The organism is Tessaracoccus sp. MC1627, from assembly GCF_014164725.1.
In the GTDB taxonomy this organism is placed as follows: domain Bacteria; phylum Actinomycetota; class Actinomycetes; order Propionibacteriales; family Propionibacteriaceae; genus Arachnia.
Map to the genome: position 1 here is coordinate 627,260 of NZ_JACJGA010000001.1, position 114,286 is coordinate 741,545.

General features: G+C 69.9%; 100 protein-coding genes, 4 tRNA genes, 4 pseudogenes and 1 riboswitch (2 of these 109 cut by a window edge). Of the genes and pseudogenes, 61 read left to right on the forward strand and 47 right to left on the reverse strand.

What is annotated here, in order from left to right:
* The 3 genes in view from H5399_RS02740 to H5399_RS02750 are tightly spaced (at most 33 nt apart) and all read right to left on the reverse strand, a layout consistent with a single transcriptional unit that may run on beyond the window.
* Positions 1–228: the start of an NAD(P)H-quinone oxidoreductase gene (locus tag H5399_RS02740; RefSeq protein ID WP_182781481.1), read on the reverse strand. The gene continues 738 nt to the left of window position 1, outside the view; 228 of the gene's 966 nt are visible here — the first part of the coding sequence; its start codon is at positions 226–228; the stop codon falls past the left edge of the window.
* A gap of 20 nt (positions 229–248) precedes the next feature.
* Positions 249–908, reverse strand: a complete 660-nt coding sequence (locus tag H5399_RS02745) for a VOC family protein (RefSeq protein WP_182781482.1) — start codon at positions 906–908, stop codon at positions 249–251.
* Between the two features lie 33 nt (positions 909–941).
* Positions 942–1,760, reverse strand: a complete 819-nt coding sequence (locus H5399_RS02750) for a pseudouridine synthase (protein ID WP_220490827.1) — start codon at positions 1,758–1,760, stop codon at positions 942–944.
* Positions 1,761–1,928: 168 nt separating this feature from the next.
* Between H5399_RS02750 and H5399_RS02755 the strand changes: the two genes are divergently transcribed.
* From H5399_RS02755 to H5399_RS02770, 4 genes are all read left to right on the forward strand, one after another.
* Positions 1,929–2,013, forward strand: a tRNA-Ser gene (locus tag H5399_RS02755).
* A 40-nt stretch (positions 2,014–2,053) separates the two neighbouring features.
* Complete coding sequence (locus H5399_RS02760; RefSeq protein WP_182781484.1) at positions 2,054–2,491, forward strand: hypothetical protein; 438 nt, start codon at positions 2,054–2,056, stop codon at positions 2,489–2,491.
* Positions 2,492–2,811: 320 nt separating this feature from the next.
* Entirely contained in the window at positions 2,812–3,030 is a 219-nt protein-coding gene (locus H5399_RS02765) for a hypothetical protein (RefSeq protein ID WP_182781485.1), read from the forward strand.
* Positions 3,030–3,710, forward strand: coding sequence for a nucleotidyl transferase AbiEii/AbiGii toxin family protein (locus H5399_RS02770; RefSeq protein WP_182781486.1), 681 nt, complete (start codon positions 3,030–3,032; stop codon positions 3,708–3,710). The genes H5399_RS02765 and H5399_RS02770 overlap by 1 nt, the downstream gene beginning before the upstream one ends.
* A 143-nt stretch (positions 3,711–3,853) precedes the next feature.
* On the opposite strand, the gene H5399_RS02775 is transcribed toward H5399_RS02770, so the two are convergent.
* Complete coding sequence (locus H5399_RS02775) at positions 3,854–5,539, reverse strand: LCP family protein (protein WP_182781487.1); 1,686 nt, start codon at positions 5,537–5,539, stop codon at positions 3,854–3,856.
* A gap of 107 nt (positions 5,540–5,646) precedes the next feature.
* On the opposite strand from H5399_RS02775, the gene H5399_RS02780 reads away from it, so the two are divergent.
* Positions 5,647–5,740: transfer RNA gene (locus tag H5399_RS02780), tRNA-Ser, on the forward strand.
* A 66-nt stretch (positions 5,741–5,806) separates the two neighbouring features.
* On the opposite strand, the gene H5399_RS02785 is transcribed toward H5399_RS02780, so the two are convergent.
* Together H5399_RS02785 and rfbB are read right to left on the reverse strand one after the other, a co-directional pair.
* Positions 5,807–6,289: a methylated-DNA--[protein]-cysteine S-methyltransferase gene (locus H5399_RS02785; RefSeq protein WP_182781488.1), complete on the reverse strand. Its 483-nt coding sequence runs from the start codon at positions 6,287–6,289 to the stop codon at positions 5,807–5,809.
* A gap of 65 nt (positions 6,290–6,354) precedes the next feature.
* Entirely contained in the window at positions 6,355–7,353 is a 999-nt protein-coding gene (gene rfbB, locus H5399_RS02790) for a dTDP-glucose 4,6-dehydratase (protein WP_182781489.1), read from the reverse strand.
* A 97-nt stretch (positions 7,354–7,450) separates the two neighbouring features.
* Here rfbB and rfbA point away from each other — a divergent pair, with 97 nt between their 5' ends.
* The 4 genes from rfbA (at position 7,451) to H5399_RS02810 (ending at position 10,266) form a co-directional block, all read left to right on the forward strand.
* Complete coding sequence (gene rfbA, locus H5399_RS02795; RefSeq protein WP_182781490.1) at positions 7,451–8,317, forward strand: glucose-1-phosphate thymidylyltransferase RfbA; 867 nt, start codon at positions 7,451–7,453, stop codon at positions 8,315–8,317.
* 85 nt (positions 8,318–8,402) lie between these two features.
* Positions 8,403–8,475 (forward strand) — tRNA-Arg (locus tag H5399_RS02800).
* Between the two features lie 105 nt (positions 8,476–8,580).
* Positions 8,581–9,315, forward strand: a complete 735-nt coding sequence (locus tag H5399_RS02805) for a glycerophosphodiester phosphodiesterase (protein ID WP_182781491.1) — start codon at positions 8,581–8,583, stop codon at positions 9,313–9,315.
* A gap of 45 nt (positions 9,316–9,360) precedes the next feature.
* Complete coding sequence (locus H5399_RS02810) at positions 9,361–10,266, forward strand: 1,4-dihydroxy-2-naphthoyl-CoA synthase (RefSeq protein WP_182781492.1); 906 nt, start codon at positions 9,361–9,363, stop codon at positions 10,264–10,266.
* Positions 10,267–10,421: 155 nt separating this feature from the next.
* Here H5399_RS02810 and H5399_RS02815 read toward each other — a convergent pair whose 3' ends face one another.
* Positions 10,422–11,183, reverse strand: coding sequence for a YwiC-like family protein (locus H5399_RS02815; RefSeq protein ID WP_182781493.1), 762 nt, complete (start codon positions 11,181–11,183; stop codon positions 10,422–10,424).
* Between the two features lie 123 nt (positions 11,184–11,306).
* Positions 11,307–11,948, reverse strand: a complete 642-nt coding sequence (gene upp, locus H5399_RS02820) for a uracil phosphoribosyltransferase (protein WP_370585671.1) — start codon at positions 11,946–11,948, stop codon at positions 11,307–11,309.
* Positions 11,949–12,060: 112 nt separating this feature from the next.
* Here upp and H5399_RS02825 point away from each other — a divergent pair, with 112 nt between their 5' ends.
* Positions 12,061–12,648: a tRNA adenosine deaminase-associated protein gene (locus tag H5399_RS02825; protein ID WP_182781495.1), complete on the forward strand. Its 588-nt coding sequence runs from the start codon at positions 12,061–12,063 to the stop codon at positions 12,646–12,648.
* A gap of 38 nt (positions 12,649–12,686) precedes the next feature.
* Complete coding sequence (gene tadA, locus H5399_RS02830; RefSeq protein WP_182781914.1) at positions 12,687–13,118, forward strand: tRNA adenosine(34) deaminase TadA; 432 nt, start codon at positions 12,687–12,689, stop codon at positions 13,116–13,118.
* A 13-nt stretch (positions 13,119–13,131) separates the two neighbouring features.
* Here the strand turns inward: tadA and H5399_RS02835 are convergent, their stop codons facing one another.
* Entirely contained in the window at positions 13,132–14,307 is a 1,176-nt protein-coding gene (locus tag H5399_RS02835) for an MFS transporter (RefSeq protein WP_182781496.1), read from the reverse strand.
* Positions 14,308–14,422: 115 nt separating this feature from the next.
* On the opposite strand from H5399_RS02835, the gene H5399_RS02840 reads away from it, so the two are divergent.
* Positions 14,423–14,507, forward strand: a tRNA-Ser gene (locus H5399_RS02840).
* 125 nt (positions 14,508–14,632) lie between these two features.
* Here the strand turns inward: H5399_RS02840 and H5399_RS02845 are convergent.
* Positions 14,633–15,184, reverse strand: coding sequence for a LytR C-terminal domain-containing protein (locus H5399_RS02845; protein ID WP_182781497.1), 552 nt, complete (start codon positions 15,182–15,184; stop codon positions 14,633–14,635).
* Positions 15,185–15,218: 34 nt separating this feature from the next.
* Positions 15,219–15,512, reverse strand: coding sequence for a type II toxin-antitoxin system VapB family antitoxin (locus H5399_RS02850; RefSeq protein ID WP_182781498.1), 294 nt, complete (start codon positions 15,510–15,512; stop codon positions 15,219–15,221).
* 121 nt (positions 15,513–15,633) lie between these two features.
* Between H5399_RS02850 and H5399_RS02855 the strand changes: the two genes are divergently transcribed.
* The gene (locus tag H5399_RS02855; protein ID WP_182781499.1) at positions 15,634–17,280 is read left to right on the forward strand and encodes a helicase HerA-like domain-containing protein; all 1,647 of its coding nucleotides are present in this window, start codon (positions 15,634–15,636) and stop codon (positions 17,278–17,280) included.
* A 12-nt stretch (positions 17,281–17,292) separates the two neighbouring features.
* On the opposite strand, the gene ngcE is transcribed toward H5399_RS02855, so the two are convergent.
* Both ngcE and H5399_RS02865 read right to left on the reverse strand, forming a co-directional pair.
* Positions 17,293–18,684 (reverse strand): N-acetylglucosamine/diacetylchitobiose ABC transporter substrate-binding protein, encoded by a 1,392-nt coding sequence (ngcE, locus tag H5399_RS02860; RefSeq protein WP_182781500.1) that lies wholly within the window; start codon positions 18,682–18,684, stop codon positions 17,293–17,295.
* A gap of 81 nt (positions 18,685–18,765) precedes the next feature.
* Positions 18,766–20,040: an aspartate kinase gene (locus H5399_RS02865; RefSeq protein WP_182781501.1), complete on the reverse strand. Its 1,275-nt coding sequence runs from the start codon at positions 20,038–20,040 to the stop codon at positions 18,766–18,768.
* Positions 20,041–20,121: 81 nt separating this feature from the next.
* Here H5399_RS02865 and H5399_RS02870 point away from each other — a divergent pair, with 81 nt between their 5' ends.
* Complete coding sequence (locus H5399_RS02870) at positions 20,122–21,294, forward strand: DUF480 domain-containing protein (protein WP_182781502.1); 1,173 nt, start codon at positions 20,122–20,124, stop codon at positions 21,292–21,294.
* A 70-nt stretch (positions 21,295–21,364) separates the two neighbouring features.
* A complete protein-coding gene (locus tag H5399_RS02875; RefSeq protein ID WP_182781503.1) occupies positions 21,365–22,360 on the forward strand; it encodes a Gfo/Idh/MocA family protein in 996 nt (331 codons plus the stop codon).
* Positions 22,361–22,481: 121 nt separating this feature from the next.
* On the opposite strand, the gene ileS is transcribed toward H5399_RS02875, so the two are convergent.
* Positions 22,482–25,631 carry an isoleucine--tRNA ligase gene (ileS, locus tag H5399_RS02880; RefSeq protein ID WP_220490735.1) on the reverse strand — a complete coding sequence of 1,050 codons (3,150 nt, stop codon included), beginning with the start codon at positions 25,629–25,631 and terminating at the stop codon, positions 22,482–22,484.
* A gap of 218 nt (positions 25,632–25,849) precedes the next feature.
* Here ileS and H5399_RS02885 point away from each other — a divergent pair, with 218 nt between their 5' ends.
* Positions 25,850–27,601, forward strand: a complete 1,752-nt coding sequence (locus H5399_RS02885; protein ID WP_182781504.1) for an aminotransferase class I/II-fold pyridoxal phosphate-dependent enzyme — start codon at positions 25,850–25,852, stop codon at positions 27,599–27,601.
* A gap of 703 nt (positions 27,602–28,304) precedes the next feature.
* On the opposite strand, the gene dcd is transcribed toward H5399_RS02885, so the two are convergent.
* Positions 28,305–28,880: a dCTP deaminase gene (gene dcd, locus H5399_RS02890; protein WP_182781505.1), complete on the reverse strand. Its 576-nt coding sequence runs from the start codon at positions 28,878–28,880 to the stop codon at positions 28,305–28,307.
* Positions 28,881–29,003: 123 nt separating this feature from the next.
* Between dcd and H5399_RS02895 the strand changes: the two genes are divergently transcribed.
* Positions 29,004–30,881 carry an ABC transporter ATP-binding protein gene (locus tag H5399_RS02895; RefSeq protein WP_182781506.1) on the forward strand — a complete coding sequence of 626 codons (1,878 nt, stop codon included), beginning with the start codon at positions 29,004–29,006 and terminating at the stop codon, positions 30,879–30,881.
* Between the two features lie 661 nt (positions 30,882–31,542).
* Here the strand turns inward: H5399_RS02895 and deoC are convergent.
* The 5 genes from deoC to H5399_RS02920 form a co-directional block, all read right to left on the reverse strand.
* Positions 31,543–32,238 carry a deoxyribose-phosphate aldolase gene (gene deoC, locus H5399_RS02900; protein ID WP_182781507.1) on the reverse strand — a complete coding sequence of 232 codons (696 nt, stop codon included), beginning with the start codon at positions 32,236–32,238 and terminating at the stop codon, positions 31,543–31,545.
* A 201-nt stretch (positions 32,239–32,439) separates the two neighbouring features.
* Positions 32,440–33,924, reverse strand: coding sequence for an ATP-binding protein (locus tag H5399_RS02905; RefSeq protein WP_182781508.1), 1,485 nt, complete (start codon positions 33,922–33,924; stop codon positions 32,440–32,442).
* Positions 33,921–34,646, reverse strand: coding sequence for a response regulator transcription factor (locus H5399_RS02910; protein WP_182781509.1), 726 nt, complete (start codon positions 34,644–34,646; stop codon positions 33,921–33,923). The genes H5399_RS02905 and H5399_RS02910 overlap by 4 nt, the downstream gene beginning before the upstream one ends.
* Before the next feature lie 40 nt (positions 34,647–34,686).
* Positions 34,687–35,157 carry a DoxX family protein gene (locus H5399_RS02915; protein ID WP_182781510.1) on the reverse strand — a complete coding sequence of 157 codons (471 nt, stop codon included), beginning with the start codon at positions 35,155–35,157 and terminating at the stop codon, positions 34,687–34,689.
* Positions 35,158–35,159: 2 nt separating this feature from the next.
* Complete coding sequence (locus tag H5399_RS02920) at positions 35,160–36,518, reverse strand: NAD(P)/FAD-dependent oxidoreductase (protein WP_182781511.1); 1,359 nt, start codon at positions 36,516–36,518, stop codon at positions 35,160–35,162.
* A gap of 145 nt (positions 36,519–36,663) precedes the next feature.
* On the opposite strand from H5399_RS02920, the gene mptB reads away from it, so the two are divergent.
* From mptB to H5399_RS02970, 12 genes and pseudogenes are all read left to right on the forward strand, one after another.
* Positions 36,664–38,127, forward strand: a complete 1,464-nt coding sequence (mptB, locus tag H5399_RS02925) for a polyprenol phosphomannose-dependent alpha 1,6 mannosyltransferase MptB (protein WP_182781512.1) — start codon at positions 36,664–36,666, stop codon at positions 38,125–38,127.
* A 59-nt stretch (positions 38,128–38,186) separates the two neighbouring features.
* Positions 38,187–39,161, forward strand: coding sequence for an ABC transporter ATP-binding protein (locus H5399_RS02930; RefSeq protein ID WP_182781513.1), 975 nt, complete (start codon positions 38,187–38,189; stop codon positions 39,159–39,161).
* Positions 39,158–40,033 carry an ABC transporter permease subunit gene (locus H5399_RS02935; RefSeq protein WP_182781514.1) on the forward strand — a complete coding sequence of 292 codons (876 nt, stop codon included), beginning with the start codon at positions 39,158–39,160 and terminating at the stop codon, positions 40,031–40,033. The genes H5399_RS02930 and H5399_RS02935 overlap by 4 nt, the downstream gene beginning before the upstream one ends.
* A gap of 31 nt (positions 40,034–40,064) precedes the next feature.
* Positions 40,065–41,492 (forward strand): threonine synthase, encoded by a 1,428-nt coding sequence (thrC, locus tag H5399_RS02940; protein ID WP_182781515.1) that lies wholly within the window; start codon positions 40,065–40,067, stop codon positions 41,490–41,492.
* 38 nt (positions 41,493–41,530) lie between these two features.
* A pseudogene (locus H5399_RS17810) lies at positions 41,531–41,950 on the forward strand (N-formylglutamate amidohydrolase); the annotation flags it as partial.
* Positions 41,951–42,008: 58 nt separating this feature from the next.
* A pseudogene (locus H5399_RS18420) lies at positions 42,009–42,113 on the forward strand (catalase); the annotation flags it as partial.
* 3 nt (positions 42,114–42,116) lie between these two features.
* A pseudogene (locus tag H5399_RS17815) lies at positions 42,117–42,386 on the forward strand (alcohol dehydrogenase catalytic domain-containing protein); the annotation flags it as partial.
* A gap of 256 nt (positions 42,387–42,642) precedes the next feature.
* Positions 42,643–43,032, forward strand: coding sequence for a hypothetical protein (locus H5399_RS17820; protein ID WP_255422072.1), 390 nt, complete (start codon positions 42,643–42,645; stop codon positions 43,030–43,032).
* Entirely contained in the window at positions 43,029–43,634 is a 606-nt protein-coding gene (locus tag H5399_RS02955; protein ID WP_182781516.1) for a hypothetical protein, read from the forward strand. Before H5399_RS17820 ends, H5399_RS02955 begins: the two co-directional genes overlap by 4 nt.
* A 546-nt stretch (positions 43,635–44,180) precedes the next feature.
* Positions 44,181–44,945: an N-formylglutamate amidohydrolase gene (locus H5399_RS02960; protein WP_182781517.1), complete on the forward strand. Its 765-nt coding sequence runs from the start codon at positions 44,181–44,183 to the stop codon at positions 44,943–44,945.
* A complete protein-coding gene (locus H5399_RS02965; protein WP_182781518.1) occupies positions 44,938–46,110 on the forward strand; it encodes a flavohemoglobin expression-modulating QEGLA motif protein in 1,173 nt (390 codons plus the stop codon). The genes H5399_RS02960 and H5399_RS02965 overlap by 8 nt, the downstream gene beginning before the upstream one ends.
* Entirely contained in the window at positions 46,107–47,147 is a 1,041-nt protein-coding gene (locus H5399_RS02970; protein WP_182781519.1) for a glutathione synthetase, read from the forward strand. The genes H5399_RS02965 and H5399_RS02970 overlap by 4 nt, the downstream gene beginning before the upstream one ends.
* Positions 47,148–47,201: 54 nt before the next feature.
* Here H5399_RS02970 and H5399_RS02975 read toward each other — a convergent pair whose 3' ends face one another.
* The gene (locus tag H5399_RS02975) at positions 47,202–48,227 is read right to left on the reverse strand and encodes a beta-propeller fold lactonase family protein (protein WP_182781520.1); all 1,026 of its coding nucleotides are present in this window, start codon (positions 48,225–48,227) and stop codon (positions 47,202–47,204) included.
* Between the two features lie 197 nt (positions 48,228–48,424).
* Here H5399_RS02975 and H5399_RS02980 point away from each other — a divergent pair, with 197 nt between their 5' ends.
* Positions 48,425–48,733, forward strand: coding sequence for a hypothetical protein (locus tag H5399_RS02980; RefSeq protein WP_182781521.1), 309 nt, complete (start codon positions 48,425–48,427; stop codon positions 48,731–48,733).
* Between the two features lie 232 nt (positions 48,734–48,965).
* On the forward strand, positions 48,966–55,088 hold the full coding sequence (gene pulA, locus H5399_RS02985; protein ID WP_220490737.1) for a pullulanase-type alpha-1,6-glucosidase: 6,123 nt from the start codon (positions 48,966–48,968) through the stop codon (positions 55,086–55,088).
* A gap of 652 nt (positions 55,089–55,740) precedes the next feature.
* Here the strand turns inward: pulA and H5399_RS03000 are convergent.
* Entirely contained in the window at positions 55,741–56,094 is a 354-nt protein-coding gene (locus H5399_RS03000) for an iron chaperone (protein WP_182781522.1), read from the reverse strand.
* Positions 56,095–56,301: 207 nt separating this feature from the next.
* Between H5399_RS03000 and H5399_RS18425 the strand changes: the two are divergent.
* Positions 56,302–56,451, forward strand: a pseudogene (locus H5399_RS18425) (photosystem reaction center subunit H); the annotation flags it as partial.
* Between the two features lie 469 nt (positions 56,452–56,920).
* Here the strand turns inward: H5399_RS18425 and H5399_RS18430 are convergent.
* Positions 56,921–58,075 (reverse strand): sucrase ferredoxin, encoded by a 1,155-nt coding sequence (locus H5399_RS18430; RefSeq protein WP_182781523.1) that lies wholly within the window; start codon positions 58,073–58,075, stop codon positions 56,921–56,923.
* Positions 58,072–58,848 (reverse strand): JmjC domain-containing protein, encoded by a 777-nt coding sequence (locus H5399_RS03015; RefSeq protein WP_182781916.1) that lies wholly within the window; start codon positions 58,846–58,848, stop codon positions 58,072–58,074. The genes H5399_RS18430 and H5399_RS03015 overlap by 4 nt, the downstream gene beginning before the upstream one ends.
* 194 nt (positions 58,849–59,042) lie before the next feature.
* Here H5399_RS03015 and dnaK point away from each other — a divergent pair, with 194 nt between their 5' ends.
* From dnaK to H5399_RS03070, 11 genes are all read left to right on the forward strand, one after another.
* Complete coding sequence (dnaK, locus tag H5399_RS03020; protein ID WP_182781524.1) at positions 59,043–60,893, forward strand: molecular chaperone DnaK; 1,851 nt, start codon at positions 59,043–59,045, stop codon at positions 60,891–60,893.
* A complete protein-coding gene (locus tag H5399_RS03025; protein ID WP_182781525.1) occupies positions 60,890–61,435 on the forward strand; it encodes a nucleotide exchange factor GrpE in 546 nt (181 codons plus the stop codon). Before dnaK ends, H5399_RS03025 begins: the two co-directional genes overlap by 4 nt.
* Positions 61,436–61,468: 33 nt before the next feature.
* On the forward strand, positions 61,469–62,623 hold the full coding sequence (gene dnaJ / locus H5399_RS03030) for a molecular chaperone DnaJ (RefSeq protein ID WP_182781526.1): 1,155 nt from the start codon (positions 61,469–61,471) through the stop codon (positions 62,621–62,623).
* 5 nt (positions 62,624–62,628) lie between these two features.
* Positions 62,629–63,054 (forward strand): heat shock protein transcriptional repressor HspR, encoded by a 426-nt coding sequence (locus H5399_RS03035; protein ID WP_182781527.1) that lies wholly within the window; start codon positions 62,629–62,631, stop codon positions 63,052–63,054.
* Between the two features lie 126 nt (positions 63,055–63,180).
* On the forward strand, positions 63,181–63,633 hold the full coding sequence (locus H5399_RS03040) for a hypothetical protein (RefSeq protein WP_182781528.1): 453 nt from the start codon (positions 63,181–63,183) through the stop codon (positions 63,631–63,633).
* Positions 63,634–63,642: 9 nt separating this feature from the next.
* Entirely contained in the window at positions 63,643–64,242 is a 600-nt protein-coding gene (locus tag H5399_RS03045) for a DUF1707 domain-containing protein (protein WP_182781529.1), read from the forward strand.
* A gap of 685 nt (positions 64,243–64,927) precedes the next feature.
* On the forward strand, positions 64,928–65,770 hold the full coding sequence (locus H5399_RS03050) for a siderophore-interacting protein (RefSeq protein WP_182781530.1): 843 nt from the start codon (positions 64,928–64,930) through the stop codon (positions 65,768–65,770).
* 27 nt (positions 65,771–65,797) lie between these two features.
* Positions 65,798–66,847: an iron-siderophore ABC transporter substrate-binding protein gene (locus H5399_RS03055; protein ID WP_182781531.1), complete on the forward strand. Its 1,050-nt coding sequence runs from the start codon at positions 65,798–65,800 to the stop codon at positions 66,845–66,847.
* Positions 66,844–67,818, forward strand: coding sequence for an iron ABC transporter permease (locus H5399_RS03060; protein WP_220490740.1), 975 nt, complete (start codon positions 66,844–66,846; stop codon positions 67,816–67,818). The genes H5399_RS03055 and H5399_RS03060 overlap by 4 nt, the downstream gene beginning before the upstream one ends.
* Positions 67,815–68,834: an iron chelate uptake ABC transporter family permease subunit gene (locus H5399_RS03065; RefSeq protein ID WP_182781532.1), complete on the forward strand. Its 1,020-nt coding sequence runs from the start codon at positions 67,815–67,817 to the stop codon at positions 68,832–68,834. The genes H5399_RS03060 and H5399_RS03065 overlap by 4 nt, the downstream gene beginning before the upstream one ends.
* Positions 68,827–69,633, forward strand: coding sequence for an ABC transporter ATP-binding protein (locus H5399_RS03070; RefSeq protein WP_182781533.1), 807 nt, complete (start codon positions 68,827–68,829; stop codon positions 69,631–69,633). The genes H5399_RS03065 and H5399_RS03070 overlap by 8 nt, the downstream gene beginning before the upstream one ends.
* 278 nt (positions 69,634–69,911) lie before the next feature.
* On the opposite strand, the gene H5399_RS03075 is transcribed toward H5399_RS03070, so the two are convergent.
* A complete protein-coding gene (locus H5399_RS03075) occupies positions 69,912–72,470 on the reverse strand; it encodes a glycogen/starch/alpha-glucan phosphorylase (protein WP_182781534.1) in 2,559 nt (852 codons plus the stop codon).
* 171 nt (positions 72,471–72,641) lie between these two features.
* On the opposite strand from H5399_RS03075, the gene H5399_RS03080 reads away from it, so the two are divergent.
* Positions 72,642–74,126 carry a hypothetical protein gene (locus H5399_RS03080; RefSeq protein WP_182781535.1) on the forward strand — a complete coding sequence of 495 codons (1,485 nt, stop codon included), beginning with the start codon at positions 72,642–72,644 and terminating at the stop codon, positions 74,124–74,126.
* Between the two features lie 3 nt (positions 74,127–74,129).
* Here the strand turns inward: H5399_RS03080 and H5399_RS03085 are convergent, their stop codons facing one another.
* From H5399_RS03085 to tdh, 6 genes are all read right to left on the reverse strand, one after another.
* On the reverse strand, positions 74,130–74,816 hold the full coding sequence (locus H5399_RS03085) for a TenA family protein (RefSeq protein WP_182781536.1): 687 nt from the start codon (positions 74,814–74,816) through the stop codon (positions 74,130–74,132).
* Positions 74,813–75,673 (reverse strand): bifunctional hydroxymethylpyrimidine kinase/phosphomethylpyrimidine kinase, encoded by an 861-nt coding sequence (gene thiD, locus H5399_RS03090; RefSeq protein WP_182781537.1) that lies wholly within the window; start codon positions 75,671–75,673, stop codon positions 74,813–74,815. The genes H5399_RS03085 and thiD overlap by 4 nt, the downstream gene beginning before the upstream one ends.
* Positions 75,670–76,350, reverse strand: coding sequence for a thiamine phosphate synthase (locus tag H5399_RS03095; RefSeq protein ID WP_182781538.1), 681 nt, complete (start codon positions 76,348–76,350; stop codon positions 75,670–75,672). Before H5399_RS03095 ends, thiD begins: the two co-directional genes overlap by 4 nt.
* Entirely contained in the window at positions 76,347–77,219 is an 873-nt protein-coding gene (gene thiM / locus H5399_RS03100; RefSeq protein ID WP_182781539.1) for a hydroxyethylthiazole kinase, read from the reverse strand. The genes H5399_RS03095 and thiM overlap by 4 nt, the downstream gene beginning before the upstream one ends.
* Positions 77,213–77,308: riboswitch (TPP riboswitch) on the reverse strand. (Overlaps the previous gene by 7 nt.)
* A gap of 111 nt (positions 77,309–77,419) precedes the next feature.
* The gene (locus H5399_RS03105; RefSeq protein ID WP_255422030.1) at positions 77,420–78,619 is read right to left on the reverse strand and encodes a glycine C-acetyltransferase; all 1,200 of its coding nucleotides are present in this window, start codon (positions 78,617–78,619) and stop codon (positions 77,420–77,422) included.
* Between the two features lie 17 nt (positions 78,620–78,636).
* The gene (gene tdh / locus H5399_RS03110) at positions 78,637–79,665 is read right to left on the reverse strand and encodes an L-threonine 3-dehydrogenase (protein ID WP_182781541.1); all 1,029 of its coding nucleotides are present in this window, start codon (positions 79,663–79,665) and stop codon (positions 78,637–78,639) included.
* A 67-nt stretch (positions 79,666–79,732) separates the two neighbouring features.
* Between tdh and H5399_RS03115 the strand changes: the two genes are divergently transcribed.
* Both H5399_RS03115 and H5399_RS03120 read left to right on the forward strand, forming a co-directional pair.
* The gene (locus H5399_RS03115; RefSeq protein ID WP_182781542.1) at positions 79,733–80,014 is read left to right on the forward strand and encodes a DUF2277 domain-containing protein; all 282 of its coding nucleotides are present in this window, start codon (positions 79,733–79,735) and stop codon (positions 80,012–80,014) included.
* On the forward strand, positions 80,011–80,580 hold the full coding sequence (locus H5399_RS03120) for a 1,4-alpha-glucan branching protein (RefSeq protein WP_182781543.1): 570 nt from the start codon (positions 80,011–80,013) through the stop codon (positions 80,578–80,580). Before H5399_RS03115 ends, H5399_RS03120 begins: the two co-directional genes overlap by 4 nt.
* A 52-nt stretch (positions 80,581–80,632) precedes the next feature.
* Here H5399_RS03120 and H5399_RS03125 read toward each other — a convergent pair whose 3' ends face one another.
* The 4 genes from H5399_RS03125 to treS all read right to left on the reverse strand — a co-directional run bounded on the left by H5399_RS03125 (position 80,633) and on the right by treS (position 84,987).
* Positions 80,633–81,592 carry an L-lactate dehydrogenase gene (locus H5399_RS03125; RefSeq protein ID WP_182781544.1) on the reverse strand — a complete coding sequence of 320 codons (960 nt, stop codon included), beginning with the start codon at positions 81,590–81,592 and terminating at the stop codon, positions 80,633–80,635.
* A gap of 104 nt (positions 81,593–81,696) precedes the next feature.
* The gene (locus H5399_RS03130; protein ID WP_182781545.1) at positions 81,697–82,194 is read right to left on the reverse strand and encodes a carbonic anhydrase; all 498 of its coding nucleotides are present in this window, start codon (positions 82,192–82,194) and stop codon (positions 81,697–81,699) included.
* Between the two features lie 73 nt (positions 82,195–82,267).
* A complete protein-coding gene (locus tag H5399_RS03135; protein ID WP_182781546.1) occupies positions 82,268–82,633 on the reverse strand; it encodes a winged helix-turn-helix domain-containing protein in 366 nt (121 codons plus the stop codon).
* A 113-nt stretch (positions 82,634–82,746) separates the two neighbouring features.
* The gene (gene treS / locus H5399_RS03140) at positions 82,747–84,987 is read right to left on the reverse strand and encodes a maltose alpha-D-glucosyltransferase (RefSeq protein ID WP_370585672.1); all 2,241 of its coding nucleotides are present in this window, start codon (positions 84,985–84,987) and stop codon (positions 82,747–82,749) included.
* A 261-nt stretch (positions 84,988–85,248) separates the two neighbouring features.
* Here treS and clpB point away from each other — a divergent pair, with 261 nt between their 5' ends.
* Positions 85,249–87,816, forward strand: a complete 2,568-nt coding sequence (clpB, locus tag H5399_RS03145) for an ATP-dependent chaperone ClpB (RefSeq protein WP_182781547.1) — start codon at positions 85,249–85,251, stop codon at positions 87,814–87,816.
* Between the two features lie 21 nt (positions 87,817–87,837).
* Here clpB and H5399_RS03150 read toward each other — a convergent pair whose 3' ends face one another.
* Together H5399_RS03150 and H5399_RS03155 are read right to left on the reverse strand one after the other, a co-directional pair.
* The gene (locus H5399_RS03150; protein ID WP_182781548.1) at positions 87,838–88,473 is read right to left on the reverse strand and encodes a DUF1707 domain-containing protein; all 636 of its coding nucleotides are present in this window, start codon (positions 88,471–88,473) and stop codon (positions 87,838–87,840) included.
* A gap of 236 nt (positions 88,474–88,709) precedes the next feature.
* Positions 88,710–89,084, reverse strand: coding sequence for a hypothetical protein (locus H5399_RS03155; protein ID WP_182781549.1), 375 nt, complete (start codon positions 89,082–89,084; stop codon positions 88,710–88,712).
* Between the two features lie 157 nt (positions 89,085–89,241).
* Between H5399_RS03155 and pdxH the strand changes: the two genes are divergently transcribed.
* Positions 89,242–89,886 (forward strand): pyridoxamine 5'-phosphate oxidase, encoded by a 645-nt coding sequence (gene pdxH / locus H5399_RS03160; protein WP_182781550.1) that lies wholly within the window; start codon positions 89,242–89,244, stop codon positions 89,884–89,886.
* 103 nt (positions 89,887–89,989) lie between these two features.
* Here the strand turns inward: pdxH and H5399_RS03165 are convergent, their stop codons facing one another.
* Both H5399_RS03165 and H5399_RS03170 read right to left on the reverse strand, forming a co-directional pair.
* Positions 89,990–91,177, reverse strand: a complete 1,188-nt coding sequence (locus H5399_RS03165) for a PQQ-dependent sugar dehydrogenase (protein ID WP_182781551.1) — start codon at positions 91,175–91,177, stop codon at positions 89,990–89,992.
* A 253-nt stretch (positions 91,178–91,430) separates the two neighbouring features.
* Complete coding sequence (locus tag H5399_RS03170; RefSeq protein ID WP_182781552.1) at positions 91,431–92,465, reverse strand: zinc-dependent alcohol dehydrogenase family protein; 1,035 nt, start codon at positions 92,463–92,465, stop codon at positions 91,431–91,433.
* A gap of 151 nt (positions 92,466–92,616) precedes the next feature.
* Here H5399_RS03170 and H5399_RS03175 point away from each other — a divergent pair, with 151 nt between their 5' ends.
* Entirely contained in the window at positions 92,617–93,492 is an 876-nt protein-coding gene (locus H5399_RS03175; RefSeq protein WP_182781553.1) for a helix-turn-helix domain-containing protein, read from the forward strand.
* Between the two features lie 6 nt (positions 93,493–93,498).
* On the opposite strand, the gene H5399_RS03180 is transcribed toward H5399_RS03175, so the two are convergent.
* Positions 93,499–94,806 carry an MATE family efflux transporter gene (locus H5399_RS03180; RefSeq protein ID WP_182781554.1) on the reverse strand — a complete coding sequence of 436 codons (1,308 nt, stop codon included), beginning with the start codon at positions 94,804–94,806 and terminating at the stop codon, positions 93,499–93,501.
* Between the two features lie 35 nt (positions 94,807–94,841).
* Here H5399_RS03180 and H5399_RS03185 point away from each other — a divergent pair, with 35 nt between their 5' ends.
* Together H5399_RS03185 and H5399_RS03190 are read left to right on the forward strand one after the other, a co-directional pair.
* The gene (locus H5399_RS03185; RefSeq protein ID WP_182781555.1) at positions 94,842–95,645 is read left to right on the forward strand and encodes a fused MFS/spermidine synthase; all 804 of its coding nucleotides are present in this window, start codon (positions 94,842–94,844) and stop codon (positions 95,643–95,645) included.
* Positions 95,646–95,652: 7 nt separating this feature from the next.
* Positions 95,653–96,198, forward strand: coding sequence for a histidine phosphatase family protein (locus H5399_RS03190; RefSeq protein WP_182781556.1), 546 nt, complete (start codon positions 95,653–95,655; stop codon positions 96,196–96,198).
* A 9-nt stretch (positions 96,199–96,207) separates the two neighbouring features.
* Here the strand turns inward: H5399_RS03190 and H5399_RS03195 are convergent, their stop codons facing one another.
* Positions 96,208–97,806 (reverse strand): NAD(P)/FAD-dependent oxidoreductase, encoded by a 1,599-nt coding sequence (locus tag H5399_RS03195; RefSeq protein ID WP_182781557.1) that lies wholly within the window; start codon positions 97,804–97,806, stop codon positions 96,208–96,210.
* A 79-nt stretch (positions 97,807–97,885) separates the two neighbouring features.
* Between H5399_RS03195 and H5399_RS03200 the strand changes: the two genes are divergently transcribed.
* The 9 genes from H5399_RS03200 to zupT all read left to right on the forward strand — a co-directional run bounded on the left by H5399_RS03200 (position 97,886) and on the right by zupT (position 106,168).
* Positions 97,886–98,707, forward strand: coding sequence for a mechanosensitive ion channel domain-containing protein (locus tag H5399_RS03200; RefSeq protein ID WP_220490742.1), 822 nt, complete (start codon positions 97,886–97,888; stop codon positions 98,705–98,707).
* Between the two features lie 124 nt (positions 98,708–98,831).
* Positions 98,832–99,560, forward strand: coding sequence for a DUF4129 domain-containing protein (locus H5399_RS03205; RefSeq protein ID WP_182781559.1), 729 nt, complete (start codon positions 98,832–98,834; stop codon positions 99,558–99,560).
* Positions 99,557–100,072 (forward strand): hypothetical protein, encoded by a 516-nt coding sequence (locus H5399_RS03210; RefSeq protein WP_182781560.1) that lies wholly within the window; start codon positions 99,557–99,559, stop codon positions 100,070–100,072. Before H5399_RS03205 ends, H5399_RS03210 begins: the two co-directional genes overlap by 4 nt.
* Complete coding sequence (locus H5399_RS03215; RefSeq protein WP_182781561.1) at positions 100,069–101,043, forward strand: MoxR family ATPase; 975 nt, start codon at positions 100,069–100,071, stop codon at positions 101,041–101,043. Before H5399_RS03210 ends, H5399_RS03215 begins: the two co-directional genes overlap by 4 nt.
* Positions 101,043–102,326 carry a DUF58 domain-containing protein gene (locus H5399_RS03220; protein ID WP_182781562.1) on the forward strand — a complete coding sequence of 428 codons (1,284 nt, stop codon included), beginning with the start codon at positions 101,043–101,045 and terminating at the stop codon, positions 102,324–102,326. The genes H5399_RS03215 and H5399_RS03220 overlap by 1 nt, the downstream gene beginning before the upstream one ends.
* A complete protein-coding gene (locus tag H5399_RS03225) occupies positions 102,323–102,880 on the forward strand; it encodes a hypothetical protein (RefSeq protein ID WP_182781563.1) in 558 nt (185 codons plus the stop codon). The genes H5399_RS03220 and H5399_RS03225 overlap by 4 nt, the downstream gene beginning before the upstream one ends.
* Before the next feature lie 54 nt (positions 102,881–102,934).
* Complete coding sequence (locus H5399_RS03230) at positions 102,935–104,053, forward strand: ferredoxin reductase (RefSeq protein WP_182781564.1); 1,119 nt, start codon at positions 102,935–102,937, stop codon at positions 104,051–104,053.
* Positions 104,054–104,063: 10 nt separating this feature from the next.
* Positions 104,064–105,329, forward strand: a complete 1,266-nt coding sequence (locus tag H5399_RS03235) for an acyl-CoA desaturase (protein WP_182781565.1) — start codon at positions 104,064–104,066, stop codon at positions 105,327–105,329.
* 32 nt (positions 105,330–105,361) lie between these two features.
* Positions 105,362–106,168 (forward strand): zinc transporter ZupT, encoded by an 807-nt coding sequence (gene zupT, locus H5399_RS03240; protein WP_182781566.1) that lies wholly within the window; start codon positions 105,362–105,364, stop codon positions 106,166–106,168.
* A 241-nt stretch (positions 106,169–106,409) separates the two neighbouring features.
* Here zupT and H5399_RS03245 read toward each other — a convergent pair whose 3' ends face one another.
* The 6 genes from H5399_RS03245 to H5399_RS03270 all read right to left on the reverse strand — a co-directional run bounded on the left by H5399_RS03245 (position 106,410) and on the right by H5399_RS03270 (position 114,092).
* A complete protein-coding gene (locus H5399_RS03245) occupies positions 106,410–108,587 on the reverse strand; it encodes a copper-translocating P-type ATPase (RefSeq protein ID WP_182781567.1) in 2,178 nt (725 codons plus the stop codon).
* A 91-nt stretch (positions 108,588–108,678) separates the two neighbouring features.
* A complete protein-coding gene (locus tag H5399_RS03250) occupies positions 108,679–109,989 on the reverse strand; it encodes an ABC transporter permease (RefSeq protein ID WP_182781568.1) in 1,311 nt (436 codons plus the stop codon).
* Positions 109,986–110,738, reverse strand: coding sequence for an ABC transporter ATP-binding protein (locus tag H5399_RS03255; RefSeq protein ID WP_182781569.1), 753 nt, complete (start codon positions 110,736–110,738; stop codon positions 109,986–109,988). Before H5399_RS03255 ends, H5399_RS03250 begins: the two co-directional genes overlap by 4 nt.
* 97 nt (positions 110,739–110,835) lie before the next feature.
* Positions 110,836–112,164, reverse strand: coding sequence for a ferric reductase-like transmembrane domain-containing protein (locus H5399_RS03260; RefSeq protein WP_182781570.1), 1,329 nt, complete (start codon positions 112,162–112,164; stop codon positions 110,836–110,838).
* A 78-nt stretch (positions 112,165–112,242) separates the two neighbouring features.
* Complete coding sequence (locus H5399_RS03265) at positions 112,243–112,926, reverse strand: response regulator transcription factor (protein ID WP_182781571.1); 684 nt, start codon at positions 112,924–112,926, stop codon at positions 112,243–112,245.
* Positions 112,923–114,092 carry a sensor histidine kinase gene (locus H5399_RS03270; RefSeq protein WP_182781572.1) on the reverse strand — a complete coding sequence of 390 codons (1,170 nt, stop codon included), beginning with the start codon at positions 114,090–114,092 and terminating at the stop codon, positions 112,923–112,925. Before H5399_RS03270 ends, H5399_RS03265 begins: the two co-directional genes overlap by 4 nt.
* Before the next feature lie 104 nt (positions 114,093–114,196).
* Here H5399_RS03270 and H5399_RS03275 point away from each other — a divergent pair, with 104 nt between their 5' ends.
* Positions 114,197–114,286 carry the beginning of a metalloregulator ArsR/SmtB family transcription factor gene (locus tag H5399_RS03275; protein ID WP_182781573.1) on the forward strand. 330 nt of this gene lie beyond the right edge of the window, so the window shows 90 of its 420 coding nt (coding positions 1–90); it begins with the start codon at positions 114,197–114,199; the stop codon falls past the right edge of the window.

The window sequence follows — 114,286 nt, forward strand, 5'->3', positions numbered from 1 at the left end:
GACACCCTCGCCGACCTCTTCGACGATGCCCGAGGCCTCCAGCCCGATGATGTCGCTCTCGCCAGGCGGCGGCGGGTAGTGCCCCTGGCGTTGCAGCACGTCGGCCCGGTTGACCCCCGAGGCGACGGTGCGCACCAGTACTTCCCCTGGACCGGGGGCGGGTGTGGGGACCTCGCCGAGGGTGAGGGCGTCGACGTCTCCGGGGGTCTCCACGATCACTGCGCGCATGCCCCCACCCTGCCATAGGCTCACGCGTCGAGAGCATCCCACTCGTCGCGGCCCTGCCAGGTGCAGAGGCACACCTCGTTGCCCTCGGGATCGGACAGCACCCAGAAGCTGGGGGCCGCTGCGTCGCTGAGCAGTGTCCCGCCCGCGTCAAGCGCACGGTCCAAGCGGGTGCGGACCTCGTCATGCGGCAGCGTGAGGTCGATGTGGACGCGGTTGCGCTGCGGGCGCGGCTCGTCCATCTGCTGGAACCAGATCGGCGGTCCGATGAGCAGCGGGTCGGCCAGCGCCTCTGGGCCGTCGTCGGCGTAGCCCGTGACCGCTCGCCAGAACGGCAGGACGGCCGGGATGTCGAGCGCATCGATGGCGATCTCGATCTCGGCCAGGTCCGACGTCACCGCCTCGAGACCTCGAGCGGTCACCAGGTCCGCGACCGCCGAGCCGAAGGCGACGTCTCGTTCCGTGATGCCGCCGGCGTCGTGGCTGGCCACCGCGAGGTGGACCCGGGAGTAGCGAAGGTCGATCTCCGGGTGGTGGTTGTGCTCCTCCGCGATCCGGGCGACGTCGTTGACGAAGGCGAGCGCGGACGGGAAGGAGCCGGCGTCGACGGTGAGGTGCATCCGGCCGAGGAGGTAGCGCCAGACGGGGAGAGCCGCGGAGGCTTGTTTGCGGGAGAGTGCCATGTTTCACACTAACCGCAGACGCGCGGAGTCGGGTCAGCCGGGCCAGACGAGCCCCCGGCGGCTCACGAAGCTGCGCGGGGCGCCGTCGACCGGGTCGGGGAACTCCAGGCGGTGGGCGAGCAGCCGCAGCGGGGTGGAGAAGTCGTCGATCTCCGTGGGCAGCACAACCGGGTACAGGGGGTCACCGAGCAGCGGAATGCCCAACTGGTGGAAGTGTGCGCGGATCTGGTGGGTCCGGCCGGTGAGGGGGCGCACCTCATAGAGCGCATGGGCCCCCCGCACCTCAAGGACGTCGATGTCGGTGACTGCGTTCGGCGGGAGGTCGAGAGTCTCGGCCTGCAGGGTGCCCACCCGCTTGACCAGGTGTGATTCGACGCGCCTCGGGAACGCGAGGGCCGGGTCGAAAGGGGCGATGGCGTGGTAGACCTTTGTGGCGAGGCGTTCGGCGAAGACGCCCTGGTACGGGCCCCTCCATCGCTTCGCCGTCGTCATGAGCAGGACCCCGGCAGTGCCTCGGTCCAGCCGGTGGGCGGCCGACAGCTCAGGCAGATCCAGCGCCGCCCGGGCCTTGACGACGGCCGACTCCAGGACGTGCCGTCCCCGCGGGATGGTGGAGAGGAAGTGCGGCTTGTCGAACACCGCGACCCGATCGTCGAGGTGGAGGAGCGTCAGCTCTCCCGGCACCGGCGCCTCGGCGCGCAATTCCCGATGGAACCACACGAAGGTGTGGGGGCTGTAGTCCTCGAGTCCGGTCCACGGGCGGCCCCGGTCGTCGACGAAGACGCCACGCGCCAGCATCTCGTCCACGTCCTCCGGCGAGGGCGCCAGCTTGTGCACCAGCCAGTCACGCATCGTCGGCCAGGGCAGCGGATCGGAGGGGTCTCGGTCCGGGGTGCGCACCCAGGCGGCCTGCAATCCGTGGCGGGGCGGCAGTGGTGACTTCGGCGGCATCCCACTCCTCTCCAGCTCGGATACCGCACCCTACCCGCCGGCGTCGAGGCGCTAACATGGTCGGGCACTGGCGAGGTCGCATAGTGGACTAGTGCAGCCGCCTTGAAAGCGGCCGAGGGGTAACTCTCCGTGGGTTCGAATCCCACCCTCGCCGCTTCCCGGGGCCCGGAGCCCACTCTGAGTAGTCTGGGTCCATGCCCGAGAGCACCCACGTCATCAAGCCGCAGCCACCCGTGCGCGCCTTCGTCACCGCCGCGGTGGCGGACCTTGCCGGCGCCCTCCTGCTGGTGGCGGCGCTGAGCCAGGGGTGGCATGTGGCGTTTGTGGTGGTGGCGGCACTCCTGCTTGTCGCCGGAACCGCCCTGATGATCGGGGCGTTCGTGTCGCTCAACAGGCTGGCTGTCCGGTTCACCTTGACCGACGAGGGCTACCGGCTCCTCGGCCCAGGCGTCGATCACGCGGGACAGTGGGCAGACGTGAGCAAGGTGACGCAGTCACAGGAGGGCTCGCACGTGACGATCTACCACGGCGCCGTCCGCCGCACCCACCTGCTATTCCCGGGAGGGGATCGCGCCCAGATCGACGAAGTGCTGGCCGAGGTCCGCGCCCGCCTCAAGGCCGCGAAGGGCTAGACCGGGCTAGACCTAGCCCGACCTAGACCTAGCCCCCACCTCTAGATGCGCCTGGATGGCCTTTAGCGCCTAACGAGTGATCCGCGCCGCTCACGGCCACCGGTCACCAGGATGACGGTGGCCGGGATGAGTCGGGTGAAGGAGGCCTCTGGGCAGTGTCGGTGTCGCCCGCTACGCTGAATGGGACTAGACCCGAACGGGAAGGAGTTGCAGCCATGGAAGCGCGCGTGCTCTACCAGGACCTCTTTCCTTTCGAGACTCCGCGATCGCTGGATGCCTTGCGAGGCCCCGCCACTGGGGTGCTTATCTTGCCTCGTACGGTGCACTGGGGCCCTGATTCGACTGCCGACCTGGACACGCGAAGCGGCCTCCACAAGGCGTACCGCAACCTGGTGCGGGAAGGAACCACTGACCTTCAGGAGGCCATGCTCAACGCAGCCCGGCTGGTCGAGGTGTGGCCTGACCTCGCGCTGCCTCCTCGATGCCTTGCCCTGTGGGAGTCCCGGTTCCCCGAGTTGCGTCGGGCGGCGTCGACCTGATGCCGACCGGTGAAGAGCACCAGCGGCAAGCCGCTCGCATCATTCTGGCTGCGATCGGTCCGGCAGGATTCGCTCTCGCAGGCTCGGGTGCTATCCGCGAGCACGGGCTGATCGATCGGCCGACCAACGATATCGACCTGTTCGCGCCGGCCCGGGCAGCGGCTGGGTTCAGCGATGCCATCGACACGGCGATAGCGACGCTGACAGCCCACCGCTACACCTGCGAAGTGGGCCGGCTGAGCAGCCATTTCGCTCGCTTGCTGCTCACCACACGTGAGGGTTACGTCTTCGAGGTGGATCTGGGGCTTGACTGGCGTGCCCACGACCCGATCCGGCTGGAAGTTGGACCGGTCTTGGCGATCGAGGACGCAGTCGCGAACAAGGTGGGCGCGCTGTACAGCCGAGGCGAGCCACGCGACTACCTCGATGTCGATGCGATCCGAGAATCCGGCCGCTTCGCCGAGGATCATCTCCTGTCTCTAGCCGCCCAGCATGACCCGGGATTCGACGTGACCCTGTTCGCCACGCGACTCCGCGCTGTCGAATCGCTGGTTCCCGACGACATCGCGGAGTACGGCATCAGCTCCACAGACCTGGACGCGATCAAGCGTCGCCTCCTGGCTTGGGGGCAGGGCCTCACGGGACACAGTCCCGAACCGACCGTCAGCCCAGACGCGTAGGAACGTGTCGAACCAGTCGCCAAGAACCCTCGGAGGCGACCATCAACGGCCCTCCGTCAGCCGTACCGAGGACCCTCGACCCCTGCACTGCATCAAACGCACTAAGCACAGTAGGCCAGGATTAAGCCTGGGCTAAGCCGGACCTAGCCCTCCTCATCCTCCCCGCCGTGCCATGCGCACGCGTCCGTGACGTTCTGCGCGCCGTCGGTCAGGTCGCCGGTGGGGGTGGGTGAAGCGGAGCTGGCCGACGGTGACGCCGAAGCGGCGGCGGAACCGGTGGGCGATGCGACGGCGGTAACCGACGGAACGGCGGTGGGGCTGGGGGACGCGACGGTGGAGGCGATGGCCTCCTCAGCGGCGGCGCGCATCGCCTCGAAGTCCGGGTACTCGTAGGAGTACCCGTTCTTGCCGGGCGAGTACACGAGGCGCGTCACCGGAGCATCCTTGACCCGCAGCGCGAGCTCGACGATTGCCGGCAGGTCCCGCTGCGGAATGTCGGTGACGATCATCTGCGACGATGCCGCGGCGATCGCCTCGTAGCGCGTCAGCATCGTGGCCGGGTTGGCCTGCCGGATAATCGCGCTGACCAGGCAGGATTGGCGCGCCATCCTGTCGTAGTCGGAGTAGTCCAGGCGGCTGCGGGCGTACCACATGGCGTTGTAGCCGGTCAGATGCTGGTCCGGGCCTGGCTCGAGGTAGCCGGAGGGCCGCTTCCCCTCGCTGTTGCCGCCGATGGCCAGGCGCTGGTTGATGTTGACCGTCACCCCGCCCATCGCGTCGATGAGCTGCTGCACCCCATCGATGTTGAGCATCGCGAAGTAGTCCACCTTGAGACCGGTGATCCCCTCCACCCCCTGCTTGAGGGCCTCCGCGCCGCGGTAGGTGGAGCCGGCGAACAGGTCCGGGAAGCCGAGCTCTGTGTGCGCCCAGATGCTGTTGATGTACCAGTCCCCGGCGGGCTCCCCGCGGAACCCGTTCGGGAACGCCTCGTCCATCTCGCTGCCCTCGGGGAAGGGCGTGAACTGCAGGTTACGCGGGATCTGAATGATGGTCGTCGCGCCGGACTCGGTGTCGATCGAGGCCAGCATGATGGTGTCGGTGCGGACGCTGAACTCCTCCACCTGATCAGCGCGGGAATCGCTGCCGTCCGCGCCGAGCAGAAGGATGTTGATGCGAGGGATGTCGGCCCACGGGTCCTCGTGCGCCTCCGCGGTGAGCGTGGGTCGCGAGGAGGACGTCACCTCGTCCTCGCCAGTGGTGAACACGTTGTCCAGAAGCAGGGCCTGGTCGCGCGCGTAGCGGGCGCCGATGGCGCTGGGTGCGGTGACGCCGAAGGCCAGCACGGTCACGAGGATCGCCCCGATGGCGCGCTTGCCGCTGCCCAGCCGGCGGGGGCGGGTGGAGAGTTGCGTGACGGTGATGAGAGTGACCCAGACGAGCCCGAGGGCGATCAGAGCCACGCTCGCGATGGCGAGGAACTGAGTGCTCACCGCCAGCATGGCCAGCCGGGTGGTGTTCGTCGCGGCGTAGTAGGCCAGGGAGACCACGCCGACGATCGCGGCCAGCCCGGTCAGGAGGCCCAGTGCGCGCAGGGCCGGCCGTGTGGCGCCAAGAAGGCCGAGGCCTGGGACGAGGGCCGAGATGACCGTGAGCCCTAGCGACTTCCTCAGGGACTGCTTGGTGCCCCCATCGGTGGCCATCCGTCGCCGGACGTTGGCTGGGAAGGGGAGTTCGTCGCCGTATCGGCGCGACGGCGTGGCGCCCGATGACGGGAGGGCGGCACCGTCATCGTCTGGCGCGGCGCGTCGCGCCGGGCGGTCTTCGCTCATCAGGCTCCTCCTGCGGCAAGTCTAACCCCGGGCCGGTCAGGGCTCTGCGGCGGTGCGGGTGGGTGTTTGCCGCTGCGCCGAGCGCTCGGCTAGGCTGTGACGGCACTGGAGGTGTCGCCTAGTCCGGTCTATGGCGCCCGCCTGCTAAGCGGGTTTGGGGCTTCAACCCCATCGCGGGTTCAAATCCCGCCGCCTCCGCCAGTTGTGATCAGGCCCCTGGGAGTCATACTCCTGGGGGCTTCGTCGTTGCCGCAGGTAACCGCGCTGCTACGAGGCGGGGTGGCTGCGTTCCAGATCGAGGAGGAACTGCTTGCGTTCCGGGCCACCGGAGTAGCCGGTGAGCTTGCCGTCGGACCCCACCACGCGGTGGCAGGGCACCACGATGCTGATCGGGTTGCGTCCGTTCGCCAACCCCACGGCCCGTGAGGCGCCGGGGCGGCCGACGGCGACGGCCAGCTGTCCGTAGCTGCGCGTCTGTCCGTAGGGGATCGCGGCGAGCGCCGCCCACACCTTTTTCTGGAAGTCGGTGCCCGACGGGGCCAGGGGAAGATCGAACGAGGTGCGTTCCCCGGCGAAGTACTCAGTGAGTTGGCGGGTGGCGTCCGGGAGCGCGTCGTCGACGCGGTCGCCCCACGCGGACTCGGGCACCGGAGGGCTCTTGTGTCCGTCCATCAGAACTGCCACGAGGGCTCCGTCGCTGACGACGAGGGTCAGGGGGCCGATGGGGGAGTCCATCACGCTGTGGGTCATGTCGCGCACACCTTCCGCTGTGGTGCCAGGATACGACCGCCGAGGCGTTCGACGGGCCCCGAGGATCACTGGCCCTTGGCGGCGTACCTGGCCTCGGTGGCGGCCTTGAGGGGGCGCCACCAGTCCTCGTTGGTGCGGTACCAGTCGATGGTGGCCTGCAGGCCTAGGCGGAAGTCGGTGTAGTGGGGCGTCCAGCCGAGTTCCTCGCGGAGCAGGGTGGCGTCGATGGCGTAGCGGAGGTCGTGTCCGGCGCGGTCGGTGACGTGGTCGTAGGCATCTGCCGGTTGGTCCATCAGTTCGAGGATGAGCTCGATGACCGTCTTGTTGTCCTGCTCGCCGTCGGCTCCGATGAGGTAGGTCTCGCCGATGCGGCCGTGCGTCAGGATCCGCCAGACGGCGGAGTTGTGGTCGTCGACGTGGATCCAGTCGCGCACGTTCGCTCCTGCGCCGTAGAGCTTGGGGCGGATGCCGTCGATGACGTTGGTGATCTGGCGCGGGATGAACTTCTCGATGTGTTGGCGGGGGCCGTAGTTGTTGGAGCAGTTGCTGAGGGTGGCGTTGACCCCGAATGATCGGACCCAGGCGCGGACGAGGTGGTCGCTGGCGGCCTTGGACGCGGAGTAGGGGCTGGACGGGTTGTAGGGCGTGCTGGGGGTGAACTTGGCGGGGTCGTCGAGTTGGAGGTCGCCGTAGACCTCGTCGGTGGAGATGTGGTGCAGGCGCTTGCCGTGCTGCCGCACGGCCTGGAGGACGTGGAAGGTGCCGAGGATGTTGGTCTCGACGAAGATCCCGGGGCCTTCGAGGGAGTTGTCGTTGTGCGATTCGGCGGCGAAGTGGACCACCGTGTCGTGGTCGGCCACCAGCGTGCCGAGGAGCGGCGCATCGAGGATGGACCCGTGCACGAAGCGAACCCGGTCCGGGTCCAGGCCGGCCAGGTTGGCGGTGTTGCCCGCATAGGTCAGCGCGTCCAGGACCGTGACCGACACGTCCGTGTTGTCCACCAGCCAGTGCGCGAAGTTGCTGCCGATGAACCCGGCTCCACCGGTGACCAGAATCGTCCTCACAGCCAGTGAGCCTACCGGGCTGAGGGTCCCGGCCAGCCGTCAGCCCGGGGGCGGGCATCTGGGTCCGTCGGATGCGCGTCTATGCCAAGGTTGGGTCATGCGGGGGATCATTCTTGCCGGCGGGACCGGCTCCAGGCTTCATCCGATCACACTGGGGACCAGCAAGCAGTTGATGCCGGTCTATGACAAGCCGATGATCTACTACCCGCTGGCGACGCTGATTTTCGCCGGGATCCGCGACATCCTGATCATCACCACGCCCCACGAGGCGCCCGCATTTCATCATCTCCTCGGAGACGGCGAGCAGTTCGGCGTCCACTTCACCTTCGCAGTCCAGCCCGAGCCCAAAGGGTTGGCGCAGGCGTTCACGATCGGAGCGGACTTCGTCGATGGCGGACCTTCCTGCCTGATCCTGGGTGACAACATCTTCTCCGGACCCGGACTGGGGACGCGCCTGCAACGGCGCACGGAGTCCATCGACGGCGCCCTGGTGTTCGGCTATCAGGTGGCGGACCCCACCGCCTACGGCGTGGTGGAGGTCGACGGCAACGGGCTGGCCCTGTCCATCGAGGAGAAGCCGGCCCACCCGAAGTCCCATTGGGCGGTGCCTGGTCTGTACTTCTACGACGAGCAGGTGGTCGACATCGCGACCAACCTCCGGCCCTCGCCGCGCGGCGAGTTCGAGATCACCGACGTCAACCGGACCTACATGGAGCAGGGCCGTCTTCATGTGGACCTGCTGCCCCGCGGCACAGCATGGTTGGACACCGGCACCTTCGATTCGCTCAACGACGCGAGCAACTTCGTGCGCACCCTCCAGGCCCGCCAAGGCCTGCAGGTGGGATGCCCGGAGGAGGCCGCCTGGCGGCGGGGATTCCTCACCGACGACGAGTTGGCCGAGCGCGCCGCCCGTTACGAGAAGTCCGGCTACGGCACCTATCTACGCAACCTGCTGGGACGCTGACAATCGGCAAGGCGCCGCCGTCTTGAGCCTCTGGACCCGCGTTTTGCCGTTCACATCGATGCCACGTATAGTTACCACTCGGCCAGCGCTCGTGGCTCAACGGATAGAGCATCTGACTACGGATCAGAAGGTTGGGGGTTCGAGTCCCTCCGAGCGCGCTGGGGATAGGCGTCGGGGTTTCCCCGGCGCCTTTTCTCCTTCCCGGCCTAGCCAGGCCGCGTTGGTAGATGGCGCGGACAGCGCCGAGTTGGAAGGATGTCCCAGTGACAACCGAAGTCTGGGCCCACCGGGGCGCGAGCGCGTATGCGCCGGAGAACACCTTGCCCGCGTTCCAGCTGGCGCTCCAGATGGGGGCCGACGGCGTGGAGCTCGACGTGCAGCGCACCGCGGATGGGCACGTCGTTGCCATCCACGACGAGACGATCAACCGCACCTCCAACGGCTTCGGCCGCGTCGTGGATCAGACCTTAGAGGAGCTGCGCCACTGCGACTTCTCCAACGGCTTCGCCGGGCGCCGCAACGTCAAGATCCCCACCCTGCGCGACGTGCTTGACCTGTTCCGGGGCACCGACGTTCGCGTCAACATCGAGTTGAAGAACACCGTCGTGCTGTATCCCGGCCTCGAGGACGACGTGCTGAGCATCGTGCGGGACGCGGGCATGGCAGACCAGGTGCTGTACTCGTCGTTCAACCACTTCTCGCTGGCGAACCTGCGCGGCCGGGTGGCCCGCGAGCAGATCGGCCTGCTGTACTCGGACGGCATCTACGACCCCTGGAAGTACGCGAAGTGGTTCGGTGCCGGTGCCCTGCACCCCCACTACCTGGCCCTGCAGCAGCCCAACTTCGTCTGGCTCTGCCACGAGGCGGGCATAGAGGTGCACGCGTGGACGGTCAACAAGGACGACGATGCCCTCTGGCTCGCCGGCCTGGGCGTCGATGCGCTGATCACCAACCTCCCGGACCGGCTTGCCGAGGTATTGCGCGCCCCAGGCCGCTAGCCCGATGGGTCGCGACGGCCAGCGGACGGCCACTAGGCTCGCCCCATGAGCGCCCCCGGCAACCCGTTCCGCCCCGAACTCTGGGACGCGGTGGACGGATTCGACTTCACCGACATCACCTACCACCGCGCCAAGGACGTCCCGGCGGTGCGGATCGCCTTCGACCGCCCGGAGGTGCGCAACGCCTTCCGGCCGCACACCGTCGACGAGCTGTACCGGGCGCTGGACCACGCGCGGATGTCATCGGACGTCGGCTGCGTGCTGCTCACCGGCAACGGGCCCTCGGAGAAGGACGGCGGCTGGGCGTTCTGTTCCGGCGGCGATCAGCGGATCCGCGGCCGCGCCGGATACCAGTACGCCGAAGGCGAGGGTGCCGACACCGTCGATGCAGCCAAGCTGGGACGCCTCCACATCCTCGAGGTGCAGCGCCTCATCCGCTTCATGCCCAAGGTGGTCATCGCCCTGGTCAACGGGTGGGCGGCAGGCGGGGGGCACTCGCTGCACGTCGTCGCGGACCTGACGCTCGCGTCACGGGAGCACGCGCGGTTCAAGCAGACCGACGCCGACGTCGGCTCCTTCGACGCCGGTTTCGGCTCGGCGTACCTGGCACGGCAGGTGGGACAGAAGTTCGCCCGCGAGATCTTCTTCCTCGGCGACGTCCACGACGCCGAGGACGCGCACCGCATGGGCATGGTCAATCGCGTGGTGCCGCACGCCGAACTGGAGGACCTGGGCCTGGAGTGGGCAGCGAAGATCTGTGGAAAGTCGCCGACGGCCCAACGGATGCTGAAGTTCGCCTTCAACGCCATCGACGACGGGCTGATCGGACAGCAGGTGTTCGCCGGGGAGACCACGCGCTTGGCGTACATGACCGACGAGGCGGTGGAGGGCCGTGACTCGTTCCTGGAGAAGCGGGCTCCGGACTGGTCCAAGTTCCCCTACTACTACTGAGCGGCGGCGCCGCCAACTGACCGGTGTGAGTTGAGCCGATGGATGGAGTCGCGACCGCTCCGGCGCTCAGCCGCCGCGGGGCAGCGGCCGCGAACCCATCCATCGGCTCAAGCGGACCAAGTGGGTGGGGTAGTTCTGAGAACCGCGGGTTGAGGTCAGCCGAGGAGGGTGAGGGCTAACGCCCAGGCCGACAGCAGGATCTCCACTACCCCGATCTGTGCCGGGCGCCGCGGGGCCCGAGGCATCCAGAACGACCTCGCCACCAGCGCCAGCGCCCACGGCAGCCACCACCACCCCAACCAGCCGGCACCCCACGCCGCGAAGGCCACCAGCGCGACGGCTGAGTGGTACGCCTGAGAGCGTTGGGCCGCGGAGGGCTCGTTGCGCTCGCGGATCAGAGCCTTGACGTGCAGCACGGTGCCCACGAAGTAGGAGGTGACCAGCAGCATGATGGCCACGTCCCGCCACCTCGTCGGGTCGTCGGCGCCCCACGGCTGCAGCACCGCCATCAGCCCGCAGGACGCGATCACCATGAGGACACCGGAGGCCAGGGAGCGGTCGCGCCGCTTCCACGCCAGCCACAGCCCTGCACCCACCAGCAGGGCGTACACAGGAGCCCACACCAGTAGCCCCCACCCCTTGAGGGCCACCGTCGCCAACCCCAGGACGGCCGTGGCCGCGCCGTAGGCGGCGAGAGCAGGCAGGTAGCGGCCACGACGCTTGGCGGGGGCGCGGAGGAGGAGGGTGGCGGCGTTGTAGGCGAAGTACGCGGCCAACCAGGTGAGGCCGAGCATCGCGTCGCCCGCGTCGAGGGGGCGTGCGTCCCGCGCCATCACCAGGCCCGCGAGATATGGAACGACGAGCATGGCCCAAGCCCCGTGTTGCTTGGGCACCCAGCCCGGCGTCCGACCAGCCATCCGGCTACGCTAGCCCACCCGATCCCGGCCGCTGGCAGCGCCCCCGGCACTGCAACTAGCTACGCAAGAGCGCAGCATGTGCGGATATCCGCTGAAACCGCGCCAGGGACAGCGTCCTGCAGATCAGTTGGCCAGGCCGTAGAGACGATCGCCCGCGTCGCCCAGGCCGGGCACGATGTAGCCGTGCTCGTTGAGCCGCTCGTCGACGGCGGCCACCACCAGGGTGCACGGGACGTCCAGGTCCGCCAGCAGACGGTTCAGCTTCTCGATCCCCTCAGGCGCCGCGAGGAGACAGATGCAGGTGATGTCGTCCGCGCCGCGATCCACCAGATACTGGACCGCCCCACCGAGCGAGCCGCCGGTGGCGAGCATGGGGTCCAGCACGTAGCACTGCCGGCCCGACAGGTCATTGGGGAGACGCTCGGCGTAGGTCACCGGCTGCAGGGTCACCTCGTCGCGGATCATCCCGAGGAACCCCACTTCTGCGGTGGGCATGAGCCGCAGCATGCCGTCCAGCATCCCCAGCCCCGCGCGCAGGATGGGCACCACCAGCGGTGCGGGCTGCGCCAACTTCACCCCTGTGGTGGCGGTGACCGGCGTCTCGATGTGGGTCTCCGTGATCCGCACCCCACGCGTGGCCTCGTAGGCCAGCAGCGTCACCAACTCCTCCACCAGCCTGCGGAACACGGGCTGCTCCGTGTTCTTGTTCCGCAGCAGGGTCAGCTTGTGATCGACAAGGGGATGGGTGACGACGCAGAGTTCCACGCCGCTTACCTTTCCACATCCGGCCCGGACGTGCAGTGGTTGGGCACCTGGGGATGTTTCCCGGGGGCAGTCATGCAAGGATGGGGTGCGCATGCGACGAAAGGAGTGAGCCGTGGACGTATTTGAAGAGGACGCCGAGCCATTCGACCTCAACGACGTGGACAGCGAAGACTCCGCAGACTCGGAGGACTCGGACGAGGACTTCGACGACCTCGAAGACGCCACCGAGGACGACGTGGACCTGGTGGTGGCCCTCTACCGTGAGGACGGCCGCGCGGTCGCGGTGCCCATGGACGTGGACCTCGCCAACGACCTTGACGAACTCATCACCCAGCTCGGCCGCCTGCCCGGTGACTCGGGCGCCGACGGCTGGGTCTCCGTCGCGGGCGAATTCTTCGTGATCTGCCGCGTGCGGGGACGCACCGTCGAGGTGCTGCTCTCGGACGTGACGGCGGCCAACGACTGGCCGATCGCGCGCGACGTCGTGGACTATCTCGGCGAAGAGATGCCAGACGAGGACGACGATCCGGCCCCCCTCGGCGACCTCTCCATGTACGCGGCAAGCGGCCTCCGGGCGATGGAGCTCGAAGCCATCGCCACGGACTACGACGAGGACTCCGACGTCCTGCTCGGCAGGATCGCGGCGAAGTTGAAGGTCGCGGCGGAGTTCGAGGGCGCCGTCGAGGCCTTCGACGACTAGAGCCGGCCACTAGCTTGGGCACGCGCTGGCACGAGGCGATGCGCCTCGCGCTTGAGGAGGCGGAGGCTGCGCAGCGGCATGGAGACGTGCCGATCGGCGCCGTGGTTCTGGACGCGGCAGGTAGAACGGTCGCACGCGCCGGCAACGAGCGCGAACTCACGGGCGACCCCACCGCCCACGCCGAGGTGGTGGCCATCCGTCGGGCGGCCGAGGCGCTCGGTCAATGGCGCCTCACCGACTGCACCCTGGTGGTCACACTCGAGCCGTGCACGATGTGCGCAGGGGCCATCGTCTCGAGCCGGATCGCCCACCTCGTGTTCGGCGCGTTCGACGAGAAGGCAGGCGCCGTCTCCTCGCTGTGGGACGTTGTGCGCGACCCGCGCCTCAACCACCGCCCCACGGTCACCTCCGGCGTCCTCGCCGACGAGTGCGGCGCCGTCCTGGAATCCTTCTTCGGGGAGCGGCGCTAACGACCAAGGACCGCTAGTCCAGCGCGACGATGCCGCCCCGCAGATCCGGCTGCACGCCCCGGAACGCTACGGCCACCAGCACCGCCGAGACCGCGATCCCCGCCGCCACCAGGATGCCGCCGTGCCTTCCCGATGCGTCGATGGCGATCCCGGCCGCGGCCGACCCCACGGAGGCGCCCAGCAGCTGCCCGGTGCCGATCCATCCGTAGGCCTCGGCAGTGTCCGAGAACGGGACGCTCCCGGCGATCACCGACGACACCGCCGCCAGGGCGGGCGCGATCCCGAAGCCGGCCAGGAACAGCGCCAGCGACAAGCCCCAGAAGCCGCTGAGCACCGTGGCCAGCGAGAACCCGGCCACCACCACGAGCATGCGGAGAGCCATCGACCAGCGGGTGATGGGGCGGTTGCCGGCTGCCAGTCCGCCGAGGAGGGAGCCGAACGCTGACAGAGCGAGCACCCCGCCGGCCAGGACCGAGCCGTCGCCGAATGACGCGACGATGGCGGCCTCCATGGCGGCGAAGGCGCCGATCATCAGCAGCGACGTCACCGTCATGAGGAGCACCGCAGGGTTGGCCAGGACGCGGCCGAAGCGTCGGCGGTTCGCGGGAATCTTCAGGTGACGGACCCGGGGGGTCAGGATGAACATCAGGCCGCCCACCACCTGGATCACGATCACCACCAGCAGCGCCGGCCCGGACCCGAGAGCACCCACCAGCAGCGTGATCGCCACCGGCCCGATGATCCAGATGACCTCCTGCAGGGCGGCGTCCAGGTTGAACAGCGCCGTGAGCAGGTGGCTGGGAGCCAGCTTCGGGTACAACGTGCGGACCGCTGGGATCACCGGCGGCATCGCCGCGCCGCCGACGGCGGCCAAGGCCATGGCGCCGCCCAGCGGCACAGTCAGGAGCGCGAGCAGAGCGAACGCGGTCACCGAGATGACCAGCGTGGCGGTGAGCACACGGAAGGTGCCCAACCGGTTGAACAGCCTCGAGACGATCGGGCCTGCCACCGCCATGCCCACCGAGAACGAGGCGAGGACCAGCCCGGCCGCGGTGTAGCTGCCCTGGGTGGCGCGCACGTGCATGAGGACACCCAGCGAGTACATGCCGGCGGGGAACCGTGCGGCCAGCTGGGCGACCAGGATCAGGGCAAGCCCTGGGGCCTTCATCAACGCCGCAAAGTCACGCACCGGCCCAACCATACGGCCGCGCCTCGTGGCCCACCAACCGGCCGACGACACCCGCCCACCGGCCCCCCACCAGCGCGATTGGTCAAAGGGAGGCACCCTCGGTAAACTTTCCGGCGGTGATGTGTCTGAGCGGCCGAAAGAGCTCGCCTCGAAAGCGAGAGTGGGGCAACCCACCGGGGGTTCAAATCCCTCCATCACCGCGGAGTCCGTCAGGACGAGAAACCCCCAGCTTCAGGCTGGGGGTTTCCTGCGTTCCTGGCGCTTCGGGACACCCCGCCGTCGCTTCGCGACGCGGACCCTCAGGGAGCCGGGCAGCGGGGAGCTGCTAAGGCGTGGGTGACGGTGCTGGAGGGGACGGTGACGGCGACAGGGGAACCGATGGCGACGGCGACGGGACCCGGCACACCTGACCGTCGGTGGGCGGGGCAGCGGTGATGCTGGGGGACGCCGTGCTGCCCTTGAAATCGGTGCCCACCAGCACGTCTACTGTGCCATCGACGCGATCGTCGTATTCAACTAGGGGGTCGTTGAACTGAGCGGCCGTCACCGCGGCCTGAACCGATTCCCGCTCGTTCGCCCGGATGACGGTGCCGACGATGCGCTCCTCCGTGTTGCCCACCTTGACCACGTTGAAGCCCGCGCGCTCGAGGTGGCCGCCCACGCGGTTGGCCAAACCACTGGTGAACCCACCGTTGAATACCCGGACAGAGATGTCCGCGGGGGTGATCATCTCGGCCGTACCAACCACGCAGGGGGTGGGCGACGGCGACGGCAACGGTTCGGTCAGCGCCTTCCATCCCCAGGTCGCACCCCAGAGGAGCAGGGCGAGCAGGCCCAGCAGCAGGATGGGGGTGGCGATGAGCCTGAAGATACGCACGGGCGAGGGTTTCCTTCGTGGTCGTCCGGTGGGGCTAGTTCAGTTCCAGGATTCTGGCGTGCAGGGTCTGCCGCTGCTGCAGCGCAGCGCGCAGAGCCCGATGAAGGCCGTCCTCCAGGTACAGATCGCCCTGGTAGGACACGACGTGGGCGAAGAGATCACCGTAGAACGTCGAGTCCTCCTCAAGGAGGGCTTCGAGATCCAGGGTTCGCTTGGTGGTGACCAGCTCGTCCAGCCGGACCTGATGCGGCGCGATCGCGATCCACTGCTTCTGCGTGAAGCCGTGGTCCGGGTAGGGGCGGGAGTCACCAACTCGCTTGAAGATCACGGGGCCACCCTACCGTGGGGCCCCAGTGAAGCGATGTAGGTGTCCTGACTCGGCGCTGCCGACGTGCCGCCCACCCACAGATCGACGGCGGGACCCTGTGGGCCTGTGCCAGAGTAGGGGGGTGAGCAACGAGGCACAGATCGAGACCATCACCGTGGGCTACACCTTCGACGCCCCCGCCGCGACACTGGGGGTCCTCAATGACGAGAGCCCCCTCGTCGACGCGAAGATCCGCATCCCGCTGGCCATGTTCAACCGGCACGGCCTGGTGGCCGGCGCCACCGGAACAGGCAAGACGGTGACCCTCCAGGTGCTCGCCGAGGCGCTCAGCAACGCCGGCGTCCCCGTCTTCGCCGCCGACATCAAGGGCGACCTCAGCGGCATGGCCTCACCCGGCTCGCCGTCGGAGAAGCTGCTGGCCCGCGTCGCGAAGCAGGGCCAGGACTGGCAGCCGAAGGCATTCCCGTGCGAGTTCTACGCCCTGGGAGGCGAGGGCGTGGGGGTGCCCGTGCGCGCGACCATCTCGTCGTTCGGGCCCATCCTGCTGTCCAAGGTGCTGGGGCTCAACAAGGTGCAGGAGTCCTCGCTCGGCCTGGTGTTCCACTTCGCGGACAAGGCCGGCCTCGCGCTGTTGGACCTCAAGGACCTCATCGAGCTGCTCAAGTACCTCACCTCGGACGAGGGCAAGCCCGAGCTCAAGGGCATCGGCGGCATCTCGACCGCGACCGTCGGCGTGATTCTCCGCTCGCTGATCACCGTCTCCGATCAGGGGGCGGACGTGTTCTTCGGCGAGCCCGAGTTCGACCCCGCGGAACTTCTGCGGGTGGCCCCCGACGGGCGGGGCGTGGTCTCGCTGCTGGAGCTGCCCCAGCTGTCGACGCGCCCAGCATTGTTCTCCACGTTCCTGATGTGGCTGCTGGCGGACCTCTTTACCTCGCTGCCCGAGGTCGGCGACATCGACAAGCCGAAGCTGGTGTTCTTCTTCGACGAGGCGCACCTTCTCTTCAACGATGCCTCGGACGCGTTCCTCGACTCCATCACCCAGACCGTGCGGCTCATCCGCTCCAAGGGTGTGGGCATCTTCTTCGTGACCCAGACCCCCAAGGACGTGCCCGACGACGTGCTGGCCCAGCTGGGCTCCCGCGTGCAGCACCAGCTCCGCGCCCACACCCCCAACGATGCCAAGGCCCTGCGCGCCACCGTCTCCACCTACCCCAACTCCGGCTACGACCTGGAGGAGGTCCTGCAGCAGCTCGGGATCGGGGAGGCCATCGTCACCGTGATGAGCGAGAAGGGTGCCCCCACCCCCGTGGCCTGGACGCGCATCTGGGCCCCCGAATCGCTGATGGGGCCGACGCCCGAGGATCAGCTCCGCGCAGGAGTGGCTCTGTCGTCACTGACCGCGAAGTACGGCACGCCGCTGGACAGGCACTCCGCCTACGAGGCGCTCACCCACAAGCTCGCGCAGGGGGCCGCTGCTGCCGAGGCGGAGCGCCTCGAGGCTGAGCGGGCGAAGCAGCTGCAGCAGATGGAGAAGGAGTTGGCGGCCGCCGAGAAGGAGCAGGCCCGCCTGGAGAGGGAGGCGCGGGCGGAGCAGGCCCGCCGCGACAAGGAGGCCCGCGCGGAGGAGGCCGCCCGCCGCCGCTACGAGCGGGAGAACCCGGGGCTGGTGGAGCAGGTGACCAAGTCCACCGTGTTCAAGGACCTCGTCCGCACTGCAGGGCGCGAGATCATCCGCGGCATCTTCGGCACCGGCCGGCGCAGCTGAGCGGCGCCGTCGTCACTCGACGGTGTAGCGCTCCACGTCCGGGTCGTTACGGACGCGGTCCGAGATGGCCTGCAGCTGCTCGGCGAGGCCCTGTGCGGAGAGGGTGCCGCCCAGGAACTCGGCCCACGCGGCGTTGGTCTCCGGGCCCAACCCGTAGTGGGTGACGAATCGCCACGAGAACACGTGCTCCCCGGCGTCGGCCAGCAGACGCGCCTGGGAGGTCAACGCGGTGGACTCGAGGTCCGCGGGGACGCTCTCCCGCACGATCGTCGGCACGAGATGGGTTCGGGAGAAGTGGGCGGCGGTCTCCCGCGACAGCATCGTCCGCAGCAACTCCTTGGCGCCCGCGACGTTGCGCCCGTCCCTCGGCACCAGGAACTGCTCCGTCGGGGAGGCGTGCACCGCCGAGATCGGCAGTGTGGGGGCCGCGGTGAGGGTGGGCACCGGGGCGACCGTCATTGCGAAGTCGGCAGGGGCCACCTCTGACATTTCGCTGGCGATCCACGCCCCGGCCGGATACAGCAGGCCGGCGCCCTCGCGGACCCAGGCCGCCTGAGCCGTGAGGTAGTCGCCCCCGCGCAGGACGAACCCCTCGCGGACGCAGGTCTCGAGCTGCTCCAGCACGCCCTTCACGGCGGGGTGCGCCCACGCGTCCTCGGCCAGGTTGTCCAACGCCACCCGGACCTCGTCCCCGCCCTCCTTGACGGCCGACGCGATGGCCAGCTCCTGGTAGTAGTCGGCGGCCTCATCGCCCCACACGAACAGCGACCGCCCCAGCCTGCGCGCCGCGTCGCCCAACGCCAGGATGGCATCCCATGTCTGCGGCAGCTCCCAGCCCTGGGCGGCGAACTCGGAGGCCGAATGCCACAACCCGTACACGCTCAGCGCGTAGTTGATCGCCAGGAGCCTGCCGTTGAAGGTGCCCGCGGCGAGGACGTCGTGGTACAGGGTCTCGCGCAACACCTCGCCCTCCAGGGAGGGGGACTCGACAACGTCGTCGAGTTCGACGAAACGGTCCGCCAGCGTGGCCACGGGCAGCAGCGCGGCCCCAGAGTTGTCGACCAGGTCCGGAGGGGTGGCGCCGTCGGCCAGACGCGGCTCGACTGCGGCCCGCACATCCTCAACCGCCGTCACCCGCACCCGCACGCCGGGATAGCTGGCCTTCATGATGTCGGCGGCGAACTCGACGTAGCCGGTGCCGAACGCGCCGTCGAAGATGACCGACTCCACCGTCGAGGGGGTGACCAGCCCGAAGGGGAGTTGGCTCGGGGAGGGGGAGGAGGAAGGCGCGGCCGAGGGGGAGGACGAGGGGCCGGGTGACGGATCGCCCGGGCACGCCGTGAGCGGCGCGACGGCGGCGACGGCGAGCGCCGACAGCACGCTGCGACGACTGGGACCAGACATGGGCTTCCTCCGGGTGACCCAGGCAACTTTAGGCCACGCCCCGGCCACCCCCCGAACGCGGCCTCCGCCGCAGGGCTCCGATCAGCGGCCGGTGCCCGCGTAGACGGTCGCGGCCTCGTCGGCGTCCAGACCGAAGGCGGAATGGGCGGCCTGGACGGCCCGATCCACCTCGTCGGCTCCCACGATGACCGAGATCCGGATTTCCGAGGTGGAGATCATCTGCAGGTTGACCTCCGCTCCGGCCAGCGCCTCGAAGAAGGTGGCCGACACGCCCGGGTGGGAGCGCATCCCCACGCCCACCACGGACACCTTGCCGATCTGGTCGTCGTAGAGCAGCTCGTCGTAGCCGACCTCGTCCTTGATGTTCTCGAGCGCGGCGATGGCGCGGGCCCCGTCGGCCATGGGCAGCGTGAAGGAGATGTCGGTGCGCACGTCCGAGAGACGGGAGACGTTCTGCACGATCATGTCGATGTTGATGTCGTGCTCCGCGATGGCCTTGAAGATGCGCGCGGCCTCGCCGATCTTGTCCGGGACACCCGCGACCGTGACCTTGGCCTCGCCACGATCGTGCGCGACACCGGTGATGATGGCTTCTTCCATGGATTCGTCCTTGTCGATCTCGTCCTGGCTCTTCACCCAGGTACCCGGCTTGTCTGAGAAGGAGGAGCGCACGTGGACCGGCACCCCTTCGCGGCGCGCGTACTCGACGCAGCGCAAGTGGAGGATCTTGGCGCCCGAGGCGGCCATCTCCATCATGTCCTCGTACCCGATGGCGCGGATGTGGCGCGCCGACGGGACGATCCGCGGGTCCGCGGTGTAGACGCCGTCGACGTCGGAGTAGATCTCGCAGAAGTCCGCGCCGAGGGCCGCGGCCAACGCGACGGCCGTGGTGTCCGAGGCGCCGCGACCCAACGTCGTGACGTCCTTGGTGGTCTGCGACACGCCCTGGAAGCCGGCGACGATGGCCACGTTGCCCTCCTCCAGCGCCTTCTCGACGCGGCCGGGGGTGATGTCGATGATGCGGGCGTTGCCGTGGGTGGGGGTGGTGATCACGCCCGCCTGTGAGCCGGTGTAGGACACCGCGTCCACGCCGAGGTCCGACAGCGCCATCGCCAGCAGGGCGGCGGACTGGCGCTCACCCGTCGTGAGCAGCATGTCCAGCTCCCGCGACTTCGGCTGCGGGGAGACCTGAAGCGCCAGATCCATCAGCTCGTCGGTGGTATCTCCCATGGCCGAGATGACGATGATCACGTCGTGGCCGTCCGCCCGGGTGCGGGCGATGCGCCGCGCGACGCGCTTGATCGACTCGGCGTCGGCCACCGACGACCCACCGAACTTCTGGACAATGCGACCCATGCAAGACCTCCCTGGAACCCGTCACAGGATAGTTGCCGCGGGGCATGGGCGGGAACTTCGTCCGAGGGTAGGGTCAGGCGTGTGACGCTGCCGATCCTCACCGCCGAAGAACAGCGCGTGCTCGGGTGCCTCCTGGAGAAGGAGATCACCGTCCCGGACACCTACCCCCTCACCCTCAACGCGCTCCGCAGCGCCTGCAACCAGAAGAACAGCCGCGAGCCCGTCGTCGAGTACGACGAGCGGACCGTGCAGGACGCGCTGCGCTCCCTGAAGGAACGCGGCTGGGTGCGGGTGACCTGGCTTGACTACGGCAAACGCACCCTCAAGTACGCGCAGTCGGTGGTGCCGGCGCTGGAGCTCGCCGACGACGAACGGGCGCTGCTCACGCTGCTGCTGCTGCGCGGCCCGCAGTCCGCAGGAGAGCTGAAGACCCGCGCCGAGCGGCTGCGCCCCTTCGCGGATCGGGCGGCGGTGGAGGCATGCCTGGCTGAGATGGCGGCGCGCGAGGAGCCCCTCGTGATTCAACTCGAACGCAAACCCGGACAGCAGGACGCCCGGTGGTTGCACCTCCTCGGTGAGCCGCCAGTCGGCGCGGCTCCAGCCGGTGTTGACCGGGAACAGGTGCTGGCGGAGGGGGTGGCCGCGCGCGACGCCGACGTCGTGGCCGCCTACGACGCGGTCGCGGCGGCCTACGCGGAAGACCGCCGGGCGCTGGGGGAGTTCGAGGAATGGTTCCTGGCCCGGATAGCCAAGCTCGCCGGCCCGCATCGCACCGCCGACGTCGGCTGCGGGGCGGGCGCGGTCACGGCGTTCCTGGCCGAGGAGGGCGCTGATCCGGTGGGCATCGACGTCTCGACGGCGATGATCGCGGAGGCCGCCGCGCGGCACCCGAACATCGATGTCGAGGTGGGCGACATGCGCCGGCTGCTCCGCCCGACCACCGCCGCCGGATGGGGCGCCGTCGTGGCCTGGCACTCGTTGGCGCACTTCGCGCCCAGCGAGCTCGGGGGAATCATCCGCGGGCTGGCCGAGCTGCTGCTGCCCGACGGGGTGCTCGCCCTGGCGATGGAAACCGGCGCAACCCTGGACAGGCGCGACGAGTGGTTCGGGCAGGCGGTGAATCTCACGTTCGTGCGACACGACGTGGGGGAGGTGCGCAAGGCCGTGGAGGCGGCGGGGCTCGGGTACGTCGAGACCTACCTGGTCTCCGACGATGAGCCGACCGAGCGCCTCTACCTCATCGCCTGTGGCTGACACCCTCCCCGACTGGATGTCCCGACGAGGTTCCCGCACCTGGGCGATAGTCCGGCACTAGCCTGGGGCCATGAATACCGTCCGGTGGGGGATCGTAGGAACAGGCGCTATCGCGCACGGCGTCGCCGGTGACTTCCAGTTCGTCCCCGGGGCGGAGTTGGTGGCGGTCGCGTCGCGGACCAGGGCGAAGGCGCAGGAGTTCGCGGCCCACCACGACATCGGGCGCGCGTTCGGCTCCTATCGCGAGCTGCTCGAGTCCCCCTCCGTCGACGTGGTCTACATCGCCACGCCCCACCCGCAGCACCGCGACGTGGCGCTCGCAGCCATCGCCAACGGCAAGGCCGTCCTGGTGGAGAAGGCCTTCACCGCGACCCTCTCCGGGGCCCAGCAGGTGGTTGACGCTGCCCGCGCGAAGGGCGTGTTCGCGATGGAGGCGATGTGGACCAGGTTCCTGCCAGTGATCGCCGCGGCGCGCGAGGTGGTGGCGTGGGGGCGCATCGGTGACGTCGTCGGTCTCCAAGGCGACCTCTACTCGTACCGGGAGTACCAGCCGGAGCATCGCCTCTTCGCGCCCGAGCTTGGCGGTGGCGCCATCCTGGACCTCGGCGTCTATCCGATCAGCTTCGCCCAGGCCTTCCTCGGCGACGCGAAGGAGATCTGCAGCCGTTCCCGGCTCTACCCGTCGGGTGTCGAGCGGGCCTCGGCGGTCAACCTGGTGCACGCCGGCGACGCCCTGTCGTCGCTGACGTTCGGGTTCGACGGCTACGGCCCTGGCCGGATGGTCATCGTCGGGACGAAGGGCTGGATCGAGGTGGAGCCCCGCTTCCACCACCCGTCGATGATCACCGTCCATCGCAACGGGGTGCTCCCCCGGATCATCGAGGCGATGCCGACCGGCCGCGGGTACTCCCACGAGTTCGCGGAGGTGACCCAACGCATCCGCGAGGGGCTGACAGAATCTCCGACGATGCCGCTGAACGACACGCTCGAGGTGATGCGAATCGCTGAGGCGTGCCTGCATCAGGCAGGCATGACACACCAGGAGGCCACCGTCGACCTGGGGTGACGGCAGCCTCCTCGTCCCCCCATATCCGGCGTGTTGGGACTGGTGGTGACCACACAATGGATGTAGCGAGTCAACCGTGGACGTCGTGCCCTGTCAAGGGTCCGACGCCCACGGCAGGTGGTCAGGCCTTGCGCAGGGCCACCCTGAGGCCGAGCTCGCTGTCCTCGTCCGTGGGAGCCTCGACGGGGCCGACGGTCAGCACAACCGCCAGCACCTCGTCGGCGATGAACTGCCGGTGAGCCTCGACGGCCTCCGCCAGCTCGGCGTCCGCCTCGAGCTCCACCATGATCCGGTCCGACACGTTCAGGCCCGCGCGCTTCCGCGACTCCTGGATGAACCGGATGGCCTCGCGAGCCAGACCCGAGCGGATCAGCTCGGGCGTGAGCTCGAGGTCGAGAGCCACCGTCTCGCCCTGCTCGTTGACCACCGACCAGCCCTCGCGCGGGCGCTCCGTGATGAGCACGTCCTCGGGCGTGACCTCCACGGCCTCGCCCTCCACGTCGAGCACTGCGCGGCCGAGGTCGCGGAGCTGGGTGGCCAGCCAGGTGGCGTCCAACTCGGCGATCGCCTTGGCGACGATCGGGGTCCGCTTGGCGAACCTCTTGCCGAGGTTGCGGAAGTTGCCCTTGGCGAAGTAGTCCACCAGATCACCGTGGGCGGCGAACGATTCGATGGACTCCACGTTGAGCTCGGCGCGGATCTCGGCCTGCAGGTCAGGCGAGAGTCGCTCGAAGATCGTCGACGGCACCAGCATCCGGCGCAGCGCCTGCCGGATCTTCACCTTCGACTCTGCCCGGGCCGCGCGGCCCAGTTCGACGGTGCGGCGGGTCAGCTCCATCGCCTCGCTGAGCTCGGGGATGATGAGCGACTCGTCGGCCACCGGCCAGTCCGCCAGGTGCACCGAGTCTGGGCCCTCGGGATCCGCCGCGTAGAACAGGTCCTGCCACACGCGCTCGGTGACGAACGGCATGATCGGCGCCAGCAGGCGGGTGAGCACGTTGAGCGTCTCGTGCAGGGTCCAGAGGGCGCCGTCGTCGCCCGCCCAGAACCGGCGGCGTGAGCGGCGCACGTGCCAGTTGGACAGCGTGTCGATGAACTGGCTGAGCACCGCGCCGTAGTGCTGGGTGTCGAAATTGTCGAGGGCGCGGGTGGTGTCGACGATGAGCTGGTGGGTGGCCGAGGTGAGCCAGACGTCCAGCACGTGCCGCTCGGCCACCGGCGGCGCCTCGCCCGAGGGCGTCCAGTTCGCGGCCCGCGCGTAGAGGGTGTGGAAGGCCACCGTGTTCCAGTAGGTGAGCAGCACCTTGCGGACCGTCTCGCCGATGGCCTGGTGGCCCACGCGACGGGCCACCCACGGCGAGCCGGAGCAGGCCATGAACCAGCGCACCGCGTCCGCGCCGTGCTGATCCATGAGCGGGATCGGCTCCAGGACGTTGCCGAGATGCTTGCTCATCTTGCGCCCGTCGTCGGCGAGGATGTGTCCGAGGCAGACGACGTTGCGGTAGGAGGACTGCTCGAACACCAGCGTGCCGATTGCCATCAGGGAGTAGAACCAGCCGCGGGTCTGGTCGATGGCCTCGCAGATGAAGTCCGCCGGGTAGCGCTCCGCGAACACCTCCTCGGAGCCGGGCACGTGCGGGTAGCCCCATTGGGCGAACGGCATGGCGCCGGAATCGAACCAGGCGTCGATCACCTCCGGAACGCGCCGCGATTCCTTCCCGCAGGTGGGGCAGGGGAAGGCGATGTCGTCGACGAAGGGGCGGTGCGGATCCAGCGCGCTCTGGTCGGTACCGGTGAGCTCGCTCAGCTCGGCACGGGACCCGACGCACACCTGATGGTCATCCTCGCAGCGCCAGATCGGCAGCGGGGTGCCCCAGTACCGGGTCCGCGAGAGCGCCCAGTCCACGTTGTTGTTCAGCCAGTCACCGAAGCGGCCGTGCTTGATGGTCTCCGGGTGCCAGGTGGTGGCCTCGTTCTCCGCGAGCAGCTCATCCTTGATCTTGGTGGTGCGGATGTACCACGACGGCATGGCGTAGTAGAGCAGCGGGGTGTGGCAGCGCCAGCAGTGCGGGTAGCTGTGCGTGTAGTCCAGCACCCGGAACATGAGGCCGCGGGCCTGGAGGTCGGCGACGATCGCCTTGTCTGCGTCCTTGAAGAACTGTCCGCCGACCAGGTCGAGGTCCTCGTCGAAGGTGCCGTCGCGGCGCACGGGATTGACGAACGGGAGGCCGTAGGCGCGGCAGACGTGCATGTCGTCCTCGCCGAACGCCGGCGCCTGGTGCACGAGGCCGGAGCCGTCCTCGGTGGTGACGTACTCGGCGAGCACCACGAAGTGGGCGGGTGCCGGGAACTCCACCAGCTCGAGGGGGCGCTGGTAGGCCCAACGTTCAAGGTCGCGGCCGGTGAAGGTGTCGGTGAGGGTCCACTCGTCGCCGAGCACCTTGTCGGCCAGGGGCTCGGCGATGACCAGGGCCTTCTGCTCCGGGTGGGTCGCCACCCGGTAGGTGACCTCCGGGTGCACCGCGACGGCGGTGTTGCTGACCAGCGTCCACGGCGTCGTCGTCCACACCAGCAGGTCCACTTCGCCGGCGAGCGGGCCGGAGGTGAGCGGGAACCGCACGTAGATCGACGGGTCGGTGATGTCCTCGTAGCCCTGCGCGAGCTCGTGGTCCGAGAGTGCCGTGCCGCAGCGCGGGCAATACGGCGCCACGCGGTAGTCCTCCTCCAGGAGGCCCTTGCCGTGGATCTGCTTCAGCGCCCACCACAGGGACTCGACGTACTCAGGCGTCATCGTCACGTACGCCTCGTCGATGTTGACCCAGTAGCCCATCCGCTCGGTGAGCTCGGTGAACGCGTCGACGTGGCGGAGCACGGAGGTGCGGCACTGCGCGTTGAAGGCCTCGATGCCGAAGGCCTCGATGTCGGCCTTGCCCGAGAAGCCGAGTTCCTTCTCCACCGCCAGCTCGACGGGGAGGCCGTGGCAGTCCCAGCCGGCCTTCCGCTCCACGCGGTGGCCGCGCATCGTCTTGTAGCGCGGGAACAGGTCCTTGAAGACGCGGGCCTCGATGTGGTGCGTGCCCGGCATGCCGTTCGCGGTGGGCGGGCCCTCGTAGAACGTCCACGGCTCGCCGCCGGCGGTGCGCTCGAGGGAGCGCGTGAAGGTGTCGCGCTCGCCCCAGAGGCTGAGGATCTCGTGCTCAAGTGCGGGGAAGTCCACCTGCGCGGGGACGGCGAGGTAGCCGGGGGTGTCCATGGTGGGGTCGTCGGTCATCGGGTGGTCCTTCTCATCGTTCTTCGCTGAGCTGTGAAGGGACGAGCCGAAGCCCGCGGTACCACCCTTCTTGGACGCCGAAGCGCCCCTCTTGTTCATGCCGCGGCCGGTTCTACTGAGCGGGGTGACCCCGCCGTTCTTCCGGCAGCTCCGAGGTGATGGCCTCATCAATGCCGTGCGGACGGGTCCATTATGCCGCACTTCGCTAGGTTGGGCTCATGGCGATCTTCGACGTCCCCCTTCGCGAGCTGCGCCGGCGCGGCACCATCAAGTGGCGGCGCTGGGAGCCCGACGTGCTGCCCCTGTTCGTTGCCGAGATGGACGCCCACCTGGCGCCGCCCATCCGGGAAGCGCTGGAACGGGCGCTGGCCGACGGCGACACCGGCTACCCGGAGCTGCCCGCCTACCAGGAGGCATTCGCCGACTACGCCGATTGGCAGTGGGGCTGGCGGATCGACGTGGCGGACCAGAAGCTCGCCACGGACGTGGTCACCGGGATGCGCGAGGCGGTCCTCGCCTGCTCCGAGCCGGGCGACGCCGTCGTGATCAACTCGCCGATCTACCCACCGTTCCGGCACGTGGTGACCAGCACCGGGCGCCGGATCGCCGACGTGCCGCTGGTATCGGATCGGTTGGATCTGGACGGGCTGGAGGCAGCGTTCGCCGAGCAGCGGCCGAAGGTGTACCTGCTGTGCTCGCCACACAACCCCAACGGGACCATCCACACCGTCGACGAGCTGGCGAAGGTCGCGGAACTGGCTGAACGTTTCGGCGTCGTGGTGGTCTCCGACGAGATTCACGCCCCCTTGGCGGGGGAGGAGCACACCCCCTACCTGACGGTGCCTGGAGCGGCCAACGCGCTGATCGTGACCTCGGCGTCGAAGTCCTGGAACCTGGCGGCGATCAAGGCCGGGCTCATCATCGGCGACCGAGGGCTGCTGAAGAAGCTCAACCCCATGACCTCGGACGGCGCCAGCTACTTCGGCGTGCTCGCGCACTCCGCGGCGCTCAACGAGGCGCGCGACTGGGTGGCCGAGGCGGCTGCGGAGATCGCGGCGAACAAGGAGTTCTTCGCCGACGAGCTGTCACTGCAGGTCCCTGAGCTCAGCTACACGCCCTCCGCCGGCACATACCTGGCGTGGCTGGACTGCGCGGCGCTGGGGCTCGACAGCCCTGGCAAGCACTTCCACGACGTGGGGCGTGTCCGGTTCAACCTCGGCCGCGAGTTCTCACCGGAGACGAAGCAGTTCGTCCGGGTGAACCTGGCCACCTCACGGGAGATCATCGCGGAAGCGGTGGAGCGCATGTCGTCCGCGCTGGCGGGCATGCGCGCGGATTCCGCTGCTGTGCGCGCCCGGCGTGCAGAGCCGATCATCGACGAGTGGGGCCTGGCCGACGCGCCCGGTCTGGACGACGCAACCCCCCTTCTGGGCGGGTACGCGGAGGTCCCGGGAAGCGAGCCCACCGTCGGCGTACCCACCTGGCACCAGACGGCGCCGATGCCGGCCGTGACCGACGCCGGACCCCCGACCGCGCCCATGCCCGCCATCATCGATGCGGGGCCGCCGACTGCGCCGATGCCGGCCGTCACCCACGCCGGACCCCCGACGGCCCCCATGCCGCTCCCTCCTCTGGCTGGGGTGCACACCAACTCGGGTGACTTCGTCAACGTGACTACCGCCGTCGTGATCGGCCGCGACCCCAAGCGGGCGGCCGGGTTCATCGATGCCGACCTGCTACGGGTGCCGAGCCCGCACCTGGACATTTCGCGCAATCATCTGGCGGTCGAGGTGTCAGGGGGCGGCGATATCCTCGTGCGAGACCTCCACGCGGTCAACGGCACTCTGGTGATCCCACCGGACGGCACGCCGTTCACGCTGCGCGACGGCGCGTCCGCGCGGGTGGAGATGATGACGATCCTCGACATCGGCGAGGGAGTGTCGCTCCGGATCGAACCGCCCCGCGGCTGACCCACCCCCGTCGGTTGAGCCGGGCCAAGCCGCGAAGCGGCGCAGCCCGCGTCGACTTGGGTTGAGCCGGGCCAAGCCGCGCCTCCCGCTGGTTGAGCCGGGCCAAGCCGCGAAGCGGCACAGCCCGCGTCGAAACCGACCCGCGCACGGTGCGCGAAGTCGGGACCCGACGCACGGGCGGCCGTTGTCACCGTCTGGCTCTGAGTGGCCGCAACGCTGTGGTCTGGGAATGAGGCCGCCCGCGCCTCGGCTCCCGTCTCCGCGCACTAGGTTGCCGGTGGCGTCGTCGCGTTCGGGCGCGACCCGGCAGGGCGGCCTCGGTTCGGGTCCGCCGGGGCGGGACGCCAGTTGGGTGATCGTCGGGTTGGGCACCGCTGCGCAGTGCCGCCCTGCCGTCCCCCACCCTGGCTGTCACCGCAATCGCCTGACCCAGCCGCGGCGCGCAACCCCACGCTGGTTGAGCCGGGCCAAGCCGCGAAGCGGCGCAGCCCGCGTCGAAACCGACGACTGCGTCCATCAAGACTCATCCGACGAGACAGAACACCCATCCGACGAACACAGCAACACGACGAGACTGCAGCAAACCAACTTCAGCAACTGCAGCAAACCAACGTCGACGCAGCAGCGGGCGCTTCGCGCCGCGGCTGGCTCAACCAGCGGTGGGGAGTGGCCCGCCAGCGTCGTCGCATGTCGAGAGAGGGGGCTATACCGAGGTGCGGTGGAAGTTGAGGTGCGAGCGCGACGGCGTCGGCCCGCGCTGGCCCTGGTACCGCGACCCGTACTGCGACGACCCGTACGGATGCTCCGCAGGCGAGCTGAGCTGGAAGAAGCACAGCTGGCCGATCTTCATCCCAGGCCAGAGCTTCACCGGCAGCGTCGCCATGTTGGACAGCTCGAGGGTCACGTGGCCGGAGAAGCCCGGGTCGATGAAGCCCGCCGTCGAATGCGTGAGCAGGCCGAGGCGGCCCAGCGACGACTTCCCCTCCAACCGCGCCGCGACCGCCGGACCGAGCGTGACCCGCTCGTACGTCGACCCCAGCACGAACTCGCCGGGGTGCAGCACGAACGGCTCGTCCACCGGCGTCTCGATGAGGCGGGTGAGATCCGGCTGCTCCACCGACGGGTCGATCGACGGGTAGCGGTGGTTCTCGAACACCCGGAAGAACTTGTCGAGCCGCACATCCACGCTGGACGGCTGGACCATGCTGGGATCCCAGGGGTCGAGGAGGATCCCCCCTGTGTGGACTTCTCCGAGGATGTCGCGGTCGCTCAGCAGCATGGGCAGAGCCTAACGCCCCGCACGCCCTCAGCGACATCAGGACCATGCAGGCACGGCTAGGCTGGGTGAGCCGCGGCGCGGGCCCCGGCGACCAGCCCGACGACGGGCGGCGAGGGGTGGCGGATGAGCGTCGGGCAGGGGGGCGGCGGCGGCATGGGCGGCGGCCGGATGCTCGGGCGCCTCGCGGCGGACCCGGCGATCAAGCAGCACAAATTGGACCGCGGCACCGCCCGTCGGGTGATCGCCTACGGCTCGCCCTTCAAGGGCCTCATCATCATCTTCCTCGTCACCGTGATCGCCAGCAGCGCGCTGTCGGTGGCGCCGCTGCTGCTGTTCCAGCGGATCATCGACGACGGCGTGCTCGCGGGCGACATCGAGGTCATCATCTGGCTGGCGGTCGCCGTCGCCGGTATGGCGGTGGGGTCGGCGCTGCTGCAGATCGTGGAGCGATGGTGCTCGGCCAGGATCGGCGAGGGGCTGATCTATTCGATGCGCACCCAGATCTTCGACCACATGCTCCGGATGCCCATCGCGTTCTTCAGCCGCTCGCACACGGGGAAGCTGGTGTCGCGGCTGCAGTCGGACGTCAACGGCGCCCAGCAGGCGTTCACCTCGACGCTGTCCACCGTCGTCAGCAACTCCATCACGCTGGTGCTGGTGCTGGCGTCAATGCTGGCGCTGTCCTGGCCACTGACCCTGGCGGCGCTGGTGTTGCTGCCGATCTTCATGGTGCCGGCACGGATGGTGGGCACCAAGCTGGCGGGACTGTCGCGGCTGCGGATGACCCAGAACGCGGAGATGTCGGCCACCATGACCGAGCGGTTCACCGTCTCCGGGGCGCTGCTCGTCAAGCTCTTCGGGGACCTGGACACCGAGCATCGGATCTTCGCCAAGCAGTCCAAGGACGTGGCGGACTCGGGTGTGAAGATCGCGATGATCTCGCGGGTGTTCATGACGACGATGGGGCTCGTCGGGGCGCTGGCGACGGCGCTGTTCTACGGGTTCGGCGGGGTCGCGGCGGCACAGGACGAGTTGACCGTCGGGACGCTCACGGCGCTGGTGGCACTCCTCGCCCGGCTGTACGGGCCGCTGATGCAGCTGTCCAACCTGCGGGTGGACATCATGAGCGCGCTGGTCAGCTTCGAGAGGGTCTTCGAGGTCCTGGACCTCGAACCCCTGATCGTCGACGCTCCAGATGCCAAGCCCGTCTCCGGTCCTCCTTCGGTGGCGTTCCGCGACGTGTGGTTCACCTATCCGGACGCGGCGACGGTGTCGCTTGAGTCGTTGGAGCCGACGGCCGCCGCCGGGGAGTCGGCCAACCAGCCTGTGCTCAAGGGGGTGGCGTTCGAAGCTGAGCCCGGGCAGACGGTGGCGCTGGTGGGGCCGTCGGGGGCGGGGAAGACCACCATCACCCACCTGCTCGCGCGGCTGTACGACGTTGATTCCGGGAGGGTCGAGATCGCGGGGGAGGACGTGCGACGGCTGGCCCTTGCCTCGCTGCAGGATGAGATCGGCTACGTCACCCAGGACGCGCACCTGTTCCACGACACGATCGACGCAAACCTCCGCTACGCCCGCCCGTCAGCAACGGCCGAGGAACTGTGGGCGGCGCTGGAGGCGGCGCAGATCGCGGGACTGGTGCGGCGGCTGCCCGACGGGCTGGGCACAGTCGTGGGCGAGCGCGGCTACCGGCTGAGCGGCGGGGAGCGGCAGCGGTTCGCGATCGCCCGGCTGCTCCTGAAGGCCCCGCCGATCCTGGTCCTCGACGAGGCGACGGCGCACCTGGACTCGGAGTCGGAGACGTTGGTACAGCGGGCGCTCGACACCGCCCGGGCCGGCCGCACCGCGATCGTCATCGCCCACCGGTTGTCGACGGTGCGGCACGCGGACCAGATCCTCGTCGTGGAGGACGGCCGGGTCGTCGAGCGGGGAACCCACGCTGAGCTGCTGTCCGCGGGCGGGTCGTACGCCACGCTGTACGCCACCCAGTTCAGCGACTGAGGGCGCGACGGCGATCCGACCGGCTGACCGAAACGGCTGCCGGTGCCGGGAGCCGTGAGTCGAGACCCGGGCGGCCGCTGGTCCATGATCCGTTCGCACCCGCAGGTCTGCTTGGGTCGGGTCGTGAGGCCGCCCGGGCCTCGATTCCCGCCTCCCCGCACTCGTTCTGCGCGTGGCGTCGTCGGGTCCGGGTGCGGCCCGTCAGGGCGGCCCTGGCAACAGTCCGCCGAGGCGGGAGGCCAGCCGGGTGATCCCAAGGTTGGGCATCCCGACGCGGAGCCGCCCTGCCGTTCCCCACCCTCGAGGATTCGTTTCGATTCCCCATGCTCGTTTCAGCGACTGACGCCCTGGACCCAGCGAGCAAGGGGGACGGAGGCGGGGCGGCACTGCGCAGCGGTGCCCATCCTGAGGATCACCCAGCTCGCATCCCGCTCAGGTAGGCCCGGCCACAGCGCCGCCCCGACTACCGTCCTCCGGACCCGACCACGCCACAGGGCACATCAGCGGGGAGCCGGGAACCGAGGCGCGGGCGGCCCTCAATCTGCCCAGCCACAGCAATGCCACGGACGAAGATCCGACCCGCCACCAGGGGGCCGCCCGCGCGTCGGCTCCCGGATCCCCGCACAACCCGCTCTAGTGCGGAGTAGTCACGCGACCAGGGTCAGTAGGCGGAGCCCATGCCGACGTGCTTCGAGGTGGCGACGCCGTCGGCTCCGTCGAGCACCGCCCGCGACCCCGACAGTCCCAGCCGCGTCGCCCCCGCCTCGACCATCGCATTGGCCGTCGCGTAGTCGCGGATCCCGCCACTGGCCTTGACGCCCAGGCGCTCGCCCACCGTCGCCGCCATCAACTCCACCGCGTGCACCGACGCGCCGCCGGCCGGATGGAAGCCGGTGGAGGTCTTCACATAGTCGGCCCCCGCGGTCTCGGCGGCCCGGCACGCGGCGACGATCTCCTCGTCGGTCAGCGCAGCGGACTCGATGATCACCTTGAGCAGCCCCGTCGTCGCCTCGCGCACGGCGCGGATCTCCGCCTCGACGGCGTCAGCCCGGCCCTCCTTGAGGAGGCCGATGTTGATCACCATGTCGATCTCATCGGCGCCCAGCTGGGACGATTCGGCAGCCTCTGCCGCCTTCGCCGCAGCGGTGTGATTGCCCGAGGGGAACCCGCACACCGTGGCCACGTTCACGTCGCCCAGATCTTCTGTGATGGGCAGCATCGACGGAGACACGCACACCGAGTACACGCCCAGCTCCCGCGCCTCCGCGACGAGCGCGGAGACCTGGGCGCGGGTGGCGTCGGTCTTCAGCAGCGTGTGGTCCACCATCTGGGCGAGCGCAGAGCGCGTGATCTCCATGGATTGTCCTTCTCTTCCTGCTGGCCCGACGGTGGGCTGTTTCAACGGCCACGAGACTACGTGGATGCGGGGCGTTCCTGGTGTTTCGGAGCGGGCTACAGCCTTGGACGGCCCGATGAGCGGGACCGACGCCGCTGGGCGCATTTTCAGTGTGGGGTCAGGGACGGTCTACCGTCCCAGAATCCCCACTGGAAAAGCCCCTCACCCGGGGAGGTGGTCACCGGGCCGGATCGGAGTGTGGGCCGGCGCGAGCGGCAGCGTCACCGTGAAGCACGTCCGTCCCGGCCGCGACTCCACCGTCGCCGTCCCGCCGAATCCCTCGACGACCGCGCGCACGATCGCCAGCCCCAGCCCGGTGGACTGCGCCGCCGAGTGGGCCCTCGCATCGTCGGCCCGCACGAACCGCTCGAACACCTGCGGCAGCGCCTCCTCAGGGATCCCCGGCCCGTCGTCGATCACGTGGATCACCGCGACACCCGCGCCCGCCGCGTGCCCACCGAACGGCGCCCCCGGCAGCGCGGACACGGCGGTGGTCACCGTCGTGCCGGGCGGGGTGTGGGTGCGGGCGTTGGACAGCAGGTTCACCATCACCTGGTGCAGCTGGTCCGCGTCCGCCAGCACCTCGACGCCCTGCTCCGGCAGGTCCAGCACCCAGCGGTGGTCGCGGCTGACGGCCTGCGCGTCGCTGACCGCGTTGAGGACCACCTCGACTGCGTCCACAGGCCTCAGCTCCACGGATGCGTCCGCGTCCAGCCGGGCCAGTAGCAGCAGGTCGTTGACCAGCTTCGTCATCCGCTCCGATTCGGCCCCGATCCGGTTCAGCGCGTGCGGGGTCCCCTCCGGTGAACGCTGCCCCAGCTCCGCGTATCCGCGGATCGCCGCCAGGGGATTGCGTAGCTCGTGCGACGCATCTGCCACGAACCGCCGAAGCTTCGCCTCCGAGCTCTCGCGCGCCAGCAGCGCCCCCTCCACGCGCCCCAGCATTTGGTTGAACGCCGTAGACAGCCGCGTCACCTCGTTGTTCTCGGGCAACGGCCCGGTCTCGACCCGCGGCACAGCCACCGAGCCGCGCTCCAGCTCCAGCCGGCTCACCTCGTCGGCTGTGTCCGTCAAAGCGACGAGTGGCTGGGTGGCGCTCACCAGCACCGCGCGCGTCACCGCAGCAGTGGCCGAGATCGCCACGAGGCTCACAGCTGCCGCCAACAGCGACAACCACAGCACCGTCCGCTGAATGTCCGCCACCGGTAGGCCGACCACCACCGTCCCGATCGGCGTGGCGCGCGCCTGAACCCGGTAGTCGCCGAGCCCGGGGACGCTGACGGTGTGCTTGTTGTTGTCGACCGGGACCGCGAGCAGCGCCTCCCATGCCGCCACCGTCATCGACGAGCTGGTGGATCCGTCGCCGACGACCCCGCCGAGGGCCGTGCCGTTGGTGAGCTCCGCCGCGATCACGGTGCCCACCCTCATGCCGGGGGTCTCCAGGCCGGGTGGGCCATCGTAGGGTCCGTCGCTGCGGCTCTGACGCACCTGCGCCGCGTCGAGTTCCGCGTCGAGCTGGTTGTACAGGATGGTGCGCAGCGCCAGCACCGTGGTGAGCGCCACGAGGATGCCCATCACCGCGACCGTCAACACCAGCCGCGGCTGCAGCTGCCCCGCCAGCGACCCCCGCTGCTGCTCCCGTGTCATGCGCCCGCCGGACGAAGCACGTAGCCGGCCCCGCGCATGGTGTGGATCATGGGCTCGCGGTCCGCGTCGATCTTCTTGCGCAGGTAGGAGATGTACAACTCGACGACGTTGGCCTGGCCGCCGAAGTCGTAGTTCCAGACGCGGTCCAGGATCTGCGCCTTCGACAGGACGCGCCTGGGGTTGCGCATGAGGAAGCGCAGCAGCTCGAACTCGGTGGCGGTCAGCTTGATCTGCGCCCCGGCCCGGGTCACCTCGTGGGAATCCTCGTCCAGCACCAAGTCGCCGACCACGAGCTGCGTGTCGAGCCGCACGCTGGTGGCGCCGCTGCGACGCAGCAGGCCACGGAGCCGGGCGATGACCTCCTCCAGCGAGAACGGCTTGGTGACGTAGTCGTCGCCGCCGGCGGTGAGCCCGGCGACCCGATCCGACACCCCGTCGCGGGCGGTCAGGAAGATCACCGGCACATCGGGTTGCTCGGCGCGGATGCGGCGCATCACCTCGAGGCCGTCGAAGTCCGGCAGCATCATGTCCAGCACCAGCGCGTCCGGCTGCGCCTCCCTCGCCACGCGCACCGCGTCGCTGCCGGTGGAGGCCGTATACACGTCCCACCCCTCGTAGCGCATGGCCATCGACAGCAACTCGATCAGGCTGGGCTCGTCGTCGACGGTGAGAATGCGGATCGCGGTGCCGTCGGGGCGCGTGAGGGGATCGGTGATTGCCATGGCACTACTGTGGCACCCCACCTGGGGCCCCAGCTATGGGTTATCTGTGAGAAGTCTGTGTGCCAGGCGCCTCGTCGATGAGGCTGTCTGTCTCGTCCCTGGGGCGCACGAACAGGGCGTCCAGCCCTGCGCGTCCGGAGCCGTAGACGAGGAAGAGCAGGCCGAGCGCGGCCTGGATGGCGTTGTACTCCCAGCCGCCCAGGTGCAGGTAGAACGGTCCGTTGGCGTTCGTGGTGAGGATGATGGCCACGTTGAGCACCACGATGCCCAAACCCACCAGGGGCGTTGCGAGCCCGAACGCCAGCAGCACTCCACCGATGAGCTCGAACGCGATGGTGGTCACCACCAGCCCAGTCCCGTAGGGGAGCCCGGCTGCTTCGAGGAGGGCCACCTGGGCGTCGATGCCCGTCTCCTGCCAGCGGTGCCACCCGTGCGCCACCAGCGTGACGCCTGCGACGATGCGCGCTATCAGCAGCGCGATGTCGCGCACCACCCGCAGAAATGCCTTCATGTTCAGCCCCCAGGCTTCAGTTCGTCCTTCTTACCTCTGATCAGCCTGCCAGAACTTCTCGATCCCAGGTGCTCCAACGCCAGGCGTCCCACCATTTGCTGATTGGTGACGACGCGCTGCGACCGCCCGTTGGTGAGGAACGTCAACGCCCAGCTCAGCAGCGTGGTGACGCGCTGCTTGAACCCGGCGATGTAGAGCAGGTGCAGGAACAGCCAGGCCACCCAGGCCACGAAACCGGTGAGCTTGATGGAGCCGATCGTCGCCACCGCCGCGAACTTGGAGATGGTGGCCATGGAGCCCTTGTCCTTGTAGGTGAAGGCTCCCGGATCCCCCGCGTGCTCGATGCGCGAGCGGATCTTGGCCGCGGCGTGCCTCGCGCCCTGGATCGCCCCCTGGGCCACGCCCGGCACGCCCGGCACGGACATCAGGTCACCCACCACGAACACCTCCGGGTGCCCGGGCAGCGACAGATCCTCGGCCACCACCACACGCCCGGCGCGGTCCAGCTCGGCGCCCGACTGGTCCGCCAGCGTGCGGCCCAGCTTGTTGCCCTGGACTCCGGCAGCCCACACCTTGGCGAACGACTCGATGCGCTCCTGCGTGCCGTCCTGGTACTTGATGGTGAGGCCGTTCTCGTCGACGCCCGTGACGAGCGCGTTCAGCTTGACCTCAACCCCCAGCCGCTCCAGCGTCTTCTGCGCCTTGGCGCCCAGCTCCGGGCCGAACGGCGGCAACACCTGCGCGGCGCCGTCGATGAGGAGCACGCGCGCCGTGCTCGGGTCGATGGTGCGGAACTCGTCGCGCAGCGTCGAGGTGGCCAGCTCGCGGATCTGCCCGGCCATCTCGACACCCGTGGGTCCGGCGCCGACGACGGCGAAGGTCAGCATCCGCCGTCGCTCCTCCTCGTCGCGGGTGAACTCGGCGATCTCGAAGGAGCTGAAGATGCGCGCGCGCAGCTCGAGGGCGTCGTCGATGGACTTCATGCCCGGAGCGAAGGTGGCGAACTGGTCGTTGCCGAAGTAGGACTGGCCGGCGCCGGCGGCGACGATGAGGGAGTCGTAGGGGGTCTCGCTGAACTGGTCGTGGAAGCGCCACTTGACCACGCGGTTGGTCAGGTCGATGTCCTCGACGAGGCCCAGCAGCACCTGTGCGTTGGACTGCCTCCGCAGGATCTCGCGGGTGGCGGGCGCGATCTCGCCTTCGGACAGCACCCCGGTGGCCACCTGGTAGAGCAGCGGCTGGAAGAGGTGGTGGGTGGTTTTCGCGATGAGCGTGACCTCGACGTCGGCCCGCTTCAGCGCCTTGGCCGCGAACAGCCCGCCGAATCCGGAGCCGATGATGACTACGCGATGCCTGCTCATGCTGCCGCCTCGGGGGCTTGGGGGAGGGTGCCGGCCGTGTGGTTCATTCAGAAAGGGTAACCGCCCGTCGGCGGGGGCACCGCACTGTCGCGGATCGCGGCCGGGGTAGGCTGAACCGTCCTGGACCGAGGAGGAGGGCCCCCGCGTGACGTTGGCCGCCTGGCTCAGACCCACACCACACGGCCGGCCAGTGCACCCGTGGTGGTGGATCACGGCGGGCCTGCTGGCGGTGTTGATCCTTGTCGGGGCCCAATTCGCTGATGCGCCCGGATTGTTGGAGCGCGGCGACAGCTGGTGGCGGCCCCTGGTGTCCCTGCCCGCGCTGAGCGTCCTCGTGCTCGCCTGGTGGCAGCTTGGCCCCTTGTGGCGGCATCCCCTGGTGGCGGCGGCCATCTGGTCCGCGCCCATGATGTTCGCCCTGCCCATGTATTCCCGCGACGCGTACGCCTACGCCGCGCAGGGCTGGATGGTGGCGCGCGGCCTGGACCCCTACACCACCCCCCTGGGGGAGGCCGGCCTGCCCGGGCTGCTGGTGGGCGTTCACTGGCACAAGACCACCGCCGTGTACCCGGCGCTGTCGCTGGAGCTGTTCGGGATGATCGCGCGGCTGACCGGCAGCGACCTCTTCTGGACGACGGTGGCGCTCAGGGTGCCCAACGTGCTCGCGCTGATCGGCCTGGCCTGGGTGGTGCGACGGCTGGCGCGGCGATTCGGCGTCGACGTGGGCCTCGCGCTGTGGGCTGGCGTGCTCAACCCGATCATGCTCGTGCAGTGGATCGGCGGGGTGCACAACGACGCCTTCATGGTCACCCTCGCCGTCGCCGCCGTCCTGGCCGTCACGGACCTGGGGTGGCGCGGGTGGCGAGGACTGCTCGTCGCCGGTGTTCTGCTGGGGCTCGCCATGGGGGTGAAACAGACGGCGGCGGTGTACGGGCTCGGAGTGGTCGCCGTCGGGTGGGCGGCCCGCTTCCCGCACGGGCTTGCGCCCCCGACTCGCGACGGCGCAGCCCCAGCCCCAAGCCCGACGGCGGGCTGGTGGAGGCTCGCCGTGGTCGCGGCGGTGCCCGGCGCCGTGACGATCGCGGTGTTCGCGCTGGTGTCGCTGCGGTTCGGATTCGGCTGGGGCAACCCCACCGCCGGCAACCCGATCGGGGCCATGAGCAACGCCCCCCTGTCCTGGCTGGCCGAGGCGCTGCGCTACCCGCTGCCGGACGACGTGGTCAACCCGGCCGTCACCACCGTGTCGACGGTGCTGCTGCTGGCGGCCTTCGTCGCGTTGTGGGTCAGGATCGGCCCCCGCGGCGACGACCCCAGGCGCCCCTGGGCGTTCATGCTGGCCGTCTTGGCGGCCTTCTGCGTGCTCGGGCCCGCGCTGCAGCCCTGGTATCTGACCATGCTGCTGCCGCTCTACGTGTTCTGGCTCGCGGGTCCACGCTGGGACCGGGCGTGGCTGGTGGTGGTGGTCGGGTTCACCCTGCTGCCGGCGTTGCAGACGCTGGTGGCGCCGCTCATCGCCATGCCTCTGCTCGCGGTGCCGCTGTGGTGGCTGTGGAGCGAGATGTCGCGGCGGGGCGTCTCCCCGCTGCCCCCGCGGTCCTCGCTTCGTTGACCCGGACGGAGACCACGGGGGGATGGCGGCAGCGGCCATCCGCACTACCGTCGTGTCCTATGTCAGAGATCTCCTGGCCCGACGGCGGCACTGAGTGGGCCGTCGAGGCCACCGGCCTGGTGAAGCGCTACGGCAGGCACCCGGTCCTCGCCGGGCTGGACCTTCACGTGCCACGCGGCGGGGTCCACGGCCTGCTCGGCCCCAACGGGTCCGGCAAGACCACCTCCATCCGCATCCTGCTGGGCCTCGTCCGCGCGCAGGCGGGCACCGTCACGCTCCTCGGGCACGACGTGCCCCGAGACCTGCCCGCGGTGATCGGACGGGTGGGCGCCATCGTCGAATCGCCGAAGTTCGCGCCGCGGATGAGCGGGCGGCACAACCTCGACGTGCTGGCCGACTCCATCGGCGTCACCCGCCGTCGCGTCACCGAGGTGCTGCTCGAGGTGGGCCTGGCCGCGGACGCCGACCGCGACTTCGGCACGTTCTCCCTCGGCATGAAGCAGCGGCTCGCGATCGCCGCCACCCTCCTCAAGCGCCCCGAGCTGCTCATCTTCGACGAGCCCACCAACGGCCTGGACCCGGTCGGGATCCGCGACATCCGCGCCACCATGCGCGACCTCGCCGACGCCGGCATCACGGTGCTGGTGGCCTCGCACATCCTCTCCGAGATCGAACAGATCGCGGACTCGGTCTCGATCATCGCGCAGGGCCGGGTGGTGGCGGAGGGGCCGATGGATCAGTTCCTCTCCGGTGCCGCGCCGCACGTCCGGCTCGGCATCGACCGCCCCGTCGAAGCCGCCGAGGTGCTGCGGCGCGGCGGGTGGCGGGTCGAGCCCGCCGAGGGAGGCCTGCGGGTGCTCGGCCGCGACGCCGCTCCGCCGGACCCAGCCGAGATCGCGCGCCAACTCGGCCGCGCGGACCTCTGGCCGGATCACCTCTCGCTGGATCGGCAGAGCCTTGAGCGGGTCTTCCTGGACCTCACCTCGGGCGCGGATCTCGTCGGCTCCCAGGGCCGCCGCCGGGACGTCGCATGAACATGCTGAGAGCCGAACTGTCGCGGCTGCGCTACAGGCGCCGCACGAGGTGGAGCCTGGTCGGGGTCCTGCTGATGAGCCTCATGGTGCCGGTGCTGTGGATGGAGGGCGCGCGTCCCCTGACCGGCGCGGACCACGACGAGGCGGCGGAGATCTTCGCCACCATCCCCGCCGAGCAGTGCCCGGACTGCAGGGTCTCCGACTACCTGCGCACCCCGTGGACGTTCAGCGACGTCGTCAACTCCGGCCTCATGCCGTACGCGATGCTGATGGGCGCTCTCGCGCTGCTGATCGTGATGTTGTCGGTGAGCTCCGATCTGCGGTCCGGGGCCATCGGAACCCAGCTCACCTTCACGCCCCGTCGATCGGTTCTGGTCGTGGCCCGTACCGCGGTCGCCGGACTGCTCGGCGCCGCCCTGATGGCCACAGCGATGGTCACCAGCACCGTGGTGTCGGCGGTCTGGTTCGTGGCGATGAACGGATACGCCGCCCTCGACGCCACCACCAGCCTGCTCGCGCTGGTGCTGTCCGCCGGCTTCTACGGGGCCATCCTGGGCGTCCTGGGGGCACTGCTCACAGTGCTCCTCGGTGGAGCCTCCGGTGCCGGAGTGCTGGTGGTCGGCGTCTTCGTGGCCGACATCCTGGCTCAGCGGATCGGCTCCGAAACTGAGGCGGCGGCCTGGCTGCCTCATCTGCTCCCCACCCAGCAGGGCATAGCGCTGCTGGACGGCTTCGTCCTTGGCCAAGGCGCTCATGGGCAGCAGCTGTATGAGATCGGCCGCGCCGAGGCGGTGGGCTACCACCTCGTCGTCACCGCGCTGGCAGCGGCCGTCACCCTTCCGCTCTTCGAACGCCGCGACATCAAGAACTAGCGAAGACCAGCGGCTCGGTAGCATGGCGCCCATGCGTTACGTCTCCACCCGCGACACTGCAGGCCTGCCCGGCAAGCAGTTCAGCGACATCCTGCTCGAGGGCCTGGCCGCCGACGGGGGGCTGTACCTGCCGGAGAGCTACCCGACGGTGTCGCGGGACACCCTGGCCCAGTGGCGCACGCTGCTGGCCGAGAGAGGCTATGCAGCGCTGGCGTTCGAGATCGTGCGGCTCTTCGTCGACGACATCCCGGAGGCCGATCTTCGCGGCATCGTCGAGCGGGCCTACGAGCCGGCGAAGTTCCTTGACCCCGCCGTCGTGCCGGTCACCCGGCTGAGCGACGGGCTGTGGCTGGCCCACCTCAGCAACGGGCCCTCGGTGGCGTTCAAGGACATGGCCATGCAGCTGCTGGGCGAGCTGTTCGCCTACGAGCTGGAGCGTCGCGGCGAGACCATCACCATCCTCGGCGCCACCAGCGGTGACACCGGCTCGTCGGCCGAGTACGCCCTCCTCGGGAAGCCGCGGGTGCAGGTGTTCATGCTGTCCCCGCGTGGTCGGATGACACCGTTCCAGCAGGCGCAGATGTTCTCCATCGACGACCCCGCAATCGTCAACATCGCCGTCGACGGCGTCTTCGACGACTGCCAGGACCTGGTCAAGGAGCTCAACAACGACGCCGCATTCAAGGCCCGCCACCGGCTCGGCGCCGTCAACTCCATCAACTGGGCCCGCCTCATGGCGCAGGTGGTCTACTACTTCGCGGCCTGGCTGCGGCTCCCAGGGGACGAGCCGATCAGTTTCGCGGTGCCGTCGGGCAACTTCGGCAACATCGCGGCCGGGCACATCGCCCGCGAGATGGGCCTGCCCATCCACCGGCTGATCCTCGCCACCAACGAGAACAACGTGCTGGAGGAGTTCTTCCGCACTGGTCGCTACCGGGTGCGGGGCTCGGCAGAGACGCTGGCCACGTCCTCGCCGTCAATGGACATCTCGAAGGCGTCGAACTTCGAGCGCTTCGTCTTCGACCTGCTCGGCCGCGACGCCGCCCGCCTGCGCTCGCTGTTCAACGACGACCTGGCCACCGGCGAGTTCGACCTGTCCGCCGCCCCCGAGTTCGCCGGCCAGCTGGAGCGCTACGGGTTCGTGGCGGGCACCTCGACGCACGAGGACCGGCTGGCCGAGATCAGGCGGGTGTACGCCGCTGACAAGGTGATGATCGACCCGCACACCGCCGACGCGGTCCACGTGGCCCGCGGATCGGGCGTCGAGGGCCGGATCGTGGTGCTGGAGACGGCGCTGCCGGTGAAGTTCGCCGGCACCATCGTCGAGGCCACCGGGATGGTGCCGCCGCGTCCGCCGCGGTTCGACGGCATCGAGGACCTGCCGCGCCACGTCGTCGACCTCCCCTGCGACGCCGACGCGCTCCGTGCGCTGATCGAGGAGCACGCCATTTCGGCCTGATGCCGTTTGGCGGTCGTCCTGCTCGGGTAGGAAGGGGTATGGACGCTTTCGAATTCGTCGGGGATTGGTCCGGGCAGTTGATCGCCACCTCGATCCACGCCGGCCACGACCTGCGCCCCGAGATCGCAGAGCTGTCGATCCTCGCCGAGGACGACCGCTTCCGCGAGGAGGACCCCTTCACCGACCGGATCGCCTCACTCGCGCCGGCCCGGGTCCTGGTCCACCGCTCCCGCTTCGAGACCGACCTCAACCGGGTGCGGGAGAGGACCGTCTACCGCCGCCCGGAGGATGCGTGGGGGCTGCGCATGTGGTCCCTCGACCCGTTGCCGGACGACGTGGTGGCCCGATCGCTGGAGGTCTACGACTCCTTCTTCGCCGCGCTCGCGGAACGCCTCGACGAGGTGGCCGCGCGGGGCCCGTTCGTCCTCTACGACGTCCACTCCTACAACCACCGACGGCACGGCGAGGAGGCCGACGCCGAGCCCTGGGAACATGATGACGTTGAACCGGGTGGCGGTCAATGTGTTCGCCGAGGTCGTGAAGGTGGCGTTCATGACGCAGAACGTCCCTCCGGGCATCGACTTCAGCAACGACCCGCTGCTGCAAGGACGCAACTTCTCGCGGGTGACGAGCACGAACATCTGCGGGTCGGACCTGTATCTCTACGAGGTGCTCGGGCCGTTCATGCACGCCGGCGACGTCCTTGGGCACGAGACGATGGGGGTCGGCGAGGAGGTCGGCGGCGCCGTGACCGGGATCCGTGCGGGAGACCGGGTCGTCATCCCCTTCAACATCTCGTGCGGTCGGTGCTGGATGTGCCAGCGCGGCTTACAGTTGCAGTGTGAGAAGACGCATACCACCGAGCAAGGAACGGGCGCCGCGCTCTTCGGGCACACCGAGCTGTACGGACGGGGCCCGGGCGGGCAGGCGGAGTACCTCCGGGTCCCCCAGGCCGACGGCACCCACATCAAGCTCCCCGACTGCCCGCCCGACGAGCGGTTCGTCTACCTGTCCGACGTGCTGCACACGGCGTGGCAGGCGGTGGAGTACGCCGCACCCGCCCCCGAAGACACCCTCGTCGTCCTCGGGCTGGGCCCGATCGGCGACGCACCAGGCGACCAAGGACCTGCCCTCGGCCTGGTCGAAGCGGATGATGAAGGCCTTCGGCAGCGACCGGCTGGCCGCCCTCACCACGGCGATCGACGCCGTGCGCTGCGGCGGGACCATCTCGGTCAGCGGGGTGTACGGCGGGGCGAGCGACCCCTTGCCGATGCTGACGATGGTCGACAAGCAGATCCAGATCCGCATGGGCCAGGCCAACGTCCTGCGTTGGGTGTCGGGTATCCTCCCGCTCCTGACCGATGACGACCCGATCGGTGTGGAGGGCTTCGCCACGCACCGGTTGGCGCTCGAGGAGGCGCCTGGCGCATACGCGACCTTCCAGGCCAAAGAGGTCGGGATGGTCAAGCTCGTCCTCAAACCCGAGCTGGCGGCCGGAGCAGGCGGGGCAGCGCGACGGACCTCGGGGTGGCGACGGTGACCACGGGCGTCCCCGACGGTATGTCCCGTGCGCCCGAGCCCGTGCGGCGCCTGGCCCGCACGGTGGTCGAGCGCGGGTACACCTGGTATCCGGTGGAAATGACCTCGCCCGGTTGGGGCGATCGCCTGTATGGCGCCCGCACACACATCGGCGAGGTGCGCGTCTGGTCGCACCGCTTGTCGTGGGGTGCGACGCTCGGGGCCCCGGGTGTGCCCGTCTTCGTGGACGCCGGCATCTGGGACGCGTGTGCCACCGGGGAGGTGCTGGGCAGGGCTCGACCCCCCATCGGGGAGCAGGTGGCCTGGCTGGAGCGGCTGCTGGCCGCCCAGTCGCTGCCGCCGTACGACGTCGAGTGCCTCACCCGTCTCGAACGTGAGCGGCGCGGGCAGCCCCCGGCGTACACCGGCCTGCCGTTGGCTATCATCCTCATCTCCTCGATCGCGCTCATCGTGGCGATGGCCTGGGCGAGCCTGGCGCTGGACATGGTGGGGCTCCGCGTCATGGCCGCGGGTGCCTTCGCGGCGCTGCTGGGCTGGCTTCTGCGTCCTGTCGCGGCCCACCGCGCCGCCCGGCGGGCGCGGCAACGGCGCGAGGAGGGTTGACCGGACGCGGAAAGCGTCTGGCGTCCACTGACCACCCTCCCACCATCCGCGACGTCCCTGCTCGGCCGGTCGGTCAACCCGGGTGGGACCTCGAGCGCCCGGGCTTCGCCTGGGGCATGGGCGTGGCCGCGGTGTGGTTCGGCGGCGCCGCCGCTGGCTGCCGCGCTGTAGGCCGCTGCATGCCGACGTCCCCCGGACCAAGTGGCCCTGCTCCATCTCGGTGCCTGTGGCGTCGAGCTGCACGCGGTTTGGCTGGCCCTGAGCTCAGGGAGGCCGCTGCCCGGATCGACGACGGCCGGGCCGAGGGCAGTGCCGCGCGCGTGTGGTCGTCCCGGACGAGCTGCCCGAAGGCCCCTTCGACCTGGTGGTCCTCGCCGAGGTCGGGTACTTCGTCACGCCGGTGGACCTGCTTGCCACGCTGCGGCGTTGCGAGGCGGCGCTGACCGTTGGGGGCGAGCTCCTCCTGTGCCACTGGCAGCACTCGACAACCGGAGGCGATTTCCACGCGAGACGTTTTGCCCTCCTGGTTCTCGGGTAAGAAGGGGTATGGACGCTTTCGAATTCGTCGGGGATTGGTCCGGGCAGTTGATCGCCACCTCGATCCACGCCGGCCACGACCTGCGCCCCGAGATCGCGGAGCTGTCGATCCTCGCCGAGGACGACCGCTTCCGCGAGGAGGACCCCTTCACCGACCGGATCGCCTCACTCGCGCCGGCCCGGGTCCTGGTCCACCGCTCCCGCTTCGAGACCGACCTCAACCGGGTGCGGGAGAGGACCGTCTACCGCCGCCCGGAGGATGCGTGGGGGCTGCGCATGTGGTCCCTCGACCCGTTGCCGGACGACGTGGTGGCCCGATCGCTGGAGGTCTACGACTCCTTCTTCGCCGCGCTCGCGGAACGCCTCGACGAGGTGGCCGCGCGGGGCCCGTTCGTCCTCTACGACGTCCACTCCTACAACCACCGACGGCACGGCGAGGACGCCGAGGCCGAGCCCTGGGAGGAGAACCCCGAGGTCAACCTCGGCACCGGCAGCGTGGATCTGGACCGCTTCTCGCCCGTGGTGGAGGCGTTCCGGGGCTCCATGCAGGCCCAGGGCTTCGACATCCGCGAGAACGTGAAGTTCAAGGGCCAGAACCTGGCCTGGTGGATCCACGACCGCTACCCCGGGGTGGGGTGCGTGCTGGCCATCGAGTTCAAGAAGACCTTCATGGACGAGTGGACCGGAGAACCCGACGAGGCGCGGATCGACTTCCTCGCCGAGGCGCTCGGGCACACCATGGACCCCGTCCTGCAGGCGCTGCCCGATGCCTGAGCCCAGCCCCTTGGCGGTGATCGACCGCGCCATCGACCACCAGCTCTCCCAGCTCGGGCAGAGCTTCCGGTTCGTGCTGGACGTCACCCCCGTCGACGCCGACGACGTGAAGGACGCGTTCCTGGCCGGTGACGTCGACGAGCCGTCGTTCACCTACCGGGAGCTGGAGACGGACCCCGAGGTGCTGCAGAACGTGCTGGAGCGGATCGACATCGGCGCCGTGCGGGACGGGAGTGTCGCGGCGTTGCTGGGCGGGAAGAAGCGCGAGCTGGGCCTGCAGCTCGCCATGCTGCGCGCCCGGGACTCGGCCGACTTCCGCCAGCTGAGCGTCGAGCTCTACGGCGGGGTGCATCCCGACCTGCTCTCCGACGCCGAGTCCGTGCTGGCCCGCGTCGAGCCACAGTCCTGGGGCGGGGACCGGCTCACGCCCGAGGAGTTCCTTGACCTGGCCCGCGAGGAGATCGACTACTACCGCTCCCTGGAGCCCGACGTCGATATCCACGCCGAGATCCGCCCGGACTCCACCGGCGTCATGGTGTCGGGCAACCTGCTGCTGATCGGGCCTGAGTCGTCGGTGGCGGCCGAACGCGCCACGGCCCTCATCCAGCACGAGGTGGGCACGCACCTGGTCACTCAGGTCAACGGGTCCCACCAGCCGCTCCAGGTGCTGGGCACCGGGCTGGCGGGCTACGACGAGACACAGGAGGGCCTGGCGGTGCTGGCGGAGGTGGCCTGCGGAGAGCTGACCGCGTCGAGGATGCGGCAGCTCGCCGGCCGCGTCGTGACCGTGCACCGGATGCTGGGCGGCTCGTCCTTCCGCGATTGTTGGGTGGGCCTCGTCGACGTCGGGTTCCACCCCGCCGGCGCCTTCACCACGGTCATGCGGGTGTTCCGTTCTGGTGGCCTCACCAAGGACGCCATCTACCTGCGCGGACTGCTGGACCTGCTGGCGCATCTGCGTCGTGGCGGCAGCCTGGATGGGTTGTTCCTCGGCAAGTTCTCGCTGGTGGATCTACCTCTGATCGACGAACTCGCCGCGCGTGCCGTCCTCCATCCGCCCGTACTTCTGCCCCGCTGGTTCGACGACTCCGTCGGCCGCGACCGACTCGACGCCGCGTCCCGTCTCACAGATCCCACCGCACTGATTCAAGGAGTTGCCTCATGAAGATCGGATTCGTCGTCAACGACGTCCTCACCGAGAAGCCCGTCTACACCACCACCCGCCTCGCCATGCATGCCGCCAACCTGGGGCATGAGGCCTGGCTCATCGGGATGGGCAACTTCTCCTATGAGCCGGACGGCTCGCTCAGCGCCCGCGCCCGGGGCGGCGACGGCAAGAACTACCGATCGTTGGAGCGGTACCTGGAGGACGTTCAGCGCCCCGACGTCGAGGAGCGGCTCAAGCTCTCCGAGTTCGACGTCGTGATGCTGCGCAGCGATCCCGCCGACGACGCGCAGGGCGCCGCCTGGGCCAACAACGCCGGCGTCGCCTTCGGCCAGCTGATCGCGTCCACTGGGGTGCTGGTGGTCAACGACCCAGGTTCACTGGCCAACGCCCTGTCCAAGGCCTACTTCCAGCACTTCCCGGAGGTGGTCCGGCCCCGGACCCTGATCTCGCGCGACGACGCGCAGATCACCGCGTTCGTCAAGGAGTTGGGCGGCAAGGCGGTCCTGAAGCCGCTCCAAGGCTCCGGCGGCAGCGGGGTCTTCCTCGTCAACACCGACGAGTCGCCCAACCTGAACCAGATCATCGAGGCCATTGCCCGAGACGGGTACGTGGTGACCCAGGAGTATCTCGAGGAGGCCAAGAACGGCGATGTTCGCATGTTCGTGATGAACGGCAAGCCGCTGATGGTCAACGGGAAGTACGCGGCTTTCCGCCGGAAGTCCGGCGGCTCGGACATGCGCTCCAACATGTCCGCCGGCGGCAAGGCGCTGTCTGTGAAGGTGACCGACGAGATGCTCGCCATGGTGGACGTGGTGCGCCCCAAGCTCGTCGCCGACGGCATGTTCCTCGTCGGCCTGGACATCGTGGGCGACAAGCTCATGGAGGTCAACGTCTTCAGCCCCGGCGGCCTCGGCAGCTGCCAGGCCCTGTACGAGGAGAACTTCGCCATCCCGATCATCCAGGATCTGGAGCGCAAGCTCGACATCCGGCGTCACCACTCGGGCCTGACCAACGTCAACCTCGCCACGCTCTAGTGTCCTGCGCCAGAAGGGCTCCCGGCACCCTCCAGGGGCTGCGATCGGAGAAACTCAACCAACCGTGACGATCTCGATCCAGTTGGCGCCGAGGCCCACGTCGTGCCGGGCAATCTCCGTCAGCGCGCCGTCGGCGTCCGGCCGGTAGAGCGCGACCACCCGGTCGATCTCGGAGGCGACGAGCAGGCTGTCATCGGGGAGCACGACGAAGTGCCGCGGCTGCGCCACCACGTCGGAGTGCGCGGTCGCGGCGCCCAGCGTGCCGTCCGCCGCGACATCAACGGCCGTGATCGTGCCGCGCGTGCGCTCGGCGCTGAAGAGGCGCCGCCCATCGGTGCTGAGCCGCAGGTCAGAGCACCAGATGAGGTCCTCCTCGCGGGGCTTGGCGCCGAAGCGGCTGTGCGACAGGCCGCGATCCGTGGGGATGTTGGTCACGACCTCCGCCGCCGTCAGCACGCCGGTGGACGGGTCGCGGTCGTAGCGCAGCGCCTCCCCTGAGTACTCGGTGTTGACGTACAGCGACGTCTGCGCGGCGTCGAAGATCAGGTGCCTGGGGCCGGAGCCCTCGGGGGCGGTCGCCGTCGGGGGATCCAGCGGTGTGAGCGCACCGTCGTCGCCGACGGCGAACTGCGCCACCAGGTCCTCCCGCAGGGAGACGAAGTACGCGAACCTGTCGTCAGCGCTCAGCTGCACGCTGTGCATGTTCTGCCGGGGGATGGGCTCCCCGACGGGGGCGAGAGAGCCGTCCTCGGCAACGCGCCACGCCTCGCCGAGATGGTCGTGGTAGGAGGCGCTGAACAGGAGTCCGCCGTCGGAGGAGAGCGTCAGGTAGACCGAAGCCCCATGGGCGGGGTAGCTGCCCAACGTGGTGAGCGACCCGGAGGGATCCAGCCGGAGGACGGTGACGCCCCTGGGCTCGCTGGTTCCGGCATACACCAGACCGCGGGCGCGGTCCACAGCCAGCGGCAGCCCGGGTGCCACGATCGTGGTGGCCACCTGGGTGAGGGTACCGTCGGCCAGCCGCAGCGTGGAGATGGTGCCGTCCTTGGAGTTCGCGACGAGGGCGAGAAGAGATTCCATGCCGCCAGCCTAGCTTTGGGGCACGGCTCGGTGGCTCTGGTTGGGGAGTGCGGTAGGTGTTCCTCCAGGCAGGGCCTCGGGACCCTGGGGGGCCCAAACTCCGTCATGGAGGAACACCTACCGCGGGTCCCCAGACGGCCTCATCCGTGGCACGGCCCGAGGTGGGACCGGCAGACGGTGGATACACCGTCTCGATCATGAGCGGCCGCGACATCGTGCTCGAATCTGGCACCCGTGACTGGGGCAACCTGGCCTTCTGGGGCGGTAACAACATCGATCTGACCCAGGCGATGGGCCCCGGCCGGATCGTCACGCTGACCCTGCACGCCATCATGGGCGGCAACAACGTGTTCGTCCCCGAGGGGGTGCGCGTGATCGACCAGTCGGTGGCGATCATGGCGGGCAACGACATCAAGCGCCGCGCCCAGGGCGACGGCTCCAACGGCACCCTGGTGCTCAAGGGCTTCCTCTGGTGGGGCGGCAACGATGTCAAGCTTGCCGAGTAGCTGACTCCGCGCAACACGCGAAACGACATCCAGACGGCCGAGAACCCTCGATTGGGGCCCTCCGGTCGCGTTTGGATGTCGTTTGGCGTCATTCCCCTCGGATTGCAAGAAATTTGCAATTTGCTGAAATGTGTGCAACGTCTTTACACGGTCCGACCTCGCCAGTACTGTTCCTCGCAACCGAACACCTCTCCGCGCTGACGCGAGGAGGACGACGAGGGAGTCATCGAGGATGAATCGCATTTCGCGCCTGGCAGCCGTAGGCACGGCACTGGCACTGGCCGTCGGATCACTGTCGCTGGGGCCGGCCGCCCCTGCGCTGGCGGCAACCGGGCCGGTCATCGCCGGCACGTTCCAGAGCGAGGCGGGCTGCGCCGCCGACTGGGACGCCGCCTGCACGAACACAGCCCTGACCGATCCCGACGGCGACGGCATCTTCACCGGCACGTTTGCCGTCCCGGCGGGGGAGCAGAAGTTCAAGGTCGCCCTCGACGGCGGCTGGGAGCAGACCTTCGGTCCGAACAACGACCCCGCCGGCAACGCGATCATCCGCCCCGCCGCCGAGACCGAGCTCACCTTCTCCTTCGACTCGGCCACCAAGCGCATCGGCGTCTCCGCCCCGCTCACCGAGACTGGCGTCTCAGTTGAAGGCGACGCCGCCATCGCGCGGCCCGCCGTCCGCCAGGGTGAGGTGGAGAACTTCTACTTCGTGCTGACCGACCGCTTCGCCAACGGCGACCCCTCCAACGACACCGGCGGCATCGAGGGCACCCGCCTCGAGCACGGCTTCGACCCCACCCACAACGGTTACTACCACGGTGGCGACATCCGCGGGCTCATCGACGAGATCGACTACATCCAGGGCCTCGGCACCACCGCCATCTGGCTCACCCCGTCGTTCACCAACCAGCCCGTGCAGGGCTCCGGCGACGACGTCACCGCGGGCTACCATGGCTACTGGATCACCGACTTCACCACCATCGACCCGCACCTGGGCGGCAACGAGGCGCTCACGGAGCTGACGACCGCGGCCCACGCGCGCGGGATGAAGGTGTACTTCGACATCATCACCAACCACACCGCAGACGGCATCGCCTACGAAGAGGGCCAGTACAGCTACATCGACACCGCCACCGAGCCCTACCGCGACGCCGCCGGAAACGTGATCGACATCGACGAGCTCGCCACCTCCGAGACCTGGCCCGCCCTCAGCCCCACTGAGTCCTTCCCCTACACCCCGGTGGCGAACCCGGAGGTCACCAAGACCCCGAACTGGCTGAACGACGTCACGCTCTACCACAACCGCGGCAACTCCACCTGGAACGGCGAATCGGTCACCCAGGGCGACTTCGACGGCCTCGACGACCTCATGACCGAGCACCCCACTGTGGTCGACGGCATGGTCGACATCTACAAGGCGTGGATGGACATGGGCGTCGACGGCTTCCGCATCGACACCGTCAAGCACGTCAACTTCGAGTTCTGGCAGCAGTGGACCAAGGAGATCAAGGCCCACGCCGACGACTCCAACCCCGACTTCTTCACCTTCGGTGAGGTCTACGACGCCGACCCGGCCCTGCTGGCACCCTACGTCCGCGAGACCGAGATGGACGCCACGCTCGACTTCGCCTTCCAGCGCCAGGCCGAGAACTTCGCCAAGGGGTTCACCACCAAGGGCCTGTCCAACCTCTTCACCGCCGACGACCTCTACCTGACCGCCGACACCTCGGCCGCCACCCTGCCCACCTTCGTCGGCAACCACGACATGGGCCGCATCGGCTACCTCCTGCGCGATTCCGACCGTAAGGAGGACCGCTCCCTGCTGGCCCACCAGCTCATGTACCTCACCCGCGGCCAGCCCGTGGTCTACTACGGAGACGAGCAGGGCTTCGCCGGCATCGGCAACGACAAGTCCGCACGTCAGGACATGTTCGCCACCCAGGTCACCGAGTACGCCACTCAGCCGCTGCTGAACGGCACCACAGCAGGGGCCGTCGACCGTCACGACACCGACGCCCGCCTCTACTCCGAGATCGCCGAGCTCGCCAGCCTCCGCGAGGCCCACCCGGCGCTCGCAGACGGCGCGCAGATCGAGCTGCACGCCACCGACGGCGCGGGCCTCTACGCCTTCAGCCGCGTGGACCGCGAGCAGAAGATCGAGTACGTCGTCGCGCTCAACAACACCGCCTCCACCCAGACCGCCGAGGTGACCACGCTCACCCCGTCCGCCGACTACACCCCGGTCTACGGCGGCACCGCCGTCACCGCCACCGCCGACGGCGCGGCCACCATCAGCGTGCCGGCCCTCTCGGCCGTCGTGCTGAAGGCCGACCGCACCGTGGCCGCCGGCGCCGGCGTGCCCACCGTCGACCTGGTCGACGGCGCCAGCCTGGCCGGCGACACCGCGCCGATCAGCGCCACCATCGCCGACAACCGCTGGGCCGAGACCACCTTCGCCCTCCGCGAGCTCGGCGCCACCGACTGGCAGACCGCCGGCGTGGCCGAGGACGACACCCCGCGCGTCTTCGCCGACGTCTCGGCCGCCCCCACCGGCACCCTCCTCGAGGTGCGCGCGGTGACGGTCGACGCCACCGGCACCGTCGGCGGCGACTCGGCTCTGGCCGTCGTCGGCCAGGACCTGTCCCTGAGCGGCACCGCCACGGAGGAGCCCGGTGGCCTGACCATCACCGTCTCCGGCTCGCTCAACGCCGCCATGGGCTGCACCGACAACTGGCAGCCCTCCTGCGACAAGGCCCGACTGGCCCTCGACGCGGGATCCGGCCTCTACGTCGGCGCCTGGACCCTGCCCGCCGGCAGCTACGAGTGGAAGGTGGCCTACAACGGCTCGTGGGACGAGAACTACGGAGCCGGGGGCACCCCCAACGGCAGCAACCTCACCCTCGAGGCCAACGGCACCGAGGTGACGTTCTTCCACAACCCAGACACCAAGCAGTCCTGGGCGGTCCACACCGACGGCATCGTGACGCTGCCCGGCTCCTGGCAGGTGGCCCTCGGCTGCAGCGGAGACTGGCAGCCCGAGTGCCTCGCCACCGCGATGCAGCCCAACGGCGACGGCACCTGGACCTTCTCCACCGACCAGCTCCCCGCTGGCACCTACGAACTGAAGGTGGCCGTCGGCCGGAGCTGGGACGAGAACTACGGCGTGGGCGGGGCCGCCGGGGGCTCCAACTACTCTGTCACCGTCAACCCGGGCGAGACGCTCACCGCAACCTACGACGAGACCACCCACGAGCTCACCTTCGAGCAGACCAACCCGCCGCTGGCCGGCGCTGGTCAGTTCTGGGCGCAGTGGCTGACCCCGACCACCATCGCCTGGCCGCGCACGCTCGTCTCGGGCGACCCGGCCGGCCTGACCTACCAGCTGCACCACTCCGCCGACGGCTCGGTGGGCACCGACGGCACCGGCGGCGAGGACATCGCCCTCACCTACGCAGGGAATCTGCCTGCCGAGCTGGCCGAGCAGTACCCGCACCTGAACGCCTACGTGGCGCTCACCGTCGCCCCGGCCGACGCGGCCAAGGCCGCCGAGATACTCAAGGGCGAGGTGCTGGTCAGCGCCGCCAACGGTGAGGCCCTGAAGGCCATCACCGGCGTCCAGATCCCCGGCGTGCTCGACTCCCTCTACGGCGATGCACTGACCGACGCCGAGCTCGGCCCGGTCTGGAACGGCGACGCCCTGAGCCTCGGCGTCTGGGCCCCCACCGCCCAAAGCGTGTCGCTGCTGCGATGGCCGGCCGACGGCTCCGGCGAACCGGCCACCGTCGCGGCCACCCGCGCCGACGACGGCTCCTGGTCCGTCACCGGAGACCGCACGTGGGAGGACGCCCAGTACCTGTGGTCGATCGACGTCTACGTGCCCAGCCTCGACGAGGTGGTCACCAACCAGGTGACCGACCCCTACTCGCTGGCCCTCACCCTCAACTCGAAGCGCTCCGTCGTCGTTGACCTCGACAACCCGGAACTCGCGCCCGAGCAGTGGGCCACCACCGAGCGGCCGACGGTGCTCAACGATGCGTCCCGCGCGATCTGGGAGCTCCACGTCCGTGACTTCTCGATCACCGACGAGACCGTCCCGGCCAGCGACCGCGGCACGTACAAGGCGTTCACCCACGCCCAGTCCGACGGCATGCAGCACCTCGCGGAGCTGTCCGAGGCCGGCATCGACACCGTGCACCTGCTGCCCACCTTCGACATCGCCACCATCGAGGAGGATCGCACCAAGCAGAAGGTCGCCGACATCCCCGACGCCGGCCCGGCCTCCGAGGAACAGCAGGCCGCCGTCGCCGTCGTCAAGGACGAGGACGCCTTCAACTGGGGCTACGACCCGTACCACTACACGACACCGGAGGGCTCCTACGCCACCGACGCCAGCCAGGAGGGCGGCGCCCGCAGCTACGAGTTCCGCCAGATGGTGGGTGCGCTGCACGCCACCGGCCTGCAGGTGGTACTCGACGAGGTGTACAACCACACCGCGCAGTCGGGCCAGTCGGAGAAGTCGGTGCTCGACAAGGTCGTGCCCGGCTACTACCACCGCCTGAGCCCGAGCGGCACCGTCGAGACCTCGACCTGCTGCGAGAACGTGGCCACCGAGCACGCCGCGGCCGAGAAGCTGATGGTGGATTCCGTGGTGACGTGGGCCAGGGACTACAAGGTGGACGGCTTCCGCTTCGACCTCATGGGCCACCACTCCCGCGCCAATCTGGAGGCCATCCGCGCGGCCCTCGACGAGCTGACGCTCGAGGCCGACGGTGTCGACGGCGAGTCGATCTACCTCTACGGCGAGGGCTGGAACTTCGGTGAGGTGGCCGACAACGCCCGGTTCTACCAGGCCACGCAGGGCCAGCTCGACGGCACCGGCATCGGCGCGTTCAACGACCGGTTGCGCGACGCCGTCCACGGCGGCGGACCGTTCGATGAGGACCACCGCGTGCACCAGGGCTTCGGCACCGGGCTCTACACCGATCCGAACGGCCTCAACCCGGCCACCCCGGAGCAGCAGCACGCCTCGTTGCAGCACGCTACCGATCTGATCCGCATCGGCATGGCCGGCAACCTCGAGGACTACACCTTCGAGGCCTCCGACGGCACGGTCAAGCGCGGCGACCAGCTCGACTACAACGGCGCGCCCGCGGGCTACGCGACGATGCCGCAGGAGTCGGTCAACTACGTCGACGCCCACGACAACGAGACGCTCTACGATCTCGGCGTCATGAAGCTGCCCGTCGACACGACGATGGCGGACCGGGTGCGCATGAACACGGTCTCGCTGGCCACCGTGACGCTCGGCCAGTCGCCGTCGTTCTGGCACGCCGGCACCGAGATCCTGCGCTCGAAGAGCCTCGACCGTGACTCCTACAACTCCGGCGACCACTTCAACCAGGTGGACTGGAGCCTGACGGAGAACACCTTCGGCTCCGGACTGCCCGGCGCCGAGAAGAACAGCGACAAATGGCCCATCATGAAGCCGCTGCTGGAGAACCCGGACCTGAAGCCCGATACGGCCGCGATGACCGGAGCTAAGGCCCAGGCCCTCGACCTCCTGCGCCTGCGGAAGTCCACCCCGCTGCTGACCCTCGGCTCGGCCGAGCTGGTCAAGGAGCGGGTGACGTTCCCGGGGTCGGGCGGCACCGCGGTGCCGGGCCTGGTCCTGATGGCCGTTGCCGACAAGGGCTTCGCCGCCGACGTCGACCCTGCACTGGACGGTGCGCTGGTGGCGATCAACGCGACGCCCGAGGCGATCACGGTCGCGGTGCCCGAGGTGGCCGACTGGAACCTCACCCTGAGCGAGATCCAGGCGGACGGCTCCGACGACGTGGTCAAGGCCACGCGCTTCGTCGACGGCCAGCTCACCATCCCGGCCCGCACCGCTGCCCTGCTGGTGGTGAAGACGCCCGACACCACGGCGCCGTCGATCACCCAGCTGGGTGCGCAGACGGGCAAGGTCGGGGCTGCGTTCGCGGTCCAGGTCGAGGCCACGGATGAGTCGCTGCCGCTGAGCTACGAGTTCTCCGGGGTGCCCGGGCTCACCATCGATATGGCGACCGGCCTCATCTCCGGCACCCCGACGACGGTCGGCACGTTCACGGCGACCGTCACGGTCACGGACGCGGCGGGCAACTCGGCGACGATGTCGTTCGAGATGACGGTCGAGAAGGCGAAGGGCAAGCCGACGAAGCCCGGCAAGCCCGAGAAGCCGGGTAGGCCGGAGAAGCCGGGTAAGCCCGAGAAGCCGGGTAAGCCGGAGAAGCCGGGTAAGCCCGACAAGCCGGGTAAGCCGGAGAAGCCGGGTAAGCCCGGCAAGGGCAGGTGGTTCGAGGGAGACACGATCGCCTGACCGGGTTCCTGAGGGGGCCGCCGTGCGAGGTACGAGCCGGCGCCCCACGAAGGACGCGTGACCCGACCCCCGAACTGTGGACCGTCAACGGCCTGTGGTTCGGGGGTCGACGCCGTTCCACGCTGGGTGAGCCGGTCCTTGCTGGGTGAGCCGGCCGCGAGCGCTCTGCGCGAGGGCCGTGTCGAAGCCGTCCAGAACTGGGACCCTGCGTTCTTCTAGCTATCCGTCGCGCTCTGCATATATCTGCGGAGCGTGACGTATGGCTAGAAGAATGCAGAAGCAATCTCCGTGGACTAATCGCGGGGCTCGGTCGGTCTGTGGTTCGGGGGTCGACGCCGTCCCTGGCGCGGGTGTGCGCGTCTGCTGCGGAGTCGCTCGGTGTGGGGCCTGCCGGCGGCTTCTAGCGTCGTCGACCCCCGAACCACAGCCCGACTCGTGCAGTGCCTCGCTGGGTGAGCCCGGCCTTCGCTGGGTGAGCCCGGCCCCGCGCGAGGTACGAGCGCCGGCCGGTGTCGAAGCCATCCTGCGCCCGGTTCGTGGACTTGTGGTCGGGTCCTTGGGGAGCCAGACCGGTTTCGACACCGCGTTCGCCTAGCGGCTCACGGCGGGCTCAACCAGGCGGTCGGCTCAACCAGCGGTGCCTCCCGCCTGGTCAGGAACCCTTGCCCCGCTGCTGCTCGACCCGGAAGTTGACGATCTTGGTCACCAGCTCGCGGGGGAGCGGCTTGTCGAGCGGGAACTGGATCGCGCCCTTGCTGTGCTTGAGGCCGAGGGCCTTGACGTCGTCGACGAAGGTGGCCACGCCGTCGGATCCGGGGTAGAGCCCGACGTGGTTCTTGCCGGCGGCGAAGTGCACGAGGTTGCCGTGCAGCTTGTACGTGGGCATCGACCAGGAGATCGCCTCGGTGGCGTCGGGGGCGAGCTCGACGATGAGGGCGCGCAACTCGTCCATGAGCTGGCGGTGTTCGCCGTCGTACTCGGTGAGGTAGTCATCAATGACGGACATGCCCCAACACTAGATCCACGCGCCGACCCGCGGGTGGCCATGGATTCTCCACTTCGGCCCACGGATGGAAATTGCGTGCATATGATCGTGACTAGGCATTTCACCGAGCGGTGGGTGCCGCAGTAGTCCCACGTGTAAGGAGCAACAATGTTCGACGAGCAGGACTTCAATTCATTCATCGACGCCACGGTCTAGGACCGCGACGGGGAGAAGGTCGGCCGGGTCGGCCAACTCTTCCTCGACGAGGAGACGGGCGCCCCCAGCTGGGTCGCCGTCCACACCGGCCTCTTCGGGCTGTCCGAGAGCCTGGTCCCCATTGACGAATCGACCACGGTCGTCGACGGCCGCATCGACGTGCCCTACGAGAAGGCCGTCATCAAGGACGCGCCCCGCGTCGACACCGACACCGTCCTCGACGAGGCTGACGAAGAACGCCTCTACGGGCACTATGGCCGCGCCTACTCGCCGGTCGGCGGCGACGTCGACCAGGCCCACCGCCTCGGTGACGACGACGGGCGGCTCGACGACCGCGACGTCCGAGTCGACGACCGGATCGCCTACGGCGACGAGACCGACCTGCGCGTCCAGGAGGACCTGGACCTGCAGGCCGCCGAACGCGACCGCCAGGTGGCGGAGAACGTCCGCGCCGACGGCGTGCTGTCCGGCGACCGCGCGGCCGACGGCTGGACCGAGGGTCGCGACGCCCGCGTCAGCGACACCGACGACTGGTCCCCCGGCCACGAGAACCGCAACCCGGGCGACGTGGTTGACGATCGTGTCCGCACGGGCGACGTCGTCGACGACGGCAGCGCCTTCCGCGGCGACGTCAAGGACTACGGCCGCGAGCACATCGGCGACGACCGTCCGCTGGACGAGCGCGTCGGGATCGAGGATTCGATCGACGAGCGCCGTCGTCGCCTCCGCCGCTACAACCGCCCGGCCCTCTGATCGGGTATCCGGCTGAACCGGCGAGGGGCGGTGGGCACGACGGTGTCCACCGCCCCTCGTCGGCTTCCGGGGTCGGCGATGCCCGACGAGACCGCGCCGTCGACCTAGCCGCCGAGCGCCTCGACGCCTGCGCCGAACCACAGGTGAGCCGCGCGGGCTCGGCCGCCCCTATCGCGACCCGCACCGTATGCATCGCCCCCTCGGCGACGACCTCCACCACGGCGGCCTCCCGACCCCGCCGCACCACGTGCGTCGCGACGTCGTCGATGCCGGTCAGCCCGAGCCGACGGCGCACCTCGGCCTCGGCGGCCTGCGCGACCCAGGGTCGGGTCGAGCGGCCACGGTAGAAGTCGAGCGAGAGGTGCCCATCGAGCAGCCGCGACACCGCCTCGACCCCCTCGGCCGGCTCCAGCCTGCCGAAGCAGTGCCCGCCCGGGAGCGCCAGCAGGTTCGCGGAGAAGCGGTCGCCGCCGAGGTGCGACGACTCCCACACCTCCTCCGGCCATCGTTCGGCCAGCGCAGCGGCGAGCGGGCGGCCCCGCTCCGCGCAGCACGCGTCGTGGCGCCCGTGCGTGCACACCAACAGCAGGGGCCGGCCGTGCGGGGTGAGGCCGATCCCGTCAGGGGAGTCGACGCCCGCCAGATCGAGGGCGGCGACCCCATCCAGCGAATCGAGCAGCGTCGTCTCGCACCAGCCGTGGGCGGCGTTGACGACGAACACGCGGCGCGGGCCGTCGGGGGAGCGACCCGGGCGCCGGATCAGCAGCGGCCGGACGCCGAGCCGGGCCTCCCAGTCGCGGCACGCCTCGAGCGCGGGAACGGGGAGTCGACGGCAGTTCAGCACGGCCGGGCCCCACGGCCCAGGCTCCTCGATCAGCAGGTAGCGCGACACCGTCGACGCCGACGCCACCAGCGATTCACCGCGTTCGCGGCTGGCGGTCGAGCACCGGAAGCTGCGGTCGGGCGGCGGCTCGGCCACCGTGATGTCCAACCGCAGCCCCGTCGGAGGCGCGGATCCCGTGCCCTCGCTCACTGCACGACTTCCAGGAATCCCTCGCGCACCAGGCGCCGGGCGAGCACGAGCGAACCCGCCTCGTCGAGCCCCTCGATGTCCCCGGCCGGGAAGTCGCCGTCGCGCCCGGCGAGGCCCTCGACCACGCCCTTGATCCGCGACGGCACGGCCACGAGCCGGTCGCCGAGCAGCAACTCGACGGTGTCTCCCGCGTCGCGCAGCGTCATGCTGGAGCCGGGCCGACGACGGATCCGGGTGCCCGCGTCGATCGAGTCCACCGCGAGGCGGTCGAGCAACCCGCCGCCGAGCACCGGCTGGCGGCCGGTGGCGAAGCTGGTCTCGAAGCGACGCAACACGCCGTCGACATCCGCACCGGTCAGCGCCGCGGCGACCTCCTCCACCTTGGCCCGCAGCGCCTCCGCCAGCGCGTGCTTGTCGTGGAACAGTTCGGCCGGGAGGGCGCCGTCGAGGTCCTTCGACGCCAGCACGGGATCGATGACTTTCTGCACCAGGTCGCGCCACACGTAGCGGTTGATGCCGACGGTGACGTGCAGTGACGCCGTCGCCTGCGTCCGCGCCATGTGCGGCGTGCCGGTGGGCAGGTACATCGAGGTTCCCGGCGTCATCATCACCTGGTGCGCGCCTGCGTCGTCGTGCACCTCCCACTCCTTGGCGCCGTAGGTCTGGAAGACGATGACGTCGTGGGAATCAGAGTGCAGCGCGAAGCCCTGCGAACCGGGCGGGGTGAGGTAGGCGTTGGCCTGGCAGGGGTGCGCTCGGGAGATCGCCGCCAGGTGACGGCAGCTCCGACACTAGTCAGGGCCGGATCACCGCGCAGGGTTTTGATCGCCGATCCGAACGGGAATAACCCTGAACCTTCCAGGGTTGAGTCTAGTGAACTCAACTTAAACCTTGAGCGTGCACGACTCATGTGCTTAACTTGAGTCAACAACGCTCAACCATGTCACCAACACTGGAGGAAACACTCATGGCCCGTGCAGTAGGCATCGACCTCGGCACCACCAACTCTGTCGTCGCCGTCCTGGAGGGCGGCGAGCCCACCGTCATCCCCAACGCGGAGGGCGCCCGCACCACCCCGTCCGTGGTGGCCTTCTCGACCTCCGGCGAGGTCCTCGTCGGTGAGGTCGCCAAGCGTCAGGCGGTCACCAACGTGGACCGCACCATCCGCTCCGTCAAGCGCCATATGGGCACCGACTGGAAGAAGACCCTCGACGACAAGGACTACCGTCCCCAGCAGATCAGCGCCTTCGTGCTGCAGAAGCTGAAGCGCGACGCGGAGGCCTACCTCGGTGAGTCCGTCACCAACGCCGTCATCACCGTCCCCGCGTACTTCGGCGACGCCGAGCGCCAGGCCACCAAGGAGGCCGGCGAGATTGCGGGCCTGGTGGTGGACCGCATCATCAACGAGCCCACCGCCGCGGCCCTGGCCTACGGTCTGGACAAGGGTGACACGGAGCAGGCTGTCCTGGTCTTCGACCTCGGCGGCGGCACCTTCGACGTCTCCCTGCTGGAGATCGAGGGCGGCGTGTTCGAGGTCAAGGCCACCAAGGGCGATCCTCGCCTCGGTGGCGACGACTGGGACGCCGTCGTGATGGACTGGCTGGCGACGCAGTTCAAGAACAAGCACGGCGTGGACCTGTCCAAGGACAAGATGGCCCGCCAGCGCCTGCAGGAGGCCGCCGAGCGCGCGAAGATCGAGCTGAGCTCGGCGTCTGAGACCTCCATCAACCTGCCCTACATCACGGCCTCCGCCGAGGGCCCGCTGCACCTGGACGAGAAGCTCACGCGCTCCGAGTTCCAGCGCATGACCCAGCATCTCCTGGACCGCTGCCGCGCCCCGTTCAACGCGGTGATCTCGGACGCCAAGACCTCCGTGGACAAGATCGACACCGTCCTGCTCGTCGGCGGCTCCACCCGTATGCCCGCCGTCGTGGACATGGTCAAGGAACTCACCGGCGGCAAGGAGCCGAACAAGGGCGTCAACCCCGACGAGGTCGTCGCGCTCGGCGCGTCGCTCCAGGCCGGCGTGCTCAAGGGCGAGGTCAAGGACGTGCTGCTCCTCGACGTCACCCCGCTGAGCCTCGGCATCGAGACCAAGGGCGGCGTGATGACCAAGATCATCGAGCGCAACACCACGATCCCGATCAAGCGCTCCGAGGTGTTCACCACCGCCGAGGACAACCAGCCCGCCGTGATGATCCAGGTGTACCAGGGTGAGCGCGAGTTCGCCCGCGACAACAAGAGCCTCGGCAACTTCGAGCTCACCGGCCTGCTCCCGGCTCCCCGCTCGGTCCCGCAGATCGAGGTGACCTTCGACATCGACGCCAACGGCATCGTGCACGTGGGCGCCAAGGACCTGGCCACCGGCAAGGAACAGTCGATGACGGTCACCGGCGGCTCCGCGCTCGCCAAGGACGACATCGACCGCATGGTGCGAGACGCCGAGTCCCACGCCGAGGAGGATCGCAAGCGCCGCGAGGCCGTCGACATGCGCAACGAGGGCGACGCCCTGGTGTTCCGCACGGAGAAGCTTTTGGCCGAGCACGCCGATACCATCGGTGAAGACGTCAAGGCTCCGGTTGTGGAGGCCACCGAGGCGCTCAAGGAGGCCCTGAAGGGTGAGGACAACGATGTGGTGAAGGCCGCGATCGATGATCTCAACACGAAGGCCGCCTCGATGGGCCAGGCCATCTACTCCGCTGCCCAGGCGAAGCAGGCTCAGGAGTCGGCCGCGGCCGATGACTCCTCCGAGTCCGCTCAGGGTGACGACGACGTGGTGGATGCCGAGATCGTCGATGAGGAGAAGGACAACAAGTGACCGATTCGCAGTTCGTTCCGGACGGCGAGGCTGTGGGTGAGGGCGTCGAGGAGACGCCCTCACCCGAGGCCGTTGAGCCGGCGGAGGGCCTGGAGCTCCTGGAGGCCGTAGACAAGGTGGCCGAGCTCGAGGCGCTCGTCGCCGAGCGGACCCTGGATCTTCAGCGGGTCGCCGCAGAGTACGTCAACTACAAGAAGCGGGTGGACCGTGACCGCGACCTGGCCCGCCAGGCGGGCATCGAGGCCGTGGTCAACGACCTGATGCCGGTCCTGGACCACATCGAATTGGCCAGGCAACATGAGAACCTCGAGGGCGGCTTCAAGATGATCGCCGACGAGTTGGCGAAGGTGGCCGCGAAGCACGGGCTCACCGTCTTCGGCGCGGTCGGTGAGGCCTTCGACCCGAACCTCCACGAGGCGCTGATGGCGGTCCCCATGGAGGAACCGGTCGAGGTGGTCACCATCTCGCAGGTCATGCAGCAGGGCTACCTGCTGGGCAGCCGGGTTGTGCGGCCCGCGCGCGTCGCGGTCGCCAACCCCTGATCCACGCACGAGCGGAAAGGAGATGAACGACTAATGAGCACGAAGGACTGGCTCGAAAAGGACTACTACAAGGTCCTCGGCGTCTCCAAGAGCGCGAGTGCCGATGAGATCAAGAAGGCGTTCCGTCAGATCGCCAAGGACAACCACCCGGATCAGAACCCGGACAACCACGCCGCACTGGCGCGCTTCAAGGAGGCGTCGGAGGCAAACGCCATCCTGAGCGACACCGAGAAGCGCAAGGAGTACGACGAGGCCCGCAGCCTCTTCGGGGGCGGGTTCAAGTTCACCCGCCCCGGCCCGGGCGGCTCGCCGGGGTTCGAGGACCTGATCCGCAACGCCCAGGCCGGAGGCCAGGGAAACGCGGGCCTGGGCGACATCTTCGGTGGCCTGTTCGGGCAGACGGGTGCCACCCGTCGCGCCACCCAGCGGGGTCCGCGCCGCGGTGCGGACATCGAGGGGGACGTGACCATCACGTTCGAGCAGGCCGTCGAGGGCGCGACGGTGACCATGCGCACCATCTCGGACCAGCCGTGCCCGTCGTGCCGGGGGACCGGGGCGAAGGCCGGCTCGCTGCCGCGGGTCTGCCCGCGGTGCGAGGGGTCCGGGATGCAGTCCTCCCAGGCGGGCGGCGTGTTCCACATGAGCGAGCCCTGCACCGAGTGCCTCGGCCGCGGCCTGATCGTCGAGGACCCGTGCCCGGACTGCGAGGGCTCCGGCCGCGGACGGTCAGCCAAGACCATGCAGGTGCGGATCCCCGCGGGCGTGGCAGATGGGCAGCGGATCAGGCTCAAGGGTAAGGGCGCGGCCGGCGAGAACGGCGGCGCCTCCGGCGACCTCTACGTCTCAGTGAAGGTCACCCCACATCGGCTGTTCGGCCGGAGCGGCAACAACCTCACCCTCGAAGTCCCCGTCACGTTCACCGAGGCCTCCCTCGGCGCGGAGATCACCATCCCCACGCTGAGCGGGCCCAACGTGAAGCTGCGGGTCCCGCCGTCGACCCCCAACGGGCGCACCATGCGGGTACGCGGCAAGGGGGCCCGGAAGTCGGACGGCACCATGGGTGACCTGCTGGTGACGCTCAACGTGCAGGTCCCCGAAGGCCTGACCGAGGAGGCCAAGCGGGCGCTGCTCGAGTACGCCGAGAAGGCCCACGAGTCCAACCCGCGGGCCTCCCTGTTCGGCGGGTGAGTGGGATGACGAGCCTGCCCCAACTCTTCGACGTGGACGCGGCCGTCTTCCCGGTGTCCGTGGCGGCGTCGCTGGCGGACATGCACGCCCAGACGCTTCGCGGCTACGACCGGCTGGGCCTGGTCGTGCCTCAGCGCGCCCGGGGCCGCGGCCGCCGCTACTCTCTCCGCGACGTGGCCAAGCTGCGTCACGTGCAGCAGCTCAGCCAGGTGGAGGGGATCAACCTCGAGGGCATCCGCCGCATCCTGGCGCTGGAGGCCGAGGTGGAAGGTCTGCGGGATCAAGTGGACCGCCTGAGCGACACGATCCGCCGCCTCCAGTCCCACGAGGCGGCGATGCGCGTGTTCACGGCGGAATCCTCCGGCGCGGTCCACGCGGGACGGTTCCGCCCCGTCCGGCGGCTCGCGCTGCCGGCCTCCGAGAACGAATAGGCCCAGGCCGGACCAGGGTCGGCTCCGGGCACAATTCAGGGCCTTCACCCCTGTGGCGACGGCGTCACTGGGGGCACACTGGAAGACGACGCCGGGCGATGCGCCCGGAGAGAAGGAAGAACCATCATGACTGAGCACGAGCACGACGCCACCCCCACGGCCAACTTCGTGGACGCCGAGGACGCGAAGGATTTCGAGGCCGAGCACGAGCAGGTGGTCGAGTCTGAGCAGCCTGAGAAGGTCTCCCCCGAGAACCTGGGAGACAACCTCGTCAAGGTGGCCACCGAGGCCGCGTACGCCGCCGTCGGTTTCGCCGGTTTCGTGGGCGACAGGGCCAAGACGTTCTACGAGGAGCAGCAGCGCCAGTACGTGGCCTCGCACCCCGACACGGACAGCAGCGAGGGCGCCAAGGCGTTCCTGGCGCAGATGCGCGAGCAGGTCAACAAGTTCGTCGATGAGCTCACCAAGGGGTACCGCGACATGGCTGAGCGCGGCCGCGGGGAGGCCCGCCACGCCGACGCTGAGAAGCCCGGCGAGCCCGAGGCGCCCGTCGAGCAGCCTGGACCGCCCGCCTCCTAGACTGCTGGCATGTCCGACGAGCTGTTTCCCCACAGGCGCCTCAGGGCCGGTGACGCGGACCGCGACGCGGTGCTCAACGTCCTTCAACGAGCGCACGCCGCCGGTCGGCTCACCGTCGAGGAGCTGGGGGAGCGGCAGGACGCCGCCCTCCTGGCACGGTTCACCGACGAGTTCCCCCGGCTCGTCGCGGACCTGCCGGAGGGCGGCGAGCTCGCCGTCGGCCAGACGACGCTGTCGCCGCGGCCCCACCCCTTGCCAGCTGCTGTCGAGGGGGCGCATCCTTCCCTCACCATCCTGACGGGCAGAGAGGTCGACGTCGCGCCCGGCACCACCCTGTACCGCAACTTCGCGTGGTGGGGCGGCGACACCATCCACCTGGACGACGTGATGGGGCCGGGTGTGGTGCTCACGATGGAGCTGTCTGCGGTGATGGCCGGCCACGACATCTTCGTGCCGGCCGGCGTCCGGGTGATCGACGAGTCCATCGCCATCATGGCCGGCAACGACGTCGAGTCCGGGGCGAGGGGCGACGGATCCAACGGCACGCTCATCCTCAAGGGGTTCCTGTTCTGGGCGGGCAACGACGTGAAGCTGTCGTCCGGCCGCTAGCGATCCTCGTCCCCGTTGTTCACAGTGACCGTTGAGATTGCCTGTCAGCTCCAGTGACGACCCTTCGAGACGGGGCCACGCCGCTTCGCGGGCGGCCCTCCTCAGGGATCGGAAGCAAAGCGGTCGCGCCGCTTCGCGAGGCGACCGCAGGACGTCTCGAAGGGTTGAAAACCCGCGGCGAGACACAGGGGCGGGGGGCGGAAGGGCGGCACTGCGCAGCGGTGCCCAACCCGACGATCACCCCACCGGCGTCCCGCTCAAGCAGACCCGACCCCAGCGCCGCCCTTCCGGCCCGCGCCCGGGACGAGACCACGCCACAGGGAGGACGAGTGCGGGGAGACGCGAGGCTATGCCCGGGCGGCCTTCACAATCCGACCACCGACCCGGCTGACCGGCACATCGAGACCCTGGGCAACGGCCGCCCGGGCATCGACTCACGGCTCACCGCACCTGACCACAAGATCGGCGTGAAGGTGGTAGTCACGACCCTTCGAGACGGCACCCGTGCCTTCGGCGGCGCGCCTCCTCAGGGAGCGAAGGGGACGGCCCACGCCGCTCCGCGGGCGGCCCTCCTCAGGGAGCGAGTGAGGGCGGCCCCCTCAGGGAGCGAAGGGGCCGGCCTTCCTGATGCTCATTAAGCAAGACGCCCTTTGCGTAATGCTCAGGTTAGGTTACCCTTACTCGCGTGAGCATCTCGACCCTGCTGGAGAAGGCACAGTCCCGGATCGCCAAGGCGACCGACCGGGGCGCTATGGCCCCCATGCCGGAATCGGCCGGGCATCGGCTGATCGAGGCCGAAGTGGTGGCCGTCGGATCCCCAGCCGCCTCCGTCCGGCGCATCACCCTCCATGCGGAGGGCTTCGTCGGGCTGGGTTTCGCGGGCGCCGACGAGTACTTCGGGCTCCTGATGCCCGGCCCCTCGGGCCGCCTGGTGCTGCCGGACCCTGACCGCCTCAACATCCGCGCCGCCGTCGCCGAGATCCCGCAGGAGGATCGGCCTGTTTTGCGCTGGTACACCGTGCGCCGCCACGATCCTGTGACGGGCACCCTGGATGTCGACATCGTCACGCACGGCACCGCGGGGCCTGGCTCGGCGTGGGCGCTGTCCGCAGCGGCGGGGGACCGCGTCGGATTCCGCCAGTGCGGCGCGCTGTTCCTCCCTGGCGACGCCTCGCGCCTGTGCTTCGTCGTCGACGAGACGGCCGCGCCTGGCCTGTGCGCCATCCTGGAGTCGCGCGACCTGGACCCGGACTGCCGCCTCATCGTCGAGGCCTCAGACCCGGCCCACCTGACCCCGCTGCCGTGGCACCCCGGTCTGACCGTGGTGAGCCGCGACGGCGCGGCCCCGGGCGAGCGCGCTCTCGCGCTGCTGCGCGAGCTCGACGCGGAAGCGTTCGACTACTTTTATCTGTGCGGGGAGAGCGACCTTGCCTCCTCGTGCCGCCGCTACCTCGTCTCTGAGCGCGGCGTCGACAGGCACACCGTCCTGTTCTCCGGCTACTGGAAGCTCGGCCAGGCACGCGTCTGACCGGCCCTACCCTCAAGGAAGCCCGATATGCCCCTCTTGTCCCGCGTTGCGGGCGCGGTTGCCGCCGTGCTCGCGCTCAGCGCCTGCTCCACCGGCCCCTCCGCCACGACCGACGGCGCCACCTCGTCGGCCACCGGCTCAGACTCAGCCTCGACGGCGAGCGACGCCTTCCCCGTCACCGTCACCCACGCCCTGGGGGAGACGGTCATCGAGGCCGAGCCCACCCGCGTCGCCACCATCGGCTGGACGGATCACGAGACGCTGGTCTCGCTGGGTGTCGTCCCCGTGGGTGCGGTGGAGATCACCTGGGGCGGCAACGCCGACGGCTCCACGGACTGGTTCGATGCGGCCGTGGCCGAGCTCGGCGGCGAGCAGCCCACCCGCTACGACGACTCGGCCGGCGCCCCGATCGAGGAGATCGTCGCGCTTGAGCCGGACCTGATCCTGGCCACGAACTCCGGTCTCACGCAGGAGGAGTACGACACTCTGAGCAAGGTGGCGCCCGTGGTCGCCTACCCCGAGGCACCCTGGTCCACCTCGTGGCAGGACTCGTTGGAGCTCGTCGGCGAGGCGGTGGGCCGCAGCGACAGGGCCGCCGAGGTTGAGGCCGAGACCAGCGCTCTGCTCGAGGACGCCGGGGCGGAGTACCCGGAGATCGCCGGGACGAGCGCGGCGTGGCTGTGGTTCGCGGCCGCCGACTACTCCAAGTTCGGCGTCTACACCGCCACCGACGCCCGCCCGCGGTTCCTCGACGCTGTCGGCTTCGACACCCCCGCCGTCGTCACCGAGCTCAGCGACGACGCCCCCGGCCAATTCTCGGTCGACGTCTCGGCGGAGCGCGCCTCGGAGTTCGACGCGGACGTGATCGTGTTCTACGTCGACGATTCGGTCAAGCTGGAGGACCTGCAGGCCGCCCCCCTGATCCAAGACCTGCCGGCGCTGAAGAGCGGGGCCTACGTGGCCTCGGGCGATCCGCAGCTGGCTCTGCCGCTGTCCAGCCCCACCCCGCTGAGCATCCCCGTCGCGGTGGAGAAGTTCCTGCCGCTGCTGGCGGAGGCCGCCGCCAAGGTCCAGTGACGCTGACCCGGGCGGCCGGCGGCCTCATCGCCGTCGGTTGCCTGGCGGTGGGTGTGATGGCCTCCTTCGCGCTCGGCTCGGTGCGCGTGCCGGTGGGCGACGTCGTGGCGTTCCTCACCGGCGGCGACCCGGCGACCGCCACGATCCTCGCCGCCCGCGTGGACCGCACCCTCGTCGGTGTGGTCTGCGGGGCGGCTCTCGCGTTGTCCGGGGCCATCCTCCAGGGGGTGACCCGCAACCCGCTGGCGGATCCTGGACTGCTCGGGATCAACGCGGGTGCGGCGCTGGCGGTCGCGCTGGGCGTCGTCACGGGCGTGGGTGCCTCGCAGGGCACGGTGGTCGGGCTCAGCCTCCTGGGGGCGGGCGCGGCCGCCGTCTTCGTCGCGCTGCTCAGCCGCGGCCGCAACGACCCGGTTCTGCTCGTCCTCCTCGGGGCCGCCGTCACGGCCGCGTGCCTCAGCGCAGTGTCCGCCGTCACCATCCGCAACCAGGCGGCGCTGGAGGTGATGCGGTTCTGGCAGGTGGGCTCCATCGGGGGTCGCGGCCTGCCGCTGCTGCTGCCATCCCTGCCCGTTCTCCTCGCCGGTGCCGGGTTGACGGTGTGGGCCGGTAGCACGCTCAACACGCTCGCCGTGGGCGACGAGCTGGCCACCGCGCTCGGGACCCGCCTCGGCCGGACGAGGGCCGTGCTCACCACCGGCGCGGTGCTGCTCGCGGCCGGCTCGGTGGCCGTCGTCGGCCCCATCGGGTTCGTGGGGCTCGTGGTGCCGCACGTAGTCCGGCTCCTGATGGGGCCCGACTACCGCGTCGTGATCGCCGGCTCCCTGGTGCTGGGCCCGGTGCTGCTGCTGACCGCCGACATCATCGGCCGCATGGTGATGCCCCCCGCGGAAATCTCCGCGGGCCTGGTGGTGCTCCTGCTGGGAGCCCCGGTGCTGGTGGCGCTGGTCCGCAGGTCGGTGCACGCATGAGCGCCGCCTCACTCCTCGCCGCGACGGTGCGCCGCCGTCGGCTCGTCCTGGCCGGTGCCGTCGTGGTAGTGGTCGGGCTGTTCCTCGCCCGGGCGCTGCTGGGCGACTACCAGATCGCCGCCGTCGACGCGGTGCGGATCCTGCTGGGCGCCGACCTGGGCCCGGCGAGCTTCATCTTCCTGGAGACCAAGCTGCCCATCGCGCTCGTCGCGCTCGCCTCGGGGATGGCGCTGGGCGGCTCCGGCGCGGCGTTCCAGTCCATGCTGCGCAACCCCCTGGCGAGCCCCGACGTGATGGGCGTGACGCTCGGCGCCAGCGCCGCCGCCATCACCAGTCTGGTCGTGTTCGGGCTCAGCGGCGCCCAGGTCACCGCCGCGGCCTTCGCCGGCGGGCTCACGGTGGCGGTGGGGATCTTCGCGCTCTCCGGCGGCGCCCATTCGGCGTCGAACCGGATCATCCTCATCGGCCTCGGGCTGGCGTTCGCGCTGCAGGCGGTCATCCACTGGGTGCTCATCCGCGGCAGCGTCTACCAGGCCCGCGACGCGATGAGGTGGCTCGGCGGCAGCCTGAGCGGAGTGAACTGGGACGGGGTGGGCCGGATCTGGGCCGCTGTCGCGGTGGGTCTGCCGCTGCTGCTGATGCTCGGCCGTCCGCTTCGGCTGATCGAGGTGGGCGACGATCTGGCCGGTGGGCTGGGCGTGCGGGTGTCGCGGGTGCGGCTCGCGGTGCTGCTGGTAGTGGTGCTGCTCACTGCGGCGGCGACGTCGGTGGCGGGGCCGATCGCCTTCGTCGGCCTGCTCGCCGGGCCCATCGCGCGCCGGCTCAACGCGGGGCGCTCGTCGTTGCCGTTGGCGGCGCTCGTCGGGGCGGTGGTCGTCCTCGGGGCGGACCTGCTGGGCGATGCGCGATGGCCGTGGGGGCCCCTGCCGGTGGGGATCATCACCGGGCTTCTCGGGGCGCCCATGCTGGTGGCGCTGCTGCTGCGTTCAACCTCGGAGGAGGAGATCCATGGGTGAGCTGATCGCGCGCTCGGTGACGCTGGGCTACGGTGAGCGTGTCGTCGCGCGGGACCTGGACGTGGAGGTGCCCGCCGGGCGGATCACGAGCATCGTCGGCCCCAACGGCTGCGGGAAGTCCACGCTGCTACGCGGGTTCAGCCGGCTGCTGGAGCCGTCGTCGGGGCAGATCCTCCTCGACGGCGACGACGTGGCCACGCTGCCGGCCCGGGAGCTGGCGCGCCGGCTGGGGTTGCTGCCGCAGTCGCCGATCACGCCGGAGGCGATGACGGTCGCGGAACTGGTGGGTCTGGGGCGTCACCCGCACCGGGGGATGCTGGGTGGATGGTCGCGGGCGGATCAGGAGGCCGTCGACGAGGCCCTGGAGATGACCCGGACGGCGGAGCTGGCGGGGCGACGCGTGGATCAGCTGTCGGGCGGGCAGCGGCAGCGGGTCTGGATCGCCACAGTCCTGGCGCAGCGCACCGCGACCCTGCTGCTCGACGAGCCCATCTCGTTCCTCGACATCGCGCGGGCGGTCGAGGTACTGGACCTCGTCGTCGACCTCAACCGGCAACGCGGGACGACGGTGGTGATGGTGCTGCACGACCTCAACCTGGCGGCGCGCTACAGCGACCGGTTGATAGCGATGCGCGAGGGCGCGATTGTCGCGGCGGGGGCGCCGTCTGAGGTGGTCACGGAGGAGATGGTGAGCGACGTCTTCGGCGTGCCCAGCCGGGTGATCCCGGACCCCGTCTCGGGCACCCCCCTGGTGGTCCCGGTCGGCCGCCACCACGTCAGCCCTCCACCTCCTGGGTGAGGGGCGACGAGCATAGCGACGACCCCTTCCGTTGGCTGAGGAGCGAGGAGCGTAGCGACGAGCCTCGAAGCCTGCGAAACGTGAGCTGACAAGGTCACGTTCTTTAGGCTTCGAGGCCGCTTCGCGGCACCTCAGCCAGCGGTGGGGAGCGGTGGGGGACGGGATCGCGGCTCCTCAGCCAGCGGTGGGACGGCGGTTTTGCGGCGGCTGAGTCGGCGGCTGGGAGCGTTGAGGGCCCCTGCCGGTCAGCAGGGGCCCTCAGCGTCGGTGAACCGGGATCAGATCATCGGGGTGGTGTGCCAGATGCGCTGCAGGTAGTCGCGCATCGAGCGGTCGGAGCTGAAGTAACCGCTGCGCGCCACGTTGAGGATGGCCGAACGCGTCCACGCCTTCTGGTCGGCGTACTTCGCCTCCACCCTCGCCTGTGCCTCAATGTAGGGCTGGAAGTCCGCCAGCGCCATGAACCGGTCGTGGTGCAGCAGGTTGAACACCACCGAGTCGAACATGTGGGTGTCGCCGTAGCTGAACTCGCCCGAGAGGATGAGATCCAGCGCCGCCTTCAGCTGCGGGTTGGACTCGTAGTACGAACCCGGGTTGTAGCCCTTCGCGCCCAGCTCCGCGACCTCGGGCTCAACCATGCCGAACAGGAAGAAGTGCTTGTCGCCCACCAGGCGCCGGATCTCGACGTTCGCGCCGTCGTCCGTGCCGATGGTCAGCGCGCCGTTGAGCGCGAACTTCATGTTGCCCGTGCCCGACGCCTCCATGCCGGCCAGCGAGATCTGCTCCGAGAGGTCCGAGGCCGGGATCAGCTTCTCAGCCAGGGTCACGTTGTAGTTGGCCGGGAACGCCACCTTGAGACGACCCTCGAGCCGCTCGTCGGAGTTGACCTTCCTGGCCACGGAGTTGATCAGGTGGATCGTGTCCTTGGCCATCCGGTAACCGGGGGCCGCCTTCGCGCCGAACACGACGGTGCGCGGCGTGACCTCGGAAGCCTCGATCTTGCCGCTGATCACCTGCTCGTACAGCGAGACGATGTGGAGCAGCTTGAGGGACTGGCGCTTGTACTCGTGCAAGCGCTTGACCATCACGTCGAGCATGTGGCCGGCGGGGAGTTCGATACCGTCGCGCTTGAGCAGCAGATCGGTCAGGCGCTTCTTGTTCCACGCCTTGACTTCGCGGAACCTCTCCTGGAACTCGGGGTCGTCGGCGTAGGGCTCGAGCTCCTTGAGCCGCTCAAGATCCGTGACCCAGCCGGGGCCGATGTGGTCCGTGATGAGTTCGGCGAGCTTGAAGTTGGCCATCCGCACGAAGCGACGCGGGGTGACGCCGTTGGTGACGTTGGTGAACTTGTCCGGCCACAACTGGGAGAAGTCCGGCAGGACCTTGTCGCGGAGGAGCTGCGAGTGCAGCTCGGCGACGCCGTTGACCTTCGTGCCCGCGACGGTGGCGAGGTAGGCCATGCGCACCCCGCGCTCCGGGTATTCGGTGATCATCGACATTCTGCGGGCGCGCATCTCGTCGCCCGGGAACGCCTCGCGGACTTCGGCGAGGAACTCCTCGTTGATCCGGAAGATGATCTCCAGGTGGCGCGGCAACAGGCGGCCGAGCAGCTCGGTGGACCAGACCTCGAGGGCCTCGGGCAACAGCGTGTGGCAGGTGTAGGCGAAGCAGGACCTGGTGACCTCCCATGCCTCGTCCCACTCGAAGCCCTTGTCGTCGATGAGGACGCGCATGAGCTCGGGCACGGCGATGACGGGGTGGGTGTCGTTGAGCTGGAAGATGATCCGCTCCGACAGGTTGTGCAGGTCGAAGCCTTCCTCCAGTTCGTTGGTAAGGAAGTCATGCAGCGACGCCGCCACGAAGAAGTACTGCTGCTGCAGGCGCAGCTCCTTGCCCTGCGGCGTCGAGTCCTCGGGATAGAGCACCTTGGAGATGTTCTCCGCGAAGGTCTGGGCGCGCACCGCCTGGGCGTAGTCACCTGCGTTGAAGATCTGAAGGTCGAACGCCTTGGTGGCCGATGCGCTCCACAGCCGCAGCGTATTGACGCGACCGTTCAGGTACCCCGGCACCATGTAGTTGTAGGGGACGGCCAGGACGTTCCAGGCGGGAACCCAGCGCGTGTGCTCGCGGCCGTCTTCGTCCAGGGAGGTCTCGGTGTGACCGCCGAAATTGACCTGGACGCTGGCCTCGGGGTGCGGGAATTCCCACGGCGAGCCGAGGGCCAGCCACGTGTCGGGCTGCTCGACCTGTCGCCCGTCGACGAAGGTCTGGCGGAAGATGCCGTACTCGTAGCGGATTCCGTAGCCGATGCTGGGGACGTCCATGGTGGCCATGGAGTCGATGAAGCAGGCGGCGAGGCGGCCGAGGCCGCCGTTGCCGAGGCCTGGCTCCACCTCCTGGGCGCGGAGCGTGGGGAGATCGATCCCGCACAGCTCCAGACCCTGCTTGGCGATGTCGCTCAGGTCCGTGGCGAGCAGCGCGTTGCCCAGCTGCCGCCCGAGGAGATACTCGGCGGACAGGTAGCCGATGGTCTTGACCTTCGCCTCGCGCGTGGTGCGCTTGGTCTCGAGCCAGCGGGCCATCAGGTAGTTCTTGACGGTGCTGGCGAGGGCGAGGTACTGGTCGTTGACGCTCGAGCCCGAGAGGGTCACACCCTGGTTGGTGTTGAGCTCGTGCAGGAACTCTCGCACGAAGCCGTCGACCGAGAACGGTGGGGCGCCGACGGGTGCCGTGGCGAGGGGGTGCGTCGGGGTGGAGGCGGGTCCGTATGTGCGGGTATCAGTGTTGGGAGTCTCGTCTGCGGGGAACGGCCGTCCAGGCTGCGCGATATCTGGCATGGCGCAAACATTAGTTGAGCGGCGGTAGAAAGTCGCAACCCTCCGGGGTGCGGACATCGTCCCGTGGCCGGCGGGGGAGGTGGATGGGCGCCGCGCAATCGCGGGGCGCACGACGACGACGTGCGCTCGGCGACCACCCCGGCCCCCCACTCGGATCCCTAGGATGGGGCCATGATGATGCTCTACGTCCTTCTCGGGGCGATGAGCGTCGGGTCGCTGATGGCCATGATGACTGATCCCTTCAGCAGGTTGTCGATCGTTCGCCGTCCATATGTGGCGGAGATGAGACTCAACGCCATCGAGGCGATCGACTCAAACGCCAGGCTGAGGGTGCGCACAGGCCTCCGCTACAGGGTGTTCGGGATGGCAAAGAACGCCTTTCACATCCTCGCCAGCCGATACTCGTTGCGTCCCCGGACGGGAAGGGGTGCGTCAGTGGATCGGATCATCGAGGAGATCTACCGGCTCCGCTTCGATCCGTCCAAACTGTTGCTGATCTCGGGAGACCACTTCTCTTCGCTGTCCGTCCGCAATCTCGGCGTGTTCTACTACCCCACGCTGGACACCCAGCTGCCTGCCACCGACGATCAGTGGCGTGACCGGCAACTTGTCTATCTGCAGACGCTGGCCTACGCGCTCGGTGTTTTCGACAAGACCGATGACCTCGCCACCACCATCGTCCCGATTGGGCCGTGGGAGGCGACCTGCGTCAACTTCCATTCCTACCCGTCAGACACCCTCTACGGCATGCTGTACGCGCTCGGCGCGCTGCTCGGCAGAGAACCGGCTCGGGCGGCGAGCTACGGCGAGGAGCAGTCGGTGCTCGGCACCCGGGAGGCTGCGGCGCTGCTGCTCGACACCTACCGGGGCGCGCTGATCCGCCACTACCTGGGCTACCGTCGCCGCGTGTTCGACGAGGACCTCGGCCTGATCGATCCGTCGGTGACCATGTCCGGCGCCAAGGACATCGTGAAGCGTGAATCGTCCTTCTACGACAACGTGGTCTTCTGGAAGACCACCCACCTCGCCATGGACCTGGGCCTCATCCCCACGGACCTCAATTTCCTGGCCCGGCTGAAGTCGCGCATCCTCAACACGTTCTGGCTCGACGATGACGGACATTTCCTGGAGGACCTTTCCGCTGAGGGAACGTCTCGACGGCTCTACTCCTCGGATTGGCTCATCGTGCTGGCCACCCGCTTCCTGGATCCCGAGTCGCCTGATGAGCGGCACTATTTCGAGAGGTCCGTGGATTACATTCGCGCCGAGGGGATTGCGCACCCCTTCGCCATCAAATATCAACAGGAGCGGCGGTCGCATCGCCAATTTGCCGTGGTCCGCTTCGCGGTGCCGAACTACGGTGGCGACTCGATCTGGAGCTTCTGGGGCATGGAGTACATCAAGACACTCCTGCTGCTCTTTCGGTCCACCCGGTTGGAGGGGTATCTGGAGGAGGCGGATCGCCACATCGGGCATTTCGAGGCCGCCATGCGCCGCGATCGCGGTTTTCCCGAGGTGTACGACGCGCAGGGCGATCTGCTCCAGACGCCGCTCTACCGCAGCGTCCGGATGACGGGGTGGGTGATCGGATTCGATCAGGTGCGGGCCATGCGCAGGGCCTTGGCCGGAGGCTCGGCGCAGCGCACGGCCGCCTGATTCTCAGGCTTCCCAGACCTCCAGCGCGTAGGCCCGTGCCCAGAACTGTTCCTCGTACCAGGTTGCGTCGACGAAGGCGGTGAGCATCCGCTCGCGGGTCGCGCCGTCGCTTGAGGCAGCCGTCTCATCGAGGAGTGTGATGGCCTCGCGCGTCACCTGCTGGAAGGCCGCGTCAGCGTAGGCGGCCACCCAGCCGGCGTAGGGGTGGCCGTCGAGGTGGGCGGCCCTGTCGGCGAGGGTGGCGCCGACGTCCGCGTAGACCCAGTAGCAGGGCAGCACCGCCGCCACCCCTACCGCGTACGGCTCGAAGGCGGTGGCCGCCAGCAGGGAGTTGACGTAGGCCCGGGTGGTGGGGGATGCGACGGCGGGGCGCGGAAGGTCGCGGAGGCGGTCGTCGGCCAAGAGGGCGTCGTGCATGAGGACCTCCGCCTCCACGGCCTCGCCGGCGCTCCGGGCCCAGAAGGCCGCCTCGCGGGAGGTGGGAGCGCGGGAGGCGAGCGTGGCCAGCGCACGGGTGTAGCCGCGGAGATAGAAGTCGTCCTGGCCGAGGTACTCGACGAAGCGGCGGGGCTCCAGGGTGCCGTCGGCAAGCTCGGTGAGGAGTGGGAGACGGTCGATGCGCGCCCGGATGGCTGAGGTGGCCTCCCACGCCTGGGTGCTGAACGGGCCGGGGGCCCAGTCGATGCTCACAACCCCACCTCGGCGCGCCCCACGAGGTGGTCGACGGGGCCGTGGCCCGAGTGGGGGGTGCGGCTGAGGGTCCACCGCGAGCCAGAGTCCAGGGCGCGCATCAGGTAGTCCCGGGCCTCCTCCACCGACTCCAGCCGCACGCCAGTGGCGCGAGTGTCGCCGCGGCGGGCGGCGACGGCGGCGATGGCGGAGCTGAGCGTGCAGCCGGTGCCGTGAGTATGGCGGGTGTTGAAGCGCGGGCCGGTCAGCAGCGCCAACTCTGTGCCGTGGGCGAAGACGTCGGTGAGCTCCGGGTCGGTGAGGTGCCCGCCCTTGGCCAGGACGGCGCGCACTCCTGCCGCCACCAGTTGCCGGGCCTGGCGGATGAGGCCGTTGGTGTCGGTCACGGGCGGTTGGTCCAGGAGGACGGCCGCCTCGGGGACGTTCGGGGTCACCAGGTCCGCGAGGGGGAGCAGGCGGGTGCGCACCACGTCGATGGCGTCGTCGGTGAGCAGCGCGTCGCCGGAGGTTGCGATCATGACGGGGTCCAGGATGATGAGGCCCGCGTCGTCGCGGCGTTCCTCCAGGACGTCGGCGACGGCGTTGGCGACGGCTGCGTTGGAGAGCATGCCGAGCTTCGTGGCGGCGACGGGGAGGTCGTCGAAGACGGCGAGGATCTGGTCGCGGACGAAGGCCGGGTCCACGGGGCGGGCCTGGCGGACGCCCTGCGTGTTCTGGACCGTGAGCCCAGCGAGCGCCGCCGCGCCGTAGACGCCGAGCGCGGTGAAGGTCTTGAGGTCGGCCTGGATGCCGGCGCCGCCGCTGGGGTCTGAGCCGGCGATGCTGAGGGCGATCTTCGGGGTGGACGTGCGTGTCATCGGGTTCTCCAGAGTGCGAGCAGTTCGTCGGCGGCCGCTCGGGGATCGGGTGCGGTGGTGAGGGCTGAAACCACACAGATGCCGTCGACCCCGGTGGCGATCGCCACGGCGGCGTTGGTGGCGTTGATGCCGCCGATGGCGACAGTCTTGGCCCGTCCCGCGGTGCGCAGGACCAGGCGGGCGGCGCCGTCGAGGCCCAGGGCGGGGGCGGCGTCGGTCTTGGTGGGGGTGGCCCAGAGCGGCGAGAGGCCGAGGACGTCCGCGGTGAGGTCGCTCAGCTCCGCGTCCAGCTCGGCCTCGGTCGAGATGCTGAGACCGATGAGAAGGTCGCGGCCGAGGCGGGCGCGGGCCTGGCTGATGTCGCCGTCGTCCTGGCCCTGGTGGAAGTGGAGGCCGAGTTCCTCGGCGGCGTGGAGGCGGTCGTTGACGACGAGCGCCGTGGTGCGTCCGGTGGCGTCGAACGCCCTGTCACGGGCGTCGACGCAGGCGCGGGCCAGGGCGAGGAACTCGGTGCCGTGGAGCTCCTTGTCGCGGATCTGCACCACGCCGGCGCCGCCGAGGATGGCCTGCTCGACGATCCCCGGCACGTGGGCTGGGCCACCCGACATCGCGGTGTCCGTGACGTAGTAGACGCGCCAGTCCACACCGTCGGCGAGGCCTGGCGTGGCCTGCGTCATGGCTGCTCCTCGACGGTGATGAGGGCGGCGACCTCGTCGGGGGTGAGCGCGTGAAGGGCGTCGAGCCAGGCGGTGCGGAAGCTGCCCGGGTGGCGGGCCTCGCGTGCTGCGGCCAGGCCCGCGGCGCCGAAGAGGGCGTGGGCGGCGACGACCGCGTCGTGGGAGGCGTGCGGGGCAGGGCCGTCGGCCCGGGTGGCGCCAAGGGCCGCCGCGACAGTCGCGCCCAGCGCGCACCCGGTGCCGATGACCAGCGGCATGAGCGGGTCGCCGCCGGTGACGCGCGTGGTGCGGGTGGGGCTGACGATGACGTCGACGGGCCCGGAGATGGCCACGACGGCGCCGGTCTGTGCGGCCAGCTCGCGGGCGGTCTCGACGGCGGCCTCCACCTCGTCGGTGGCGTCCACCCCGCGACCCCCGCCGCTGGCCCCGGCGAGGCCGAGGATCTCGGAGGCGTTGCCGCGGATGGCGGTGGGGCGGTGGGCGAGAAGGTCGCGGGCGAGCTGGGTGCGCACCGGGAGGGCGCCGACCGCGACCGGGTCCAGGACCCAGGGGGTGCCGGCGCCGTCGGCGGCCGCCGCCGCGCGCCGCATGCCCTCGTGCTGCTCGGAGAGCCCGTTGCCGACGTTGATGAGTAGGGCTGAGGCCACCGTCGCGAAGATGGCGGCCTCCTCGGGGAGGTCGATCATGGCGGGGGCGGCGCCGGCGGCGAGGAGCACGTTGGCGGTGATCTCGGGCACCACGGTGTTGGTCATGCAGTGCACCAGCGGGGTGGCGGCGCGGACGGCGGTGAGGATGGCGCTCGTCGGTCCGAGGGTAGAGGCGTCGCTGGCTTTGGTGGCGTCGGGTGTTGAGGGTGTGGGGTTGGTCATGAGAGGTGGCTCCCTTCGCTAGCACGACCTAGATCAGGTGTTGCGGGTGTGTTCTCAGCCCCGACTTCGGGGCACCCCGGCGTCGGCGAGCCTACCAGCCGCCCTTCCCGCCCCGCTGACCGCGGAGAAGTGCCCGTTGTGGCGGTGTCCCGGTGGTGGTCTGAGCGTGGGGCCCGTCACTGGGGGACCGTATCCGCGGATTAGGCGGGGTGAGCGTCGCCGACGGCGGCGCGGGCCGCCACGAACGCCTCCACCGCGACATCCAAGTCCGCCCGCGACAGTCCCGCCGACATCTGGGTCCGGATCCTGGCAGCCCCCCTCGGTACGACGGGGAACGAGAACGCCCTCACGTAGACGCCCCGGGCGAGGACCTCGTCGGCCATCCTCGCCGCCAGCACCGCGTCGCCGAGCATCACCGGCACGATCGCGTGGTCTGACTCCGGGATCTCGAAGCCCTCCTCCACCATCCGTCGCCTGAAGTACGCCGTGTTCTCGGCCAGCTGTTCCAGCAGCGACGACGACGACTCCAGCAGCTCCAGGCACGCGATTGTCGCCGCGACGATCGACGGCGCCAGCGAGTTGCTGAACAGGTACGGCCGCGACCGTTGACGCAGCAGCTCCACCACCTCACGCCTCGCGGACGTGTACCCGCCCGACGCGCCGCCGAGCGCCTTGCCGAGGGTGCCGGTGAGGATGTCCACGCGGTCGATGACCCCGAACCGCTCCGGAGTCCCCGCGCCGGTCTCCCCGACGAAGCCCACCGCGTGCGAGTCGTCGACCATCACCAGCGCGTCGTACTCGTCGGCCAGAGCGCAGATCTCGTCCAACGGGGCGACGAAACCGTCCATCGAGAACACCCCGTCGGTGGCGATGACGCGGTGCCGTGCCCCCCGCGACGCCTCCAGCTGGGCGCGCAGATCGGTCATGTCGCGGTTGCGGTAGCGGTAGCGGGCGGCCTTGCTCAGCCGCACCCCGTCGATGATGGAGGCGTGGTTGAGCTCGTCGGAGATGATGGCGTCCTCCGCCCCGAAGAGGGTCTCGAACAGGCCGCCGTTGGCGTCGAAGCACGACGAGTACAGGATGGTGTCCCAGCCGTCGTGACCGTCGGGCCCGCTGCGCAGGAACGCCGTCAGGCGCACCTCGAGCTCCTGATGCAGCGTCTGGGTTCCACAGATGAACCTGACCGACGCCATGCCGAAGCCCCACCTGTCGTAGGCGCGCTTGGCGGCGGCGATCAGCACCGGCGAGTTCGCCAGCCCCAGGTAGTTGTTGGCGCAGAGGTTGATCACCTCGCCCGACGGTGTCCCGACGTGCGCTGCCTGCGCAGTGGTCAGCGGCGCCTCCGTCTTGTACAGCCCGTCCGCGCGCAGCTGTTCGAGCTCGCCGCGGATGTGGTCCATGAATGCCATGGTGCTCCTCACTCGTCCCAGGTCAGGATGACTTTGCCGGCGTGCCCCGCCGCCGCGACATCGAACGCCTCGCGGAACCCTGTTGCGGGGAAGCGGTGCGTGATGACCCCCGAGATGTCCAGCCCGGAGCGAAGCAGGGCGCTCATGGCGTACCAGGTCTCGAAGATCTGCCGGCCGGTGACCCCCTGAATGGTCAGCATGTTGAAGATGATGGTGGTGAAGTCCACCTCGAGCGGCTTCGACGGCGTCCCGAGCAGCGCGATCCGGCCGCCGTGGGTCATGTGCGCGATCATCGACGACAGCGCCGCGCCAGATCCGGACATCTCCAGCCCGATGTCGAATCCCTCCCGCATGTCGAAGCGTTCGTAGACGTCCGCCAGGTCCTCACGGGCGACGTTGACGGTGCTGCTCAGCCCCACGCGTCGAGCCAGTGCGAGCCGCTCGTCGCCGAGGTCCGTGATGACCACGTTGCGCGCCCCCTGGAACTTCGCGACGAGCGCCGCCATGATCCCGATCGGTCCGGCCCCGCTGACCAGCACGTCCTCGGCGAGCGCCGGGAACTGCAGGGCGGCGTGGACGGCGTTGCCGAACGGGTCGAAGATCGCCGCGACATCCGGCTCCACCGGCGTATGGTGCACCCACACATTCGACGACGGCATGGCGAAGTATTCGCAGAAGGCGCCGTCGACGTGGTACCCGATGCCCCGGGTGTTGCGGCACAGGTGCCGCTTCCCCGCGAGGCAGGCCCGGCAGCGCCCGCACACGTAGTGCCCCTCGCCGGAGATGAACTGGCCCACCTCGAGGCCTGTCACCGACGAGCCTAACTCCACGATCTCGCCGCAGAACTCATGCCCCAGGATGAGCGGGGTGGTCACCACCTGCGACGCCCAGCCGTCCCAGCCGTCGATGTGAAGGTCGGTGCCGCAGATCCCGGTGCGCATGACCCGGATGAGCACCTCGTTCGGGCTCGGGGTGGGGCGCGGCAGCTCGATCAGCTCCAGCCCGGGGCCCGGCCGCGTCTTCGCTAGCGCCAACATGGACTCATCGTGGCAGATGACTCCCGGGCGGTGGGCCCGGGCGGGATGTGAACGTAGGCTTGACGGCATGTGTCGCAACATCCGGCCGCTGAACAACTTCGAGCCTCCCGCCACCAGCGACGAGGTGAACGCCGCGGCGCTGCAGTACGTGCGCAAGGTCGCGGGGGTCACCAAGCCCAGCAAGGCCAACGAGGAGGCGTTCCATCGCGCGGTCCACGCCATCGCCCACATCACGGCGGACCTGCTCGACGAGCTGGTCACCACCGCTCCGCCGAAGGACCGGGACGCCGAGCGCGTGAAGGCCCAGGCCCGCGCCGCCAAGCGCTACGCCACCGAGGCCGCATCGTGACGCGCGCCGCCGAGCTGCACGTGGGGGCCAGGCTCACGCCGTCGAAGATCGAGCTGCTCCAGGCCTGGCTGCCCACGCAGCGCTGGTTCTTCGGCGATCCCGCCACGCTCCAGCGCGCCGCCGGCTTCAGGCTGGTGGATCCCGACGGCGAGGTGGGGCTGGACTGCATGGTGATCTCCGCCGGAGGGGAGTACTACTTCGTGCCCGTGACGTGGCGCGCCGCGCCGCTCGACGGCGTGCAGCCGATCGGCACCCTGCAGCACTCGGAGCTTGGCCTGCGCTACTGCTACGACGCGGCGACGGACCCGGTGTTCGTCGACGAGGCGTCGCGGATCATCCGGGAGGCGGACCACGAGGCCGACCTGCGCGACGCCCACGGGGCGCAGCTCCCGATCACCATGACGGCGGACGGCACCGGAGCGCTCCCCGGAGAGGGCGAACGCCTGGAGGTCATGCGCCTGCTGATCAGGGCCGTGCCGACGCCGGACAACGCGGCCGGCTCGCTGATCGGCCGCTGGACGGACCACGAGGGCCCGCGCCACGACGTGCTCGCCATCCTCCACTGAGGGGACTCGCCACCGTGTGCAGGGTCGTGGCGCGACGAGCGACCGAGCCGATCTAGAAGCCCAACCCCTCTGACATCGCGCGGATGTGTTCCGCGCTGGTGCGCAGCCGTGACAACTCGTCCTCGGACACCGGAAGCTCCAGCTGCGTGCCCGCGCCGTCTCGGCCCACCACCGTCGGCACCGCCATGCAGACACCCGAGATCCCGTGCCAACCCTCCAGCATCCGCGACACCGGCAGCACCCGCCGCTCATCGCGCAGCACCGACTCGATGATCCGCGTGGCGGCCAACCCGATGGCGTAGTTGGTGGCCCCCTTGCCCTCGATCACCTCGTAGGCCGCGTTGACCACACGGTGCGCGATGGCGTCCCGCTCATGCTCGCCCAGCCGCCCCGTCGTGCGCTCCCACTCGGTCAGGGGCACGCCGCCGATGGTCGCGGTGCTCCACATGGGGGTCTCGGTGTCTCCGTGCTCGCCGCACACGTAGGCGTGCACGTTGCCCACCGCGACATCGCAGGTGGTGGCGATCAATTGCCGGAGCCGCGACGAATCCAACACGGTGCCGGACCCGAACAGCCGGTTCGACGGCAGCCCGCTGATCTTCAGCGCGGCCTGGGTGGTGACGTCGACGGGGTTGGTGACCATGATGAAGGTGGCGTTGGGGGAGCGCTCCACCAACGGCGGGATCAGCTTGCGGATCAGCCCAACGGTCGAGCCGGCCAGGTCCATCCGCGTCTGGCCAGGCTTCTGCTTGGCCCCGGCCGTGACGGCGACGACGTCAGCGCCGCGCGTGATGTCCACGTCGTCCGAGCCCTCGATCACCGCCTCGGGCAGGAACTGCCCGCCGTGGGCGAGATCCAGTGCCTCTGCCCGCACCTTCGGGCCGTTGACGTCGTGCAGGACGACATGCCGGGCGACGCCCCGGATGAGGGCCGCGTAGGCCAGTGACGATCCAACCGCGCCCGCGCCGACGATGGCCAGCTTGGCGCCTTCCCTGTACTGGGCTGATGACATGGGTCGATTCTGTCAGGTCGAGCAAGCCGGTGGACGCCAAACGCCGGCCAGATGAGGCGGTCGCGCCCATGTCACCGGATGGTTGCCTCGGGGAGGGGGCGCGCTCACGCGATCTGCTCCAGGAGGCTGGTCTCGACGTCGTACAGGAATCCGGCGACCGTCACCCGGTCCGCGATCAGCGGGTGCTGTTGCAGCAGGTGGACGTCGCTGCGGATCCGCCCGTGCTGGTCCGGGTCTGCGCCGATGGGAAGAGGGCCGAGGTCGGTGCCCGTGGTGTCGAGGACGCGCTGTCGGATGGCGTCGTCCTCGCCGCTGGCCATGGCGCAGTGGGTGTGCTGGACCACCAGGATCCGGTTCACGTTGAGCAGGTGGGCCGCGAGAACGCAGCCGGTGAGAGCGTCCGGAGTCACATGACCCCCAGGGGTGCGCAGGATCTTGGCGTCCCCGAGCGTGAGGCCGATCATCTCGAGCGGTTCGAGCCGTGAGTCCATGCAGGTGACGACGGCGACGCCGGCGTGGGCTATCCCATCGAACGGGCGGGGGGCCGACCGCGCGTAGCGGCGATTGGCGGACAGCAGGTCACTGAAGCTGAGCGGGTCCATGTGATGAACGGTAGTGACCCAACATACGAAATGCAATTCCGGAAAATCTAGACCGATGCGAGCCCGACGTGACTCAGCCGGGCCGAGGATCAGTCTTGTGGGAGGCGTCGTCGAGGGCGGACGCGCCCGGTTTCGGGGAGCCGTCCTCGGCAGTGTCGTCGGCCGTGCCGAGGGTCGCGATGAAGTCCGCGATGCTGACGCTCCCTTCAAGCGGGTGCCGCATGTAGGTGTTGTCCGCGAGGCTGTATCTGTTTCGACGGCCGGACTTCTCTCTGACCACGTAGCCGTGCGCGACCAGCTCGCCCACGATCTGCTGGACCGCCCGCTCCGTGATGCCCACCTGCTCCGCGAGGTCGCGCATGCGCGCCGTCGGATCCTTGGACAGCGCCACGAGCACATGCCCATAGTTGGTCAGGAAGGTCCAGTCGTCCGATGGCATGGATGAATCCTATTGCGCGAGTTGTAGTTCGGGAATCAGGCCACATCCCATCGAAACGGCGCCGCCCAGGTTCAGGACACCGGCTTGAGCCGTCGTCCTGAAACTGGGGGAGGTCAGTCCCGGATGATCATGGCCAAACCGCCGAAGGCCGGCAGCTCGACGCTGAACCCTCCCAGATCGTCGACGGTGCCCACCTTCCGCCGGGTGCTCAGGTCGAACACCCTCCCCGACGGCAGCGCCTCGGACTGAATGCGGGCCTCGATCTTCTCGGCCCCGAAGTTGAGGGCGGTGATCTGCGTGGCGCCGACCTCCAGCTCGTTGACCAGCACCAGCAACGCCTTGTTGCCCACCTCCGGCACGTCCACCAGGCGACCCGACGCGAGGCCGTTGCGCTTGCGGACCTTGAGGACGGCTGCCAGGCGGGAGGCGAAGGAAGTGTCGCGCTTGAGCTGCTCGGGCAGCGGGCCGTACAGCGTGCGGGCCCTGGGCATCCCGGAGGCGGACTTCTTCACCTCGGGCGCGACCCCGAGGATGTCGTAGGCGCCGCGCTCGATCCAGCGCGTGTCGCCGCTGCTGATGAGGCTCTTCACGGCGTCACGCTCCAAGGGCAGGGCCCCGACGAGGTCCCAACCGGAGAGCGCGAACACGCCCGGCTGCCACGCGTTGTACATGCAGAGCAGCAGGTGAGCGGCGGAGATGCGCCGGACGTCGGCGTCGGTGATGGCGTTCAGGTCCGAGATGCCGAGCGAGGCGGTGACGATCGATGCGGTGGTGCTCGCGATGCCGTTCTGGGTGAAGATCGCGTTGTAGGGCGCGGCGTCGCCGGTGAGCGTGTCGCGCATGGTCTGGCGGATGTGCTCGGCCAGGTCGTTGCCGCGGTAGTCGACCCCGCCGAGGGTGTACAGGTCGTCGCGGTGTGCGGCCGCGAAGTGGACCAGTTCGTAGGTGAGCTCGTCGTGGTTCTGCATCGCGTGGACGAGAGAGGCCTGGTCGATGCCGATCTCCATCGCCTCGCGCAGCACCAGGCGCAGGAACTCGGTGTCGCTGGTGGCCAACGCCACCTGGGCGGCGGGCCGGGTGACGAAATCGTAGGACAGGTCCGGGCCGACGGCGCCCGTGCGCTGGATGTCGTCCATGGCCAGGTTCAGTTCCTGGAAGGTGAAGCCGCCCACCTTGCGTACCAGCGAGCCGATCAACTGGTTGGCGGCCTGGGACAGGGGATGGCCCTCGGACCAGGCGGGGGCGTCGACGGCGCGCTCCACGCCCAGGAAGCCGTTGGCGTCCAGCCGCAGTCCGCCCGAGCCCAGATCCAGTAGCGAGTGCAGGGCGTCGCCCATCACCAGGCGCATGCCTGCACAGGTGGGGTCCAGCCAGTTGATGGTGGGCTGCCCCTCCTTGAAGTAGTGCAGGTAGACCCAGCGGCGCAGCGTGCCCTTGTAGTCGCGGATCGGCGGCGTGACTGACCAGTTGGTCTCCTTCACGCCCGGCTCGTAGAAGATGACGCGTTGGAGCGCGCCGATGATGTAGCCCTCGTCGGCCAACGCCCGCTCCACCTCCGGCGTGAGGTTGACGGAGTCCCGCCCCTCCGGGACGTCCGGCAGCAGGTGCCACGCCACCTCGGGGATGTCGACCATGTGGTAGATGCCCGGGTAGTCGCGGTAGTTCAGCTCCGCGAGCCGGAAGTCGGCGCCCTTGCCGGTGTGGCCGGGGACGATGTCGTCGATGATGGTGCCGTTGTGACGGGTGGCCATCTCGCCCATCTCACGGAACTCGTCCTCCGTGCCGAACAGCGGGTCGATGGCCATGGACATGCGGTCGAAGTGCCCGTCCACGCTGGGGGTCACCTCCCATCCGTCGAGCCCGCCGGCGAGCTTGACCGGGCCGGTGTGCAGGGCGTCGATGCCGACGGCGGCGAACGCCTCCCACAGCTCGGCCGAGCCGAGCGCCCCGAGGAAGGACTGGCCGGGTGCGGTGATGTGCGACAGCGGGTAGGCGGTGTACCAGACCGAGGCCCGCTGAAGGGCGGCCCGCGGGTCCGGGTGGGCGTAGGGGTTGGACCACATGGTGTGGCTGCCGGCGAGCTGCCGGGCCACCTTCTCCGCGTCGTGGAGCATCGACTGCTCCTCCAACCACTCGACGTAGGCGCGGTTCGTGCCGGACGGCTCGAAGGGCGGGGTGATGGGGCTCTCGTCGCCTTGACGACGGCGGGCGCGGGGGCGCAGCCGCGCCGGCCGCGCGGCGAAGCGGGCCTCGTCGAAGGTGATCTCCGGCATCTCCTCCTCATATGGCTCGACGACACGGTCGGGCTCCGGGGCGGCGGTCTTCTCGGGGGCTTCGTCGGTGCGCTTGATCACGCGTCCGAGGCTACCGGCCCGCGCCGCAGTGTCGCGGGGTTTCGCCGCTGCAGCTCTCGACCCGGCCCAGCCTGGGGGCGCGTCACGGAAGCAGCGGAGCGGGCACGACACGCCGTCGCTTCCGGTCATCGGGTGTCCCTGCGTGTCCGGAGCCCGATCGAAGCGGCGTTTCGTGCACGGCCGTGGGCGTGCCACCGAATCCGGAAATCAGGGTTGAGTGTAGTAGACTCAACTCTGAAACCGCTCCTAGGAGACACCCTGATGAACACCGAAAAGCTCACGACGAAGTCCCGCGACGCCGTCACGGCGGCGGCCCGACAGGCCCTCACCCACGGCAACCCGAACACCGAGCCCGTGCACCTGCTGCACGGACTCCTGCTCACCCCCGACAACACCGTCGGCGCGCTGCTCGAAGCGGCCGGGGCCGACCCCGCGCAGGTCGACTCGGCGGCCACCGCGGCCATCGCGAAGCTGCCCTCCACAAGCGGCTCCTCGGTCTCCCAACCGGCGCTGTCCGGTCCGTTCGCGCGCGTCCTGGCGTCTGCCGAGACCCTCGCCGACAGCCTCGGCGACGACTTCGTCGCCACCGAGCACCTGCTGATCGGGCTGGCGATGGTGGCCTCGGATGCCAAGACCATCCTGGACCGCGCCGGCGTCACCACGGACGCACTGCAGGCAAAGTTCGCGGAGCTGCGCGGCGGCAAGCGGGTCACCTCGGCGGAGTCCGAGGGCGGCGAATCCGCGCTGGACAAGTACTCCATCGACCTCACCGAGCGCGCCCGCTCCGGCAAGCTGGACCCGGTCATCGGCCGGGACTCCGAGATCCGACGCGTCGTCCAGGTCCTTGCCCGCCGTACGAAGAACAACCCGGTCCTGATCGGCGAGCCTGGCGTGGGCAAGACCGCCGTCGTCGAGGGCCTCGCGCAGCGGCTCGTGGCCGGAGACGTGCCTGATTCCCTCAAGGGCCGACGTCTGGTCTCGCTGGACCTGGCGTCGATGGTGGCCGGCGCCAAGTATCGCGGCGAGTTCGAGGAGCGGCTCAAGGCCGTCCTCTCCGAGATCCGCGAGGCGGAGGGGCAGATCGTCACCTTCATCGACGAGCTCCACACCGTCGTCGGCGCCGGGGCCTCGGGTGAGGGCGCGATGGATGCCGGCAACATGCTCAAGCCCATGCTGGCCCGCGGCGAGCTGCGGATGATCGGCGCCACCACGCTCGACGAGTACCGCGAGCGGATCGAGAAGGACCCGGCCCTGGAGCGACGCTTCCAGCAGGTCTACGTCGGCGAGCCGTCGGTCGACGACACCGTCGCGATCCTGCGCGGGCTGCGCGAACGCTACGAGGCGCACCACAAGGTGCGGATCACGGACTCGGCGCTGGTGGCCGCGGCCGCGCTGTCTGACCGCTACATCACGTCGCGACAGCTGCCTGACAAGGCCATCGACCTGGTCGACGAGGCCGCTTCGCGGCTGCGGATGGAGATCGATTCCTCCCCGGAGGAGATCGACATGCTGCGCCGCGACGTGGACCGGATGACCATGCAGACCTTCCACCTGGAGAAGGAGGAGGACGAGGCGTCGAAGGAGCGGCTGGCGGCGCTGCGCGCCGAGCTGGCGGACGCGCAGGAGAAGCTGCGCGGACTGGAGGCGCGGTGGGAGTCGGAGAAGAGCGGGCTCAACCGCGTGGGCGACCTCAAGGAACGCATCGACCAGCTCCGGGTCGAGGCGGACAAGGCGCAGCGCGAGGGCGACCTCACCCGCGCCTCGCAGATCCTCTACGGCGACATTCCCACTGTCGAGCGCGAGCTCACCGAGGCCGAGACCGCCGATACCACCGCCCAGATGGTCTCCGACGAGGTGAGTGCCACCGACATCGCCGAGGTGGTCGCGGCCTGGACCGGCATCCCCGTCGGGCGGATGCTGCAGGGCGAGAGCGAGAAGCTGCTCCACATGGAGGAGCGGATCGGGGAGCGCCTGATCGGCCAGGCCCCCGCAGTCAAGGCCGTCTCGGACGCCATCCGGCGCTCCCGCGCCGGCATCTCGGACCCGAACCGGCCCACCGGCTCGTTCCTGTTCCTCGGCCCCACCGGCGTGGGCAAGACGGAGCTCGCGAAGTCGCTCGCGGACTTCCTCTTCGACGACGAGACGGCGCTGGTGCGCATCGACATGAGCGAGTACTCGGAGAAGCACTCCGTGGCCCGCCTCGTCGGCGCCCCTCCCGGCTACATCGGCTATGAGGAGGGCGGCCAGCTCACCGAGGCCGTCCGCCGTCGGCCCTACTCCGTCGTGCTGCTCGACGAGGTGGAGAAGGCGCATCCTGACCTGTTCAACATCCTGCTCCAGGTCCTCGACGACGGCCGCCTCACCGACGGCCAGGGCCGCACGGTGGATTTCCGCAACACGCTGCTGATCATGACCTCCAATCTGGGGTCGCAGTTCATGGCGGACCAGCAGTTGTCGCGGGAGGAGAAGCGCGCCGCGGTGATGGGCGTGGTGCGCCAGGCGTTCCGGCCTGAGTTCCTCAACCGTCTCGACGATGTGGTCCTGTTCGACGCCCTGACCCCCGAAGAGCTGGGCAGGATCGTCGACATCCAGATCTCGAGGCTCAACCGCCGGCTGGAGTCGCGGCGGATCTCGATCGATGTGTCGGAGGCGGCGCAGCAGTGGCTGGGCGACGTGGGCTTCGACCCCGTCTACGGTGCGCGGCCGCTCCGTCGACTGGTGCAGACCACCATCGAGGACCAGCTGGCCCGCGGGCTGCTGTCCGGGGAGATCCACGACGGCCAGACGGTGCGGTTCGACCGGATGGGCGACGGCATCTCGATGGTCTGACCCCGACCGGTTCCGGAGACCTCAGCGGCCGATCTCGCGGCGCAGGGCCTCGACGGTCATCTTCGCGGTGTAGAGGTCCGCTCCGGTCAGCTCCCGGTACCGCTTGATGGCGGTGATGGGGCGGCCGGAGCGGATCTCGTCCAGCAGTTCCTCGCGTTCGTAGAACGTAAGCGGCCGTGGCGGCGCAGCGACCGCCTGCTGGCGCCGCTGCCGCTCCCTGTCCATCGCGGGGGCGATCACGAAGATCCAGATGGCGACGGCGGGGATGAGGAAACCCATCCGGCCGCCTGTCATGGACGTGAGAATGATGGCCAGCACGAAGATCCACCACTGCGTGTACCAGGGTTTGCCGACGCCGTGATGCGGGTGGGCGGCGTGGTGCGGCCGGGCCTCGGCGCCATAGGTGGGTGGTGGGGTGGGCGTGCTCCAGGCGGGGTCGCCGAACGGCATCACCTGCTCGTGCTGCTGGCCGGGCCTGCGCCCGGGGAGGTCCGTGAAGAGAACAGTCAGGTCTCGCAGGGTCCTCGCTTCGAGGGCCTTGGACATCCGCTCGCCGAACTCGTCAGCAGTGAGGCGGCCCTCGGACATGTGCTCCTGGAGCAGCTCGACGGCCTCGTCGCGCTCCTGATCGCCGATCCGCATCTCGTCGTAGGCCATGCTGACAAGGGTACTCCCGGCCACCGGCCAGGCCGTCACACCGGGGTCTCTTCCGAGTCTGACTGTGGAGCCTAGGGAAGCACTGAGCAATGCTGTTCTCGGCGAGGACGTGCCGGGCGGGATGAGATGGCGCCACTACATCTGGTGCGTGTACTTGACGTCCATATCCAGATGGAGGGGTGCCAGATCGCCCGATCCGGTGCACCGCAGCCAGGACATGATTGATCAGTGGTTCCCTAGGGTTGCTCGGCGGGATAGATCGGGTCGTCGTCGGTGTTGGGGTCGAAGAATCCCACCCCGTGCTTCCGGGCCAGGTTCCGGCCGGCCTCCACGGCCTTGCCCACCTCCCCGTCGGGGCAGAGCGCCATCGTGAACGACGGGCCGCACCGGTAGGTGGTGGTGCCGTCGTCGGCGTCAGCCAGCGGACCGTTGACGGGCGGAAAGCTCTCGGCGAAGTCTGAGAACCAGCTGCGCAGCGCGAAGGTGCCGTTCTCCGGATCGTCGAGATCCAGGCCTGCGCCGCCGTAGCCGAGGCCCTCGGTCCAGGCCAGGAACGGCTCGATGTCGCGGGGGACCGAGGCGGGATCGAAGACGAGGATGTCGTAGCTCATGGGTGGACCTCCTTGCGTCGACGATATCGCCGGTGAGCCGGTGGTGGGGCGATTCCTGCACCGTTGGCGGCCCCGAGGCGGGGCGCGGCCGCGGTTCCTCCATCGCCGCATGCCTCCCCGGGATCCACGATCCCCTCCTCACTGGTTTGATGAAGGCATGAACTCCACACTGCGAGACGTCAGACGCGACTACTCCGGCGAGGGCCTCCCCGCAGACCTGGGCTCGTTCGACCCGTGGACCTTCCTGGACTCGTGGATCGCGGATGCGTTGGCCTCCGGGGAGGCTGAGCCGACCGCCATGACGGTGTCCACCGTCGGCCTCGACGGCCGGCCACGCAGCCGGGTCCTGCTGCTGAAGGAGGCATCGCCGTCGGGGCTGGTGTTCTTCTCGCACTACGACTCGCCCAAGGGCGACGAACTGTTCGCGACCCCGTCGGCCGCGATCAACCTGTGGTGGCCCACCCTGATGCGACAGGTCCGCGCAGTGGGCGACGTGGAACGGCTGACTGCCGACGAGAACGAGGAGTACTTCCGGAGCCGGCCGCGGGCCAGCCAGGTGGGGGCTTGGGCGTCGAGGCAGTCGCGGACGTTGGGGTCGCGGGCGGAGCTGGAGGCCAAGGTCGTGGCGGCGCAGGAACGCTTCGCGGGCGTCGATGAGGTGCCGTGCCCCCCGGGGTGGGGCGGCTACCGGGTGAGGATCGACGAGTTCGAGTTCTGGCAGGGCCAGCCGAGCAGGCTGAACGACCGGGTCTCGTGCCGCCTGACCGCCAGTGGATGGGCCGCCAGACGACTCCAACCCTGAGGGCTTGGGCCCGGCCCGCGAAAACGTGCCCGTAGCGGCACCCTCCCTCACCTCACTTGAGCGCGAAGCCCCGCACTGGGGACCATCCTCCGCGGTGGGGGGGCTAAGCGGGCCTGAGCTCGAGCAGGCGTCCCCGGGAACCGTCCTGCACCAGCCAGATCGCCCCGTCCGGTGCCTCCACCACCGCCCTGATGCGGGCACCCATGGGCCAGTTCTCCGCAGGGCTCGCCGCCTCGCCGTCGATGTCCACCCGCACGAGGGCCTCTCCGGACAGCGCGCCGAGGAAGGCGTCGCCCTTCCAGGCGGGGAACAGGTCACCGGTGTAGATCATCAGCGATCCGGGCGAGATGCTCGGCGTCCAGAACGCCTTCGGGGGCTCGAACCCATCGCCGTCGGTGTGGTCGGGGATCTCCCCGCCGCCGTAGTGGGACCCGTTCGAGGCCTCCGGCCAGCCGTAGTTCGCCCCCGCGACGACGAGGTTGAGTTCGTCGCCGCCCTGCGGACCCATCTCCGAGGCCCAGAGCCGACCCTCGTCGTCGACCGCCAACCCCAGCGGGTTGCGGTGGCCGATGCTCCAGAACTGCGCCGCGACACCACCGTCGGTGGCCCACGGGTTGTCTGGCGCAGGGTCGCCGTCGAGGGTGAGTCGCACGATCTTGCCGAGGTTGCCGTCCATGGCCTGGGCAGGGTCGAACTTCTGACGGTCCCCGGAGCTGACGAACAGGTGCTCGTCCTGGATCAGCAGGCGGTGCGAGAAGTGGCCGTCGCCGCCCACCTTCGGGGTCTGCTCCCAGATGGTGTCGAGGGCGGTGAGGGTGGCCGCCTCGACGTCCAGCCGCGCGCGCCCCACGACCGCGCCCGTGCCGCCGTCGCCGCGCTCCACCCAGGAGAGGTAGACGGTGCCGTCGTCGGCGAAGGTGGGGCCGGGGATGAGGTCGCCGAGGCCTCCCTGGCCCGCGGCCACGACGTCGGGGACTCCGCTGACGTCGCGGACCGTGCCGTCGGGGTCGCGGAGTTTGATGGCCCCCCCGCGCTCGGTGATGGCCATCGTGTCGGTGCCGTGGAGGAACGCCAGGGCCCACGGCTCGTCGAACCGCTCGTGCTCCACGACGGCGAACTCGTGCGTCTCCGGAACGGCGCTCTCGGTTGCGGGTGACGTCGCGGAAGCGGTAGGAGCGGCGGCTGAGGGCGTGCCCGGGCTGGGCGCAGACGTGGTAGGGGGTGTCTCGGCCGGGCCCGAACAGGCGGCGAGTCCGGCGAGCGCAAGGGCGGCTGGGGCGAGTCGTCGCATGGCATCGACGCTACCTTCCCCCCTCAAGCCGGCGGCCGGGCAGCGCCGGCACTGCCCCTCGCCGCTCCCGCTGGCAGCGCCCATCCGCTGGCTGAGGAGCGAGGAGCGCAGCGACGAGCCTCGAAGCCTAGGAAACGTGAGCTGACAAGGTCACTTTCTCTAGGCTTCGAGGCCGCTGCGCGGCTCCTCAGCCAGCGGAGGGTGACCGCTGCGCGGCGCCTCAGTCAGCGGGGGGCGGGTGCTGCGCGGCACCTCAGCTAGCGGCCGGGGGAGTCAGGAGCACCTTGATGGCGGTGCGCTGGTCCATCGCGGTGTAGCCCTCGGCTGCCCGATCCAACGGGAGCGTCAGGTCGAAGACCTTGCCAGGATCGATCTCACGCCGCCAGATCAGGTCGATCAGCTGAGGCAGGAACCGACGCACCGGCGCGGGACCGCCGTGCAGGTGGACACCGGAGAAGAACAGGTCCATCCCCGAGAGGCTCACGTCGTGCGTGACGCCCACGTACCCCACATGCCCGCCGGCGCGCGTGGCCTTGATGGCCTGCATCATCGACTCCTGCGTGCCCACCGCCTCGATGGTTGAGTGCGCGCCCAGCCCGCCGGTGAGGTCCTTGATCCGGGCCACGCCCTGGTCGCCGCGCTCCTCGACGATGTCAGTGGCCTCGAACTCGCGGGCCAGCGCCTGGCGATCCGCGTGGCGGCTCATCGCGATGATCCGCTCCGCGCCCAACTGCTTGGCGGCGAGGATGCCGAGGAGCCCCACGGCGCCGTCGCCCACCACCGCGACAGTCTTGCCCGGCCCCGCCTCCGCCGCGACAGCCGCGAACCAGCCCGTCCCCAGCACGTCGGAGGAGGCCAGCAGGGAAGGAACCAGGTCGTCGTCGGGCATGCCGGGCGTGGCGACGAGGGTGCCGTCGGCCAGCGGGACGCGCAGGAACTCGGCCTGGCCCCCCGTCGAGGCCGCAGCCTCGCGCTGCACGCAGTGGGTGTGGTAGCCCGATGCGCAGATCTCGCACGTGTTGTCGGAGGCGAAGAAGGAGCCGACGACGAAGTCGCCCGGCTTGACCGTGCTCACCTCGCTGCCCACCTCCTCGACCACGCCGACGTACTCGTGTCCCATCGGAGTGGGCCCGTCCTGGTGCTCGATGCCGCGGTACGGCCACAGGTCCGAGCCACAGATGCACGACGCGGTGACGCGCAGGATGGCGTCGGTGGGCTTGACGATGGCCGGCCTGTCGCGGTCCTCGACCCGGACGTCGCCCGGCCCGTACATCACAACTCCACGCATGGTGTTCTCCTCATAGTCCTGGGATGCGGACCGTTGCCCGCACTCACCCATCACCCATGAAACCCGCCCCGCGCCCTCCGGGAAAGGGCCTGTCGTGAGGTGTACCAGCAGGGCATCCCTCGGGCGCGACGGGCGGCGTTACCGTGGGTGGGTGGACAACCGAGACGCAGTGCGCGAGTTCCTCACCAGCCGGCGCGCCAAGATCACCCCGCAGCAGGCCGGCGTGCCCGTGTCCGGGCAGCGTCGGGTGCCGGGGCTGCGGCGGAGTGAGGTCGCAACGCTGGCGGGGATGAGCGTCGAGTACTACTCCAAGCTGGAGCGGGGACAGCTGGCGGGGGCGTCGCCGTCGGTGCTGGAGGCGATCGCGCGGGCGCTGCGCCTCGACGAGGCCGAGCGCGAGCACCTCTTCGACCTCGCATCGGCGGCCCAGGGCGGCGGGATGGTGGCGAGGCCGCGTCGTCGCTCCGACAAGCAGTGGACCCCCACCCCCGGGCTGCAATGGATCCTCGACGCGATGCGCGACGCTCCGGCGGCGATCGGGAACGGTCGCGGGGACCTGCTGGCCGCCAACCACCTCGGGAGGGCGCTCTACTCGGACCTGCTCAAGGAGCCGCGGCCCAACTTCGCACGCTTCACCTTCCTCGATGAGGCCGCCCGGCGGTTCTACCCCGACTGGGACTACTTCGCGGACATCACCGTGGCCAACCTGCGCACCGAGGCCGGCCGCGATCCCCGCGACCGACAGCTCCACGAGCTGGTCGGCGAGCTGTCGACGCGCAGCGAGGAGTTCCGCCGACGGTGGAGCGCTCACGACGTCCGCATCCACGCTGCGGGCACCAAGCACTTCCATCATCCGGTGGTGGGCGACCTCACGCTGGCCTACGAGACGGTGGACCTCCGCACGGGCGGGGGAGTGGCGATGACGCTGTATGCGGCCGAGCCAGGGTCGGCCTCTGAACACGCGCTCCAGTTGCTGGCCAGCTGGGCGGCGACGTCGATCCCCATGCCGGACCGGGCCGACGCTTGAGCGTGGTCAGCCGCCGAGACGGATCCAGTGGTCGCCGCGCGCACGCAGCCCCAGGGTGACCGCCCGTGCGCCCATGAACACCCCGCTGAACGACACCCACAGCCAGGTCAGCCCCGCCTCCCCGGCGGGCAGCGACAGCCCGACCAGCGCCACCGGCGCGTAGACCACCAGGGTGATCACGCCGGCGATGGCCAGGTAGCGACCGTCGCCCGCCCCGATCAGCACCCCGTCGAGCAGGTACACGTATCCGGCCAGCGGCAGCGCCACCGCGACGATGACCAGCAACCGGGCCACCAGGGTGCTGACCTCGGCGTCGGGGGAGAAGAACGAGGCCACGGGGTGGCGCAGCAGCACCGCGACCAGCCCGATCACCGCGCCCCCACCGACCGACCACCAGGTCATCAGCCGGGTCGACGAGCGGGCCTCGCGGGCGTCGCCGGCGCCCAGGGCGGTGCCGATGATGGTCTGCCCGGCGATGGCCAGGGCGTCGAGCGCGTAGGCCATCAGCCCCCACACCTGCATGACGATGTGGTGGGCGGCCAGTCCGGCTGCGCCCTGCGCGGCCGCGACGTAGGTGGTGATCAGCAGTGCGATCCGCAGCGTGACGGTGCGCAGCAGCAGTGGGACCCCGACGGCGAGGCTGCCCATCATCTCCGCCCACGACGGCCGCAGCCGGGCCCCGGCGCGACGGGCCTGCACCGCTACCAGGGCAGCCGCCGTCGTCCCCAGGGCCACCTCGGCGAGCGCGGTGCCGAGCGCGGCGCCGGCGATCCCCATCCCCGCGCCGAACACCAGCGCCACGTTGAGGACCAGGTTGAGGACCGCGCTGCCGATGGACAGCACCAGCGGCGTGCGGGCGTCCGCGAGGCCGCGGAAGGTGCCTGTCGCGGCGAGCATCACCAGCATTCCGGGCAGCCCGGGGATGGACCAGCGCAGGTAGGTGACCGCCTGGGTGTGGATGTCGCCGGTGGCGCCGAGCGCGGAGGCCAACCACGGGGCCGTTGCCCACACCGCGGCGCCTACGCTCAGACCGATCAACCCCGCCAGCCACATCGCCTGCACACCGAGCCCGATGCCGTGGGACCGCTGGCCGGCGCCGATCTGCCGGGCGACCACCGCCGTCGACCCGTAGGCCAGGAAGATCATCAGACCGGTGACGGTGGTGAGGAGGCCCGAGCCGATGCCGAGACCCGCCAGGGGGACGGTCCCGAGCGTGCCGACGATCCACGTGTCGGCCAGCATCATGAGCGGTTGCGCGACCAGGGCGGCGAACGCGGGCACGGCGAGGGCGAGGATGCGGCGGGAGAGGCTCATGGCGTGCGGGAGTCTACGCGGGCTAGGCTCCCCTCGTGGACCGCCTCATCCCTGACCGCGACACGCCGGGCGCCTTCTGGGTGCGGTTCGGCCTGACCTCGCAATCGTGGGTGAATCCGGCCCGACCGGACTTCCTGGCCTTCGAATACGTCCAGCACATCGCGATGGTTCTGGACCACACCGTCCTCGGCGCCCCCGTCGACCGCCGGCTCCGCATCGTCCACCTGGGCGGCGCGGGCATGTCCATTCCCCGGTGGGTCGCCTGGCGCCGGCCGGGCACGGCCCAGGTGGTGTGCGAGCCGGACGCGGAGCTCACCGAGGAGGTCCGCCGCAAGCTCCCGCTGTCCCCGCGCTCAGGGATCAAGGTCCGCGACATCGACGGCCGCGCGGGCCTGCGGGCCATGCCGGACGCCTGGGCCGACGTGATCATCGTCGACGCGTTCGACGGCGCCCAGGTGCCCGGCGAGCTCGCCACCGTCGAGTGCCTGGACGAGCTCCGTCGGGTGGCCCGCAACGAGGCCGTGGTGATCTACAACGTCACTGACCGCGCGCCGTTCGCCTGGGGTAAGCGACTGGCCGGCGGGCTCGCGGAGCGCTGGCCGCACCTGTTCCTGGGCGCGGAACCGGTGGTTCACAAGGGGAAACGCTTCGGCAACGTGGTCCTGGTGGGAAGCGATGCGCGCCCGAACCTCGCCGGGATCGAGCGCGAGTCCCGGAGGGTGAGCGTCGGCTACCGCTGGATCACCGGCCGCGACGCCAAGGCGTGGCCGGGAGGCGCGCAGCCCTTCGTCGACGGCGAGGCCGAGCCCTCGCCGGGACCTGCGGGTCGCGGGTGGTAGGCGCGCCGTGATCCTCCACCTGGTTCGGCACGGGCAGTCCACCTGGAACCTGGAGCGCCGCCTCCAAGGGCAGCGGATGGACGTGCCGCTCACAGCACTCGGCCGGGCACAGGCCGACGGCGCCGCCCTCGCCCTCGCCGATGCCCCGCTGACCGCCGTCGTCACCTCGGACCAGCTCCGCGCGCTCCAGACGGCTGAGGCCATCGCCACCCGTCGTGGGGTCCCGACTCACCAGACGCCGCTCCTGCGAGAGCAGGCACTCGGTGCGCTGGAGGGCCTGACCTACGACGAGCTCACAGCCGAACCGGTCCCGGACGGCCAGCACATCAGCGAGATCCGATGGGGTGGGGGCGAGTCGGTCCGCGACGTGCACGCCCGGCTCACCACCTTCGTCGCCACCCTCCGCGACACCCACGCCCCAGGCGCCGAACTCGCCGTCGTCTCCCACGGCGACACCCTGCGGATCCTGCTTGCGGTGCTTGAGGGTCGCGGCCATCGGGAGGTGGAGTGGGTGGAGTTCGCCAACGGGCAGATCCTCACCCGCACCCTCTGAGGCGCGTGGTCAGAAGGCCGGGTCGCGGCGCTGCAGCCACAGCTGTGCCCGCGTCGCCGCCCGGCTGACCGGCCGCGACCACCACGCCGCGCCCCGCAGCGCCGCGCTGGCGGCGTTGAAGCCCGCGCCACCGTGAACGCCTCCGCCGGGGTGGGTGCCGGCCGAGGCCAGGTAGAGCCCGTCGAGGTGCGTGACCGGCCCGCCCAGGCCGGCCACCGGACGCCACGGCCCCTGTTGGAACAGCTGCGAGGTGCCCGCCCCGAGGGCGCCGTCGACGAGGTTGGGGTTGGCGGCCGCGAGATCCTGCGGAGTCTGGACCCAGCGACCCTGCTCGAGGTCGCGCCACCCGGGCGCCAGCTCGTCGAACATCGACTCGACGGTGCCCAGCGACCGCGCCACCCCGACGGCCCCCGTCACGGGCAGGTGCGTGTAGGCCCACAGCGACTCCGTGCCCGACGGCGAACGCGACGGGTCCGCCGTGGTCATCTGCCCCACCAGGGCGAACGCCCGGTCCGGGACCTCCCCGGCCGCGATGTCGGCGTGCCAGCGCACCAGCTCCCGCGACGATAACCCCGCGTGCACGACGGCGGCCTCCCGCGCCCGCGACGCCCGCCACGGCATGGCCCCGCCCAACAGCAGGTTCACCTTCAGCGTCGGTGGGTCCCACGCGAACCGCTCCAGCCGTCTGAGCAGACCTCCTGGGACAGAGCCGGCCGGTAGCAGCGCGCGGTACAGCGCCGTGGCGGACACGTCCGCGACCACCGCGCGCCGCGCCCCCACCGTCGTCCCGTCCGCCAGCCGCACCCCGACCGCCCGCCCTCCGCTGACCGAGATCCCGACGACGGGGGAGGCCAGCTCCACCGCCGCCCCCGCCGAGGCTGCCCGCGACACCAACGCCCCAGCCAACGCCCCAGAGCCGCCGCGAGGCACCGGGAAGCCGACGTCCTGGGCGAGCATCGCCAGGAGGAACCCCATCAGGCCGCTGACCGGCGCCAGTGGGGAAGCATCCGCGTGCATGGCGTTGCCGGCGAGGAGGTCGCGGGCGCGGTTCCCCCCGAACCGCTCCTGCCCCATCCGGTCCGACGGCAGGAGAGCGAAGCGCGCGAAGTCCAGCAACCCCGCAGCCCCCAGCGCCCCGGCCAGCCGGGCCCCGCCGCCCACCGGCGGCCAGCCGCGCAGCAGCGCGTCCAGCAGCGGGTCCCTCACCCGCCGCCAGCCCGAGACGAGCCTCAGCCACGCCTCGCCATCGCCGGGGTGGTCCTCCTCCAGCGCGGCCGCGGTCTCCTCGGGCGTGGCCTCGATGGCGGAGCCCAGAGCGTCGTGGGAGGAGGAGACGTGCACCACGGCCGGGCGCCGGTCCGCCCACTCGAGCCCGTGGCGCTCCAATTCCAGCGCCCGCAGCACGGGAGAGGCCTTCCCCAGCGGGTAGCAGGAGGAGAACTCGTCGACGACGAACCCGTCGATCTCCCGATGTGCGACGGCGCCTCCAGCCTTGGACCGCCCGTCGAGGACGAGGATGTCCCAGCCGGCGTCGGCTAGCAGGGTGGCCGCGACCAGCCCGTTGTGGCCCGCCCCGATGACCACCGCGTCGACCACCCGTTCACCCATGCCCCGAATCCTATGTACGCGGCAAGGCGGGAGTGCCTGCCGTCGTAGGCTCGGAGGAGCGACGAGAGGAGCCGCGACCGTGATCGATCTCCCACCCATCACCTGGCAGGCGGTGCTGACCGGCCTGATTGTGCTGCTCGTCGGAGTGGGGGTCGGTTTCGTGGCGAGGCTCGTCGTGCAGCGGTTCCTCGCCTGGCGGGGCCGCAGCGAGAGCTCCACCCGCGTATTCTCCGGGCTGGCGCAGGGCGTGATCGTCGTGCTCTCCGCCGCGGCCGCGATCACCGTGGTGTTCCCCAGCGTGAAGCCCGTCGATGTCCTGGGTGGCATCACCATCGTCTCCCTGGCGGCCGGCATCGCGTTCCAGACCGTGCTGGGCAACATGTTCGCCGGCATCGTGATCCTGGCTCGGGACAGGTTCCGCGTCGGCGACCAGATCTCTGTGCTCGACCACTCCGGAACGGTCAGCGAAATGGGTCTGTCCCACACCGCCCTGCGCACGTTCGACGGCCGGCTGGTCCTGATTCCCAACTCATCCCTGCACTCGGAGATCGTCACAGTCCAGACGGGATATGAGCGTGTCCGCTCGACGGTGACCGTGGACCTCGACGACGCCACAGACCTGACCCATGCGCGGCTTGTGGCATTGGAGGCGATGCGGGAGATCCCGTCGATCCTCTCGGAGCCGGCGCCTGAGGCCCTACTGCGCGAGATCGGTACGGCCACGGTCAAGATGGATCTCCGCTTCTGGTCCGGGGCCCGCCAGTTGGAGACCCGCACCGCGCAGGACGCAGTGATCCAGCACGTGGTGGAGGCCTTCAGGCAGCACAGCGTGAAGTCCGGCGACGACGTCGTGACGGTCAAGCTCGTCGACGGCGGCCGCGCGACTGACTCAGTGCAGTGAGCCCCCTGGGTAGGAGCCCGGCGTGCGGTCACTGTTCCTCCAGAACCGCTCTCGCCCCCCTGTGGCCCCCGAGGACCGTTCTGGAGGAACAACTGCCGCAGACCTGTCCGTAGACTCGACCCTTGTGGACGCACTGAAGCCGCCGCGACGAGGCGGAACCCTCCCCCTCGTCATCGCCGTCGCGCTCATTGTCCTCATCCTTGTCACGCTCGGCGCCACCAGCCCGCGGCCTCCGCTGGTCGAGGTACTCCCCAAACCCACACCCACCGCGACACTCGGGCCCGAGGTCCCCCTCCCCAGCCTCAACCCGCTGCCGTCGCAGTCTCCGGTGTATCCCATGCCGGACGTGGAGCCTCTGGTGCTGCCGGGGTGGGCCGACGATGTGGTCCGGATCCTTGCCGCCGTCGCACTCCTCGCGCTGATCGGGACCTTCCTCTACCGCCTGTCCGGTGAGCTGATCAGGACCGAGCGTCGGCACGCTGCCGAACCTACCGGCGCCGAGTCCGAGATCCCGGAGATCGACGACGAGGAACTGGTCGAGGCGCTGGACGAGACGGTCGAGGAGCTCCGTCTGGGCATGGCCGTCGACGGCGCCGTCATCGCGTGCTGGCGGCGGCTCGAGCAGGCCGCGGTCTCGTCGGGCATCTTCAGGAAGCCCGCGCAGACGTCTCAGGAGTTCACCGTCGAGGTGCTGAGCCGGGCGGTGGTGGACGCCGCGGCCCTCGAGGAACTCGCCGAGTTGTATCGCCAGGCGATGTTCTCCACCCACGAGCTCACGGACGCCCACCGCGACCGTGCCGTCTCCGCCCTCGAGGCCCTCAGCGCGCAGCTCAGCGGGAGGGCAGCGCCGTGACGGCCGCGTGGAGCCTCATCGCCCGGCTCGCCGTCGGGATCGGCGTCGCCTCGCTGTTCATCCTGATCGACGACGTAGCCTATCTCCGAGTCGAGCCCACCCTTGCGCTCGTCGCCGGAATGGTGGCGGCCGCGGCGTCGTGGGCCGTCAACCAGGTCCTGCCCGCCTCGGACCAGCCGGAGTGGAAGCAGCCGTCCTGGCACACCCGCTCCCCGCACTTCCAGGCCGACATCCGCACCCGCCGCCTCGCCTCGGTCCTCGCCCACGCGCAGCCGGGCCGGGGCTTCGACTCCCGGCGCGTCGCCCGCCAACTCACCGAGCTCACCGTGAGGCGCCTGGTCACCTCCGGGCGCATCGATCGACCCGCCCGCGGCGCCGACCCCCTCGACGGCGCCGACGCCCACCTTTCGCCCGCGCTGCTGACCTACCTCCGCAGCGCGGAGGCCGAGCACCCCCAGGTGCTCAACCGCAAGACCTTGCACGCCCACCTCAAGGAGATCGATTCGCTATGAGCACCCCCGCCGCGCTCACCCAGGCCCAGGCCACCTCGCTCGTGCAGCAGGTGCTCGACGCCGTCGACACCGCCCTCGTGGGGAAGCGCGACCAGATGACCCTGGTGCTGGCGGGTGTGCTGGCCGGCGGCCACGTGCTGCTCGAGGACCTGCCGGGCTTGGGCAAGACGTTGGCGGCGCGCTCCCTGGCGCAGGCGCTCGGCCTGGAGTTCACCCGCGCCCAGTTCACCCCGGACCTGCTTCCCGCCGACCTCACCGGCTCCTACATCTTCGACCAGCACACGTCCGAGTTCAGCTTCCGCGAGGGCCCCATCTTCACCGGCCTGCTCCTGGCCGACGAGATCAACCGGACACCGCCCAAGACCCAGTCCGCGCTGCTGGAGGCGATGCAGGAGCGGCAGGTCACCGTCGAGGGGCACACGTTCGTGCTGCCGCGACCCTTCCACGTGCTGGCCACCGCGAACCCGATCGAGCACGAGGGCACCTACCCGCTGCCTGAGGCTCAGCTCGACCGGTTCCTGCTGCGGCTGGCCTTCGGGTATCCGTCGCTCGACGAGGAGTGGGATGTGCTCTCCCGGCGGATGGGGCGACGGCGGGAGGAGATCGTGGTCGACGCCGTCCTCGACCCTGCCGGGCTGCTCGCCGTGCAGGACTGCGTCGAGAACATCCACGTGGCGGAGTCCGTGGGCCGCTACGCCATCGATCTGGTCCGCGCCACGCGCGAGCATCAGGACACGATGGTGGGGGCGTCGCCGCGCGGGTCGCTGTCGCTGCTGCTGTGCTCGCGGGCGCTGGCGCTGATCGAGGGCCGCGATTTCGTCATCCCGGAGGACATCAAGCGCCTCGCCGTGCCCGCGCTCGGGCACCGGATCGTGATCCGGCCCGAGCTGTGGCTCAACAACGTGGCGCCGGAATCCATCGTGCGGGCGGTCCTGGACGTGGTGCCGGTGCCGGACGCGGAGAGCCTCTGATGCAGGTCACGCACACCCCCGCGTTGCTGCGGTCCCTCGGGGTCGCGGCTGCGCTGGGCGTGCTCGCGATCGTCGCGCAGCGGGCCGACGTCGCGGTCCTGATCGCCCCCTTCGTCGTCCACCTGGCGTGGGCGTGGGCGGTCCGACGGCGTGGTGAACCCGAAGTGGAGGTGAGGCCGAAGGCGGTGGTGGTGCCCGAGGGGGAGTCGGTGCCGCTGGTGACCCGCGCGTCGCAGGCGTGGCCGTCGTCCCTTGTCACGCTGCAGTGGCCCGTCCGGCCGGGGATCGCGGTGGAGCCCGACGCCGGCACGGTGCTGGATGCGGTGGCGCGCGAGGGCTCGAGTGTCGCGGTGCAGCCGGAGCGCTGGGGCCGCTACGACGTGGGCCCCGGCTCGGTGTCCGTGGCGGACCTGGGCGGGAGCTGGCGCGCCTCGGCCGCGCTGGCCCGCGTGCAGATCACCGTGCGGCCGGCGTCCTCGACGCTGGAGGGCGGCAGCGGGGTGGCCCATCCGATCGGCATCGTCGGCATGCACCGCTCTCGGCATCGCGGCGACGGCAGCGACCTCGCCGATGTGCGCGAGTTCCGCCCCGGGGACAGGCTGAGGCGGATCAATTGGCGGGTGACGTCGCGGCTGGGGAAGGTGCACGTCAACTCGACGCTGACCGAGCGCGACACGGACGTCCTCATCGTCGTCGACACCCTCCTCGACGTGGTCCCCGCGGATCCGACGGCGCCCACGAGCCTGGATGCGACGGTGCGCGCGGTCGCGGCGATCTCCCGCCACTACGTCGGCTTCGGGGACCGCGTGGCGGTCCACGACCTCGGCCGACGGATCGGCCATGTCCGCTCCGGCACCGGGCCCCGCCAGGCGAGGGTGGTGCTCAACGTGCTGTCGCGGGCGAATCGCAGCGTGCCGGACTGGGACATGCTGCGGCCCGTCGGCACGGTGACCAGCGGGATGCTGGTGTTCTTCTGCTCGCCGCTGCTGGAGCGGGAGTCGCAGGACGAACTGGTGCGGCTCCGCAGACTCGGTGCGGAGGTGATCGCGGTGGACACGCTGCCGGAGGGGATCGGGCGGTTCGAGGACATCGGGGCTTTCCGCCGCGACACCTTCCTCGGCGAGGCCTGGATGATGCGCCGGATGGAGCGCGACGACGCCATCGAGCGGCTGCGCGACATCGGCATCCCGGTGACTCCGTGGCGTGGGACGAGCAGCCTGGCGAGCGTGCTGCTCTCGATGGAGGCGGCGCGCTCCGCCCCGAGGCGGGTGCTCGGCCGATGAGGGACCTCGCCGAACTGGTCGCCGCGTGGATCTACGCGCTGCGGATCACCAGTGGTCAGCAGTGGGTGCTGCGGATGGTGGTCCTCGCGTCGGGCCTGTCCACCGCGGCCCTGTGCGCGGTGTGGTTCCCGACGGTGGTCTCGTCCGCCCTGTTTGCGGTCGCGGTGCTGATGGCGTTCGCGTCGGTGGTGCGCCCGGACTCCGCGGCACCGCTGGGGCTGGTCGCCGTCGTCGCCCTGTCGTGGCTGTCCGGGGGCGCGGGCTCGTCGTGGTGGGAGTGGCTGGCGGTGGCCGGCCTGGTGGCCGTGTTCCACCTGAGCGTCGCCTTCGCCGCGGCCGCGCCGTCGTACGCGACGATCACCGGCCGCGCGGCTCACCGGATGGTGCGAGGGCTGGCGTGTTTCGTGGGCGTGAGTGTCGCGGTGGGGGCCGGAGTGATCGTCCTGACCGCCCTGCCCGACGATGCGCTCGGGCTCTGGTGGGTGGTCGCGGGGTCGCTCGCCCTGGCCTCGGCGACGGTGGGTCTGGTGGCCGCGCTCAGACGCCCCGGCTAGGGGCTCAAAGGCGCTGTTTGAGCGCTTACCTACGGTAGCGTAACCTTGTAGGTAATGACTCTTCAGGGCGCCACCGGCGCCCCGCCTCAGGCGCACAGCTCGGTGGTCAAGCGCGTGCTGAGACAGGCCCGCTCGGGGGCCCGGAAGGTGGCCGAGGCGCTCGCCACGCCACTGCTCCCCGAGGACTTCCTTGACCTGATCGACCCGCTGCGCTCCGGCGCGGACCTGCGCGGCCGCGTCGTGGCAGTCCGCCCCGAGACCGCCAGCGCCACCACGGTGGTCATCAGGCCGGGGCGCGGGTGGCGCACCCACAGGCCCGGCCAGTACACCCGCATCGGCGTGGACGTCGACGGGGTCCGCCAGTGGCGCGCCTACTCCATCACCAGCCCGGTCAACGACGCGGGCACCATAACGCTGACCATCCGGGCCATCGCTGAGGGCAAGGTCAGCAACTACGTCAAGGCGCACCTCAGGCCCGGGGCCGTGATCCTGCTGGACCAGGCCACGGGAGACTTCGTCCTCCCCAGCCAGGTGCCGGACGCCGTGCTGTTCCTCACCGCCGGCAGCGGGATCACCCCCGTCATGGGGATGCTGCGCAACTCGCCGCTGCCGCGGGACGTGGTGGTGGTCCACTCCGCGCCCACCCCCGAGGAGATGCTGTTCCGCACGGAACTCCGGGCGCTCGCCGACGCGGGTCGGATCCGGCTGATCACCCGCTTCACCAGGGCGGCGGGCGTGCTGCCCGTGACCGAGCTCGACTCCGTCGTCCCGGATTGGCGCACCCGGCACACCTGGGCCTGCGGCCCCACCGCCCTGCTCGACGACGCCGAGGCACACTGGGCCGACGCCGGCCTGGCCGACCACCTGCACACCGAGCGGTTCCGCCCCCGGATCCACGCCGTCGGCGAGGGCGGGGAGATCACCTTCACACGCTCAGGAATCACCACCGCGGCCGACGCCTCCACCACCCTGCTCGACGCGGGCGAGGAAGCCGGCGTGCTGATGCCGTCGGGCTGCCGGATGGGCATCTGCTTCAACTGCGTCGTCCCCATGACCGAGGGCAGTGTCCGCGACCTCCGCACGGGGGACCTGACCACCGCCAACCCCGATGACCCCGTCATCATCCAGACCTGTGTGTCGGCTGCGGCCGGTCCATGCCATCTCCGAATCTGAAGGCCTCACCATGACCGAGACAGTCCAGAACCGCCCGAACCGCATCACCACCTCCCGCCCGCAGGAACGAGCCGAGATCTCGGCCAGCGGCAAGCACAATCCCATCGCCCACCTCAGCCCCGAGGACATCGAGGACATCGGTCGCGAGCTTGACGCCATCCGCGACGAGATCATGGCCAGCCGCGGATCCGACGACGCCGCCTACATCCGGCGTGTGATCAGGACCCAGCGCTCCCTGGAGCTGGCCAGCCGCGTCGTGCTGCTGTTCTCCAGGTTCCCGCCCGCGTTCGTCCTCGGCACCACGGGGCTGACGGTGGCCAAGATCATCGAGAACACCGAGATCGGGCACAACATCCTCCACGGCCAGTGGGATTGGATGCGCGACGAGAAGATCCACTCCAGCACGTGGGAGTGGGACTTCGCCTCGCCCGCCGAGCAGTGGAAGAAGTCCCACAACGTCGAGCACCACACCTACACCAACGTCGTGGGCATGGACAACGACCTCGGCTACAACGTGCTGCGCGTGGACCCGGACCAGGAGTGGAAGCTGCTGCACCTGTTCCAGCCGGTGACCAACTTCTTCACGGCGCTGTTCTTCGAGTACGGCATCGCGGCCTACGACCTCGACATCAAGGGCTGGAGCGAGGGGACCAAGGACAAGCAGGTGTTCCGGGAGGACCTGAAGAAGGTCTTCGCCAAGATCCGCACCCAGATGACCAAGGACTACCTGGTGCACCCGCTGCTGTCGGGGCCCTCCGCGCTGTCGACGCTGATGGCCAACGCGATCGCCAACACCGCCCGCAACGTGTGGACGCACTCGGTGATCTTCTGCGGCCACTTCCCCGAGGGCGTGGAGACGTTCGAGACGGAGTCCATCGAGGGCGAGACGCGGGGCGAGTGGTACGTGCGGCAGATGCTCGGGTCGGCCAATATCTCGGGCAGCAAGCTCATGCACATCATGACCGGGCACCTGTCGCACCAGGTGGAGCACCACCTGTTCCCCGACATGCCCAGCAACCGCTATGCCGAGATCTCCCCGAGGGTCCAGGCGCTCATGCAGCGCTATCACCTGCGCTACGTCACCGGGCCGCTGCCCAAGCAGGTGGCCTCCGCGTGGGGCAAGGTGTTCAGGTACTCGCTGCCCAACAAGAAGCCGGGCACGAGCCAGTGGGCCGAGGTGGCCTCGGCCGCGCGCGCGGCCGTCGGCGACGTGGTGGATTCCACCCGTGGAATGTGGCGGCGCCCGCGGCAGGTGGCCATCGGCGCCATGGCGTAGGAGCACACTCCTCGCGCTAGCCTGAGCGCACGATGATCCTTGCGCTCCTTGTCTCGCTGTTCGCCGGTCTGGCCACCTCCATCGGCGGGCTTCTGGTGGTGCGCCGCAAGACGTTGGGGCGTCGGTTCCTGGCCGTCGCGCTGGCGTTCGCAGCAGGCGCCATGCTGATGATCTCCTTCATGCAGATCCTGCCGCTGGGCATCCAATGGATGGCGGAGACCTACTCGCTGGCCACGGCCGAGGCGCTTGTCTTCGCCGCGTTCTTCGTCGGCATCCTCCTTGTCCTGGCCATCGACCGGCTGCTCCCCGCCTCGCTGAACCCGAGCGAGATCGAGGGCCGCGAGGCGGCCATGGGGTCCAAGGACGCGGCGCGCAACACTCGCCTGCTCCGGAGCGGCCTCCTCGTAGGGCTGGTGCTGGGGCTGCACAACTTCCCCGAGGGCATGGCCACGTTCTTCAGCACCTACCAGGACCCGAAGATCGGCCTGACGCTCGCCGTCGCCGTCGCGATCCACAACGTGCCGGAGGGCATCGCTGTCGCGGCGCCGGTCTATGCGGCGACGGGGTCGCGGGGCAAGGCCTTCTGGTGGGCCACCGTCTCCGGGTTGACGGAGCCCATCGGCGCCTTGGTGGCCGCGGCTCTGATCAGCTGGGTGGTACCGGAGTCCGTGCTGGGACTGTTCTACGGGCTGGTGGCCGGGATGATGGTGTTCCTTGCGCTGGACGAGATGCTGCAGGCGTCGTGGCGCTACCAGACGGACAAGCACCAGACCATCTACGGCATGCTGGCCGGGATGGCGATCGTCGCCGCGAGCCTCGTCCTGTTCTCTGCGGCCTGAGGGACACGGGGCCCCGGCCGCCCGTCCCCGCTGGCTGAGGTGCCGCGCAGCGGCCTCGAAGCCTATGAAACGTGAGCTGACAAGGAGCGTTTCTTAGGCTTCGAGGCTCGTCGCTTCGCTCCTCGCGCCTCAGCAAGCGGGAGGGGGCTCGTCGCTCCTTGCGCCTCAGCCAGCGGGAGGGGGCTCGTCGCTCCTCGCGCCTCAGCCAGCGGGAGGGGCTCGTCGCTCCGCTCATCGCGCCTCAGCCAGCGGGAGAGGCGAGGTGATCGGGATCCAGATCGATGCGACGCAGCAGCTGTGCGTTCAGCGCCACGATGATCGTCGACAACGACATCAGCACCGCCCCCACCGCCGGGGACAGCACCACCCCGATGGGCGCCAGCACGCCGGCGGCCAGCGGCACCGCGACGATGTTGTAGCCCGCCGCCCACACCAGGTTCTGGATCATCTTGCGGTAACTCGCCCGCGACAGGTCGATCATGGACAGCACCGCCCGTGGGTCGTTGCCCGCCAGCACCACGCCGGCCGACTCCATCGCCACGTCCGTCCCCGCCCCGATCGCGATCCCTACCTCGGCGCGGGCCAGGGCGGGGGCGTCGTTGACGCCGTCGCCCACCATCGCCACGGTCAGCCCGCGACCCTGCAGCTCGGTCACCTTGGTGTCCTTGTCCTGCGGCAGCACCTCGGCGAACACCTCGTCGATGCCCAGCTCGGCGCCGACGGCCTCGGCGACCTGCCGTGCGTCGCCGGTGACCATCGCCACCCGCACGCCGCGATCCTGCAGCGCCCTGACCGCAGCCTTCGACTCCGCGCGGACCTTGTCCTCGACGGCGACCGCCCCGATCACCTCACCGTCGCGGATGACGTGCAGCACGCCGGCTCCCCGCCCGGTCCACGAGTCAGTCGGCCCCGTGAGAGCCGACGGCGTCTCCAGCCCCAGCTCGCGCAGCAGGGTGGGCCCGCCCACCTGGATCGTCGAGCCGTCGACGGTGGCCCGCACCCCGCGGCCGGTGGACGCAGAGAAGTCCGTCCCGCGCCGTCGGATGCCCGAAGCCTCCGGGTGCTCGGCGGCCGCCGCGACGATCGCCCGCGCGACGGGGTGCTCGCTGTCCGCCTCGGCCGCCGCCGCCAGCGACAGCAGCTCGGCCTCGGACACCCCAACCGCCGCGACACCCGTCACCGCGTGCGCGCCCTCCGTCAGCGTGCCGGTCTTGTCGAACAGCACCACATCGATGGTGCGCATCCGCTCAAGCGCCATCCGGTCCTTGATCAGCACGCCGTTCTTGGCCGCGCGCTCGGTGGAGATCGCGATGACAAGGGGGATCGCCAGGCCCAGTGCGTGGGGGCAGGCGATGACCAGCACGGTGACGGTCCGCACCACGGCCTGGTCGGGGCTGCCGAGCAGGGTCCACGCGATGGCTGTCAGGATCCCCGCGCCGAGCGCGAACCAGAACAGCAGCGCGGCGGCTCTGTCCGCCAGGGCCTGGGCCCGCGACGACGAGGCCTGCGCGTCGGCCACCATCCTCTGGATCCCGGCCAGGGCCGTGTCGTCGCCGGTGGCCTCGACCCGTACCCGCACCGTGTTGTCCGTGGCGACGGTGCCGGCGACGACGCGCTCGCCCTCGCCGCGCGCCACCGGCTGCGACTCCCCGGTGATCATCGACTCGTCGAACTCGGCCGCGCCGTCGACGATCGTCCCGTCCGCGGGCACCCGGGCGCCGGCCCGGACGAGCACCACGTCGTCGACCGCCAGCTCCGAGATCGGGACGACGACCGTCCCGTCGTCGGTCACCCGCTCCGCCTCGCTTGGCAGCAGTTCTGCCAGCGCGTCGAGAGCCGAGGAGGCGGCGCCGAGCGCCCGCATCTCCATCCAGTGGCCGAGCAGCATGATGGTCACCAGCAGCGCCAGCTCCCACCAGAAGTCGAGCTCGAAGCCGCCGATGCCGAGCGTGGTGACCCACGAGGCCACGAACGCGACGGTGATGGCCAGCGAGATGAGCAGCATCATCCCCGGCTGTCGGGTCTTCAGCTCACGCCACCCGCCCTTGAGGAACGGCACCCCGCCGTAGGCGAAGATCACCGTGCCCAGGATCGGCGCGATCCATGTGGAGCCGGGGAATTCCGGCAGGTGGTACCCGAGCAGGTGCGCCACCATCGGGCTGAAGACCACCACCGGGATGGTCAGCACCAGGGATGCCCAGAAGCGGTTCTTGAACATCGCCGTCGAGTGTCCGGCGTGCTCCCCGTGGGAGTGGACCTGCTTATCGTCTGCCCCGGAGTGGGCGGCGCCGTGGGGCATCGCCTGCCCGTGGGTGCCGTGGCCGGCGCGGTTGTCGTCGACCGCCATGCCGCCGTGGTCCGCGTGGCCCGCGTGCGGGTCGGGGGAGGGGTGATGGTTCTGGTGCTCTGACTGCTCCATGTCTCAGTTATATACCCCCAGGGGGTATCAAATCAAGCCTTTGGGGGAAACGTGTTGCCCGACGCCCCCCAGAGCGCCGGGCAACACGGGATCACTCGTAGCGCAGCGAGTTCACCGGATCCGCCCGCGCGGCCCGCGCCGCCGGGAACGTCCCGGCGAGGAAGGCGATGGCAACCACGAGGGCGATGACCGCCCCCACAGCCAGGGGGTCGAACGCGATCAGCGTGAGTCCCGGGAGGTCCGCCAGGAGGGTGCGCGACAGCATACGGCTCAGGACGCCGCCCGCCAGCATGGCCACACCCACGCCCAGCACGCTCCCGAGCAGGCCGATGACGGTGGCCTCCAGGCTGAACAGCCCGAACACCCGCCCGTTGCCCATCCCCATGGCCTTCATCAGGCCGATCTCGCGGGTCCGCTCCTGCACCGACATGTACAGCGTGTTGACGATTCCGAAGCTGGCGGCCAGCAGCGCGATGATCGCGAACGCGTTGAGCACCAGCACGATCCCGTCGATGACGGTGGTGAAGGTCCCCAGCTGGTCGGAGACGGTGACGGCGGAGTAGCCGGCGTCCGCGAGCCGGTCCTGGAGCGCTTCGGTCTCCTCCGTGGTGGCGCCGGCGTCGTACCAGACGGATGCCTCCGCGTAGCGGTCCTCCTCGTCGGCAGGGAGGCCCGTGTTCTGCGCCTCCTCGAGAGCCATGCTGAGGGTGTCGTTGAGCACGATGCTCGCGCCCGTGGGGGAGGCGAGTCCCTCCTCGGCGACGCCGACGACGGTGGCCTCCATGGTGTGCGCGGTGCGAAGCGCGTCGCTGATCTGCAGGGTCACGCTCTGGCCGATCGCGTCCGCCTCGTCGGCGAAGCCGAGCGGCTCGACGTAGGACACGGGCAGCACCAGCTGCGACTCGTCCGACGCGTCGTCGGGAGCCTGGCCGGCGATCAGCTGGATCTCCTGGCCGGACACGAGGCTGCCCACGTTGACGACGTAGGGGGTGCCGTCGCCCGCCTGGATGAAGTCCGGGCTGAGCGACCTGGTGGGCTGCACGTCCAGCACGCCGTCGACGCCTGCGAGTTCATCGAGGTCCTCCTGCGTGAGCGCCGTGACCACGCCTCCACCGCCGGGGCCGGGCTGGTCGCTGCTGATGGCATCGGGGTCGTACTCGCGGGGGCCCGAGGACCCTCGCATGCCGGACTCGCCCTCGGCTGTGCGGGTCACGGTGAGCACGTCGGAGGCGCCGACGGCGGTGACCGTGTCGTCGATGTAGCGGTTGATGCCGGTGCCCAGCCCGCTGGTGAGGGTGAGCGTGAACGCCCCGACGAAGATCGCCAGGACCGTCAGGATCGTGCGGGTCTTGGAGCGGAACACGTTGGCGAACGCCGATCCGACGAGGTCGTGGGCCTTCATGCCGCCACCCCCTGCTCGTCGCCGACGAGGAGCCCGTCGCGGATGATGAGGCGGCGGTCGCAGCGTGCCGCGAGGTCGTCGTCGTGGGTGACGATGATGAGCGTGATGCCGTGCTGGCGGTTGAGGTCCAACAGGATGTTCTCGACGACGGCGCCGGTGGCCGAGTCGAGATTGCCCGTGGGCTCGTCGGCGAAGATGATCCGAGGCGTGTTGATCAAGGCCCGCGCGATCACCACCCGCTGCTTCTGGCCGCCGGACAGGTCGCTGGCCTTGTTCCTGGACTTGTCGTCGAGCTCGAGCTGCTCCAGCACCTCCATGCCCAGCCGCCGTCGCTCGCTGCGCGGGACCCCCGCGATCTTCAGCGGCAGCGTGACGTTGTCTAGCACCGTCGCGCTCGGCGTGAGGAAGAACTGCTGGAACACGAACCCGAAGGTCTGGTTGCGGGTGCGGTTGAGCCGCCGTCCGCGCAGCTCACCGGTGTCGACGCCCTCCAGCGTGATGCTGCCCGACGTCGGCGCGTCCAGCAGCGCGAGCGTGTGCATGAGGGTGGATTTGCCGGATCCGCTCTTGCCGAGGATCGCGATGCTCTCGCCCGGCTGGATGTCTAGGGTGACGCCGCGGAGCGCCTCGAAGCTGCTCTGGCCACGGCCGTAGGTCTTGTGCACCTCGCGGGCCGAGATGATGGGGCTGGTCAACTGATCCTCCTGATGAACGCCGGCCGCGTGGAAGCGGGCGGCATCTTCAATCATCCGCAGCCTGCGCCCCTGACGCATCGTCTCGATGTGGGCTCCTGCGGTACTGCGCCGGTGGTAGGTGGCACTGCCGTCGATTCGCCCAAGCCGGGTCTCACCGGAACGCGTAGGACTCCACGTGCAGCCGCTCCGCGGAAACGCCGGCCGTGCGCAGCTCGGAGGCCAACTGCTGCATCATCGACGTGGGCCCGCACATCCGCACCCCCAGTTCGTCCGCGTCGACGCCTCCGGCGGCAAGAACGTCGGCGGCGCTCACCCGGGGCTCGACGGTGGTGTCGATGAAGCGCACGGTGAGCCACGGGTACCGCTCGGCGCCCTGACGCAGCTCCTCGTCCATGGGGCTCGCGACGGCGTCCCGGCGTGACCACAGCAGGGTCACCCGTCCACCCGGTCCGTCTTCACCGGCCGTCCTGATGGTCGCGATCATGGGCGCGATCCCCGCACCGCCCGCCACCCAGACGTTGCTGGGCTCGTGTGGGACGGGATCGGTGGACCCCTGGGGGGCGCTGAGCCACACGCGGTCGCCCACCGCCACGCGCTCGACGAGCCGGCGCGTGCCCTTGCCGGACGCCTTCACCCCCAGTTCGAGTTCCCCGTCGGGGCTGACGCCGGCGACGGTGAACGGGTGCGCCCGCTCGCGCGCGGACCGAAGCCCCAGGTACACGAAGTGGCCCGGCTGGAATCCGCGGTCCCGATCGGGCTTGACGTGGACCATGGCCACGAGGTCGCTGAGCCGGTGGACCTGCGTGATGGTGCCGTTGCGAAGGCGGCCCCGGGCGTGGCGGGCGAGCGTCCGGTCGAGCACCGCCCACACGCCGTAGGCGCACACGACGACGTAGACCGCACGCAGTGCCACCGACGAGGGGGTCAGCTCCGCGTCGACGAAGCCGTGATACATCGCCACGAGGACGTATACGGCGAGTACGGCGTGCATGATCCGCCAGATGTCGTAGCTGCTGCGGGCGATCCACCCGAGGGGGCCTCGCCAGCGCGCCGCCCGGGTTCCCGGCGCGAGGAACGCCCAGGCGATGAGCAGCACGGTCACCTTCTCCATGACTTCCATCACCATTGAGGTGGCACTCGGCTCGCCGCGGGTGGCCATGATCCGGGGATGGACGATGGCCAGGGCGAACCCGAGCGTCCCCGCGACGCGGTGCCACCACAGCTGCGCGTCGATCCCACCGAAGAGCCTCGCCGGCGCCGGGCGCTGGGTGATCGAGAGCATGGCGGCGGACATCAACCAGATCGCCTCCACGCCCAGGGTCTCGCCCACGCGGTCACCGAGGGGCTTGTCGGCTGGCAGCAGCGCCATCCACAGCGCCGCGATGACCACGGCACCCACGACGGTGGCCACCATCCCGGGGCGCAACCACAGCCCGACGCCGGGCGGACGAAGAGACACTGTGCTGGCGTGATGCGACATGGTGTCATCCTTCGCCTTGGTCCTTGTGCCGCGCATCCGCCCGGCGCGGCAACCGGCGCCTACTTCGATCGCAGTAGGTCAGGGATGCCCGACTCGCACCAGGCCGGACTGGTATGCCGCCACCACCAGCTGGGCGCGGTCGCGCAGGTTCAGCTTGGTCATGGCGCGGTTGAGGTGCGTCTTGACCGTGAGAGGGGAGAGCACCAGGCGGTCCGCGATGTCGTCGTTGGTGAGGCCCTCCGCTGCCAGGGCCACCAGTTCGCGCTCGCGGTCGGTGAGCAGCGGGAGCGGGAGTGGGCCACCCGACTCGGTGGCCTGGGCGACGCTGGTGGGCTGGGCGAGGAACCTGGCGATCAGCCCCTTCGTCGCGGCCGGCGACAGCAGCTGGTCGCCCGCGGCGACGATGCGGATGGCCTCCAGCAGCTGCGCCGGTTCGACGCCCTTGCCGAGGAAACCCGAGGCCCCGGCTCGGAGGGCCTCGAAGACGTACTCGTCCAGCTCGAAGGTGGTCAGGATGAGAACCCGGACCCCGGCCAGGTCGTCGTCGGCGCAGATCCTGCGGGTGGCCTCCAACCCGTCGAGCACCGGCATCCGCACGTCCATGAGGACGACATCGGCGGCCGTCTCGCGCACCAGCCGGAGCGCCTCCTCCCCGTCGGCGGCCAGGCCCACCACCTCCAGCTGGGGGTCCGAGTTGATCAACGCCGCGAACCCGCTCCTGACCAGGGCCTGGTCGTCGGCGAGCACCACTCGGATGGTCATGAGTCCTCCCTCAGAAGGGGCAGCTCGGCGGTCACGACGAACAGGCCGGGGTCGTGGGTGAGGGTGAGTGTTCCGCCAGCGGCCAGCACGCGTTCGCGCATCCCCATCAGGCCGAAGCCGCTCGACGGCTCGTGCTCCCGCTCGCCGGGGGGTACCGGATTGCTGATCTCGATGCTCAGCGTGTCCCCGCGGCGGATGACCACGCTCACGGGCGATCCCGGGGCGTGCTTGCGCGCGTTGGTCAGCGCCTCCTGCACCAAGCGATGCGCTGCGTGGCCGGCCAGCGGGGCCACCCCGTCGAGACCGGTGGGTCCGGTGACGGTGAGGGGCACGCCGAGCCTGCGAGCCGCGTCGAACGTGTCGGCCAGGTCCGTGGGGGCGGGAGCCGCGGCGGAGGGAACCAGGCTCTCGTCCTGGCGCAGGACGCCGAGGATGCCCTGCAGCTCGTCGAGCACGGTGGCCGCGGCCGTGCGGATGTGGCCGATCGACGCCTCGGCCGTTGCAGGGTCGCTGCGCAGGAGGTGTCCGGCGACGCCCGCCTGGACATTGATCACGCTGACGTGGTGGGCCATCACGTCGTGCAGCTCGCGCGCGATGCGGACCCTGTCCTCCGCGACCAGGCGCAGCGCCAACTGGTCGTTGGCCGCCTCCGCGCGCTCTGCCCGCTGTTCGAGGGCCTCCACCATCAGCCGCTGGCTCCGCGCCGCCAACCCGATCGCCGTCCCGATCCACAGCCAGAGGAACCCCTCGCCCGGCTTCCCCCACCACGGCGCTCCCGAGAGCACACCCGCCAGGGTGGCGCTCAGGAGCACGACGGTGGCGCCGGCGGCCGAGATCATCACCGTGCGGCGCTCCCGGTGCAGTGCCAGCGAGAACGCCAACGCGGCGGGGGCAAACGGGGCCAGGTTGAGCGGGTGACCGCTCGCCTGCGCGATCGCGGACGCCGCGACCGACACCCAGAAGGCGGGGGCAAGGTGCCATCGGCGGCCCAGCAGCGCGGTCGCGGCCACCAGGGTGAGGGCGACGTCGAGCCACCCGTAGGCGTACGGCGCGCCGCCGTGGGGTGGGCTCGAAGCAATCGTGGGGCCCGCCACGAGGGTCAGCATCGCCGCGGCGCCCACGACGGCGAGCTCCGCGGGTAGGCGGAGGGTGTGACGTGGGGCCATAGCCGTCACCTTAGGCGCGAGGCGGGCGCTGCCGCGTCGTCCGGGCGCAGGCTGGGCCGGGTACTGCGGGCGGAGTAGGACATGATGTGTATTAGTATCTGCGTATGCACGCGGACAAGAAGGCTCATGACGTCCCCTCGGAATTCGTCGACCTCGCCGCCGAGGTGCTCGCCCTGCTGTCGGACCCCACCCGG

Excerpts from the sequence above, each read along its gene's own strand:
- H5399_RS02745 (WP_182781482.1), bottom strand. The coding sequence starts at position 908 with ATGGCACTCTCCCGCAAACAAGCCTCCGCGGCTCTCCCCGTCTGGCGC.
- H5399_RS02750 (WP_220490827.1), bottom strand. The coding sequence starts at position 1,760 with ATGCGTGACTGGCTGGTGCACAAGCTGGCGCCCTCGCCGGAGGACGTG.
- H5399_RS02760 (WP_182781484.1), top strand. The coding sequence starts at position 2,054 with ATGCCCGAGAGCACCCACGTCATCAAGCCGCAGCCACCCGTGCGCGCC.
- H5399_RS02770 (WP_182781486.1), top strand. The coding sequence starts at position 3,030 with ATGCCGACCGGTGAAGAGCACCAGCGGCAAGCCGCTCGCATCATTCTG.
- H5399_RS02775 (WP_182781487.1), bottom strand. The coding sequence starts at position 5,539 with ATGAGCGAAGACCGCCCGGCGCGACGCGCCGCGCCAGACGATGACGGT.
- H5399_RS02785 (WP_182781488.1), bottom strand. The coding sequence starts at position 6,289 with ATGACCCACAGCGTGATGGACTCCCCCATCGGCCCCCTGACCCTCGTC.
- rfbA (WP_182781490.1), top strand. The coding sequence starts at position 7,451 with ATGCGGGGGATCATTCTTGCCGGCGGGACCGGCTCCAGGCTTCATCCG.
- H5399_RS02810 (WP_182781492.1), top strand. The coding sequence starts at position 9,361 with ATGAGCGCCCCCGGCAACCCGTTCCGCCCCGAACTCTGGGACGCGGTG.
- H5399_RS02815 (WP_182781493.1), bottom strand. The coding sequence starts at position 11,183 with ATGGCTGGTCGGACGCCGGGCTGGGTGCCCAAGCAACACGGGGCTTGG.
- tadA (WP_182781914.1), top strand. The coding sequence starts at position 12,687 with ATGCGCCTCGCGCTTGAGGAGGCGGAGGCTGCGCAGCGGCATGGAGAC.
- ngcE (WP_182781500.1), bottom strand. The coding sequence starts at position 18,684 with ATGTCTGGTCCCAGTCGTCGCAGCGTGCTGTCGGCGCTCGCCGTCGCC.
- H5399_RS02865 (WP_182781501.1), bottom strand. The coding sequence starts at position 20,040 with ATGGGTCGCATTGTCCAGAAGTTCGGTGGGTCGTCGGTGGCCGACGCC.
- H5399_RS02875 (WP_182781503.1), top strand. The coding sequence starts at position 21,365 with ATGAATACCGTCCGGTGGGGGATCGTAGGAACAGGCGCTATCGCGCAC.
- ileS (WP_220490735.1), bottom strand. The coding sequence starts at position 25,631 with ATGACCGACGACCCCACCATGGACACCCCCGGCTACCTCGCCGTCCCC.
- H5399_RS02885 (WP_182781504.1), top strand. The coding sequence starts at position 25,850 with ATGGCGATCTTCGACGTCCCCCTTCGCGAGCTGCGCCGGCGCGGCACC.
- dcd (WP_182781505.1), bottom strand. The coding sequence starts at position 28,880 with ATGCTGCTGAGCGACCGCGACATCCTCGGAGAAGTCCACACAGGGGGG.
- H5399_RS02895 (WP_182781506.1), top strand. The coding sequence starts at position 29,004 with ATGAGCGTCGGGCAGGGGGGCGGCGGCGGCATGGGCGGCGGCCGGATG.
- deoC (WP_182781507.1), bottom strand. The coding sequence starts at position 32,238 with ATGGAGATCACGCGCTCTGCGCTCGCCCAGATGGTGGACCACACGCTG.
- H5399_RS02905 (WP_182781508.1), bottom strand. The coding sequence starts at position 33,924 with ATGACACGGGAGCAGCAGCGGGGGTCGCTGGCGGGGCAGCTGCAGCCG.
- H5399_RS02910 (WP_182781509.1), bottom strand. The coding sequence starts at position 34,646 with ATGGCAATCACCGATCCCCTCACGCGCCCCGACGGCACCGCGATCCGC.
- H5399_RS02915 (WP_182781510.1), bottom strand. The coding sequence starts at position 35,157 with ATGAAGGCATTTCTGCGGGTGGTGCGCGACATCGCGCTGCTGATAGCG.
- H5399_RS02920 (WP_182781511.1), bottom strand. The coding sequence starts at position 36,518 with ATGAGCAGGCATCGCGTAGTCATCATCGGCTCCGGATTCGGCGGGCTG.
- H5399_RS02930 (WP_182781513.1), top strand. The coding sequence starts at position 38,187 with ATGTCAGAGATCTCCTGGCCCGACGGCGGCACTGAGTGGGCCGTCGAG.
- H5399_RS02935 (WP_182781514.1), top strand. The coding sequence starts at position 39,158 with ATGAACATGCTGAGAGCCGAACTGTCGCGGCTGCGCTACAGGCGCCGC.
- thrC (WP_182781515.1), top strand. The coding sequence starts at position 40,065 with ATGCGTTACGTCTCCACCCGCGACACTGCAGGCCTGCCCGGCAAGCAG.
- H5399_RS17820 (WP_255422072.1), top strand. The coding sequence starts at position 42,643 with ATGATGAAGGCCTTCGGCAGCGACCGGCTGGCCGCCCTCACCACGGCG.
- H5399_RS02960 (WP_182781517.1), top strand. The coding sequence starts at position 44,181 with ATGGACGCTTTCGAATTCGTCGGGGATTGGTCCGGGCAGTTGATCGCC.
- H5399_RS02965 (WP_182781518.1), top strand. The coding sequence starts at position 44,938 with ATGCCTGAGCCCAGCCCCTTGGCGGTGATCGACCGCGCCATCGACCAC.
- H5399_RS02970 (WP_182781519.1), top strand. The coding sequence starts at position 46,107 with ATGAAGATCGGATTCGTCGTCAACGACGTCCTCACCGAGAAGCCCGTC.
- H5399_RS02975 (WP_182781520.1), bottom strand. The coding sequence starts at position 48,227 with ATGGAATCTCTTCTCGCCCTCGTCGCGAACTCCAAGGACGGCACCATC.
- H5399_RS02980 (WP_182781521.1), top strand. The coding sequence starts at position 48,425 with ATGAGCGGCCGCGACATCGTGCTCGAATCTGGCACCCGTGACTGGGGC.
- pulA (WP_220490737.1), top strand. The coding sequence starts at position 48,966 with ATGAATCGCATTTCGCGCCTGGCAGCCGTAGGCACGGCACTGGCACTG.
- H5399_RS03000 (WP_182781522.1), bottom strand. The coding sequence starts at position 56,094 with ATGTCCGTCATTGATGACTACCTCACCGAGTACGACGGCGAACACCGC.
- dnaK (WP_182781524.1), top strand. The coding sequence starts at position 59,043 with ATGGCCCGTGCAGTAGGCATCGACCTCGGCACCACCAACTCTGTCGTC.
- dnaJ (WP_182781526.1), top strand. The coding sequence starts at position 61,469 with ATGAGCACGAAGGACTGGCTCGAAAAGGACTACTACAAGGTCCTCGGC.
- H5399_RS03035 (WP_182781527.1), top strand. The coding sequence starts at position 62,629 with ATGACGAGCCTGCCCCAACTCTTCGACGTGGACGCGGCCGTCTTCCCG.
- H5399_RS03040 (WP_182781528.1), top strand. The coding sequence starts at position 63,181 with ATGACTGAGCACGAGCACGACGCCACCCCCACGGCCAACTTCGTGGAC.
- H5399_RS03045 (WP_182781529.1), top strand. The coding sequence starts at position 63,643 with ATGTCCGACGAGCTGTTTCCCCACAGGCGCCTCAGGGCCGGTGACGCG.
- H5399_RS03055 (WP_182781531.1), top strand. The coding sequence starts at position 65,798 with ATGCCCCTCTTGTCCCGCGTTGCGGGCGCGGTTGCCGCCGTGCTCGCG.
- H5399_RS03065 (WP_182781532.1), top strand. The coding sequence starts at position 67,815 with ATGAGCGCCGCCTCACTCCTCGCCGCGACGGTGCGCCGCCGTCGGCTC.
- H5399_RS03070 (WP_182781533.1), top strand. The coding sequence starts at position 68,827 with ATGGGTGAGCTGATCGCGCGCTCGGTGACGCTGGGCTACGGTGAGCGT.
- H5399_RS03075 (WP_182781534.1), bottom strand. The coding sequence starts at position 72,470 with ATGCCAGATATCGCGCAGCCTGGACGGCCGTTCCCCGCAGACGAGACT.
- H5399_RS03080 (WP_182781535.1), top strand. The coding sequence starts at position 72,642 with ATGATGATGCTCTACGTCCTTCTCGGGGCGATGAGCGTCGGGTCGCTG.
- thiD (WP_182781537.1), bottom strand. The coding sequence starts at position 75,673 with ATGACACGCACGTCCACCCCGAAGATCGCCCTCAGCATCGCCGGCTCA.
- H5399_RS03095 (WP_182781538.1), bottom strand. The coding sequence starts at position 76,350 with ATGACGCAGGCCACGCCAGGCCTCGCCGACGGTGTGGACTGGCGCGTC.
- thiM (WP_182781539.1), bottom strand. The coding sequence starts at position 77,219 with ATGACCAACCCCACACCCTCAACACCCGACGCCACCAAAGCCAGCGAC.
- H5399_RS03105 (WP_255422030.1), bottom strand. The coding sequence starts at position 78,619 with ATGGACCACATCCGCGGCGAGCTCGAACAGCTGCGCGCGGACGGGCTG.
- tdh (WP_182781541.1), bottom strand. The coding sequence starts at position 79,665 with ATGTTGGCGCTAGCGAAGACGCGGCCGGGCCCCGGGCTGGAGCTGATC.
- H5399_RS03115 (WP_182781542.1), top strand. The coding sequence starts at position 79,733 with ATGTGTCGCAACATCCGGCCGCTGAACAACTTCGAGCCTCCCGCCACC.
- H5399_RS03125 (WP_182781544.1), bottom strand. The coding sequence starts at position 81,592 with ATGTCATCAGCCCAGTACAGGGAAGGCGCCAAGCTGGCCATCGTCGGC.
- H5399_RS03130 (WP_182781545.1), bottom strand. The coding sequence starts at position 82,194 with ATGGACCCGCTCAGCTTCAGTGACCTGCTGTCCGCCAATCGCCGCTAC.
- H5399_RS03135 (WP_182781546.1), bottom strand. The coding sequence starts at position 82,633 with ATGCCATCGGACGACTGGACCTTCCTGACCAACTATGGGCATGTGCTC.
- clpB (WP_182781547.1), top strand. The coding sequence starts at position 85,249 with ATGAACACCGAAAAGCTCACGACGAAGTCCCGCGACGCCGTCACGGCG.
- H5399_RS03150 (WP_182781548.1), bottom strand. The coding sequence starts at position 88,473 with ATGGCCTACGACGAGATGCGGATCGGCGATCAGGAGCGCGACGAGGCC.
- H5399_RS03155 (WP_182781549.1), bottom strand. The coding sequence starts at position 89,084 with ATGAGCTACGACATCCTCGTCTTCGATCCCGCCTCGGTCCCCCGCGAC.
- pdxH (WP_182781550.1), top strand. The coding sequence starts at position 89,242 with ATGAACTCCACACTGCGAGACGTCAGACGCGACTACTCCGGCGAGGGC.
- H5399_RS03165 (WP_182781551.1), bottom strand. The coding sequence starts at position 91,177 with ATGCGACGACTCGCCCCAGCCGCCCTTGCGCTCGCCGGACTCGCCGCC.
- H5399_RS03170 (WP_182781552.1), bottom strand. The coding sequence starts at position 92,465 with ATGCGTGGAGTTGTGATGTACGGGCCGGGCGACGTCCGGGTCGAGGAC.
- H5399_RS03180 (WP_182781554.1), bottom strand. The coding sequence starts at position 94,806 with ATGAGCCTCTCCCGCCGCATCCTCGCCCTCGCCGTGCCCGCGTTCGCC.
- H5399_RS03195 (WP_182781557.1), bottom strand. The coding sequence starts at position 97,806 with ATGGGTGAACGGGTGGTCGACGCGGTGGTCATCGGGGCGGGCCACAAC.
- H5399_RS03215 (WP_182781561.1), top strand. The coding sequence starts at position 100,069 with ATGAGCACCCCCGCCGCGCTCACCCAGGCCCAGGCCACCTCGCTCGTG.
- H5399_RS03220 (WP_182781562.1), top strand. The coding sequence starts at position 101,043 with ATGCAGGTCACGCACACCCCCGCGTTGCTGCGGTCCCTCGGGGTCGCG.
- H5399_RS03225 (WP_182781563.1), top strand. The coding sequence starts at position 102,323 with ATGAGGGACCTCGCCGAACTGGTCGCCGCGTGGATCTACGCGCTGCGG.
- H5399_RS03230 (WP_182781564.1), top strand. The coding sequence starts at position 102,935 with ATGACTCTTCAGGGCGCCACCGGCGCCCCGCCTCAGGCGCACAGCTCG.
- H5399_RS03235 (WP_182781565.1), top strand. The coding sequence starts at position 104,064 with ATGACCGAGACAGTCCAGAACCGCCCGAACCGCATCACCACCTCCCGC.
- zupT (WP_182781566.1), top strand. The coding sequence starts at position 105,362 with ATGATCCTTGCGCTCCTTGTCTCGCTGTTCGCCGGTCTGGCCACCTCC.
- H5399_RS03245 (WP_182781567.1), bottom strand. The coding sequence starts at position 108,587 with ATGGAGCAGTCAGAGCACCAGAACCATCACCCCTCCCCCGACCCGCAC.
- H5399_RS03250 (WP_182781568.1), bottom strand. The coding sequence starts at position 109,989 with ATGAAGGCCCACGACCTCGTCGGATCGGCGTTCGCCAACGTGTTCCGC.
- H5399_RS03255 (WP_182781569.1), bottom strand. The coding sequence starts at position 110,738 with ATGATTGAAGATGCCGCCCGCTTCCACGCGGCCGGCGTTCATCAGGAG.
- H5399_RS03260 (WP_182781570.1), bottom strand. The coding sequence starts at position 112,164 with ATGTCGCATCACGCCAGCACAGTGTCTCTTCGTCCGCCCGGCGTCGGG.
- H5399_RS03265 (WP_182781571.1), bottom strand. The coding sequence starts at position 112,926 with ATGACCATCCGAGTGGTGCTCGCCGACGACCAGGCCCTGGTCAGGAGC.
- H5399_RS03270 (WP_182781572.1), bottom strand. The coding sequence starts at position 114,092 with ATGGCCCCACGTCACACCCTCCGCCTACCCGCGGAGCTCGCCGTCGTG.